The organism is Mammaliicoccus sciuri (assembly GCF_002901825.1).
Lineage (GTDB): Bacteria > Bacillota > Bacilli > Staphylococcales > Staphylococcaceae > Mammaliicoccus > Mammaliicoccus sciuri.
Window position 1 is genome coordinate 1 of sequence record NZ_PPQD01000005.1, and the last position, 115,343, is coordinate 115,343.

The window sequence follows — 115,343 nt, forward strand, 5'->3', positions numbered from 1 at the left end:
GCCGATGGTAGTTGGGCTTACGTTCCGCGAGAGTAGGACGTTGCCGGGCAAGTATTTATAAATGGATGCGATGAGCCGCACTCGAGACCTGTTAGGTCTCTTTTTTATGTTTAAACTTAGTTAAAATAAAGTAGAAGATAAAGGTCATATACTGTACTTATTAAATAAATTTATATTATAGGATCTATAACTAAAAAACATCTCATTTCTCTGCTTATAACAGGAAGAAATGAGATGTTTTAATGTGATTTTGACTTATATTAGTAGTGAATAAAGCATTTTATTCTTATTAATATAGATGTATTTAGGATCAAATTCGCTAACGTTCTTATAAAGTTGGTCTAAATCATTATGATCTTTAAGTTGAATACCTATAATAACAGAACCTGTATTTTGGCTCGATTTTTTTAAGTATTCAAATTTTGTAATATCATCATTTGGTCCAAGCACTTCGTTAACAAATTCTCTTAATGCACCTGGTCTTTGTGGGAAGTTAACAATAAAGTAATGTTTCATATCTTCAAATAAAAGTGAGCGTTCCTCAATTTCTTTCATTCGGTTAATATCATTGTTACCACCACTGACAATACAAATAACATTTTTACCTTTAATTTCATTTTTATAATGATTAAGTGCAGTGACGCTTAGTGCGCCAGCTGGTTCTGCAATAATAGCTTGTTTAGAGTACATATCTAGAATTGTACTACATACTTCACCTTCATCTACAGCAACAAAGTCATCAACAACATTTTTTGAAATTTCGAATGTTAATTGTCCAACTTTTCCTACTGAAGCGCCATCTACAAATTTATCGATATCTGTTAATGTAACAATTTTATTAGCTTTAACAGATTGAGCCATACTGCTTGCTCCAAGTGGTTCTACACCAATGACTTGTGTAGTAGGCGTTGTATCTTTAAGATATGTGCCTACTCCTGAAATTAAGCCACCGCCACCGATTGCAGCAAAGCAATAATCAAATTTGATGTTTTCTTCTTCTGCATAATCTACTATTTCTTTAGCAATCGTACCTTGACCAGCAATTGTATTGATATTATCGAATGGATCAATAAAGCTTAATCCAAATTGTTCAGTATAATCTAATGCATGTTTTAAGCAATCATCAAAAGTATCGCCAATTAATTCTATTTGTACAAATTCACCACCGAAAAATTTAACTTGATTAATTTTTTGAGCTGGTGTTGTTACTGGCATAAATATAACAGCTTTGATTTCAAGTTGTTTAGCTGTGAATGCGATTCCTTGTGCATGATTACCTGCGCTCGCACAACTAACGCCATTTGCTCGTTCTTCGAATGTTAACTGATTAATTGCATAGTACGCACCTCTTAATTTAAAGGAACGTACCCATTGCAAATCTTCTCTTTTTAAATATACATTACAGTCAAACTTCTGTGATAAATACATATCTTTTTCTAAAGGTGTTTGTTTTACTGTATCTTTTAATTTTAAAAATGCTTCTTCTATATCTTCAGCACTTAAACGTGTTTTTAAGGTCATTCTACCACTCCCAATTAGTTGTGCATTTTTTCATATTGGTTGATCTGTTCTTCATAAGTTAATGTAATAGCAATATCATCTAAACCGTTAATCAATTTATTCTTCCATGTAGCGTCTATATCAAAATGATATTTTGCTTCAGGTGTAATGATTAGTTGATCAGGTAAATCAATCGTTATTTCACTATGTTGAGCTATTGCTTCTCTGTCTTCTTTATTTTCAATAGCAATAGGTAACATACCATTTTTAGTACAGTTCATATAAAATATATCACTGAAACTACCTGCTATAATAATTAAGAATCCAAAGTCTTTTAATGCCCATGCAGCGTGTTCTCTTGATGAACCACAACCAAAATTATCACCTGAAATGAGAATACTTGCACCTTTATATTCTGGTTTATTTAAGTTGAAATCTGGATTATCAGAGCCATCTTCTAAATAACGCCATTCGTCGAATAAGAAGGGGCCAAAACCAGTTTTAGAAATTCTTTTCAAAAAAGCTTTTGGAATGATTTGATCCGTATCAATATTATCATTGAGTAGGGGAACTGTTTTACCATTAAAAATATTAATTGGTTCCATTTAAATGACCACCTTTCTAGTATCTACAAATCTACCGTTAATAGCTGCTGCTGCTGCCATTGCTGGAGATACGAGATGCGTTCTTGCACCTTTACCTTGACGACCTTCAAAGTTACGGTTACTAGTTGAGGCACAGTGAACACCGTTAGGGACTTGGTCAGGGTTCATTCCTAGACACATTGAACATCCAGGTTCACGCCAATCAAATCCTGCTTCTTTGAAAATTTTATCTAGACCAAGCGCCTCTGCTTGAAGTTTAACACTTCTAGATCCAGGAACGACAATTGCTGTAATGTCTTGATGGACTTTATGACCATCTACAATTTTACTTGCTTCAATAAGATCTGAAAGTCTTGCATTTGTACATGAACCAAGGAAAACATAGCCTAGAGGAATATCTCTAGCAGTTTGACCTGGTTGAAGGCCCATGTAATTATAGGCTCTTTCATCATTTAAATCCTTAATTTCTGGGAATGGTGTATTAAAACTAACACCCATTTCAGGACTTGTACCCCAAGTGACTTGTGGTTCAAGGTCACTTACGTCTACAGTAATCACTTTATCGTAAGTAGCATCTTCGTCTGAATATAAAGTCTTCCAATCTTCAATAGCTGCTTCAAAGTTCTCTGGTTGATATTTACGTCCTCTTACATATTCAAAAGTTGTTTCATCTGGCTTCATCATGCCATATTTAGCACCAGCTTCGATAGCCATATTACAAATTGTCATTCGCTCATCCATTGTCATATTAGAAATAGCTTCACCAGCGAATTCTAAAGCGTAACCAGTACCAAAATCAACGCCGTGTTGATTGATTAAGTATAGGATAATATCTTTAGCATAAACACCAGTTGGCAATGTACCATCAACTTGAATTTTCAAGTTCTTTGGTTTAGTTTGCCATAGTGTTTGAGTTGCAAAAACATGTTCTACTTCACTTGTACCTATACCAAAAGCAATAGCTCCAAATGCACCATGCGTTGCAGTATGTGAATCTCCACATACGATAGTTTTACCTGGTTGTGTTAAACCTGTTTCTGGGCCAACCATATGCACGATACCTTGTTCATCTGAACCCATATCAAATAACTTTACACCAAATGCTTCACAGTTTTTTTGCAAAGCACTAATTTGTTTATTAGCAATTTCATCTCTAATATTGAATATATCAATTGTAGGTACATTATGATCCAATGTTCCAAACGTTCGATCGGGACGTCTTACTTTCCTATTTTGTAATCTTAAGCCTTCGAATGCTTGAGGAGATGTAACTTCATGAATAAGGTGTAAGTCGATGTATAATAATTGGGGTTCACCTTCTTTACCAGCTATTATATGTCGATTCCATACTTTATCAAATAATGTTTGAGACATGTCGTTTTCCTCCTTCTAAATATTATTTTTGATTGCTTCGAAGACTTCAGATGTACTGTTATTTCCACCTAAATCTTTAGTTGCAATACCTTTCTTGATTGTGCTAAATACGATATCTTCTAAATACTGAGCGCATTCAGGTTGATGTAAACTTTCTCTAATACACATTGCTAATGATAGTAACATACCACTAGGGTTTGCTTTATTTTGACCAGCTATATCAGGTGCAGAACCATGTATTGGTTCATATAAACTTGGTCCATTCTCACCAAAACTTGCAGAAGGTGAAAGACCAAGTGATCCTGGAATAACTGAAGCTTCATCACTTAGAATATCTCCAAATAAATTTTCAGTTACAATAACATCAAACTGTTTAGGATTTGTAATTAAATGCATGCTACATGCGTCTACTAAGAGATGATTAAGTGTGACATCTGGATAATCTTTAGAAACTTGTTCTAATGTTTGTCTCCAAAGTTTTGAAGAGCTAAGTACATTTTCTTTATCTACTGATGTAACGATTTTATTTCGTTTAGTAGCTAACTGAAATGCAACATGTGCGATTCTTGTAATTTCTTCTTTAGTATATGCAAGAGTGTCAATCGCTTTTTCATCATCAAAATATTTCGGTTCTCCAAAATACAAACCACCCGTTAATTCACGTACAATAATAAAATCAGTACCTTTTACGAGTTCTTCTTTTAATGGTGATAAATGTGCAGTGGATTCAGTAACAATTGTTGGTCTAATGTTAGCAAATAAATTTAATGCTTTTCTAATACCTAATAGGCCGTGTTCTGGTCTGTTTTTTGGATCAGTCCATTTAGGACCACCAACGGCTCCTAATAATATTGCATCACTGTTTTGACAAGCAGTTAAAGTTTCTGGAGGTAAAGGCTCGCCATGTTTATCAATGGCGATACCTCCAAAATCTTTAGTGTCTATTTCATAATCAAAATTAAATTTCTTTGATAATAATTCTAGTATTTCAATACTACCTTCTAAAATTTCTGGACCGATTCCATCACCGGGTAGGGCAGTGATTTTGTATGTCATGACTTTACGCCTTCTTTCAATTTGTTCTCACTGTGTTTAGCATGTGCTTCAACATATGCCTTACAAGAAGCATATAGAATATCGTAGTCAATACCGATACCTGTGTATACTTCATCTTCAAATTCTACTTGAACGTGTACTTCAGCTTGAGCATCCGTACCTTCTGTAATAGATTCAATTCGATATTGTTGTAATTCAGGCGTATAATCAAAAATTCTATCAATTGCATTATAAATTGATGTAATTGAACCTGAACCAATAGATGAGTCTTTATAAGTATTTCCTTCTTTATCTTCAATAACGACAACAGCGCTTTGTAAGCCATTTGATACAAATTGAAGTTGAAGTGCATTTACTTTATAGTATGCATTTTCTTCATGTTCACTACCTTGAAGGATAGCGTGTATATCTCGATCAGTTACTTGTTTTTTCTTATCTGCGACTGATTTGAATTGTTTAAATACTTCCACTTGTTCATCTGGTGAGAGATTATATCCAAGTTCTACTAACTTTTCACTAAATGCGTGTTTACCAGATAGTTTACCAAGTGGTAATGAATTTTTAACAACACCGACAAGTTGAGGTGTCATAATTTCATAAGTTTCAGGGTTTTTCAAAATACCATCTTGATGAATACCAGATTCATGACTGAATGCATTTTGACCAACGATTGCTTTATTTCTAGGGACTCGAAGACCTGAATATCTACTTACCATGTCACTTGTGCTCTTAGTTTCAGCTAAATTGATATTAGTAGATAGGTTGTAATGATCTTGTCTAACGTGTAGTGCAAGTGCAATTTCTTCAAGAGCAGTATTGCCAGCACGTTCGCCGATTCCATTAATTGCACCTTCAACTCTTCTTGCACCATTTTCAAAAGCAGATAGGGCATTTGCTACAGCAAGACCTAAATCATCATGACAATGAGAACTATATATCACTTCATGATCACTTTGAATTGTTTCAATAAGTGTCTTAAAGATTTGACCATATTCTGTAGGATAAGAATAACCAACCGTATCTGGAATATTGATAATGTCTGCACCAGCATCAACTGCTGTTTGTACTGCTTTAATTAAAAATGGTAAAGGTGTTCTTGTAGCATCTTCAGGTGAAAATTGAACTTTTTCAAATAATGTTTTTGCATAAGTTACATTTTCTGTTATAGATGCTAATACTTGTTCTTCAGTCATTTTCAATTTATATTCCAAGTGGATAGGGCTAGTTGCTAAGAAAACATGAATTTGTCTATGCTGTGCTTCTTTTGTTGATTCATGTACAGCATCGATATCTGACTTTTTACATCTAGCTAACCCACAAACTGCAGTTGTTGTTAATGCTTTAGCAATACTTTCTACTGATTTAAAACTACCTTCACTAGAAGCGGGGAAGCCAGCTTCTATTACATCGACTCCCCATTTTTCTAGTTGTTTAGCAATTTTGAGACGTTCATCAAATGAAAAGCTGACGCCTGGTGTTTGTTCTCCATCTCTTAGTGTTGTATCAAATATTTGAATATGGTCTGACATAATAATCCTCTCCTTAAATTCTAGTACTTTTATTTAGTTTTGAATACTTTTAGCTTTAACGAATGGCATCATGTCACGTAATTCTCTACCTACTGATTCGATTTGATGTCCTTGTTGTTCTTTACGCATTCTTAGGAATTCTTCAAAGCCATTTTCGTTATCTTTAATGAAGCGATCACTGAAAGCTCCTGTTTGAATATCTTTAAGTACTTCTTTCATATTATCTTTAACATCAGGTGTGATAACACGTTCACCAGATACATAATCACCAAATTCTGCAGTGTTTGAAATAGAATAACGCATGTTTTCCATTCCGCCTTCATACATTAAATCAACGATTAATTTCATTTCATGTAATACTTCGAAGTAAGCAATTTCTGGTTGATAGCCAGCTTCAACTAATGTTTCGAAACCTGATTGGATAAGTTTCGTTACACCACCACAAAGAACTGCTTGTTCACCAAATAAATCAGTTTCAGTTTCTTCTTCAAAGCTTGTGCCGATAACACCAGCTCTAGTAGCACCGATACCTTTTGCATAACTTAATGCTAATTGAGTTGCGTTACCTGTAGCATCTTGGTATACAGCGTATAGTGCAGGCACAGCACTTCCTTCAGTAAATGTACGTCTAACTAGGTGACCTGGTCCTTTTGGTGCAACTAAGAATACATCTACGTTTGCTGGTGGTTGAATAACTTTAAAGTGAATATTAAATCCATGAGCAAATACTAAAGCATTTCCTTCATCTAAGTTAGGTTCAATTTCTTCTTTATAAACTTGTCCTTGAATTTCATCTGGTAATAGAATCATTACAACGTCAGATTGTTTTACCGCTTCATCTACTGGATATACTTCAAAACCATCTTCTTTAGCTTGATCAAATGATTTACCTGGACGAATACCAATTACAACATCATATCCGTTATCTTTTAAGTTCTGAGCATGTGCATGCCCTTGTGAACCATATCCAACTACTGCGATTTTCTTACCTTGTAATGCGTCCTCTGTTACCGTGTTGTCATAAAATACTTTAGTCATAATAAATGCCTCCATTAATTTGTTTTATTTTGTATTATAGTAATCCTGCAGAACCTGTTCGTGACACTTGTGTCACAGGATATATTTTTAAATCATCCAATAGATTTTCTATTGTTTGATGGGTTCCAATTGCTTGAATATAAATATAATCTTCTAAATCTTTTAAAATGGTTAATTGATCTTCATAAGGCTTAATGATTTTTTCGAATGTTTGATAATCGTCAGGATGACCTAACTTGATTAAAATAAGTTCTCTATTAAAAAGGTTGTTATCTGTAATATCTAGGGCAGATATTACATTTACTTGCTTTTCTAACTGCTTAATAATTGTTTCTGTACTACTTTCATCTGAAACATCCACAATAAATGTAATATTTGTGATGCCCTCTGTTTCAGTAGGCGTTGCAGAAAGAGAAACAATGTTGTATTGTCTCCTTACAAAAATGCTTGTAAGTCGGTTGAGTGTACCCGCTCTATCGAGTACTTGAGTCTTAATTGTTCTTTTCATTATTCAACGCCCTCCATTTTGTAGTTTGGTTGTCCACTTGGAACCATTGGAAGTACTGGTTCAGAAGGGGAAATTCTAATTTCGATTAAGGCTGGGCCTTTATGAGCGAATGCTTCATCAAGTGTAGATTCTAATTTATCGTTAGAATCGATCATGAAACCTTTAACACCATAGCTTTCAGAAAGCTTCATAAAGTCAGGCTGCCCAGCAAATACTGAATGAGAAAAACGTTGGCTATAAAATTTATCTTGCCATTGTTTAACCATACCTAAAGCACCATTGTTGATTAGTACGATTTTGATGTCATTATCAAATTCATTTAAAATGGCCATTTCTTGGTTAGTCATTTGGAACCCACCGTCACCAACAAATGCAACTACTGTCTTGTCAGGGTGTGCAAACTTGGCACCCATTGCTGCTGGGATACCGAAGCCCATTGTACCGAGACCACCGCTTGTAATAATTTGCCCATGTGTTTTAAATGGATAATATTGTGCAACCCACATTTGATGTTGACCTACATCTGTAGCAACAAGTGCATCTCCGTTTGTAATCTTTCCGATATACTCAATTGCTTGTTGTGGCTTAATAAAGTCATCAGTTGGTTTGTCATATCTAAATGGATATGTTGCTTTATTAGATAGACAATGTTCATACCATTCATGATGGATAAGCTCATGTGCTTCGTATTCTAAAAGTGCTTCTAATGTTTGTTTTGCATCGGCAATAATACCTAAATCTGTAGGAATGATTTTGTTAATTTCACATGGATCGATATCTACATGAATAACTTTAGCGTCTTTCGCAAATTCATCTGGGTTGCTTGCTAGACGATCATCAAATCGACTTCCAAAGTTAATTAACAAATCACATTCCGTTAATGCCATGTTACTTGCATATGATCCATGCATACCGCCCATTCCTAAGAATAATGGGTCAGAGTAGGGGATAGAACCTAATCCTAGCAAAGTGTTTACAACAGGAATTTTGTATTTATTAGCAAATGCTGTAAGTTCCTTTGAAGCTTCAGCATGGTTTACACCAGCTCCAGCAAGTATAATAGGCTTCTTTGCTAAACGAATCATTTGAATAATTTGTTCAATCTCTTTATCTTCTGGTGTTAAGTTTATGTGATATCCCGGTAAATTAAGTTCTCTTGGAGAAACTTCAACTGTTTCTAGAACACCGATATCTTTAGGAAAATCAATGACAACCGGACCTTTACGACCAGTTGAAGCAATATGAAATGCTTCATCAATAATCTTTGGAATATCTTTTACATCAGTTATCTGATAATTATGCTTTGTAATAGGTGTTGTCATAGAGAGTAAATCAGCTTCTTGGAAAGCGTCTTTACCAATACCTGGTCTGTGTACTTGTCCTGTAAGTACAACTAGTGGAATTGAGTCACTCATAGCATCAGCTATTCCAGTAATAGTGTTAGTTGCGCCAGGCCCGCTTGTAACGACTACAACACCAGGTTTACCTGTAACTCTTGCATATCCTTCAGCTGCGTGAACTGCACCTTGCTCGTGTCTCGTGAGAATATGAGGCACTTTACCTTCATAAAAGGCATCATATAAAGGTAAGACAGCGCCACCAGGATATCCAAAGATGTAATCGACTTCTTGATCGATAAAGGATTGGACAAGTAATTCTGCCCCCGTGTAAGTTATTGTCTTTTCTTTAGTTGCTTCATCTGGTTCTTTGTATGATTTAGTAGTTAGTGCCATGCAAATCACTCCTTAAATTAGTTCGTCCGGTACTTTCAAGATGCCTCCTGTATTTGCACTTGTTACAAGGGCAGTGTATCTTGCAAGATAACCAGTCTTAACTTTAGCTTTAAATGGTTCAATGTTTTGTTTTCTAGCATGTAATTCTGCTTCAGAAACATTTACATCTAATGTACGATTCGTTAAATCAATGATGATTTCATCACCGTCTTGGATGAGTCCTATAGGTCCACCCGCGGCAGCTTCTGGTGAAATATGTCCGACAGCGATACCTCTTGTTGCACCTGAGAATCGACCATCTGTAATTAATGCAACATCTTTACCTAAACCTCTACCGACGATAGATGAAGTAGGTGCTAACATTTCCGGCATTCCAGGTCCACCTTTAGGGCCTTCATAACGAATGACAACAACGTGACCTTCTCTAACAGTATGGTTATCAATTGCTTCAACCGCTTCATCATGTGAACTAAAGCAAATCGCTTTACCAACAAATTTCTTGATTGATGGATCAACACCACCAACTTTAATAGCTGCACCATCTGGCGCGATATTTCCAAATAACATTGATAAGCCACCAGTTTCAGAGAATGGATTATCTCTTGTATGGATAACTTCTGTATTTTTAATTTCACGATGTTCGTTATTTTCTCTTAATGTTTTACCAGTGACTGTAATACGGTCAGGATGTAAAACATTATCGAGTTTGAGTAATTCACCGATGATGGCTGGTACACCGCCTGCTTCATGTACGTCATGCATTGAGTATGAAGAACTTGGTGCAATTTTAGATAGGTAAGGTGTACGTTTAGCTATTTCATTTACTCTATTTAAGTCATAATCGATACCAGCTTCATTTGCTAAAGCTAAAGTATGAAGGACAGTATTTGTAGAACCACCCATTGCCATATCTAAAGCAAATGCATCATCAATTGCATCTTTAGTAATGATGTCTTTAGGTTTAATGTCTTTTTTAACTAAGTCCATTAGTTTAAAGGCTGCTTCTCTAATTAATTCTCTTCTTTCTTCTCCTACAGCAATAGCTGTTCCGTTATAAGGTAATGCTAATCCTAAGACTTCCATTAAGCAGTTCATTGAATTTGCTGTAAACATGCCTGCACATGAACCGCAAGTAGGGCATGCGTTCTTTTCCATATCTAAGAATTCTTCTTTCGTCATTGAACCACCTTTGAATGATCCAACTGCTTCAAACATTGAAGATAAAGTTAATGCTTTACCAGTTGCAGATAAACCAGCTTTCATTGGTCCACCTGAACAGAAGATTGCAGGTACGTTTGTTCTAACAGATGCTAGTAACATTCCTGGTGTAATCTTGTCACAGTTTGGCATGTAGAATACGCCGTCAAACCAGTGTGCGTTAATAACAGTTTCAGCTGCGTCAGCAATAACTTCTCTACTTGGTAATGAGTAGCGCATCCCGATGTGACCCATTGCTATACCATCGTCAACACCGATTGTATTGAATTCAAATGGAATACCACCTGCTTCTCTAATCGCTTCTTTTGCGATATCTGCCAATTCCCTTAAATGAACATGTCCTGGGACAATATCAATGTAAGAATTGCAAATCGCAATAAATGGTTTATTCATATCCGTTGGGCTCTTGATTTGTCCTGTTGCATGTAATAGGCTTCTTGCAGGTGCTTGGTGATCACCTTTTTTGATCATGTCACTTCTCATAATTACACTCCTCTAGAAAAATAAAAAAGCAACGTCCCAATAAATATGGGACGTTGCTTCGAGTCCCATTCAAGTAGAAATAGGACTTAAACCATACAGTAAATTGAAGCTTACTGTTGTTCGAGTCCTTCTGAGCGTAATAAAATCACTAATATGCTGTATTCGATTGTCGGTTTATTTGCCGTCATTGTGAAATTCATTACAACTCGTCCTTTCTTCTCAAATGTGAACCATATTTTTAGTTAAGATTTTTGAATAGTTAAAAAATTTATGTACTAAATTTAACGCATATCAGAATACATGTCAACAGAAGATTTAGATTTTTCTAAAAATTTAGATAATGTAAGCGCTTTACTGATAAATAAACCATTCATTACCCAATTAAATAAATATTTGTTATAATAGTTCAGTTAGTTTAAGTAAAGAAAAGGTAGGTGCCAAATTAGTGATTATTCAAGTTGACTCATTAGAAAAAACGCAGCAAATTGCTGAAAAATTAGCTCAAGTTGTAACTGAAAATGATATTATTTTGTTGAATGGAGATTTAGGAGCGGGTAAAACCACTTTTAGTCAATATTTCGGAAAGGCTTTAGGCGTTAAAAGAACCATTAATTCACCTACCTTTAATATAATAAAGTCCTACAAAGGAAGATTGCCTTTTCATCATATGGATTGTTATAGATTAGAAGATAGTGATGAAGACTTAGGATTTGATGAATACTTTAATGATAATGGTGTTACGATTATTGAATGGAGTGAATTCATTCAAGAATATTTACCAAAAGAGCGTTTAGAAATCAACATTAAGTATATAGACGCAGATAAAAGGGTGTTTGAAATAATTTCTAAAGGTGAACATTATAAACAGATAAAGGAAGTGCTAAATGATGACAACATTACTAATTGATACATCTAATCAACCATTAGCAGTAGCACTTGTTAAAGACGGAAATGTATTAATCAATTATCAGTCCAACATAAAAAAGAACCATTCCTTACAATTAATGCCTGTTATTGAATCATTAATGGATGAAGCGCAATTAACACCTCAATCATTATCTGAAATAGTGGTTGCTAATGGTCCTGGTTCTTATACAGGTTTAAGAATTGGTATTACAACAGCAAAGACGATGGCATATACTTTGGATATTCCATTATATGAAGTTTCATCTTTAAAGGCATTAGCAGCAACATATGACAACGGAAATAATCTTATTGTACCTTTATTTGATGCTAGAAGAGACCATGTATTTGCTGGTGTTTACCAATATAAAGATGATAAATTAGAAACAATCAAAGACGATAGTTATATATCTATTGAAGCATTGAATCAATTTTTAAAATCACGAAATTATCCATATATATTTATTGGTCACGATGTATTAAAGTTACAAGATAAGTTAGAAGGTAGAAGTCTTTCGAAATTACCTGATGCTTCAATAATGTATAACATTAAAGAACAACCTGTGTTAAAAGTTCATGAACTAAAACCAAGATATCTAAAATTATCAGAGGCGGAACAAAATTGGAAAAACAATCAAACGAAGCATTAGAAATCAGAAAAATGTCAATTGAAGATGTCCCTCAAGTATATGAAATAGAACATCATAGTTTTACACAAAGTTCATGGTCTATAGACGCATTCTATCATGAGTTAGAGAAAAATGAATTTGCGCATTATTTTGTAGTATCTATTGGTGAAGAAATTATCGCGTATTGCGGATTGTGGCTAGTCATTGATCAAGCACAAATAACGACTATTTCTGTTGCTGAGCAATATAGAGGTAATGGCATAGGTCAAATGCTATTAGAATATGCGATGACTTTTGCAAGTGCAACTTGTACAACGATGAGCTTAGAAGTAAGAGTGGATAATGAAGCGGCTAGACATGTTTATGAGAAAGCTGGCTTTACGTATGGTGGCGTTAGGAAAAATTATTATGGCGATGGAGAGGATGCTAAAGTGATGTGGGTGAGTCTAAAGAATGTCTGAATCAATTATATTAAGTATAGAAACAAGCTGTGATGAAACTGCAGCAAGTGTCATAAAAAACGGCAATGAAATTATTAGTAATGAAGTTGTTACACAAATGATGACACATAAAAAATTTGGCGGTGTAGTACCAGAAGTAGCGAGTCGTCAACACGTTGAAGTGATGACAACAGTGATTGATGAAGCTTTGAAAAATGCGAATATGCAAATGGATGACATTGACGCAATAGCCGTAACAGAAGGTCCAGGATTAATTGGTGCCTTACTTGTCGGTGTTGCAAGTGCCAAAGCCTTAGCATTTAGTCATCAAAAACCACTTATACCAGTTCATCATATTGCAGGGCATATTTATGCTAATCATCTCGTTAAACCATTAGAATTTCCATTAATTGCGCTTATCGTTTCAGGTGGACATACAGAACTGATTTACATGAAAAATCATTTAGATTTTGAAGTTATAGGTGAAACACGTGATGATGCAGTTGGTGAGGCATATGACAAAGTTGCTAGAACAATAGGTTTACCATATCCAGGAGGTCCAGAAGTTGATAGACTTGCACAAATCGGTCAAGATACTTTGAATTTCCCTAGAGTTTGGTTAGAAAAAGACAGTTATGATTTCAGTTTCAGTGGTTTGAAAAGTGCAGTTATTAATACATTGCATAATAAAAAGCAAAAAAATGATGAAATCATAAAAGAAGATGTTGCGACTAGTTTCCAAAATAGTGTAGTTGAAGTACTTGTCGGTAAAACAATGGCCGCAGTTAAAGATTATGATGTTCAACACTTAATTGTGGCAGGTGGTGTAGCTGCGAATAAAGGTTTACGTCATGCACTTGAAGAAGAAACTGGTAAATTAGGAATAGATCTTAGTATTCCACCATTAAATTTATGTACAGATAATGCTGCTATGATAGGGTCAGTAGCTCATTTCTTATATGAAAATAATCGCTTTTCAAATATGAAATTAAACGGTAAAAGTTCTCTAGATATTGAAGCATTTTAATATACAATAATTTGTAATATTGCACTATAGACGTTATACTCAATGTGATATAAAAAGATTGAGGAGGCGTTGTAAAGTGGAAGTGAATACTTATTTTAATTTTAAAAATAGTATTGAAGCATTAAAGTTCTACGAAGAAAAATTAGGTGCAACGGATATTATGAGAGTTCCGGGTAACCATGAAATGTTTAAAGATGCACCTGATGAATTTAAATTGCCCGAATCTTTTACAATGAACGCGAGTTTTAACTTATTAGGGAAGACATTTTTATGTAGTGACACTTGGCAAAATAAAGATATCAATAACGAAGGCGCTCAAGCATGTTTTCAGTTTAATTATAACGATGAAGAAGATAGAGCAGCTGTCATCGAATTGTTTAAGAAAGCAGAAGAAGCGGGTTGTAAAATTGATATGCCTTTAAACGAGGTAGAGTGGTCACCACTCTTTGGTTCATTCCAAGATCCATTTGGTGTAACTTGGATGGTAAATGCATATACAGAATAGAATAGGGAGCGGGACAGAAATCTAATTTGTATAAAAAGATTTCGTAGTCCCGCCCCGGCAAGGATGACTAGAATTGAAATGCGCTTGTACCAAGCTTTTTCAACTCTAGTCATCTACTGCCAAGATACTACAAAAGACTGAGACATTACATTATGTCCCAGTCTTTTCTATTTACGTGCATATTTGCCTTCACTATTCGTGTAGTCAGTATAATCTTTTATACGCTGATCATATTCTTCTTTAGTTATAATTTTATGTTTCAATAGTTCCTTAGCTTTCGTTGTATAATTTTCAATGTTAGATTGTTTCATAAATCATCATCCCTTCTGTAGCATACACAAGACCAATTAATCAATGAAATTTAACTCTAAGCACATTATTAACTTCAAAATAAAAGTAGTATTTATAACTAAAGTTTTTAAAACAAGAAAATTGGTTATGTAAATTATAAGACGAATTGAATATTAAATCTAGCCTAATTGATAAATATATTAATATTTTAGTCATTTCAACATTTTGAATTTAAAATATTTACAAAAAATACATGAAGGTCACGTATTTATCATAAAGTCAATACAGAACATTTGTACTTGTGCACAAGTTAACCACATTTTGTGGATAACATTAGTATAAGTTTTCAAATAATTGTGGATAAGTTACTTGGTTTAGATTGATTTTTTACATTTTACCTGTGGATAACTAGGATAACTTTGTGGATTACTTGAAAAATAAGACTTTTTGATGTGTATAAAGATGTGTTTAATTATTACAGAAAAAACGACTGAGGTGTAAAATTTACCTCAGTCGTTTTTGTTAATTTAACTTACTTTCAAGTTTTTCCCATTTTTCCATGTTTTCTTCGAGCAAACGTTCTGCTTCAACTCGTAAGTTATTGATTTCATTGCTTTTTTCAATATCATTAAATATCTCTGGTAACGTAAGTTGATGCTCATAGCCAGAGATTTGTTCTTCATATGTGGAAATATTATTTTCAATTTCTTCTAACTGTCTTTCAAGTCTACGTTTTTCTTTTTTTAGTTGCTTTTGATTTGCGTAATATTGATCGTCTCTAGGCGTTTCAGTAGATTTGATGTCTTCTTGTTCATAACGACTAATAGCTTCACGTTGTTCAAGTTTTTCTAAATAATATTGGTAATCGCCTCTAAATAATTCATTTCCATTTTGTGTGATGTGGAAAATATTATTTGCTAGTTCGTTAATAAAATAACGGTCATGTGATACAAAGAGTAGTGTACCTTCAAAATTTTGCAAAGCTTGTTCCAACATTTCTTTAGAATCGATATCTAAGTGGTTGGTAGGTTCATCTAATATGAGTACATTGTTTTTTTCTAACATGAGTAAAGCGAGTTGAAGTCTGGCTTTTTCTCCACCAGATAAATCATTAATGACTTTTTTTACTTCTTCTTGAGTAAATAAAAATCTACCTAAAATTGTTCTTATATCTTTCTCAGGCATATGTGCATATTGATTCCAAACATAGTCTAAGATTGTCATATTAGAAGTGAATTCTGCTTGTTTTTGGTCGTAATAACCAATTTGAATATTAGAACCATAAACAATATTACCGCCTAAAGCAGGTATTTTTTGAGCTATTGTTTTAATCATCGTAGATTTACCAATACCATTTGGACCAATTATCGCAATTCGATCATGTCGTTTAACTTTTAAGTTGATAGTTGGTGTAATGCTTTTAGAATAACCAATATCCAAATTTTGAACTTTAAGTACATCTTCACCAGTAGCTCTAGTTATTTCAAAATTTATTTGTGCACTTTTAGCATCAAGTCTCGGCTTTTCGATTCTTTCCATTCTTTCTAATACTTTACGACGACTTTTTGCCATGCCGCTTGTTGAAGCACGTGTAATATTTTTTTCGACAAATGTTTCTAACTTTTTAATTTCACTTTGTTGTCTTTCGTATTCAGCCATGACTTTTTCGTAATGTGCATCTCGTTCTTTTAAGAATTTACTATAATTACCAACATACTTTTTAACAGAACCTAAAGCGACATCATATACTTGATTGACTATTTTATCTAAGAAGTATCTGTCGTGACTGATGATAACAATTGCACCTTTAAAGTGAGTTAAATAATTTTCTAGCCATTCAGTTGTTTCCATATCTAAATGGTTCGTAGGTTCATCGAGTAACAGTAAATCAGGTTCACTTAATAACATTTGAGCCATAGATAATCTTGTTTTTTGGCCGCCGCTAAATGATTGAATTTGTCTATCAAAGTCAGATTCTTTAAAGTCTAAACCTGTTAATACGGTCTTAATTTTGCTTTCGTAATTATAGCCATCCATTAATTCATATTGATTAGATAACGCTTCGTATTGTGACAATTTTTCTTTATATATATCTTGGTCATACTCATCAGCATGAATACTTAACCAATCTGTTAAAGTTTTCATTTTATCTTCAATATTGATAACGTCTTTAAATGGTTTTTTCATTTCATTCATAACAGTGTCATTAGAATCTAATGTCATTTGTTGAGTAAGGTATCCCATCGTAACCTGTTTACCTTTAGAAATATTTCCTTCATCATATGATTCAACACCAGCAATGATTTTCATTAATGTTGTTTTTCCCGCGCCATTTCTACCGACAATAGCGATTCTTTCACCGGTTTTTACTTCGAAATCTACATCAGAGAATATAACTTCTCCATCATAAGATTTCTCTAATTTATTTATTTGTAAAAGTATCATGTTTACACCTCTCTATTAGTTATTATTTTACATGAAAACGAGTGATAATTGTATGTAAATCACATACAATATTTATATAGTTATTTTACGTGAAGTTTGTTATAATTAAGCCATTAGATGTGAACGCAATCACATTATTTTATATTGGAAAAGGTGAGGATTTTGGCAAAGAATGATGTGAAGATCCCTAAAGCAACTTTGAAACGTTTGCCTCTTTATTATAGATTTGTTAGCACATTGCATAATTCTGGCGTAGATCGTGTTTCATCGAAAGAATTAAGTGAAGGACTTAAAATTGATTCAGCTACCATTCGTCGAGATTTTTCGTATTTTGGTGAATTAGGTAAAAAAGGTTATGGTTACAATATTAGTTATTTACTTAAATTTTTTAGAACAACGCTTGAACAAGATGATATGACTAAAGTCGCAATCGTTGGTGTTGGTAATTTAGGTACTGCACTTGTGAATTATAACTTTACTGTAAATGATAGAATGCAAATAGTAGCTGCTTTTGATCAATCAGAAGATATCATTGGAAGTATGGTTGGTAAATTAACTGTGGATAGTATGGATGATTTTGAAAAGGTAGTTGAAGAAGTAGGTATACAAGTTGTAATATTAACAGTACCACAACAAGCAGCTCAAAAAGTTGCGGATCGTATAACATCTTCGGGTATTACTGGTATTTTGAATTTTACACCTCAAAGAATTAATGTACCTGAGAAAGTGCAGGTTCATCATATAGATTTAGGAATTGAATTACAATCTTTAATCTTCTTTATGAAGAATCAATAGGAGGGTATCAAATGGAAGCTTTAATGTTTATTAACACACTTGGTATTTCAGGACCAGTCAGTTTATTATTTATAGGGGTAGTTGCATTAATTATATTTGGACCAAAGAAATTACCACAATTCGGTAGAGCAATGGGTTCAACTTTAAAAGAATTTAAAGATGCGACTGATGGCATGACAAACTTTGATGAGAAGAAAAGCACTCCAGAAGATAGCAAAGATAAAGAAGTTAAATAGAATTTTATTTAACAGATGTTCCCATGAATGTGGCGGGTTTCCTGCCACATCTTTTTTAGATTGGAGGTAAGACGGTGGATAAAGACAATTTAACATTTGTCGAACACTTAGAAGAACTTCGTGGACGTATTATGATCATTGCATATTTCCTTGTTGGTGGTCTCATCGTTGGCTTTTTCGTAGCTAAACCAGTTATTTTTTATATAACAAATGATGATTTTACACAAACATTAGAACTCAATGCATTTAGAATAACGGATCCATTAACGATATACATAACAATGATAATTGTGATTGCATTTATCATAGTATCGCCTGTAATTTTATACGAATTATGGGCATTTATATCTCCAGGTTTACATCCGAAAGAACAAAAAGTGACATTAAGTTATATACCATTTAGTTTGATTTTATTTGTAGGTGGTTTATTATTCTCATACTTTGTGATTTTTCCGTATTTAATTTCGTTCACAATGGGATTAGCTGATGATATGGGGATCAAGCAAACAATCGGGATTAAAGAATACTTTAGTGAAATGTTTAAATTTACAATACCATTCGGTTTTGTCTTTCAATTACCAATTTTATTACTATTTTTAACGCGATTAGGTATCGTTACACCGATGTTTTTAAAGAAAAATAGAAAATATGCGTATTTTATTTTACTTGTTGTGGCTGCGTTAATCGCACCACCTGACTTTATGACACATATGTTGTTTACATTACCAATGATTTTACTTTATGAAATCAGCATTATTATTTCAAATATAGGCTATAAAAAATATTTAAAAGCAGAGCAAAAATTAATGGAAGAAGAACTGGGGATGGATCAAGAGGATAAAGAGCAGCTGTAGCTTAATGCTATAGCTGTTTTTTTATTGAATTGTCTGATATTTGTAATCAAATGTTAACTTGAATATGTGTTGTATATGATATATTATTATTCCTATCATTGTAATAGGAATAAGGAGTTGTTTATATGGTTTGGATGATTATAAGTGGCCTTATAGTCGGAATATTACTTGGCTTTGTTATGCAAAGAACACGTTTTTGTTTAACAGGCGGGTTTAGAGATATGTATGTACAGAAAAATAATAAAATGTTTTATGCTTTATTAATCGCGATCTCTATTCAAAGCATTGGATTATTTACACTAGTAGGATTAGGCGTATTTAAGTTAGAAGCAGCAACATTTCCATTAGTAGGTACGATATTTGGATCATTTGTATTTGGTATCGGAATTATCCTAGCTGGTGGATGTGCGACTGGTACATGGTACAGAGCAGGCGAAGGCTTAATTGGAAGCTGGATAGCCTTAGTATTATACGGTGTAACTGCAGCAATTATGAAATCTGGACCATTAAATCCTGTTCAAGAAAAAATTAATTCATATAGTGTCGTTAACTCTAATATGGCAGAAACACTTAATGTACCTGTATGGGTATTGATTGCTATTTTAGTTATTGTTACAGTTTATTTTGTGACAAAAACACTAAAAAAACCAAAAGTAGCAATTCCTCAATTAAAACAAAAATATACAGGCATTCGTCATATCTTATTTGAAAAAAGATATCACCCATTTACAGCTGCAATAGCAGTAGGGATTATAGCATTAATTGCTTGGCCAATGAGTGCTTCAACAGGTAGAATTGCTGGCCTTGGTATTACAACACCTTCAGCAAATATCGTGCAATACTTAGTTACAGGTGATGCTTCATTAATAAACTGGGGCGTATTTTTAGTACTTGGTATATTTATCGGTTCATATATTGCTGCAAAAGGTTCAAGAGAATTCAAATGGAGAATGCCAGATACTAAAACAATAAGAAACAGTGTTATCGGTGGTGCTTGTATGGGTGTTGGTGCATCATTAGCAGGCGGATGTTCAATCGGTAATGGTTTAGTTTCAACTGCAGCAATGAGTTGGCAAGGTTGGGTTGCATTACCATCAATGATCGTTGGTGCATGGTTTATGAGTTATTTCATCTTTGTTAAACCTAGAAAAGCAAGACAAACTAAGACACAAGTAAGCACACAAAGTATTTAATAAAAGGAGTCAATATATATGGTACATGAATTAGGTACAGTAGGAATGGTATGTCCATTCCCATTAATAGAAGCACAAAATAAAATGGATGAATTACAAGTTGGCGAACAATTGAAAATTGATTTTGATTGTACGCAAGCGACAGAAGCACTCCCAAATTGGGCAGCAGAGAATGGTTATCCAGTTACGAATTATGAACAACTTGGAGATGCTTCATGGACGATAACGGTTGAAAAACAATAAATTACATTTAACCTAGAAACAAAGGCAAGTATCTTTGTTTCTAGGTTTTTTTGTTTAAAACTGTATTTTATTTATAAAGAATTGGAAACGGTTTTATGATAGAATAAATGACTGAGAGGTGTATACATGAAGACGATTAAAGATATTGCTAATATGGCGGGTGTTTCTAAAAGTACAGTTTCTAGATATTTAAATGGTGGCTCCATTAGTAAAAGTACAAAAGAAAAAATACATAGAGTAGTAGAAGAAACAGGATATAAACCGAATCAATTTGCTCAAAGTTTAAAGGCTAAGAGAACGGGGCTGATCGGTGCTATTGTACCAAGGTTAGATTCCTATGCAACGACTGAAACGTTAAAAGGAATTGAAACAACTTTACTTAAACAAAATGTTCAAACAATGATTGTGAATACAGATTTATCAAAAGATAGAGAAATCGATTCTATTTATATGTTAGCTAAGAGAAAAGTGGATGGCATTATTTTGATGGCAACTAACATTTCTGAAGAACATATGAAAGCAATTGAGTCAGTTGAATGCCCGATTGTTATTGTTGGTCAATCACATGGATCACTTTTATCGATAGTTCATGATGATTTCCAAGCAGGTAATCAAGTAGCAGAATGGTTATTGAAACATCAAAAGCACAATATTACATATATCGGTGTTTCTGAACATGATATTGCAGTTGGTAAGACGAGAAAAGAAGGTTTGTTTATTCCACTAAAGGATCAAGGCATCAACCCAACATTTATTGAAAGTAGTTTCAGTATAAAAGATGCTCAGATATTAGGTAATGATATTAAGTTGAGAGAAGACGAAGTTATTGTCGCAGCTACTGATAATATAGCTTTAGGTATATACCATACACTTTTAAAAAGAGAAGTTGATATGCCAACGATTGTTGGATTTGGCGGAAATAAGATGACAGAAATTGTGGCACCTCATATTGGTACTGTAAAGTTTAACTATTATTTAGCTGGTGAGACAGCTGTTCATGTATTAAATAAAAGTATTAATCAAGAAACGGTAGAAAAATTAAATATTATCGGAACACAATTTGAATGGTTAAAAAAATAAGCCTTTCAAGTATGCTAAAATATATATTATGGAACCGGTCTAAATCGGATGTAAGGAGAATGATAATGGTAAATTGGACACGAGAAGAAAGATATAAAAAATTATCAGACATATCTGATGAAGCATACAATGAATTAATAGATAAAGTAAATGCGTCAAAATGGCGTCAAACTTTTCATATTCAACCAAAAACAGGGTTGTTAAATGATCCAAATGGTTTGGTTTATCATAATGGCGTTTATCATATATTTCATCAATGGTTTCCGCTTGGTGCCGTTCATGGTTTGAAGTATTGGTATCATTATACAAGTAAAGATTTACTAGAATTTAAAGATGAGGGAATCGCGTTGGCGCCTGATACAGAGTATGATAGTCATGGTGTATATTCGGGTAGTGCATTTGATTATGATGGAAAGTTATATTTAATGTATACGGGAAATGTGCGTAATGAAAATTGGGATCGTAAATCTGTCCAAATGATTGCTGAACAATTAGAAGATGGCACTTTTAAAAAGTTTGATCAACCAGCTATTCCAAACAAGCCAGAAGGATATACTGAACATTTTAGAGACCCTAAAGTATGGTTTGAGAATGGAAAATACTATGCAATATTTGGCATTCAAAGAGAGAATGAAACAGGTACAGCTGTTATATATGAATCTGAAAATATTCAAGATTGGAACTTTAAAGGCGAAATTGAAACGCAATTACAAGATTTTGGTTATATGTGGGAATGCCCAGATTTATTTAAGTTAAATGATAAAGATGTATTTATCTTTTCGCCTCAAGGTATTGAAGCGAAAAATAACCAATTCGAGAACATCTATCAATCTGGTTATTTAATTGGTGATTTTGATTTAGATACGTTGAAGTTTGACCACCAAGAATTTGTTGAATTAGACCAAGGATTTGACTTTTACGCACCTCAAACGTTCTTAGATGAACATGGTGACAGAATATTAATTGGTTGGATGGGACTTCCTGAAATAGATTATGCTACAGATGAAGAAGGTTGGGCACATTGTTTAACTATTCCAAGAGTATTAACAATTGAAGATGATAAACTGAAACAAAGACCTATAAAAGCACTTGAAAAATTAAGAACAAATAAAGAAACTGCTGAAGGTTATGCTAGTAAGCATTCAGTTAAACTTCACCCATATGAGGGTAAACACTTTGAATTAATGATTGAGATTCTGGAGAATGAAGCTAGCGAAATATACTTTGATTTAAGAGTATCTAAGAAATGTTCAACGCAAATTATTTATAATACACGTTCTAAACAACTAACTTTAGATCGATTTGAAAGTGGTATTGTAAGTGAAGCGGTTGAGAAGACAACTCGGACAACAACTTTAGATAATGATTTAAAAGACCTGAGAATTTATAGTGATACATCTAGTCTAGAAATTTTTGTTAACGATGGTGAAAAAGTATTCACAACGAGAATATTCCCTGATGAAGATGCTGTTAATTTCAGAACTTCTACAGAGTCTGGCCAAGTTTACTTGAAGTTTACGAAATATGACTTACAACTAAATAATTAAACGAATCAAAAACGCTTGTTGTTCTGATACAACAAGCGTTTATTTTAATATCAGTAAATTGTAAGAAATATGAATAAGTTATTACAAAATATTAATTCTGTGTAACATATGGCGTTCAAGCATAGAAAACAAAGAAACATTCCTTTATACTTTAACTATTAATTAATGTAGAGGAGGGGAAGAATTTTTATGAAGATATTTAAAAATGCTATGATTTCAACATTACTATTATCTTCTATGGCATTTGGAGTAGCACACGGGAATAATACAGATGCGATAGAAAGCAATGAATCTAGTACAAAAGATACTTCTCCGAACACAACTCAAGAACAATCGAATCAAAATATAGAAGCACAGCAATCCAAAGAAACTGATTCTAATAGTGAACAAAATAGTAAAACAGAGGAAAGAAGTACTGAACCGAAGTCAGAAGAAAATTCAAGTACAGAGGAACAGTCATCAGAAGAACCAATTAGAGATAAAAAGTCTGAACAAAAATCAGATGAAAAGCCTAGTACAGAAGAACCAACAACGGAAGAGCCCAGTACTGAGCCGAAATCAGATCAGAAACCAAGTACAGAAGAACCTAAGACTGATGAAAAGCCAAGTACAGAGGAGCCTACAACAGAAGAACCAACAACAGAAGAGCCGAGCACTGAAGAACCAACAACAGAGGAACCAACAACAGAAGAGCCGAGCACTGAAGAACCTTCAAGCAATGATAGCAATCATCAAGATCAAGTACCACCACCAAATAAATCCAACAGTGGGAAACCATCTTCTGAAGAACCTAAAACTAATGAACCAAATACAAATAGAAATAATGATCAAAATGTAAATCAATATAAACCAACAATGCCAGCATATCCTAATACAAATGAAGTAGGGGATGGCTATTACAACAATCCGCAATACACTGATGAAAAAGCGCCTAAATTTATACCTGGCCATTCAGAAGCGTATTATAGTAAATTGGATGAAGATGTGTTAGAGCTTGTAACAAGTAAAGTTGGTAGTAGACCTGATTTAGCACAACCAAAATTTAAAAAGACTAATAAAACGACAGAAACAACATCTGTAGATGATGATGATACAAAAACAGAAACAACAAAAACAACGACAGAAAGTTTTGAAACAGCTTCTGAGCATAAAGATGTTTCTAAACCGCTTATCATTGGTATTTCAATCGCAATCGTACTTGTATTAGGATTCATCATATTATTCATAATGCGAAGATTTTCAAAGTCATAAATATAAATCAAGTAAAAGTGAGTCTGGGACAGAAATGTTCTAGACTCCTTTTCATATTTTTAGAAATAGGAGGCTGAATATTGCAAGTGAGGCGCGACAAGCAATGTTGAGTACCTTGTATTTATCAAGACAGGTGAAACAAGATAAATAGAGGCTCTGTATTTATCAAGACTGCCCAAACAAGATAAATAGGCGCTTTGTATTTATCAAGACTCACCAAACAAGATAAATACAAGCTTCGTATATTGCAAGACGCTCCAATCTAGCAACATAGAACCTCACTCTTACCTTGATTCTTCCATATAAAAAAGACTGGGACATAATGTAATGTCTCAGTCTCTTGTAGTATCTAGTCATCCTTATCGGGACGGGATTTCTGCCCCGCTCTAACTTTTTATTAAAATTCACTTTGATCAATATTCTGAGTTGCTTTGTATAATGTTTCTATAATGGATTTTACAGTACCTTCTTCAAAAGGAGATTGTAACTGAACAGATGCCATAATATCAATAAATGATTGTGAACCGCCAATTTGACATATTTTTAAATAATCAGACCATGCCTGTTCTGGATCAGCTTCTTGTTTAATGAAAAATTGCATTGCACAAATTGTCGCTAATGTATAATCAATATAATAAAATGGTGATGCAAATATATGACCTTGTCTATGCCAAAATGCACCATTTTCAAGATGTTGAATATTGTCATAGTCTACGCTTGGGAAGTATTTATTTTCTAAATCTGACCAAGCTTTTCTGCGTTCTTCTGAAGAAATGTCTGGATTCTCATAAACAAAGTGTTGGAATTCATCCACTGCTACACCATATGGTAAGAATTTAATATTGTCTTCTAAGTGAGCGAGTTTAAATTTATCCGTATCTTGTTTGAAAAATAATGACATCCATGGATAAGTTAAATATTCCATGCTCATTGAATGAATTTCACATGCTTCTGAAGTAGGGAAGTAATATTCTGGCACAGAATACTTCAAGCTTTCAAATACTTGAAAAGCATGTCCGGCTTCATGTGTCATAACTTCAATATCGCCTTGTGTGCCATTAAAGTTGGCAAAGATGAATGGTGATTTAAAATCATTAATGATTGTACAATAACCACCACTTTCTTTTCCTTTTTTAGCTTCTAAATCAAATAATTGTTTATCAATCATAAAATCAATAAAATGACCAGTTTCTTCAGAACGTTCATGGTACATTTTTTTAGCATTTTTCACGATTTCTTCAGTTGATATTTGTGGTTTTGGCGAACCAGTTTTAAAAGTAAAATTATTATCGTAAGCTTTTAAATTGTCCACGCCAATACGTTTTGCATGCTGTGATTTGATGTCTTCAGTAATAGATACGACATGTTCTTTAACTTGCTCTCTAAAAATTTTAACATCATTTGCATCGTACCCAATTCTTTGCATTCTATCATAGCCGAGTTGAACAAAGTTCTCATATCCTAATTTTAAAGCTATTTCATGTCTAGTTTTTACGAGATCATCATAGATACGATCTAAATCCTCTAGATGCTCTGCAAAAAACTGTTCTCTAGCTGTAAAAGCATCTTTTCTAATTGCTCTATCTTCGTTGATTAAGTACTTACTGAATTGTGATAAGTTCAAATGTTCACCGTTATATTCAATATCTGCTGAAGCAATTAATTTATCATATTCGCTTACTAATTTATTTTCTTTAACAAGTAAGTCATTAATAGAAGGATTATATGTATTGAGAGCAACTTCTGCTAAAGAAAAAAGTTGTTGTCCAAAATGTGCAATTAAATCATTTTTAAATTTAGATTTTAATAAAGATTGATAGAATAAATGGTCTAAATGTTGTATTTTAGGCATTGTTTCATCAAAGAAATCTCTTTCTTTATTATAATATTCATCATTTGTATCGATAGATGCTCTTATGTAAGCTAGGTTATAATGCGTATCAGTATGGTTTCTAATCTTATTAATTTCATTAATCGCCTCAATTGCTTGATCGACCGTTTCTGCATTATCGAATTCATTTAATAATGATTTGGTTTGTTTTTCTTTTTCTCCAATATTGATTTGTTCATATTGATAATCTTTAAAAGTTAACGTCATGTTAAAACCTCCCTTAATAAATATATTATAACATTTCTTTGTTGTAATTTTATTGAAAATTGCGAAAATAAAGGTAAAAGCATATAATATGAGATGAAAAGAGGTGTATATAAATGGCTAAAAATAATGAACAATTATCTTTAGAAGTAGCAGCATTAACGAGGAAGACAAAAGAACTTGGAATTCCTATCATGATTGTATTTGAAGGTGTTCCCGCATCAGGTAAGACGAGACTATCAAATGAACTTCTTTTAACACTTGATGCTAAATACACACACTTTGTACCGATGAAATCACCTTCAGAAGACGATCTAAGATATCAATTTTTACAGAAGTATTGGAACAGTTTACCTTCAAAAGGTGATATCAATATTTATTTTAGAAGTTGGTATGCATATTATATAGAATATCAAGCAAACAAAATAAAACATTCTATATACAACAAATATCATGCATTACGAAGACAAATCCAAGACTTTGAATCGATGGTCCATGATGATGGCTATGAAATTATTAAGTTTTATATTGAGATTAGTGATAAGAAGAGAAAAGAACATTTAAAAGAAATGAAAGAAAATCCATTAACAAGTTGGAAAGCACAAGAATATGAAAGTGCCATTAATGATGACGTATATCATAAAGAAATGCATAAAATACTTAAAGCATCGCCTGATGAATGGGAAATCATTGATTATACGGAGAGAGAAGAAGCTATCAATTTAATGTATCAGCACATTATCAATCGTTTGAACAAAGCGATTAAACTACATAAAAAGAAAGACAAAGTAATTGATGGCGATTTTACAGAAGAGTTTAAAACAGACCTATTCGATCAATCAATAGATAAAGTAAGTAAAAAGACATATAAAGCTCTTATAGGCGACTTACAAGATAGACTAAAAGAATTGCAATTTGCATTATACGAAAGAAAAATTCCGTTAATATTAGTATACGAAGGCATGGATGCAGCCGGTAAAGGTGGCAATATTAAAAGAGTTAGAGAAAAATTAGATCCAACCGGTTATGAAGTAAATGCAATAAGTGCCCCAACAGATGTTGAGTTGAATCATCATTACTTATGGAGATTTGCTAAAGATATGCCTAGAAGCGGCCATATTGAAATATTCGATAGAAGTTGGTACGGAAGAGTATTAGTCGAAAGAGTAGAAGGATTTGCTACTAAGAAAGAATGGAAACGTGCCTATGAAGAAATCAATCAATTTGAGAAAATGTGGACAGACGAAGGTGCAATTATCTTGAAATTCTTCTTAACTTTAGATAAAGATGAACAATTAAGAAGATTTAAAGAAAGAGAAGAAACACCAGAAAAACAATGGAAAATTACAGACGAAGATTGGCGAAATAGAGAAAAATGGGATCAATATATCGAAGCAAGTCACGATATGATTAAATTCACAAACACAGATCATGCACCATGGCTTGTCGTACCAGCTGACAACAAAAAATCAGCTAGAATCGAAGTTATTAAATACATTATTAAAAAATGTGAAGAAGTATTATGGGGCGTTAAACAATATTAGAATATGTTAGGGACATAATTGTGAGAAATGTCTCTAAGAAGTGTCCCTCTAATTACCAGAATTCAGAATAATGGAAGTTAGCCGCCCTCTAAATACAAAAAATAAGCATATCACTTAAGACTGAGTTCTTCAGTTCGGTGATATGCTTATTTTATTTTCGTTTAGCTATACATGCTCAAGATTGTATGATAAATCAGTTGTGAAATTTGAGATTGTTTCTCTAATTGTTCGTTTACTTGATCTTTAAATACAATTTGTCCCAAAACAACTATACCGTTCATTCCCATATGCGCAATCATTGGTACGATGATACGTTTCGTTAGTACATAAAGTCCACTAAATACAGTTCCCATTACAACATATATTAATGTATGTTCTGGATCTGAATGTGCTAATGAAAAGATAAAAGAACTGACTAATACTGCTACGATAAAGCTTAACCACTTAGGTGCTTTGATCATATTGTATATCTCTCCGAAAATTAATTTACGGAATATTAATTCTTCTAATATTGGACCTGCTAATACGATATAAATGATTAATATATGTGATTGTTGTGCAATCTTCATGAGATTTTGAGTATTGCCACTTTCTACTGGTTGATTAAATATATATGTATTAATCAAAGCGGCGATGATTTGTCCAAGCATGGCCATTATAATACCTGCAACACACCAGAAAATCACGTATACCCATGGTTCTTTCTTTTGTTGTTCTAATCGAGTTGGATTTTTAATATTTGAGTTCATATACCATAATAATAAAACAGTAATGATAGCTGTTGTTGCCATCCAAGTTAAGCTGATTTCTAATCTTGTGACTTTAGATAATCCTGAATCAGCGTATAAACTATTTGGAATAATTGCGATTGTTTGTACAACACCAAATAGTAATAGGGTAGCAATATTAACAGTTAATCGATTAAATTGCATTTTCAATTCCTCCAAAAATAAACATGTAAACATTGTACCTTATTTAGCAGAAAAAGAGAAAAATTTAAGTTATATTGCTTGTAATTTTGACCAAATTTGATTATTATAAAAATGTAGTTAGCACTTAAGTATAAAGAGTGCTAACATTATTAGCGCCAAGGAGGATTTTATAAATGTTAAAACCATTGGGAGATAGAATTATTATTGAGAAAACAGAAACAGAACAAACTACAGCTAGCGGAATTGTATTGACAGATTCAGCTAAAGAATCGTCCAACGAAGGAAAAGTTGTTGCTGTTGGACCAGGTAAGCGTCTAGAAGATGGTACAAGACTTACTGTAGATGTTGCTGTAGGTGATCAAGTTGTATATCAACAATACGCAGGAACAGAAGTTAAACGAGATAAAGAAACATATATTATCCTTTCAGAAGATGACATTTTAGCAGTTATTGAATAATTTAGATAATATTTTTGAAGATATTTTATGGAGGTTTTTATAAATGGCTAAAGAACTAAAATTTTCAGAAGACGCTAGACGTTCTATGCTTGCTGGTGTTGATAAATTAGCAAATGCAGTTAAAGTAACTTTAGGACCTAAAGGACGTAACGTCGTTTTAGATAAAAAATTCACTTCACCATTAATCACAAATGATGGTGTTACAATCGCTAAAGAAATTGAATTACAAGATCCATATGAGAATATGGGTGCTAAATTAGTTGCAGAAGTTGCAAACCAAACAAATGATGTTGCAGGTGACGGTACAACTACAGCAACTGTCTTAGCTCAAGCGATGATTCAAGAAGGTTTAAAAAACGTAACAAGTGGTGCAAATCCAGTTGGTATTCGTGAAGGTATTGATAAAGCAGTTAAAGTAGCTTTAGAAGAATTACACAATATCTCTCAACCAGTTGAGAAAAAAGAAGAAATTGCACAAGTTGGTTCTATTTCTGCTGCTGATGAAGAAATTGGTAAATTTATTTCAGAAGCAATGGAAAAAGTAGGTAATGACGGTGTTATTACAATTGAAGAATCTAAAGGATTCAGCACTGAATTAGAAGTTGTTGAAGGTATGCAATTTGATAGAGGATATACTTCACCATATATGGTGACAGATTCAGACAAGATGATTGCTGAATTAGAAAATCCTTACATCTTAATTACAGATAAAAAGATTTCTTCATTCCAAGATATTTTACCTATCTTAGAAAAAATCTTACAAACAAATAGACCAATTTTAATTGTTGCTGACGATGTTGATGGAGATGCATTAACAAACTTAGTATTAAACAGATTACGTGGTACATTTACAGCAGTAGCAGTTAAAGCGCCTGGATTTGGTGACCGTCGTAAAGCAATGTTAGATGACTTAGCAATTTTAACTGGTGGCCAAGTGATTACTGATGACTTAGGTTTAGACTTAAAAGAAACAACTCTAGATATGCTTGGTGAAGCAGGTAAAGTTCAAGTTACTAAAGACGACACTACAATTGTTGAAGGTCAAGGTGACTCAGTAAACATCGACGCTCGTGTTGGTCAAATTAAAGCTCAAATTGAAGAAACAACTTCAGACTTTGATCGTACGAAATTACAAGAACGCTTAGCTAAATTAGCAGGTGGCGTTGCAGTTATTAAAGTAGGTGCTGCAACTGAAACAGAATTAAAAGAACGTAAATTAAGAATTGAAGATGCTTTAAACTCTACACGTGCTGCAGTTGAAGAAGGTATAGTAGCAGGTGGTGGTACAGCATTAGTATCTATTTATAATAAAGTAGCTGAAGTTGAAGCAAAAGGCGATGTACAAACTGGTGTGAACATTGTGTTGAAAGCTCTTGAAGCACCATTACGTCAAATCGTTGAAAATGCTGGCTTAGAAGGATCAATTATAGTTGAAAAACTTAAAAATGCTGATGAAGGTATTGGTTACAATGCAGCAACAGATGAATGGGTAAATATGTTAGACGCAGGTATTGTCGATCCAACAAAAGTTACACGTTCAGCATTACAAAATGCAGCATCTGTAGCAGCAATGTTCTTAACTACTGAAGCAGTAGTAGCAGACATTCCAGAAGAAGAACCAGCAGCACCAGATATGGGCGGCATGGGCGGAATGCCAGGTATGATGTAATTCGGTAAATATAACCGACATTACAAATTAAGAGATATGTCTAATCCCCTTTCTAAATGGTATTAAACCATATGGAAAGGGGATTTTTATGTTAAAATAAATCTAATTTGTATTAAAGGAGTAGAAAATATGATTAGATCTGCTGTTAAAGAAGATGCGAAAAAATTAAGTGAGTTAATGTTTATGATTTGGCATGATATGGAACTACCTTTAGTTGTTCAAAATGATAAGGAAACTGTTTTAAGATTACTTGAACAAGCGAGTGTTGAGAGTGAATATAGAAACCATTATAAACATAGTCAGGTATATGAAGTCGATGGTGAAGTAGCAGGTTTTCTTAATTGCTATAGTGGTACTGACGAAAAACAACTTGAAGAAAATTGGTACAATATTGCATTTAAAGATTCTTTTAAATTAGAAGGAACGCCGTTACCTGAACAAGAAGCGGATAATGGTGATTTATATATTGATTCAGTTGCGGTCTTTTCAGAATATAGAGGTAGAGGTATTGCTTCTAAACTTATAGTAGATGCTTTTGAACGAGCTAAAGAAAGAGGATTTAAGCAAGTATCATTAAATTGTGAATTTGATAATGAAGGTGCAATGAAATTATATGAGAAACTTGGTTTCAAGCCATCATATGATCGAAAACTAAGTGGACATGACTACAAATATATGATTAAACATTTATAGTAAACTAAAAAAGTAACATCGGTTGAAAATATTAGCCGATGTTACTTTTATTTTTCTCAATATCAAGCAAGATTTCTTTTCGTTCTATGCCACTGGAATATCCACCAATTGAACCATCAGCAGCTATCACACGATGACAAGGTACAAGAATCGTAATAAAATTCTTACCATTTGCATTAGCGACAGCACGAAAAGCAGTAGGTTTACCAATATTTTCAGCTAACTGCTTATAAGATATCGTCTCGCCAAACGGAATATCACATAAAGCACGCCACACTTTTTGTTGAAAAGGTGTACCAAAATTAAAATGTATAGGTGTTGTAAAATTAGAAAGATTACCTTCAAAATAAAGATTCAATTCCTCTTCAAGCTTATCTAAAATATGATTACTTTCATCATTAATTTCTGAATTAAGTTGTTTACGCACAATTTGTAATTCTTCTTCTAACGAAGGTTTATTCGTAAAATGTAACATTAATAAGTACTCATTATTAGCAATTGCTAACATTTCACCAGCACTCGTTTGAATTAACTTTTGGTATAAAGCCATAATCATCACTCCTAATGAGAGTTTAACATATAAAAATTTGATTGACTTTAGATTACTAAATGATAATATAATAATTAAACAGATGAGTTTAGTCGGAATTAAGGGAGGCGTTTTTATGAAAAGATACATATTTTTAGCTTTGACACTTATTTTATCAGTTGTGGTAGCAGCTTGTGGAAATAATGATGACAAAGAAAAGAAGGAAATTACTATTGCTACATCACCGGGACCTTATAGTGAGTTATTTTTGAAAGGTATTAAACCTGAATTAGAGAAGAAAGGTTATACTGTTAAAGATAAAGACTTCACTGAATTACTACAAGCTGATGTTGCTTTGCAAGAAGGTAGTGTGGATGTTAACGTTGATCAACATAAAGCGTATATGGATACGTTTAATAAAGAAAGAGATGCTGATTTAACGAATATTACTAAAATACCAACAGTGCCTGCACAAATTTTCTCTAATAAAAATAAAGATCTTAAAGGTATTAAAAAGGGAGATACAATAGCTATACCACAAGATCCATCAAATGCAGCTAGAGCTTATCGTTTATTAGAAAAAGCAGGTTGGATTAAATTAAATGCAGATAAAAATGATATTAAAATCACGAAGAAAAATATTTCTGATAATCCAATGAATCTTAACATCAAAACGATGGATTCTGCAAATATTCCTAGAATTTTAGACGAAGTTGATTATGCAGTTATACCAGGTTCAATTGTTTACGCTTCGAAAGTTGATCCAGCTAAAGGACTTCTAAAAGAAGATTTAGTAGAAGATTTATATTTACAAGTTGTTGTAGATAGTAAAAATAAAGATGCTAAATGGGTTAAAGATATAAAAGAGGCATATCAATCAAAAGGATTTAAGAAAGTATTAGATAAAGAAAATAAAGATGATTATTGGAAAATACCAAAGCAATCATAATATAAATATAGAGACTGGGACATTACCTTATGTTCCAGTCTCTATATTTTTTTACTTCTTTTTATTAGCCTTTTTTCGGTCGCCATTTCTACTTATAAATGCAGCTACTAAAAATAATATTGATGCGAATGTAAATTGAATGCCTGAGTTGCCGCTTATTTGAATGCCTATTCCAATAATTAAGCAGATTATAGCTAAACCAACGAGAACTTTTGTAATTGTAGACATATATTTTGCTCCTTTACTTTATTTATTATATCAATTATTTCTTTGTTATCCAAAAAGGGATGATTTTCTAAAATTAAATGATGAAATTTAGTGAACACACTTTTAATTTTCATAATTCTCGTCTAGTATAGAAGTATCATAACAATGAAAGAGGATGACTTTCTATGAACCCACTAGCATTAGAATTAAATGAACAACTGAAAAAAGAATATCCTGTTGTATTAGATATGCTTTCCGATTTAGGTAAATCTATTTATTATCCAAAGGGTATTTTATCACAATCTGGAGAAGCAAAAGGTACAAAGTATAATGCAACAATCGGTATGGCAACTACTGATGAAGGTATTATGTACACAGATGCTTTATATAACCAATTTGGTACCCAAGATCCAAGTGATATATTCCCATATGCACCGCCACAAGGTGATGAACGTTTACGTACATTATGGCAACATAAAATTTTAAAAGACAATCCTGATTTAAGTGCTGATGATATTTCTAAACCAGTCGTAACAAATGCATTAACACACGGATTATCTTTAGCTGGAGACTTATTTGTAGATGCACAAGATACAATTTTATTACCTGAACATAACTGGGGGAACTATAAATTAGCTTTTGGTGTAAGACATAGTGCGAACATTGAAACTTATAAAGCATTTGAAGAAGATGGCAGTTACACTTTAGAATATTTCAAACATGCTTTAGAACAATATAATAAAGAAAAAGTTATTCTCGTTTTAAACTTCCCAAATAATCCAACTGGCTATACACCAGTAGTTGAAGAAGTAAAAGAAATGGTTGAAGCTATTAAACAATTAGCTGATAAAGGTACGCAAGTAATTACTTTAGTTGATGATGCTTATTATGGATTATTCTTTGAAGATGTTTATAAACAATCTGTCTTTACAGCAATAACTGCGCTAAATCATGAAAATATTATGCCGGTTAAAATTGATGGGGCTACTAAAGAATACTTCTCATGGGGCTTCCGTGTTGGTTTCTTAACATTTGGTAGTCAAAATGATGTTGTTAAAGATGTATTAGTTGCTAAATTAAAAGGATTAATTAGAAGTAACTTATCAAGTTGTTCTTTACCAAGCCAAACTGCAATTATTCATGCAATGGAAGATCCTTCTTTCCAAGATCAAGTTGATCATAACGTGAATATTTTAAAAGAAAGATATGAAGTAACGAAAGAAGTCGCTTATCGTGATGAATTTAAATCATTATGGAGGCCGTATGCATTTAATTCAGGTTACTTTATGGCACTTAAAGTGTTAGATGTAGACCCTGAGCAATTGAGATTACATTTAATTGAGAAGTATAGTATCGGTATTATTGCTTTAAATAAAACAGATATCCGTATTGCGTTTAGCTGTATTGAAAAATCTGATATAGAACATGTATTTGAATCTATTGCTAAAGCAATCAATGACTTAAAATAATAAAATTAAACAGAGTGTGTATATATGTCGTATATACACACTCTGTTTTTTTATGTCTAAAAACGCTAATTTATAAGCTTTTTGTTGAATATGTTTGACAAACATGTATATAATGTATATACTGTTTATACACAGTTAGAGAGAGGGAGGTTAAACATGAAGATTCTACTTCAAAATAATAGTAATCAACCAATTTATGAACAGATTAAAGAACAAATCAAAGCACAAATATTACAAGGTAAAGTAGAACAGGGTGCTTCATTACCTTCTATGAGAGAGTTAGCAAGTGATTTAGGTGTCAGTTTAATAACAACTAAACGTGCTTATGTTGATTTAGAACAAGAGCAATTTGTCACGACCATAAGAGGGAAGGGCACTTTTGTAAAATCACAAGACCCCTCAATCATGAAAGAAAAACAGTTTATTGTCATAGAGGATTTAGCAAGAGATTTAACTAAACAAGCAAAGTTAATCGGAATGGATGTTAAAGAACTCAATGAAATCGTTAATTTGATTTATGAGGAAGGTGAATAAAATGGACAATGCGATAGACGTTAAAAATCTAAATTTTAGTCATAAAAATCTTAAATTATCAGATGTTAATTTTGAAGTACGTAAAGGTTATGTAACAGGATTTATTGGTGCGAATGGTGCTGGTAAAACTACTATTATTCGTATAATTATGGGCCTTCTTAAAGAACAAAGTGGAGATTTAAAGATACTTGGAGAATATTTAAGTGAGAATCCAGTTGAAATTAAAAATAAAATCGGCTTTGTCTATTCTGAATTATATATGTATGAAAACTGGAATATTAAAACAATCGAGAAAGTTGTCAGTAAATATTATAAACAATGGGACCACGATGTATTTGAAGGTTATATTAAAGAATTTAAATTACCTTATAAACAAAAAATTAAGCAATTTTCAACAGGTATGAAAATGAAATTGTCATTAGCAATCGCATTAAGTCACCATGCTGAACTTTACATTCTAGATGAACCAACTGCAGGACTTGATCCAGTCGTACGTAATGAAGTGCTTGAAATTCTACAAAGAGAGTTAATTGATGAAGAAAAAACTATCTTCTTCTCTACACATATTATTTCAGATTTAGAGAAAATTGCTGATTATATCGTTTATTTGAAAAATGGATCCATTGTTATTAATGAAAGTGTAGATGATTTAACAGATGGTTATCGAATCATTAAAGGAGACCAATCCATACTTGATGATGAATTAAGATCGTTATTAATCAGTGTGAAAGAAACGAATACAGGTTTCTCAGGATTAACAAGACAAAGCTCAGTATTTGTTGAGTTATTTGGAAATGAAGTAGTTGTTGAAACACCATCAATAGAGGATATTATGGTAAGAATTGAGAAAGATCAATTCGATAAGGAAGTGGTATAAATGAAAGCTGTTTTCTACCGGAACTTTCAATATGAGAAGGGGTATTACTTACTTTATTTAATCTGCTTCGGATTAGTATTTATAACGAAGTTTACTGTGTCTTTTCAAAATATAGAACTCATGAATGTATTAGCGGTATATTTTGTCGCAGTCGTTTCAGTTCACAGTATTAATCATGCGATATTTTTAAATAAACAAAGTAGTCAAATCTTTTATATGAGTTTACCAATTTCTAAAATTGATATTGTAAAAGGGCATTATTTATATAATTTATTAGTAACAGGTATTTCATTTATCATGATTATGGTCATAGCATTCGTAAAACAAGACACAATATTTATTCAAGCTGGGTTATTTATTGTAGCAACGAACTTATTTACGTTAAGCATTGTTTATCCAACATTTGCCCATTTAAATATTAATCAATTAGGGGCTTGGATATTAGTTGCTATGTATGGCATATTCACAATGTTTTACTTTGGTATATATTCGAATCGACAATATCCATTTGCTGATTTATTAGGTTGGAAAATATTTTTATACTATACACCAGCAATCATATTATTAATCGTTGCAATCATATGGTTGATTCAGTTTAGTAGAGCTATCAAACAAGCGAATCAAGATCAAATTACGGTTTATGGAGGTATAAAATGAAGGCAATATTATATAGAAACTTAGTTTTATCAAAATCATACCTATATTTAATGTTGGCTACAGCATTGTTATTACCATTAATAGTCGTATTACCAATTGATGGTTTTATTAAAATAGCTATTTTAGGCATACTCGTCGTTATGATCCATATTGTGTTCTTAGTGCCAATGTATTTTCTATTTAATAGAATCAATAAAAATCATTCTGAATATACATTTTTAAGTTTACCTGTTAAGCAATCAACAGTCGTTAATGCTCATTATTTAACAGGATTATTATTTATTTTATTCACACAATTACTACTTGGTTTATGTACAATTGTAGCATTTTTAATACAAGAAAAAGGCATGGAGGTTTCATACGACATTTCAGGAATGTGTTTAAGTATTGCAGGGAATTTGTTAACAATCAGCTTAATCTTGCCATTTGCTGAGTATAAAAGATTGATCAATATTCCTATTATATTTTGGATGATTATAGTCGGTGCAATTGTACCAAACTCAATACAGTTTATAGATTATGTGCTTAAATTCTTTTCCATACAATCGCACATATTTAAGACACATGATATGTCTATCTTTTTAGGATGCTCTATCATTCTATTTATCGTGAGTTATACCATTTCAATCATTAAAGCGCGAAAGCATGCAATTACAATTTAAAGGAGAGGTGAATAATCGTGAAATTAAAAAATATACAAAAGTATTACGGTAAGCAACATATCCTCAAAAATATTGACTTTGATTTTGGGGAAAGCCAAATTGTCGGACTAATAGGTAAAAATGGTGTAGGTAAAACAACATTAATGAAAATTATGAACCAGAATATTATGAAGTATGAAGGAACTTTCAACAAAGAAAATAGTGACAAAGTGGGTTATTTAATAGAAAATCCAAAATTATATTTAAATAAAACGGGTTATTATAATTTAAACTTCTTTAGAAATGTATTAGGGACAAATGTAGATGATGATTATATCAATACGTTAATCGAGTCATTTGGCATTAAGCCTTATATCGACAAAAAAGTAAAAAAATATTCAATGGGTATGAAGCAGAAGTTATCTATTGCAGTGGCACTTATGAATAAACCACAATATTTGATTTTAGATGAACCGACAAACGGGATGGATCCAGACGGTTCGATTGACGTCTTAAAAACTTTAGAAAAAGTAAGTAAAGATTTGAATATTAAAGTACTTATTTCAAGTCATAAGTTAGAAGATATTGAATTAATATGCGATAGAACAGTATTTATGAAAGATGGGGCGATCGTTGAAGATTACGATATGAAAGCTCAATCAAAAGACGTTACCAAATTTATTTTTGACCATTCAAACTATAATGAGGCGCTTAATCTTCTTACGATGAATTACAAAGTGGTAACAAGTAATAAACAAGAATCGATTATTTCAGTTGAAGCACTACAAGATTATCAAGAAGTGTTAAAAGTATTAAGCGCTCAAAATATTTATCCTAAGTTTATTCAAAATAATAAAACGACTTTAAGAGATCAATATTTTAATATTAACAAAGGAGTTGAAGTATCATGAATATCGCCCAACATGTAAAATATGATTTAACGAGAATATTTAAAAGCCCATTAGGCTATTTAGGATTTCTCATTTCATTGTTTCCAGGAATAGCCATCATGATTTCTGTTAAAACATTAGATGGACCATTTGATGCACAAGTTGTATTGGCTATGTTCTTCGTATTTGGAGGACTTGTATTATTAATGTTCTCTATTAGAACGATAGTACGTGATATGCAGTATGGCACGATTCAGTTGTTCTTAAATTCTAAAACAAATAGAGTGAAGTATTTATATGGCAAGTTACTATCTATCATTGGCATTGTTATTATATTTACGATTTTAGGTACGCTATTTACATTATTAGCATCAACTATTATCGATGCAGGCGAATTAAGTGTCTCTGACTATTTCAAAATGCTTGGTGAATTTCTACTTATCATGCTATTTTACGGAACATTATTAAATATCCTTAATTTACTTACAGGTAAATCAGCAGTTGTTTATACTACTGCTATCATATTAATATTATTTTTACCTAATATCTTTGATGCATTTATATTTATTCCTGAAATAGGAGAAGATTTATCAAAAATGATGAAATACAATCCTTTAGACTTTTTACCTAAAATATTGAATCAAGGTTCACTAACAATGAAAGTATCACAAATATGGATATCTGTAGCATGTATTGCTGTATTTACGGGTATCAATCATTACATGATAAGAAATAAGAATATTTAATGGTTTATCCCTCATTTCTATGTTAAATTTAACTTATTAGACATAAGAATGAGGGATATTTTTGGGTAAAAAATTTATTAAACATTATATCATTATTGGTATAATATGTATTGTCGCAAGTTTCTTTTTCCACGGTACACCTAGCTCATTAATGATTGGAGCTGGACTAGGATTTTTCTTAACAGCTGTATTAGCGACATTTGAAAAAGAAGATAAAGTTGATGAACATCCAGATAAATTAAAAGATAAAAATGAAAAAAAGTAGCTACTACATTTCGTAGTAGTTACTTTTTATGAAATTGAGGGGGTGAATCTATGTTACGTAGTTTACTATTCAAAAAGCTTGAACAAAAAGAACAAGATATGATTAAGCATTATCAATATTTACATCAATATCCTGAACCGTCATTTATTGAAGTGAAGACTTCACAATATATAGAAGCATTTTATGAAAATAAAGATGTCGTTATACATAAACGCATTGGTGGTAATTACGGACTGATTGTAGAGATTGAAGGCAGTTTACCGGGAAAAACAATTGCATTACGAGCAGACTTTGATGCTTTAAATATTACTGAAGATACAGGATTACCATTTAGTTCTAAAAATAAAGGATGGATGCATGCTTGTGGGCATGATGCACATACTGCATATTTGTTAATACTTGCGGAATGTTTGATCGAACTTAAAGCGCATTTACCAGGTAAGATTATGATTATCCATCAACATGCCGAAGAGTTAGCACCAGGTGGCGCAATTGACATGATGCAGTCAGGATATTTAAATGGTGTGGATGAAATCTATGGTATTCATTTATTCCCTGATTATACACCCGACGTTATTTCATATAGAAAAGGTCCAACAATGGGTGGTAGATCATTATTTCATCTTAAAGTTAAAGGGAAAGGTGGTCATGGATCAAGTCCGCACCTTGCGAACGATGCAATAATGGCAGCAAGTACTTTCGTAACGAATGTTCAAACAGTTGTATCGAGAAGGCTGAATCCATTTGATATGGGCGTTGTTACGATTAGTTCATTTAATGGTTTAGGATCATTAAATGTTATACAAGATAGTGTGGAATTAGCTGGTGATGTAAGATATATGGAAAGCCGTATAGGTCATCAAATCCATGATGAAATCGAACAGTTAATTAAAGGATTAGAAGATACATTTAATATTCAATGTGAGTTTAAATATGAATTAGATTGTATTCCACTAGTCAATCACTATAAACAAACAGATTATTTGATAGATATTTTGGCAACGAGTCAAGGTGATTATTTTGAATCTTTAAAAGAACATGAACAATTAACGAGTTCTGAAGACTTTGCGATATATCTTGAAAAAATACCAGGTACATTTTTCTTTGTCGGATGTAAACCATATGGAATTGATAAAGCGCACTTTAACCATAGTCCGAAATTTGTCGTAAATGAAGATGCTTTATTAACGGCGAGTAAAGCATTAGGGGAAGTTGTACTAAACCGATTATCAATTGAATAGCGTTATATTTATAAGAGTTTGGGATTAAAAAAATCCTGAACTCTTTTTTTGTATTTTAAAAAATAAGCAGTAACCGTTTACAAATAATTCGAAAACGTTTACAATAACTTGTATACAAGTATACGAAGTTTGGAGGTATTTTATGAAACATCATTATCATTATCCAAGCGAATGGTTAAAGCATCGTTCAACGGGAGAGCAAGTAGCGAGTGAACTTAGGCTAGCAATTATAAGTAAGATTATAGAAGAAGGCGATAAGTTAAGTGAAAATAAAATTGCTCAACAATTTGAAGTGAGTCGATCGCCAGTAAGAGATGCACTTAAACTCCTGCAACAAGATGGACTTATATCTTTAGAGCGTATGGGAGCAGTTGTTATGGGTTTATCTAAAGCAAACCAAAAAGAAATATATGACATTAGGTTGATGTTAGAGTCATTTGTATTTGAAAGATTACTAGTTGAAAATAATGATGAAGTGATTAAACAGCTGAATAAAATATTAAAAATGATGACTGTAGCTGTTGAATTTGAAGATGCAGATGAATTCACGAGATTGGATTTACTATTTCATGAATCAATGATCACTGCTATTCACCATCAATACATTGAAATGATATGGCACAATTTAACGCCAGTTATGGAATGTTTAGTTTTGATTTCAATGAGAAAAAGAATGCATAATGAACCAGAAGATTTCAAAAGAGTCATTCATAACCATAAAGTATATATTGAAGCGATTGAAAATAAAGATAGAAATAAAATGAAAGAAGCATTTCATTTAAATTTCGATGACGTTGATGAACAAATTGATGTCTTGTGGAATTCTCAAACTAATATAGATAGAAAGTAGGATTTTGTAATGAAATATATGATTGGTGTAGATATTGGTACAACGAGTACTAAAGCTGTTATTTATGATAGCGAAGGGAACTTTTTGAAAAAACATAATATAGAATATCCAATGACGACCCATGAGATTGGCGTTGCAGAAGAAAGTCCTGCAGAAATATTCGACGCTGTACTATTTACAGTAAAAAAAGTGATTAGAGAAGTTGGTGCTAAGCCAGAAGAAATCAAATTATTAAGTTTCAGTAGTGCCATGCACAGCTTGATAGCAATGGATAAAAATAATCAGCCATTAACGGAATGTATCACTTGGGCAGATAATAGAGCAAGTGAATACGCAGATAAGATAAATAATGAACATAACGGATTAGAAATATATAAAAGAACTGGTACACCGATTCATCCAATGTCTCCATTATCAAAAATTTATTGGTTAAAACATGAACATGCTGATATATTCAAGAATACTGAGAAATGGATAGATATTAAGACTTATGTATTCTATCAATTATTTGAAACTTACGTTATGGACCACTCAATTGGTTCAGCGACAGGTATGATGAATTTGAATACATTAAATTGGGATAAAGATGTCTTATCCTTGCTTGAAATTAGTGAAACACAATTACCTGAATTAGTGTCAACAACACATATTATGAAACAAGTTAAAAAGAATTATGCTGATATTATGGGCATCAATGAAGATACACCGATAGTAATCGGCGCTTCAGATGGCGTATTGTCCAATTTAGGTGTTAATAGCTATCGTGAAGGAGAAGTAGCTGTAACGATTGGAACGAGCGGTGCTATTAGAACAATTATTGATAAACCAAAGACAGATGATAAAGGTAGAATATTCTGTTACGTATTAACAGAAGATCATTATTGCATCGGAGGACCGGTGAATAACGGTGGTGTCGTTCTAAGATGGTTAAGAGATGAATTGTTAGCAAGTGAAGTTGAAACAGCTAAAAGACTTGGCGTTGATTCATATGATGTCTTAACTAAGATTGCAAGTAGAGTAAAACCTGGGGCAAATGGTTTGTTATTCCATCCATATTTAGCTGGTGAAAGGGCGCCACTTTGGAATGCGAATGCAAGAGGTAGTTACTTTGGTTTGACACTGTCTCATAAAAAAGAACATATGATACGTGCTGCGTTAGAAGGTGTTCTACTTAATTTATATACAGTATATCTCGCTTTAATAGAAGTGATGGATAAAGCACCTGAACAAATTAAAGCAACAGGTGGATTTGCTAAAAGTGAAGTATGGCGCCAAATGATGGCAGATATATTTGATACTTCCGTTGAAGTACCAGAAAGTTACGAAAGTTCTTGTTTAGGTGCTTGTATATTAGGATTAAAAGCTATTGGGGAGATAGAGGATTTTGAAGTTTTAAGCGAAATGGTCGGTAAAACATATCAACATGAACCTAACCAAGAGAATGTCGATATTTACCAATCGTTAATCCCAATTTACATCAATTTAAGTCGTAAATTAAATGAAGAATACGATTTAATTTCAGAATTTCAATCAACACATTCATAAGGAGATGTTTATATGTTTTCAGAAATTGCACCATTATTAATTGTAGCACTTGCAATTGTTATATTATTAGGTTTAATTATGTGGCTAAAACTTAACACATTTGTATCTCTGATTATCACGGCTATGTTAACAGGTATTATGCTTGGTATGCCACTAAGCAAAGTCATTGGTACAATTGAAACAGGAATGGGATCTACACTCGGTCACATTGCTTTAATATTTGGTCTCGGAGCTATGTTAGGTAAGTTACTAGCAGACGGAGGCGGTGCAACTAGAATTGCACATACATTGATTAATAAATTTGGTCAAAAACGCATTCAATGGGCAGTTGTAACAGCATCATTTATTATTGGTATAGCATTATTCTTCGAAGTAGGGTTAGTATTATTAATTCCGATTGTCTTTACAATTGCTAAAGAGTCTAAAGTTTCAACATTATACTTAGGTATTCCAATGACAGCTGCATTATCTGTTACGCATGGATTTTTACCACCTCACCCAGGTCCAGTCATGATTGCTAAAGAATTTGGTGCAGATATTGGTCAAGTATTACTATTCGGCTTTATTGTTGCAATACCAGTAACGATTATTGCAGGTCCTATTTTTACAAAATTTGCGAAAAAAGCAATTCCAGAAGCATTTACTAAGTCAGGTGACTTAGCTTCATTAGGTAAACAAAAAACATTCAATATAGACGAAACACCTAGCTTCGGAATTTCTGCTTTAACAGCTTTATTACCTGTATTCATTATGCTTATTTCTACTATTGTAGATTTATTAACAGGTTCACCAGAAAACCCACAAGGTATTTTAGGTTTTATTAGTTTTATTGGTGAAGCGGGTACTGCAATGTTAATTTCAGTATTATTTGCTATTTACTCAATGGGACTTAAACGAGGATATAAAGTTACAGAAGTTATGGATACATTAACAAATGCCATTTATCCAATCGGTATGATGCTCTTAATCATCGGTGGCGGTGGAGCATTTAAGCAAATATTAATTGATGGTGGCGTAGGTAAAACAGTTGAGTCACTATTTACAGATACTGCAATGTCTCCAATATTATTAGCTTGGATTGTTGCAGCAGTACTAAGATTAGCATTAGGTTCTGCTACAGTTGCTGCGATATCAACAGTTGGTATTGTTATGCCATTATTAGAATCATCAGATGCTAATTTAGCATTAGTCGTATTAGCAACTGGTGCTGGTAGTGTAATCGCGTCACACGTGAATGATGCAGGTTTCTGGATGTTTAAAGAATATTTCGGTTTAACAATGAAAGAAACATTCTTATCATGGACGCTTCTTGAAACAGTTATCTCAGTTTCAGGTATTATCTTTATACTATTTATAAGTCTATTTGTTTAAAATATTTAAATATGAATATTAAAACCTCCAAATCTGTTTATTTAAAGATTTGGAGGTTTTGTTATGTGATTTTATTTGATGTTACTGTGCTTGCATTTCTTTAATTCTTTTTATATCTACTCTAATTAGGAATGAAATCGCTAAAGCTAAGACAAAGAATGCTGCGAAAATATATAACGTTGCCATGTAACTTTGTGTAACTTCTCTGACAGTTGCTGATATAAAAGGTCCAACCAATCCAGCTGCTGCCCATGCCGTTAATATATAGCCATGTATGGCACCGAGTTGTTTCGTACCAAATATATCACCGATATAAGCGGGGATAGAAGCGAAACCACCGCCATAACAAGAGATGATGATGAATAGAATAATTTGAAACAGCATTGGACTATCAACGATTGGTAACCATAAGAATAATGCGATTTGAATGACAAAGAAAATTGTATAGACATTTGTTCTGCCAATAAAATCAGAAATACTTGCCCAAATGAGTCGTCCAAGTCCATTAAACACACCGATAATACCAACCATTGTCGCGGCTTTGGCAGGTGTTAAGTTTACAATTTCTTGTGCCATTGGACTTGCTACCGATAAAATCGCTATACCACAAGTAACATTGATAAAGAGCATTAACCATAAATAATAAAACCTTTTAGTTCTAACGGCCTCATTGGCAGACATTTGAACTAAGTCTGGCTTTTTCTTTTTATCCTTTTGAGGATTAAAACTATTAGGTCTATAATATTCTGGTGGTCTTTCTAAATATAAACTAGAGATCAGCATAATAATACAATACACGACTGCTAAAATAATAAAAGTCGATACAAGATTAAAATGTGTAATGAGAAATTCTATAACTGGACTGGCAATCATTGATGCGAATCCGAATCCCATAATTGCTAATCCTGTAGCCATACCACGCTTATCGGGGAACCATTTTACTAATGTAGATACAGGTGCAATATATCCAATACCAAGCCCAATACCTGATAACACACCATATCCTAAGTAAAGTAAGGGCAAGCTCTCGACGGAAATCGCATAACTAGAAAGTAACAATCCTGAGATGAAAAATATCGTAGAAACGAGTCCGGATAAACGTGGACCAAATTTCTCAACGAAATGTCCCATAAAAGCTGCAGAAAGCCCTAAAAACAATATTGCAATACTAAATATTCTTGATACTTCACTTAATGTAAAACCTAAATCATTTTGAATATGTTTCGTAAATACACTCCATGAATAAACAGATCCTATTGAAATATGTATTCCAACAGCTGCAACAGCAATGAGCCACCTGTTTTTAATTTTCTTGTTCATCATATTCCCCCTATAGTAATTGTGTCCAATTGATGTCATTATAGCTAAATTCAGAATATTCAGCAATCAAAATTTTGAAAAGTGTCATTATTCAACAGTTAGGCAGCTTTATTGCATGTTGATTTAATCGTCTTTTTAACAGTTAGGCATGCCTAACTGTTAAAAAAATAGTTGTAATATACACTTAAGAAATGAAATATTTGAGTTAAGAATGAATCAACAAAAATTCCTATCTCACTGATATACTTTAGTCATAGATAACACAACACGAAGCACAATCCATTCAATTCCTCAAAACTATTTCGTATATGTTTTTTCATGATTGTAAATGACTTTGTGTAGAACGTGTTTTGATAGTTATCTGTAATTGTAACGTTGAAATGGATCATAAAATGATTCAAGATATTTTTATAAAGTTTCCCGGCTTTATAAAAATACATGTTTCCTTAATTAATAACCCTTCCCCGAAAAGCGCTCGTTAATTCCCGGACGAGCGCTTTTCACATGCCCAAATTTAGATGTTAACTTTGATAACATGAATTTTCTGTTTTTAATGATTTGAAGTATAGTTATATTAGTAGCCATGGGGATGGCGAGAAATTCTCCTAAGTTGAATAGGGGCACACATACATAAATAAGGCTCGGACTGAATGTCCGAGCCTTTGTACGTCTGATTATGAGATTGAACTAACGATTGATTCATATACGTCATCCCAAAATTCTGTTTTATTTTGATAAGTTTCATGGATGCTATGATGTACTTCTTTTTCTTTTTCAGCATATGTTAGATCGTCTTTACTTGGTAAATCTTTACGAATATTTTCTACAAATTTTTGGACGCTGATTGCTCTTGGTCCCCAAACATGTTCTTGTTCATGCTTTTCATTTAAAAATACAAAAATAGGTATAGAGCGAGCAGTACCATTTGTTAAGTATTGATCGATTAAATTAGTATCTTCATCACGATGGAAAGCTTTCACTTCAATATTAGCGTAATCAGCAATGTTTAATAGAACAGGTATGTTCATCATTGCATCTCCACACCAATCTTCAGTAATAACAAGTACTTTATAATTTTTATCTTTAATTTTATCTAATCGTTCGTCATTTTTAGGTAATTGGAAAGATTGATAAATATCTAGTAATTGCTCTTTATTTGTGGTCATCTCATTAACATATTCTTTAATGGGTTGTGCCTGTTCATAGTATGTAGCTAACTTTGTCATTATAAAAATCCCCCTTTTATATACTTAATATTATAACAATTCTGAAATATTTCGCAAAGTACAATACTTTAAAATGAATAATTAATCTACAGCATTATCGATTATTGTAAATGTCTTATTATCAACATTTAATTCAGCTTGTACACCGTATGGAATAATGCATTTTGGTTCATTATGTCCAAAACTAGCATTATAAAAAACAGGCATATCTTCTTGATGCCACTCTTTTAACATTTTAACCCAAACTTCTTTATATTCTTCATAATATACATCGTCTTGAGGTCTTCCGATAATAACGCCATTAATTCTATCAAAAATACCCATAGAACCAAATGCGCGAACATAATCTTCCATCAACCATGGTGGAGCATGAACTTCAGCAGTCTCAATGAAAAGAATAGCACCATCAAAGACATCTTTATTAGGGAACACATCAGTCGCTTTTAATGAATGGAATAATTCCATACAACCGCCAATAAGATGTCCTGTAGCTTTGCCAGAACCATTTAGAATTTCATATCCGTTATTATCAAAAGATTCTCGATTGATACTTTTGTTCTTTTTATCCCACTGTAAACCGTATTTTCTAATTTGTGGTGAAGTAGGTACATTACCAACAACACCATTTTGGAACCATGTTTGATTGATCGATTGAACAGTGTAGTCATCCATTTGAACATTTTCTGCAAAATCAGTTAATAGCGCTGGCCCGTAGAAGCTAGAAACACCTGCTTGATAAAACATGAAATGAAGTGCAGTCGTGTCTGAATAGCCACTGAAAATTTTAGGATTATCCTTAATAATATTTAAGTCTATGTATGGCCATAATCGTACAGAATCATCTCCACCTAGTGTACAGATAATGGCTTTAACTTCTGGATCTTGTAGTGCTTGATGTAAATCTTCTACTCGTTTTTCTGGATGATTATATGTGAAATCAGCGCCTTTTAATGCGTGTGGCATGACTTTGACATTTAATCCGAACTCATCTTTTAATCTTTGTATACCAACTTCAGTTCTCCATAATATGTCTTTTTCACCAGCTAAACCTGATGAAGGAGAGACAATTGCTACAGTGTCACCTTTAGAAAGCTTACTCGGTTTAATTAATTCTTTCACATCATTACCCCCTTATTTCTATGTTGAAATTAGTATAGCATATGGGTATAACTTGAAATCAAATAATTCAAATGATAATATAAGTTTGTTTGTAAAAAGAATGGTAAAATAATGAATAATGTAAGGTTAACTTCAGAATATAAGGGGTATTTCTATGGATAAAATAACCTTCCTTAATTACCTTGAGGATGAATTATCTCGACTGCCTAAAGTAGAGCGAGATAAAATAATGTACGAATATGAAACGAAATTTTTTGAATCAGAAGATGAACAAAGTTTGATACAAGAACTTGGTGAACCTAAAGCAATTGCCAAGAAAATATACGCAACAAGTGCCATTCATGATGCTGAGCTATCACCCAATTTTAAGAATGTATTTCAAGCAATTTTAGCGACATTAGGGTTGAGCTTTTTTAATATATTTTTTATTATTATTCCATTTCTTATCATTGCCTTTTTACTTCTCATCGTAGTCGTAATCGGCGCTTTAATGATGTTAGGTCCTATCGTTAGTGTGATCAATGTATTTGTTCACGGTTTTTATTGGGTAGATATTACAAATATCATTTTTTCAATCTCTTTCTTAGGATTAGGACTTATGTTGTTAGTAGCAGGGCTTAAATTAATAGAAGTGAGTTACAAAGGTATCTTAAAATATTTAAGATGGTGTGTGAAACTCGTTAAGGGGCGTGCTGAATCATGAAGAAGTTATTTTTATCTGGTCTAGGCATCTTCTTAATTTTTGGCATTTTAGGAACGATACTATGGTTCACGGTTAATAATAAATATGAAAAGCAAGAAACATATGAAAAAATATATAAAAACAACCAAGTTGAACAAGTTATCGTGAATGGGCAAAATACAAATGTTGAAGTTAAGAAAGGGAAATATTTAGGTATTAAATATAACGGTAATCAAGACGTTAATGCGAGCATAGAAAATAATTTATTGCATTTTACGGAGAGAGAAAATAAATACAAATTTAATGCCAACTTTATTCCATTTAGAAAAACCATTAATCACTTAGTAATCACTTTGCCACCTAAAAATTACGAATCATTTAACATTACAACGAATACAGGAAACATTTCAGTTCGTGATGCTAAAAGTAACAATAGTAATATGATAACGGACACAGGTGACATTGTTTATCAAAATGTAAACTTGAAACATGCTAAAGCGATGACAGACTTAGGAAGCGTTAAAGTTAAACATTCGGATTTAACGGAGTTTACAGGTGAAATCAAAACAGGTAATATATCTGTCGATAAAAGTAGTCTCGTCAATAGTGAAATGATTACATCTCTTGGTAATATTAATATTAGCCAACTTAAAAATGAATGCGATATTAAATCATCAACAGAAGACGGAGATATTTCAATTTCTTATATGAATCCACCTAAGAATACTTTGTTACAACTACAATCTGAATCAGGCAATACAAAAATTGAAAATAAAGCATTTAATGGCGAAAAAGTAGGGAAAGGGAAACACGTTATTGAAAGTTATACAGATAACGGAGATATTTATATAAAATAATATAGAAATAGGCTGAGACTTCTAAGTCTCAGCCTATTTTCATTCACTCACTAGCAAATAGAATGTCTGAATCAATCTGACCTGTTATTGTTGGGAGGGTAATGGATTTACCATCTAACCATTCTTTGAAATCAAATGTATGTATGGTGCCATTTTCACCAAGTGCAATTTTCATTTTTAATTGGCTAGGTATGTATGCTGATGTATGTATCGTACCCGACCAACTTTTGAATAGCTTGCTGTATATTTCATACTGAGGATCATTAAAATATCGAAAAGCATCTTCTAAAGACATTTCGTCATTTGTGATTTGGTCGATTCGATTATATCTTTCGACAGACTCTTTAATATAATTTCGATTCTCATGACTTAATATTTCAAAATGATTAGTACATAAATTGTTTTGTTTAGTAACAACTTCTCTAGGTGTCGCTTCTACAGTAATTCTTTTGTTTGTTTTATCCATTAAAATATAGCTAAAAGAGGTACGGTGAGGAATTTCATTTAATAGTCTAACAGCATCATCGATATCTTTACATGTTTCTAAAATCAATCTTCCAATCATATAGCAAACAAATCCATCACCAGGTTTTTTACGATGCATAAAATTATAGCCCATCGCTAAACCATGTTCATTCATGCCATCCATTCTGCCTGTTACTCTGGAAGTAGGGCCGATTTGTGCATATCCACCATCTGTAGGTTGGAATAGACTAAATCTTCCATCATATGTAGCAGGACTATAATCATAGTTTCTAACCATATAATCTTCTCCTAAGAAGATGGAACAACCACTATCTTTAGCATATACTCTATAATGACCATAGTTTAACAAGATTGTTTCTAACGGAAATTTTAATGTATCTTGAATACCCATTAGTTCGTCCCAAATTTTTGGTGCGAATTTTTGATATATATTTTTTGTTTCATCTATATTAATATCGAAGCGGGGTCTTCTAATTCGCCATTCTTTTTCTCTATTTTGCAACATTTTAGTAGACTTTAACCATTCTGCTTGGGCAACACCATAATCATAATGGTTACCTCTAAATTCTAATGTTTGCATCTTAACATTTTGCACAGTATCACTCCTCTTATATTTATTTTGATTGAACTTATGTACTTTGTCACGTAAATCCTCTCATATAATTGGAAATATGATGTTAAAGAGATTGTAATAATCGCTTAACCTATGTAATTTATTACCATGTTATATTTGAATTACCAATTATCTCACTGATTATGTGAGAAGGGGGTATGTAAAATGTGGAATCAAGGATATATTTACGTAAAGAAAATATGGCAAGAATGGTATAGAAGATAATCTATTAAATGACGCTTATAGAACAGCTAGAATATATATTTTTGAAATAAAGGAGCAAGAGACAATTTAATGTCTCTTGCTCCTTAATATTTATATTTGATCTGTTGATGTTGTATAAGACTGCGCTTTGTTAGTCTTTTTAGTTTGGTTAGACCATATAATAGCAATTGTAGGTCCAGTGATTAAGTGGATAAAGCTGAATATTGCACCTGGAACAGCGGATAGGGGGTTGAAATGTGCTGTTGCGAGTGACACAGCTAGTCCGGAATTTTGCATACCAACCTCTATAGAAATGGCGCGTTTATCTGGTCGGTTAAGTTTGAATAATTTAGCTAATAAGTAACCGATTGTTAAACCACTTACATTGTGAAGTAAGACAACACCAAACATAATAAGACCAGTTTCAATGATTTGCGCTTTATTACCTGCAACAACGCTTGCAAGAATAAGTGAAATAGATACTACCGAAATAATAGGTAAAATATCAATAGATTTTTCAGCTACTGGTTTAAAGAATCTTTGGACGATAAAACCTAATATAATTGGGATCAATACAACTTGAACTACTGATATAAACATAGATGCAAATGATACTTGTAACCATTCTCTTGCGAATAAATATATTAAACTAGGTGTAACAATAGGTGCTAATAATGTAGACACAGTTGTGATAGAAACGGATAACGCAGTATTTGCTTTAGCTAGATAGCTAATAACATTTGATGCAGTTCCACCAGGACAACAACCTACTAAGATAACACCTAATGCTACGTCAGGACTTAAATTAAGACCTTTAGCGATTAAATATGCAGTAACAGGCATTACAGTATATTGAAGAATAACACCAATTAACACACTTTTAGGAGATTTAAATACTTCTTTAAAATCATTTGTAGAAATAGTCATGCCCATTCCAAACATTACAATTCCTAATAAATAAGGAATGTAAGGTGCTATTTGAGCAATGATATTTGGGAAGCTAAAGCCTAACACTGCTGCCAAAAGCATCCAAAATACAAATGTTTTATTGATAAACTGACTGAATTTCTTAATATTAGTCATATATACACCTTCCAATTAAATAATAATCAGAATATTAACAATAATACAAAAATTTTTCAATACTTTATTTGCTTTAATTATTTATTTTGCATATTAATGATGAAATGATACATATATGAAGTGAAATTATACTAAAATATCTATATATCGATAATATCTCACTTAGAAAAGGATAATATCTTTTATGTATTTTAAATATTATGTTATGATGAAAGAGGTAGAAAATGATGAATGAGGTGACTTCAATGGATTGTATTAAAGGGATATTCAAATTCTTTTTCATCTTAATTGCTATAACAACAGTTGCTGTTGGGGCAGGTATTGCTGTCTTAGCATTTGTATTTAAAAAAGACTTTGAAGAATTAGAACAAAAAACAAAAGAAATTGTATCTGAAATCGAATCTAATAATTAAAATAAAGGAGCAATCACAATATTTCTGTGATTGCTCCCTTTTTTATATTTAAAAATTAGGAGGGTTTATATTTGCGATATGAGCGTAATGTTTTAATATCCCCAAGACTAGAAAATGACAAGTGTCATCAATTAAAAGCTTTATCTCATAATCTCAAAGTACCGAGCAAAGATGAATTATATGCCATACTTGAAAGCATTGAATATGACCAACCATTTTTAAAATCGATTACAATTGGAACGAGTAATGAAAAAGAGATGATTAATACAGCATTTCATTTAAAAGCTATCATAGAGTATATGTGGTACGAACGAAAAAAATCTGAAGTATATGTTAATATCGTCATTTGGAAGAATCATGTTGGTTCTTCTAAAAAGTATGTGGATAAATTTATGAAGTATGAACCAGATGCGTGGATAATATTAGGATCTCATATAGGCTTCTGCAATTTGTTAAAAAGATTATATAGATTTGAAAGTTGGGATGCTAATCGAACATATTGTTCAAATGCGTTGTTGTCCCAATTGATGTTTCAAATCGTAGGTGAAAAGTACTTCGAACATATTAATAGTATTAACCATCTCGGTAAACCAATTATAATTGAAGACGGTAAAATCATTTCAAAATACAATGCTATTGTTTAGACCGCTTCTTTTTGAATATAAAAAATAGAATTGATGCAATACATATGAGTAATGCACTTATTAAATAATTTAAGTAATGTTTTGAACTTTGACCAGTTTCAGGAAGCTTTGATGTTTCTGATTTGGTCTTTTTTTCTTTATTAGTGTAATCGTTAGTAAGTTTATTAGGGTTTGGAATTAAAGAGTCTTTAATGACTGAGATTTGGTATGTCTGATTTTGACTTGGAATTTGATTAGAATTCGGATTATCTGTAATTTGACTTTGACTTTGTTGTACTTGATCTATTTGAGTATGTTGATTTGTATTTTGCTCAAAAGTTGAAGTAGTCTTATCGTCAGAATTAAATGTATAATATTTATCCTCTCCTAGTGTAATCGTTGAATGGCTATCTATGCCGTTAATCTTCACATTAAATTTAGTAGACTTAAGAAATGTAGTGGGTATATTGATTGTAGTATTACCGTTTTGATCTGTTATGCCAGAAAGTTCTTGGTTATCTGCAATGAGTTTAACTTCCACATTATTTAAAGGGTGATAGGTTTTTGAAAGTACATTAATTGAAATGGATTGATTATTTGTATTCGTTATATTGCGTTGGTTATTGCTAGAAGAAGTCAATCTATATAACTTGTTAGGTTCAACAGTAAAAATTTGATTATTTGAAGTGGTTAAAGTGTAGTGAGGCTTAATATTCTTATTAGGAATTTCTATAAATGCTAAACCATCAGATTTAGTTGTTAAAGATTTAACTTCTTGGTCTAAATGTAATTGGAAAGTTTCATTTGATATCGGGGTATTATCAGAAGCATAAAATTGAAAGCCAATAGGTGTCATATCATTATTAGCGTGTGCAGTTCGTGACGTATTGAATGATGTAGCGACCATACATACAATACTAAATAAAAAGATTGGGAAAGGTTTCATATTGACCTCCTTTCATCTCTTAAATAATTAGATGATCATCTGATATCATTATGCCATAAACACTATAGATATTCCACTATTATTTTATGTATTTTATATAAAATTTTTAACACAACTAAAATCTTCCTATATATATATATCATTCAAAATTTTTGAGAATGGGTGCTTGAATCTTTTTGCAAGTGATAAAATAAAAGAGTAAAATATAATCAGAATGAGCATAATCTAAAAGGGGATGTCTTATATGAAATGTGCAAGTTGTAATCAAGAAATGGTAGATGATCTTCGTACGAATGTTCCAGGCACTCTAGTTGATGTTAGATTAATAAAAGAAGAAGAAAATGAAGATATTTTAAACAAAGCGATTGCAATACCAAAAGCAGCAGTATGTTTACAATGCGGCGAAGTGAAATATTACATAGAAGATATTGAATCATTTAGAAATGCTATAAACCACGAATAAAATGTGAATAATTAATAAAAACAGCGTACATTTGAAATAAATCATGTACGCTGTTTTGTTTATATTTTTTTAATATTTCGTACAGATGCATAACAATGCTCACCATTACTAAAATATACTGCACGATCTTTCGTGTTAATAGTATCAACATTATTACGATTAATGACATAACTGTTATGGCATCTAAAGAAGCGGTCATCTAAATTAGATAAATCTTTTAAACTTCCATAGAACTCAATTTGTCTATTGTCTAGATGTGCTATTAGTCGATGTGATTTTGATGATGACTCAAAGAACATAACATCATCATACTGAACATAGACAGAATTGCTACCTCTCGTTAATTCTATCTTTTCAACGTTTGTATTTTTTGAAAGCATACCTAATCTTATGTATGCAGTGTCTAAACAATCTAACACTCTTGTCTTCAGTTGATCTGGATCATCCTTAAAAATAAAATCCATTGCAGCAACTTTATAAACAAATGTTAAATAAGTCAGTTCACTGTGACTTGTGACAAAAACAATATTACCAATAGGGTCATACTTACGTATCTCACTTGCCAATGTAATACCATTAATATCAGCGTCTAATTGAATATCTAAAAAGTAACAACCTATATCATTTGAAGATTTAACGTGATCCAACAACTCATATGGGTCACGTGTTGCAAGTTCAATAGACATTTCTTTTTCTTCAATCATAATATAATTATTGATAATCGTCTGCATGCGCTCTAATTGTTTGGGGTCATCTTCACAAATGATGATTTTCATTGAATCACTTCCTCATTGCTATCATTTAAAATTTCAAGCTTTTGAATAAAGTATTGATTATTAATAAAAGTATCTAAGAAAACATGGTCTGTCTTCTCAGTGATTTCTTTCAACGTAGTTAACCCAATACCACGCTTACGACCTTTAGTAGAATAATGATTTTCAAATAGTTTATGTACCTTAGGCGTATCTTTTGAACATTTATTCATGAATACAAGTAAAATCGATTTCTCATTTTTAATAAATGCAATTTGAATCGTTGGATTATCAACAAACTCAGAAGCCTCAATTGCATTATCCATAATGATGCCGATACATCTACTTAATTCTACAATGTTCATATTTATATGATCAATCTGTTCAGTAATCTCAACACTAATATTGATATTCTGTTCCTGAGATTGAATAATTTTCGTTGTTAATAATCCCTTAATTTCTCTAACATGTAAATTTTGAAGACCATTAATTTTTATCGCATTTAATTTCATATCATCATGAAGATGTGCAATATTTTGGTCAAAGTATGTTCTCAAACCATCCATATCATCTTCTCTAATATATTCAGATAAAGTCGCTAAAATATTTACATAATCATGACGAAACTTACGCATCTCATTATTAATCTGCTCAATCTGCAAAGTATACTTATAATACTGATTGATTTCTTTCTTCGTACGTTGCAATGCCATCTCTCTAATAACTGTGAAAGAAATTAAAATAATAAAAATAGCAGCAACACATACATAGATCACATAAAATAAAGTTTGGAATTCAAACTCTTTTTCAGTATTGTAAGACTTTGGCATGTATACGTAGAACACCGTAAAAGAAAGACCTAAAAACGCTGCTAACAATAGTAGGTAGATACGGTTGTTATATAAATAACTTAATTTAAGTCTATTCATTAATTGTCTTATTAATAATGCTAATGTAATAGATATTGTTGAATGAATGACTGTATATATTAATAGAAAAAGTAAAAATGTATCTATACTATCAATAATATATTTTGTAAATAAAATGGATAAATAATCTGAAACTACAGATATAATAATGACAAGTAATGTATTAATTACACCAAACAACTTAAATTTTCTATAGAAAAACACAAAATAAAATAAGCAAACATATGTAATAGCACCTACTCCAAATATATAATAAAAAGTAAGTGAAGGGATTATGAAGCCTATTAATAAGACTCCATAATCCCTTTTGTTGTATCGGTAATTTTGTGTTATAGAAAGTAAAATTGTGAACAATACTACTTGGAGTAATCCAAAAGGTAAAGATTCTATACTAGAAAGCGAGTCCATATATTACACTTCCTTAATAATAACTTATTGTTTTTCTTTTAATAATTCTGCTGGTACTTCTGTTTCATCTAAAAATGCTGTACAACCTCTAATTACCGCTTTTTCACCGATTGCTGAAAGGATATTTGATACTGATTTTGAAAATAGGCTAGATAATAAATTCATGATAATGTTTCCTCCTCTTTGTAAAATATAGGTAATAGTGATACTGCTTCAAAGATTAATCCTAAACATATTAATTGTTGATAGGGTTCTTTAAGGAATAAAGTTAATACTATCAAAATTGTTGCTGCTAGGATTGATCTTAGTTTAAGTCCTTTTTTCCATTTGCCTAATATTGGGTGTTTCTTTGTTTGCATTGGTGCGTACTTTATAATGATAAGATAACCGACTAACGCTATGGCTAAGAATGGCCAGTAGGGTATGTTGGTATTTATGATTATGAGTGGTGCAACGACAAACATGATTAGGCTTTGTATCGTACATAGAAAAGTGGACTTAGCGTGCGCGCCAAACGCGAAATATCGAATGGCAAAATAACTAAGATGTACAATAAGTGTGTATAAAAATATATGGCATAGAAGGGCAGCGCCGTATATAACTATGGTCTTCATCATATTCCCTACAAATACTTCTAGTCCATACTTTACCTTTAAATAACTAACATGATCTAGATTATTTGAATTTTGAAGACTTGCAGCAATTTTATCTATTTGTGTTTGGACAGGTTGATACATAGCGCCCCTCCTTCATTATGATTATAGAACATATTGATTTACATTTTACTTCTTTTGCCTAACTGTATTATTTCAATGCCTAACTGTTTGAATTTATAATATATTTGTATTTTAACATAATTTTAATGCAGTTAAGAACTTAAATTAACGACTTAGGGAAAATATAAAATTCTATTATTGAAATACTATAATATATTTAGTGAATATTTAATTTTTTATGATAAATTAAAAAGTTTAAATATAAAGGAGGATCCTTTATGGCAGGCGATATCGTCAATGCTATTTGTAGTATTTTTAATTGGTTAGTGGAACTTTTTAATGGTTTGTTTACTTAAATATCTGCTGTGTTTGATACGTGGTTATTCATATAATAAATATTTTAACGTGTACCATTGGGTATGCGTTTTTATTATAGTTATTGAGCGTTTTCATGTAGAATGATATTAAAGAACAAATTAGGGAGGAATTTAATTTTATGAAAACGAAAGGTTATATTGGTAGTTATACGAAGAAAGATGGAAAAGGGATTTATCGTTTTGATGTTGATGAGAATGATCAAACAATCGAGAAGGTTGAAGTTGGTTATGAAGTTGAAGCATCTACATATTTAACACAACATGGTCAATTTTTATATGCGATTAAAAGAGATGGCGATGATTGTGGTGTTGCAAGTTTTAATATCAATGCAGATGGTAGCTTAACATATATAAATGATTGCTTAGCTTCACAAGAAGGAACGGGTTGTTATATTTCAGTTTCTGAAGATGGTCAATATTTATTTGAAGCTGTTTATGGAAGTGGTTATGTAAGACTTTATAAATTAAACGCTGAAAATGGCGAAATTATTGAGTTAATAGATGTGTATAAAGGTGAAGGTCATGGACCAAATGAAGCAAGACAAGAAGGTAGTCATATTCACTTTGCAGAACAAACGCCAGACTTAGATTATATCGTTACAGTTGATTTAGGTGCAGATGTAATTAGAACATTTAAATTCTCTGATGAAGGATTGGAATTATATGAAACATTAGAAGTTCAAGCTGGAAGCGGTCCAAGACATATTGCGTTTCATCCAAGTGGCATATACGCATACTTAGTGAATGAACTTAGTAATACGATTCAAGTGTTATCATATAAAAATGGTGTATTTGCAACAATCAGTCCAGCACTATTAACGATTCCAGAAGACTTTGATTTAAACTCACAAGTTGCTGCTGTTAGATTAAGTCATGATGGACAGTTTATTTATGTTTCTAATAGAGGACATAATAGTATAGCTGTTTATAAAATATTAGGTGATGGTGCAAATGTTGAATTGGTTGAAATTGTAACGAGTGGTGGAACATGGCCAAGAGATTTAAATATTACACCAAGTGATTCGTTTATAGTTGTTGCACATGAACATTCATATAATTTAGTATTATTTAGTCGAAATAAAGAAACTGGTAAGCTGACAGAAATAGAGAACGAACAAAAAGCTGCAGAAGGCGTTTGTGTTCAATTTATATAATGGTAGGTGATGAACGTTGAAAATAGCACTATATCAGATGCATGTAATACCTGGAGAGCCAGAAAAAAATATCGAAAAAATTAATCAATGGTTAGATGAATTAGATGATGAAATTGACATAGCAGTGTTACCTGAAATGTGGAACACTTCTTATCGATTAAATGAGTTAACCGAACTTGCTGATGAAGACGGTCAAAGAATTTTACCTTTCATAGAGCGAAAAGCAAAAGAAATCCATAAACATATTGTGGCTGGTTCAATTGCATACAAAAAGGGAAATGAAATTTATAATCGAACAATTGTCGTCAATAACGAAGGAAAGTGTATTAATACTTACGACAAAGCACATCTTGTGCCAATGTTTAATGAACATCATTTCTTAACTTCAGGTAGTAAGAAATCAACTGTATATGAGTTAGATGAAATAGAGATGGGAACGATTATTTGTTATGATTTAAGATTCCCAGAATTAACACGTTCATTAGCTTTAGAAGATGCAAAAGTAATTTTTGTTCCGGCACAATGGCCGAAATCAAGAATTGATCATTGGAAAGTATTATTACGTGCTAGAGCAATTGAGAACCAAGTGTATATTATTGCTTGTAATAGTGTGGGTACTTGTGATGAAAATGAGTTTGGTGGGCACAGTTTAGCATATGCACCAGATGGCACATTAATTGATAGTTTATACTATGAAGAAGATACATTAATCGTTGATATAGACTTTGATTCGCAAGAAAAAATTCGTGAAGCCATTCCTATTTTCAATAGTTTAAGAACAGATTTATATTAGGTAGATGTAGTTAGAGACTGGGATATTATATGATATTCCAGTCTCTTATTATCTTACAAATGTCTTATTGAACATTTGTAGAAAAAGTATAAAATCAATTATAAGACAGAAAATAGTTAAGGCATGGAGATGATTTATTTGGAAAGTAGTGTAGCAGTCCAATTTAAAAATGTAGAATATGAAATAGAACGGTCACTAATTTTAAAAGGTGTTACAGGTGCCATTTATAAAGGTAAACTTACTTCTATAATCGGGCCATCAGGTGCAGGAAAATCAACACTGCTCTCTTTAATTAATTTATTAAAGTCTAGTACAAGTGGCGAAATATTCATTGATCAACAATCTATTGAAACATATAATCCAATGGAACTTAGAAGAAAAGTTCAGTTAGTTTCTCAAGAAGCAACGATGATTAAAGGAACTGTAAGAGATAATTTAGAACTGCCATTAATACTACAAAATAAAAAAATGACAGATGAAGAAGCTAAATATTATTTGAAAATAGTCGATTTACCAGAAACTTTTTTGAATAAAAATAGTAAAGAATTATCAGGTGGAGAAAAACAAAAGTTATCTCTAGCCCGATCACTTGTTAATAAACCTAAAGTGATATTGCTAGATGAAGTGACATCGGCATTAGATAGAAACTCTAAACGTGCAATTGAACAACTATTGCAAAAAATTATTAAAGAACACGAAGTTACGATGATATGGATTACACATGATATTAACCAAGCCTTTAGAATGAGCGATTACATATGGGTTATGATCAATGGAGAAGTTGAACTAGCTGATACAGTTGAAAATGTTAAAAATTCAGAACAACCAAACGTCAGAAGCTTTATAGGAGAAAAATTAATATGAGTATAACATCAATCGTGTTAATGTTTGTTTTTATTATTATTCCAATAGTAATTTCGAAAAGTTTTAATCTAGGATTAGAGAAAGATACTTTAATTGCAGCTATTCGATCATTTGTTCAACTGTTAATAGTAGGGTATATTTTACAATTTATATTTGATCAAGAAAGCCATATTTTTATCATTTTAATGGTCATGCTTATAATAGGTGCGGCAACACAAAATGCGCGAAAAAAAGGTTTGGAAATACCAGGCATCACATGGAAATTATTACTGGCTTTTGTAGCAATAGAAGTCATTACACAAGGTATCTTATTAGGGTTTAAAATTACGCCACCAACAGCACAATACATCATACCAATAAGTGGCATGATTGTTGGTAATGCGATGGTATTAAGTATCTTGTTCTTAAATAGATTTATGTCAGAAGTTAAACAAAATGAAAATGTGATAGAGCTTGTTCTATGTTTGGGAGGTACACCTAAACAAGCAATACATAAGCAACTGATCACTTCTATACAGTCTAGTGTTATACCAACTATAGAACAACAAAAGACAATTGGCCTTGTGCAATTACCAGGTATGATGAGTGGTCAAATCATTGGTGGCGCAGATCCAATTGAAGCGGTACTCTTTCAAATATTAATCGTATTTATGTTATTAACAAGTGCTACAATGACGAGTGTAATATTAGGCTTCTTGTCATATCCAACTTTATTTAATAAAAAGCAGCAACTCATTGAAAGTCAGTATAAATAAAATAAGCATGTGGTTAAGACGTAAATGAATGTCTATACCATATGCTTATTTTATATGCTTAAATTTAATTGTGTGGCTCTCAGTAACACTTCTGTATTACTTTTTAAACATGGCTCTTACGTATTTAGCTTTTCCTTTATAAGGTGGGAAAAGGACGCCAGTTTCTAGTTTGGTTGTTTTAAACATGATGCTCTTTTCATTGCTAAAGAGTTCAAATGAAGCTTTGCCATGATATTTACCAATTCCTGAATGACCGACACCACCAAATGGTAAGTTATGGTTACCTAAATGTAAAAGTGTATCATTGATACAACCGCCACCGAATGATATTCTTCTTACGACTTCATCAGTATGATTTTCGTCTTCACTAAATAAATATAGTGATAGTGGCTTTGGTTTATTTTTTATAAATTGAATGGCATCACCGAATGCTTCATACGTCATAATAGGTAATATTGGACCAAAGATTTCGTCTTCCATTAGAATATCATCAAATTTAACATTATCGACAATAGTCGGTTCTATATATCGGTTATCTCTGTCCGAGCTACCTCCGTAGACAATGTCTCCATTAGTTTGATTAAGTAAATTCACTAATCGATCTGTATGACGTTCATTTACGATACGGCCATAATCTTCACTATTTTGTGCTGTTGACGTATAAAACTCTCGAATAGTTGTTTGAATCGCTTTAATGAATTGTTGTTTAATCGATGCGTCGATGATGACATAATCTGGCGCGACACATGTTTGACCGGCATTAATAAATTTACCAAATGCTATTCTTTCTGCTGCTACTTTAATATTTGCAGTCTTATCAACAATTGCTGGACTCTTTCCACCTAATTCAAGTGCTACCGGGATAAGTTGTTTACTAGCTTGTTCGTACACAATTTGTCCAACTTTAGTAGAGCCAGTAAAGAATATAAAGTCGAATGGGTAAGTTAACAGTTCTTCAGTTACAGTTTGGTCGCCAGTTATACAAGATACATATGAAGGATTAAATGCTTCTTGTATAATTTTTTCTATTACAACACTAACATTTGGTGTAAGTTCTGAAGGTTTGATAACAGCACAATTTCCAGCAGCAATAGCACCAATTAAAGGTTCTATAACAAGTTGAAACGGATAATTGAACGGACCGATGATTAAGACTGTGCCATATGGTTCGTTAATTGTATAACTTTTACCTGGAAATAAAAATACAGGTGTATTCACGTTTCTTTTACTTGCTAAACTCTTGACTTCTTTTAGCATGAAAGAGATACTTTTGTAAATGTAACCAATTTCAGTAGCATAAGATTCAACAGAATTTTTGCCTAAATCTTGTTGCAATGCTGAAATTAAGGCACTTTCATTTGTTTTAATAGATTTTCTTAGTGCTCTTAACTGTTTTTTTCTGAATTTAATATCTTTTGTTACATCACTATCAAAAAGTGATTGTAAGTTTTCGAATTGAGTCGCGATAGTCAATATGGATGTCTCCTTTATACTTCTATTGTTTATATTTTAACAATAGTTATAATTAAAAGCGAAGTGTTTATTTATGAAATTTTTATTTTTAAAAAAATAACGAAAAGGTGAAATAATATGAGATTTGGATTTATAGGTACCAATTGGATAAGTGATAAATTTATAGAGAATGGTTTAGAAGTTGAAGCGTTTGAACCTTACGCTGTCTATTCGCGAACTGAAGAAAGAGCAGACTATTATAAGGAGAAACATCAACTTACTGAAACGTTCACAGATTTAGAGTTATTTTGTCAATCACCTAATTTTGAAGCGGTATATATCGCATCACCTAATGCGTTTCATTTTGAACAAGCAGAATTAGCGATTAAAAATAAAAAACACGTCTTGATCGAAAAACCAGCGACAATTGTTCAAGAACAATATGAAGCATTATCTAAACTTGCTTATGAATATAATGTCACTGTTATGGAAGCGATGAAATCAACATTATTACCGCCATTTGTAGAATTTACAAATGATCTTATTGATATTGGTGAAATTAGATATGCTGATTTTCATTATCACCAATATTCTTCAAGATATGATAACTATAAAAAAGGTATCATAGAAAATGCTTTTAAACCTGAGTTAGGGAATGGCGCTTTAATGGACTTAGGTGTTTATGCAGTAGCTCCGATGATACATTTGTTTGGTATGCCACAAAATATTAAAGCAAATGGTTTTAAATTAGATACTGGAGCCGATGGACAAGGTAATGCAATATTGGATTATCATACTTTCCAAGCAACGATTAGTTATTCAAAAATATGTGACCGCCCCAGCCCTTCAGAAATAGTAGGGGAAAATGGTTATGTATTAATTGATAAAATAAGTGCTCCTTCAAATATTAAAGTATTTAATAGAGAAGGGGTATTACAGAAAGAATATAATAATGATTCACCGTTAACGATGAAAGATGAAATAATTGAATTTATTAATTGTGTACAGAATCATAAGGTCGAGTCATCTATTAATACACATCAAAGATCATTAGAAACGATTAAAGTATTAGATGAAATTAGACATCAAATTGGAGTTCAATTTAATGTCTAAAAAGTACTTCATCATTACAGCTGTGATTATTATCGTTTTACTACTCGTCGTGGCATTTATACCATTTAAACAAAATCCATCTTCCACATCAAGAGTGGTCGTTGATCACTTTAATCATAAGTATGCATTTCCGAGTTGTTATGATTACGAAAAAGCATCAAATTATATTGATGAAGTAACATATAAAGATGCTCAAGATTTAAAATATCCACCTATGAATACGTGCACAGAAGAAAAGGCAAAGCCTCAATATAAATCATTGCTTAAACGGTTATTAGAAAGTACAGAAATATAAAAAGTCCTGACGAAATGATATCATTTCGTCAGGACTTTTTGATTATTTTTTTAATACATCGTGTGTGCTTTCATCTTTAGTCATAACATCTTTAACGTACGGACAAACTGGATCAATTACTTTCTCTTCAGATCTTGCTTTTTCAATAACAACATCAACCAATTTTCTAGCAATACCTTGTCCTCGTAGTGAAGGATCTACAAAAGTATGATCGACTACAAGTGTCTTGCCATCTAAGTCTTGATACGTGATTTCTGCTTCAAAATCATTCTCAGAATTGCCTACATAAAATTTGTTTGTACCTTGTTTGATTTCCATTTAAAGCACACTCCTTATAAATTATTTACCTAATAATTCATCAATAGGTGGAACGACTTGTTTCTTACGAGAAACAACGCCAGGTAATACAGCGACATTTCCATTTAATTCAGTGTTGAACGCTTTTGTTACGACTTGTTGTTCTTTACCTAAAGCAATAGCAGTTGAGTCACTGTTTAAGATATCTGTAATAACAAATACAAATAAGTCATATTGTTCTTTAGCAATAATTGCGTTGATTTCATTTTCAACGTCTTCTTGAATTTCAAGAACTTCGTTTACATCAACAGTATTAACTTGTGCAATACGTACAACTTTATCACCCATGTTGAATGATTTAGCATCCATATTTAAAAGGAATTCAGGTGATTTACCTTTTACTGAAGCACCAGCTTTTAACATTTCTAAACCATATTCATTTAAATCAACATTGGCAATTTTAGCTAATGCTTCACAAGCTTGTTTATCTTGTTCTGTGCATGTTGGTGATTTAAATAGTAATGTATCAGAAATAATAGCTGAAATCATAAGACCAGCAATTTCAGGTTTAATTTCAATACCATTTTCTTCATATATTTTTTTAAGGATTGTTGTCGTACAACCAACTGGTTCAGCTCTGTAATATAATGGAGCTGCTGTTTCAAAATTGCTGATACGGTGGTGATCAACAACCATTGTAATTGTAGCATCTGTAATATCATCTGCACTTTGTTGGAATTCATTGTGATCGACTAAAATAACGTTTTTGTCTTTTAAAGGTGTTTCTAATAATGCAGGTGCTTGAACTTTGAAATAATCCAACGCAAATTGTGTTTCATCAGAAACGTCTCCAAGTCTTGCAGCTTGAACGTCATTTCCAAGTTCTTTTTGTAAATCTTCCATTACTAATGCTGAAGCAATTGTATCTGTGTCAGGATTCTTATGTCCAAATATAAATGTGTTTACCAATGTAATTTCTCCTTTTGCTTTGAATATTCTGTCACTTTATTTTAACATGAACACATTGTCTATTCTACAACTGCGCCTATACTATTTTCAAAATGTGTAAGCGCCCAATCGTGTCCAGCTTGATTAAAAGAAGCGACACAATTCTTAGGTATAATAATTTGATAATTTAAATTGTAAGCATCGACAGCAGTATGTAACACACAGATATCTGTACAAACGCCGACAATTTCAACAGTATCAATATGTCGTTCTCTTAATAAACTATCAAGATTTGTACCGAAAAATGCACTATATCTTGTCTTATCTATCCAAAATACGTGATTAGAATGTTTGATTGAATCGTATTGAGGCTTTAATGAGTTATATAAATTTCTACCTTCTGTACCTACGATATTATGAGGTGGAAATAATTTTGTTTCAGGATGATATGGATCATTCTCATGGTGATAGTCCATTAAATAAAAAATTAAATCTTCATTCAAGTTGTATATTTCGATTTTATGGTGAATATTTTGTTCAATTTCTTGACCAGGTTCTCCGCATGTTAACTTACCATCTGACGCAACGAAATCATTTGAATAATCAACGATAATGAGTGCTTTCTTCAATTATATTCCCCCTAATTGTTTATAAAATGTTTTCAGTGTAATATAAATATACATGCAAGTATACGCTATATTAAGGTGGTTATGAAGTATGAAGCATATTGTTAATGTAAATCGTTATGGTGCTAAAGGTGGTTGTGGATTAACAGATACAATTGGTATTCAATTGGCTTTATTACAAGCTAAGAAGGGACCAGTAACAGTTTATATACCTAAAGGTGTTTATCATATTATTTATGAATTAGTGATATATGAACATACAACGCTTATTTTACATGATGAAGCTGTATTAATCAGAAAATCGCCTACAGCTATGCTGAAAAACGGACATAGATTGAAAAAATACTATGGATACGACGGTCATGGTAATATCAATATTATCGGTGGGACATTTGATGCGTATGGACATACAAATAATACAAATAACACGATCATGTCTATTGGTCATGCACGCAATATTCAAATACATAATGTGACATTTAAGAATGTTGTAGGTGGGCATGCGATTGATGCATGTGGCTTAGACGGATTTTATGTAAATGAATGTAAGTTTCTTGGTTTCCGTGACGATAGTGGAACGAGATTATTTAGTGAAGCAGTTCAAATAGATATTCAAACTGAAGGAGCATTTCCTAAATTTGGGGCAACAGATGGTACGATAACTAAAAATGCACTGATTGAAAACTGTTATTTCGGAAATTCAGGTGATCCAAACATGTTACCTTGGAATAGAGCAGTTGGATCTCATGCAAGTATGTATGATGTGTTTTATGAGAATATAAATATTCAACATAATACTTTTGAAGGATTAGGGGATTTCGCAGTTACTTTATTAAAAGCGAAAGATTCATCCGTTACACACAATCAATTTATAAATTGTGAGGGCGGTATTCGATATTTAGCTGTACCAACAGGTAAATATTCATTAGATATCCATAAATTAAATAGAGGCGGACAAGCAGGGTCAACTATATTGATAGGTGATAATACATTTAAAGATATTAAAAGTAAACCAAGTATTTTAATTAAAAGTTATGAAGACGTTATGAATAAAGATATTTATATTTATAATAATCATTTTGAAGGAGAATCTTCAAATAATATTAAATTCATTAAGACGACAGATATTTATTTATACAACAACCGTAATTTAAGCAATATCAAACAAGATCAAGTTGAGAACCTTATTCATATATAATTAAAATGGAGGATATGATGAATAGCATAGACAGTTATATTGAACAAATTGATGAAAAGAAAAAAGAAACATATATTCATTTGCTAAATACAATCAAAACGCATTTACCACCTGGCTATGAACTAGTCATGCAATACGGTATGCCGACATTTGTAGTACCTTTAGATAAATATCCAAAAGGTTATTTAAATAGAGCAGATGAACCACTTCCATTCATTAGTCTTGGTGCTCAAAAAAATCATATTGCCTTATATCATATGGGGTTATATGGGATGAATGAATTGAAAGAATGGTTTGAGAATAGATACAGAGAACAAGTACCAACTAAATTAAATATGGGGAAAAGTTGTATTAGATTTACAAACAATAAAAACATACCCTTTACTTTAATAGGTGAGTTGAGTGAAAAAGTCACTGTAGATGAATGGATACAAAAATATGAATCAGGACATAGAAATCAAAAATAAAACGCTTCTGGGATTATAATTCCCAGAGGCGTTAATTTATGTAATTCGTTTATCAAAATTGCCTAGCACTTTTACATTAAAGTCTAATGTTTTTAGGATTGTGATTACTTTCTTCATTTCTACATCTTCAGCGCTACAATCTGCTTGAACAAAGAAATGATACATGCCGAGTTGTGTCTTGAGTGGTCGAGATTCAATCCATGATAAGTTGATATTAAATAAAGCAAATGTATTTAATATACTTGCTAATAAGCCTGGTTTATCTTGGTCAGGTGTAATTAACAAAATACTATCTGTTGCTTTTTCAACATGTTTTTCTTGTGCTGATAAAATTAAAAATCTTGTTGTATTATGTGGATAGTCTTCAATGTGTTCATATAATGCTTCAACATCGTCATTAGATTTTTCTAAACCAATTGGTGCAATTGCGCCAGTATGTACATCTATTTCATCTAAACTTTGAACGGTACTGTCAGAATATCTGTATGCAAAGTTATGATTTTTAATAAATTTAGATGTTTGATTGATTGCTGGGGCAATAGAAACAACTTCTTTAATATCTTCTAATTTTGCGCCTTTTTGAACATAAAGAGAAAATGATATATCTAGATGTAATTCGTCTATAACGTGGATTTTCTGTTCAGTTAATGAATCGGCAATGATGTTGATTGTACCTTCGATAGAATTTTCAATTGGGGCTATTGCGATGTTTTCTGGGTCAGCTTCAATTGCTTTAACCACTTCGTATAAATTTGACTTAGGAATATATTCAGTGATTTCATCTGGCTTATATTTAAGTGCTGCCATATGTGAAAATGTACCTAATGGTCCTAAATAATATAACTTCATAAATGACTTCCTTTCTAATGCATTGGACAACCTTGTTGATTTTGTCTATATAAAAAGTTTGGACTTCTCATCTCATTATCATAGCCTTTATGATAATTATGTACAAGTGAAGGTGAAAGAGGAGGTGCAAGCCAACTCCATTTTCCGGTCACTTTTCTATTAGCTTTACATTCATTCTCTTCAAATTTCTTAAATTGTTTAGAGGCATTATAATGATCAACAATTGCAACACCAGCTTCTTTATACGAATGATAAATAGCATAATTAAACTCTACTAAAGCTCTATCTCTCCAGTAACTTGATGTTGTCGTTGTATCAAAATCAAATGCTTCTGCAATGTCTTTTAATTTATTATAGCGATATTCGTCAGTAAAATTTCTAACGCCTATTTCAGTTTCCATGTACCACCCGTTGAATGGGGCAGTATGATAATATATACCACCGATTTCTAAATCCATATTTGAAATGATAGGTACTGCATACCATTTTAGTTGTAGTGATGCTAACTTAGGATACTGTTTATGGTTAATGTTAATTTCTTTAATGAGTTCTTGTGGGTATTGATGAATTTTTAGGCTTTGTTGATTAATTCGATACATTAATGGAAGTACATCAAAATCAGTATGTTGACTTTGCCAATTTAAATGGTGTGCTAATTTCGTGATTTCAATAGATTTAGGGTCGCCTTTATCTTCGTATCCTGCATATCTAATCAACTGTTCATTCATAATTTCTATTTGGTTGTTATATATGCTGATCATGGGTTTGATTTTTCCATCATTTGTAGCGCCTTTAATGTGACTTTCAATTGAAGTAATAAATGCTTGTTCATCTTGAATATGTCTTAAATCTCTTACCGTCAATTTATCCCAAAAAAGTCTACCAATACATCTATTTGAATTTCTCCAAGCTACTTTCGCACCATATTCTAATTCTTCAGTTGTGTGGGTATAAGTACCAGTTTGAGAAATTTCATGTTCTATTTCTTGTATTCTTTTATTCATTTGTAATTCTGATATTTCTAATTCTTTATACATATCATTAATAAAAGCAGTCGCTTTATCTCGTAACATAAATACACCTCTATGTACTAGTATAAGCGACTGCTATTTTTTGACAATATATGAATTATGACAATTTACCAATTATTTATATCTTGTCGTTCACCTTTAAAATTACCTGACTTTTTATGACGTTCTTTCAATACTGATATGACATCTTCAAATTTAACACCTCTATCATGAAGTAATACAAACAAATGATAAAGTACATCAGCCACTTCATTTGTGAGTTCTAATTTATCATCTTTCATAGCTGCAATAACAACTTCAAATGATTCTTCTCCATATTTTTTAGAAATTTTATCTATGCCTTTATTAAGTAAATAATTTGTATATGATTTTGGATTATTAGAATCAACACTTTCTTGAATAGTCGTTTCTAATGATTCGAGCGTGTAAGGTTCTTCAGTATTAAAGCAACTAACAGATCCAGTATGGCAAGTAGGGCCATCAGGTTTGACTTGTAGTAAAATTGTATCTTGGTCACAATCTAATTGTATATCGATAACATGCTGGATATGATTGGATGATTCGCCTTTTTTCCATAGACGATCTTTACTTCTTGAATAAAACCAACAGACTTTCTCTTGAATGGTTAAGTTATAAGCTTCTTCATTCATATAACCTAACATTAATACTTGTCCAGTTTGGTAATGTTGTAAAATTGCTGGTACAAGACCTTTAGAAAAATCAGGTGCAAATTCACTCATCGTACATTCACTCCTTCATTAGATAAATGTGTTTTGACTGCTTGTATTGTTGTTTCTTTATCGTGAAAAATACTTGCAGCGAGACCTGCAGATACATCCGTTTGTTTAAATAAATCAACAAAATGCTGGCTATTACCGCCACCACCTGATGCTATTACAGGTAAAGTCACCAGTTGATTAATTTCAGTTAATAAACGATGATCAAATCCTTGTTTAACGCCATCATAATCCATACTTGTAATTAATAATTCACCAGCGCCGAGATTTTCAACTTCTTGAACCCAATCTAACACACGTTTATCTGTACGCTGTTTACCACCATGTGTATAACAGTACCAATCTTGATGTTCTTCTTCCCATTTAGCATCAACTGCGATACAGATACATTGTTTTCCGAACTTATCACTCGCTTCACGAATAAATGCTGGGTTACGCAAAGCACTTGAGTTTAAAGAAATTTTATCAGCACCATGATTAAGTAATACCGAAATATCTTCAAGTGTACTAATACCACCACCAATTGTAAGTGGAATGAATAATTTTGAAGCTGTTTCTGATATGATATCTAACATCATTTGATGTCCATTTTCTGTCTTAGAAATATCTAAGAACACAAGCTCATCTGCCGCTTCTTGATTATAATATTCAGCTAATTCAACTGGATGTCCAATATCTCTCAAACCTTTAAACTTTATGCCTTTAACGACACGTCCATCTTTAACATCTAAGCATGGGATGATTCTTTTTTTGATCATTCAATACCCTCCCAAAATGCATCCGTATTTGCTGCTTTTCCAACAATAGCAGCGTGCACATTTAATGCATCCAGTTGCTCAATGTCATCTTTATTTCTTATACCACCTGAAGCAATAACAGGAATAGATGTTGATTGGACTAATTTGCCTGTTAATTCAAAGTTTGGCCCAGATAATTTACCGTCTTTTGAAATATCTGTATAGATAATTCCGCCGAGAGGGAATGTGTTAATTTTTTCAATGAAATCAAATAGGTTTATTCCGGCATCATCAAGCCAACCGTTTAATTTGATTTTTTCAACATACGCATCGACAGATAAATATATTTTATTTGGAAATGTATGCGTTACTTCTTTTAACCAGTCTAAGTCTTGTATACCTTTAGTGCCGACGATAATGTACTCAACACCTTTATTTAAATATGATTCAATCGTTTCAACACTTCGAATACCACCACCAACTTCAATTGGTAAATGGGTTAAGCTGACGAGTTGTTCTATGTAATCTGCTTCTGTTGGTTGTTGATTTTTAGCGCCGATTAAATCGATAACATGAATTCTAGAAACTTGTTTAAATTTTGAATAGAAAGCTATTGCTTCTTCTGCAGTTCTAGGCATAGATTCTTTAGAATCATATTTACCTTCAGTTAATCTCACGCTTGTGGAGTCTATTAAATCTATTGCTGGCCAAATTTCAATCATTTAAAAAACCTTCTTTCAATGCTTGGTCTAGTATTTTGAGTCCGTAATCACCGCTTTTTTCTGGGTGGAATTGTATACCGATAATATTTTTTTGTTGCACGATTGCAGTGATTGGTTGTCCATAATCTGCTGTAGCAACTATAGGTAAATCAGTAGAGACATGATAAGAATGTATAAAGTAAACATCACCATCAAGTAGAGGATGTTCACTTTGTAAATTGTTCCATCCTAAATGTGGAACAGGGTAGGGACTCTCTATAGGTATAACGTTCCCTTGCAATAAATTTAATCCTTTTGTTGAACCTTCTGCGCTGTATTCAAATAGCACTTGCATACCTAAACAAATGCCAATGATTTTATGCGTATCTTTAATATCTTTAATCACTTTGTCTAGACCACTTGATGTTAATTGTGTCATAGCATCTTTGAAGTGCCCGACACCTGGAAGAATAACATGTGTACTATTTTTTATAGTTTCTTCATCTGAAGTTAATTTGGCATCATATCCTAAATGTAAGAGGGCACGTTCAATATTTTTAATATTGCCAAGTCCGTAATCAATGATTGCAATCATTATTCAATCACACCCTTAGAAGAAGGGATACCAGCATAATCATCTTGTGTTAATGCGATTTTTAGACTTCTAGCAAATGCTTTGAAAATCGCTTCGATTTCATGGTGCGTATTGCCACCTCTAATTAAATCAATATGTGTTGTTAATCTTGCATTAATCACAAGTGCTCTAAAGAATTCCTCTACAAGTTCTGTATCAAATGTTCCAACTTTTTCACGAGAAAATGTCGCATTAAATGATAAATATGGTCTGCCACTAATATCCGTTACAACACGTGCTAAAGTTTCATCCATTGGTATATAGAATGAACCATATCTTGTAAATGATTTTTTATCTTTAACGACTTCAAGAAGTAATTGACCTATTACAATACCTATATCTTCAACTGTATGATGATCATCTACATGTGTATCTCCAACAACTTCTATATTTAATGCAATACCACTATGAAAACTAAATAACGTCAACATATGGTCTAAGAAACCAACACCAGTATTAATGTGTGAATCCTCTCCATCTAATCCTAGTTGAATTTTGATATCTGTTTCTTTAGTTGATCTTTCTTTTTGATAAGTCATATTCTTGTCTCCATTCTTTAACGATTTTTTCAAGTTCATTTAATTCTGATTTTGTAGCTATTGAGTATCTAACTGTTTGTTGCATGTTTGGTTCATCATAAAATCTTGGTAAATAGCCATGGTCATAAATATACTGACCTAATGAATCTGCTAAATCTCCATAAGTTAATACGAAATTTGTTTTTGAAGGTATCACATGGATAATATCGCTCACATGTTGTTCGAAAATATTTCTTAACTGACTACTCAATTGTCTTTGTTGCGTTAATAATGAATGTACAATTTCTTTGTTACTAAAAATTTCAGTCGCAATATTTAAAGTTAATGTGTTTAATGGATATGGATGTGCGATACGATTTAAAGTTTGAATGGTCTTCTCGGTAGAAATGACGATGCCGACTCTTAAACCAGCTATTGCAAATGCCTTACTTAACGTACGCATTTGAATGATATGGTCTTGTAATTCAATATCGTATGCATCTCCGAAATCTAAATAAGCCTCATCAATAATAAAATAACCACCAATTGCTTGCATTTCATTCGCGATTTCCTCTAAAAATGCTTTAGGATATTGAATGCCTGATGGATTATGAGGCACACTCATAATGAAAAATGCTGGCTTTAATTTTTGGATTGATTGCTTAATTTTATCTAACGAGAATGTATAGTCATATTCTGCATCTACATAATGGATAGGGCGATTAATTTGATGCGCATATGCTGTATACATGAAGAAATCTGGATTCAGCGTTAGGACTGGTCCATCTGGTAATGCAATCATGCATTTTTGAATCCACTCATCTGAACCATTCGCTGCAGAAACTTGGTTAGGTAATAATTGATAGTAGTCTGCATAAGACTTAATAAAGGCATCATATTCCTCATCAGGATAAAAATTAAAATTTGATTTGGCGATAATATTTTTTAAAGTTGCATCATCTAATGCAGGAATAGGGCTTTCATTCTTGTTTATTCTAATCATGTTTCACGACTCCTCGTTGTTTGTTAATCTCACTTCTAAAGATTGCTTATGTTGATATAAACCTTCTTGTTCAGCTAAAGCTATAGCACTCGGTGCAATACTTTGATAAGTGTGTTCATCTAAATGAATGATAGAATGACTCGTTAAGAAATCATTGACTGTTAAACCATTCGAGAATCTTGCTGTTTTATCAGTCGGTAATACATGACTTGGTCCAGCAGCATAGTCACCAATTGCTTCAGGTGAGTATTGACCTAAGAACATTGCTCCGACGTATTTAATTTTACCAATATATTTACTTGGATCAGTCGTTTGAATAGATAAATGTTCTGGCGCAATATAATTAATGACTTCTATTGTTTCATGAATATCACGCGTTAAAATTGGATAATGATAATTTTTGATACTTTGTTCGATAATTTGTTTTCTTGGAGCTTGATCTATAGCTTGTTGTAGTTTCTGTTGAACTTTTGTTAAGAAAGAAGAATCTGTTGATACTAGAAATGTTCTAGCTTGTTCATCATGCTCTGCTTGGGCTAATATATCTTGAATGATGTAATCTACATTTGAATTTTCATCAGCAATAAGTGCAATTTCACTTGGACCAGCTATTTGATCGATACCAACGACACCGTATAATAACTGTTTACTTAATGAAACAAATTGATTACCAGGTCCAACAATTTTATCTACTTTCGGAATCGTTTCAGTACCGAAAGCTAAAGCAGCAATACTTTGAGCACCACCAACTTGGAATACACGATCTACACCCGTAATATGGCATGCAGCAAGTATAGCTGGGTCGATACCATCTTTTTGTGGTGGGGTAACAACAATAATTTCTTGAACATTTGCTACTTTAGCAAGGGTAGCTGTCATCAGAACTGTTGATGGATAACTTGCTTTTCCACCTGGTACATAAATGCCGACTTTTTCAATAGGGTGATAAAGTTGGTAAGTTTGACCTGTTGTTACATTTTCATGTTTAATTTTTTGTTGAAAATTTTTAATTTGTTCAAAGCTTGTTTCAAGTGCTGATCTTAAAGTGTCTGATATAAGGTTAATGCTGTTTTTTATATCATATTGTGGGACTTCAAGTTGCTCCAATTCAACATTGTCAAATTTCTTATTATAGCGAAATAAAGCTTGGTCTTGATGTTCTTTTATATCTTGGATAATTTTTTTAACATCTTCAGTATTACTTTCGTCTGTTAATCTATCTTGTTCAAATTTATTTATGAATTCCGTTTTAGATAGCATTCATCGACACCCCAATTTCTTCTATAAATGATTCAATCATATTTGATTTACTAAAAAATGCATGTTTATTTGTAATCAGTTTAGCATTAATGTCACCGATGGATTCTTTTTCAACGAGTCCATTAGATTTTAATGTTGTACCTGTTTGTACGATATCTACGATTGCATCAACCATATTCACTACTGCTGCTAATTCTACAGATCCTGATAATGGAATAATTGAGACATCTTGTCCTTTATTTTTAAAGTACGCTTTCGTCGTTTTAACATAAGTCGTCGCAATTTTTTTGTATTCTGTTACTTCAGGTTTACTCGCAACAGCAAAGTGACAATAACCAAAAGGCAAATCAACTAAGTTGTTTACATTGAGTTTATCTTTTTCATCAAGAATATCACTGCCTGTAATACCAATATCAGCGATGCCTTCTTCAACATAAGTTGATACATCATTTCCTTTAACAAGAATAAATCTAACGTTCGCAACTTCTATTTGAAGTTTACGTTCTCTATTATTTAATGCGTCTGCCCATTTTGGGTTGCCATTTTCATCAATGAATTTTATGAAATCTTTTAATAAACGTCCTTTACTTAATGCAACTGTTAACATAATGACCTCCTATGATAGTTGAATACCAAATCCAAAACCTTCTAACGTACCGTTATAATGTCCGCCTGAAGCGATTGGATTTCGATTGTTATTTTCATAAAGCTGAATGAAGCTCCCAACATAATATGATTTTGGGGGCATTGTTGTTATATCTAAATGTATATGGTTAATACCTGATGCTTCTAATGTCGCTTTCCAATATTGTAAAGATTTATAAGTTGGATGGTCAGTATCAGCAAAAGTTGTTAAAAAGTCTAATTGTTGATGAGTAGGTGTTTTAAGTAATTGTACGAGTGAATGATTTTGTGATAGTAGTTTAGAAATTTTTGAAATATTTCTTTCACTAATAGCCGTAAACAATTCTTCGTTCTGTTCTTCTTTAGAAAGTAAAAGATCAAATAATTGATAATGTCCAATAACAGCAAAATCAACATTTAAATCAAGTTCATTTTGGATAAAGTCATGTATATATTCATAACATTGCAACATGTCATTCCTTTTAGGATTAAAAATTTCAACACCTAAATTTGTATATATGTGTTCATTAATTGCTATAGGGCCAGCATATGTTACAGAACGTGCATCAAGATGATATTCACGACTATAATGTTGGATTTGATCCGTCCAATCATTTCTTAAACTATAAAATGCATCGCCATTTTTCCAAATACTTCTTGTATCTAAACTATTCAAGTCATCTTGCGTCAATTGTTTCCAATGAAGTTTCTCTATGAAACTCATATCAATCACTTCGTAATCTCGAGTACTAAAATATTTTAGAAATTTAAGTTCTTTTTCTTTCTTTTGAATAACGTCATCTCTGTAATTTACATAATCCATATTATAAACCTCGCTTTTACTCTCTACCAAGTTAAAGTATTTATTTAATTATAAATGATACTATAACATGCATAACGAAACATATCAATTGAAAGTTCTGAATATTTAAAATATCAAAAAAAATAAACCCAAAGACATTTGAATTAATCAATGTCTTTGGGTTCTCATTATATTTAAACGATGTGATTTTAAATTTTAATAATATCTTAAATTATGCTTCAACTTTTGTAGGTGTTCTATGAATGAGTAATAGAATAAACACGATAAATACAAACGCAGCAATCATCGTAAAGAATATTGTTCCGTTTGATAATTGTATAATCGTTCCTCCAAGCATTGGGCCAATTATGCTACCGACACTAAATGACATAGCTATCATTAAATTACCGGCTGGTAGATTATGCTTTGGTGTTAAATCTGTCATAAAGCTTACACCTAATCCATAAAAAGATCCTGTGAATAATCCTGCGATTAAGAATAATCCCATCATAATAAATGTACTTGTTGGTAAAAAGTCTCCTAACATAAACACGATACTGCCGATTAATGTTAATCCAGTTAATACTTTCTTTCTACCATGAATGTCACTAAACATGCCTAATGGTACTTGGAAAAGAATAGCACCAAGACTAAATGCAGGTAAGATTAACGTAATACTAGTGACATCAAGGCCATTTCTTAAACCATAAACAGGGAAGTTACTATGTAATCCAGCTTCAAACAATCCATATAATAATGGAAACATAAATGCAATCCATGATGTTCGTATTACATCTCCAAAGTTTTTTAAAGTGTTTAGTATACTGACTGGTCTAACATTAGATGAAGGGAATTCATTGTGTATTAAAAGGACTAATGAAATAGTTATTAATGAAAGTATTGCTGAAAGGATGAAAGGTAAAGCTTCCGAAACGTCAACAAGTTTAGCTAAAAGAGGTCCTAACATGAAACCTGCTGAGAAACTGAAACCATATACAGAAATCGTTCTTCCTAATTTTTCTTTAGGTGTAATATGTGTTAACCAAGTTTGCGTGCTAAAGTGTAACATATTATCACCAATACCAATTAATAGTCTTAAAATAAACCAAATAGATAATGTCTTTAAAGTTGGAAATAACAATAAAGATAAGGCTACTATGGCTCCACCAATTAATATCATATATTTAAACCCAGACTTTCTAACAAGCCCTTCAATAAAAAAAGAAGATAAGAATACACCTATATATAATGAAGTTGCATGTAAACCATTCATTGAACTTGAAATACCATTTCGTTCAAAAATGACCGATATAAGTGGTAAGAGCATTCCTTGTGAAAAACCAGAGACAGCTACAATAATTGAAAGTATAATAAATAATTTTTTGAATGAAGAGTTTTTCATTTGTATGCCTCCTTCTAAATTTTACATCTTTAGTATTTTATCACAGAGATAAATGACTTGATATATTTAAGTTACTTTTTAATTTTTAATTTAAAAAGTATGATAAAATAATATAAAATTAGATAACCTGAGGAGTATTGAAAAATGTATAAATATGAAGACGATAGTTTGATGTTACACACGGATTTATATCAAATCAATATGGGTGAAACTTATTGGAATGATGGTATTCATGAGCGTACTGCTATTTTTGATTTATATTTTAGAAGTATGCCATTTAATAGCGGCTATGCTATTTTTAGTGGATTAGAAAGAATTGTGCAATTTATAGAGCATTTCAAATTTACAGAGACAGATATTGAGTATTTAAGAGAAGTTGGATATCAAGATGATTATTTAGATTATTTAAAGTCATTACGATTTACAGGGAACATAAGAGCAATGAAAGAAGGGGAACTTTGTTTCAATAATGAACCACTCATTAGAGTAGAAGCGCCACTTATTCAAGCGCAACTCATTGAAACAGCACTTTTAAATATCGTGAATTTCCAAACGTTAATTGCAACTAAAGCAAGTAGAATTAAACAAGTTGTTCGTGATGAAATTGTAATGGAATTTGGTACTAGAAGAGCGCAAGAAATGGATGCTGCGATTTGGGGAGCTAGAGCAGCGATGATCGGTGGATTTGATTCTACAAGTAATGTTAGAGCAGGTAAATTATTTGGTATTCCGATTTCAGGAACACATGCACATTCAATGGTTCAAACATACGATGATGAATATACAGCGTTTAAAAAATATGCTGAAAGACATAAAAATTGCGTGTTTCTTGTAGATACTTTCCATACTTTAAAATCTGGTGTGCCGAATGCAATTAAAGTAGCGAAAGAATTAGGAGATAAAATTAATTTTATCGGTATACGACTAGACTCAGGTGACATCGCTTATTTATCTAAAGAAGCAAGAAGAATGTTAGATGAAGCAGGCTTTACAGATGCAAAAATCTTTGCTTCAAATGATTTAGATGAACAAACAATTACAAGTCTAAAAGCACAAGGTGCAAAAGTAACGGCATGGGGTGTCGGTACGAAACTTATTACAGCATATGATCAACCAGCATTAGGTGCTGTCTATAAACTTGTAGCAATTGAAGAAGAAAATGGCGAATTATCAGATCGCATCAAAATTTCTAACAATGCTGAAAAAGTAACAACACCTGGTAAGAAAAATGTTTATAGAATTATCAATACTAAAACGAATAAATCTGAAGGCGATTATATTACATTAGAAGATGAAGAGCCTAATAAAGAAGAACGTCTAAAAATGTTCCATCCTGTTCATACTTATAAAATGAAATATATCAAACATTTTAAAGCAGTCGATTTACATCATGACATTTTTAAAGATGGTAAACGCGTATACACACTTCCAGAAATTAAAGAAATTAGAGAATTTGCTTTTAACAATTTAGATATATTATGGGAAGAAAATAAACGTTATTTAAATCCTGAAGAATATCCAGTAGATTTGAGTAAAGCATGTTGGGATAATAAGAATAAAAAGATATTCGATGTAGCTGAAAGAGTAGCAGAAGCGATAAAGGATGTGGAAGAGTCATGAGAGATTTACAATCAATCATTGTCAAAGAAATGAATGTTAAAAAATCAATCGATCCAAAAAAAGAATTTGAAGAAATCAAACAGTTCTTAAAATCTTACGTTAAAGCACATAGTTTTGTTAAATCTTTAGTTTTAGGTATTTCTGGTGGGCAAGATTCGACATTATTGGGTAAAATCGCACAATTAACAGTAGATGAACTAAATGCTGAAGAAAATCATCAATATGCATTTATCGCAGTAAGGTTACCTTATGGCGAACAATTTGATGAACAAGATACACAAGATGCATTAGATTTTATTAATCCAAGTAATCGTGTAACAGTAAATATTAAGCCTGCGGTTGAAGCGAGTATTCAATCTTTAAAAGAAGCAGGTGTAGAATTAACTGATTTTCAAAAAGGGAATGAAAAGGCGAGAGAACGTATGAAAGTTCAATATTCAATTGCTTCAGCTAATAATGGACTCGTACTTGGTACGGATCATTCTGCTGAAAATATCACAGGTTTCTATACGAAATTTGGAGATGGCGCTTGTGATATTGCACCGTTATTCGGACTTAATAAACGCCAAGGCAAAGCGATTTTAAAATATTTAGGTGGTCCAGATCATTTAATCAATAAAGTACCAACTGCTGATTTAGAAGAAGATAAACCTGCTTTACCAGATGAAGAAGCGTTAGGTGTAACATATGATGCCATTGATGACTTTTTAGAAGGTAAAAAAATCAGTGAAAAAGATCAAGAAATTATTCAAAATCACTATGTAAGAAATGCACATAAAAGAGAAATGCCTTATAACCGTTATACATGGCCAAAATAATACGTGACTTTCATAAGTTTGCTTGATAAAATGATTCCAGTATTTTGATTTATGGAGGGTTTAAATGTCAGCTATATTAGATAATCCATGGTTAATGGTGCTATCTATATTTGTCATTAATATAGTATATGTATCTTGTTTAACAATGAGAACAATTTTAACATTGAAAGGATATCGATATGTTGCCGCTGCTGTTAGTGTACTTGAAGTAGTTGTTTATGTTATCGGGTTAGGTTTAGTTATCAATAGTCTTGACCAAATTCAGAATATATTAGCTTATGCGCTTGGGTTTGCTGCAGGCATAATTGTCGGTATGAAAATTGAAGAGAAAATTGCATTAGGATATATCGTTGTAAATGTTACAACAGCTGAATATGAAACAGATTTACCAAGAACGTTAAGAGATTTAGGTTATGGTGTAACACATTACGTTGCTAAAGGACGAGATGGTGATCGCTTAGTGATGCAAATTTTAACACCACGTAGATTTGAATTAAAATTAATGGAAACAATTAAACAATTGGATTCTAAAGCCTTTGTAATCGCTTATGAACCTAAGAATATACATGGTGGATTCTGGGTTAAAGGTGTAAGAAGCAAAAAATTAAAGGCGTATGATACTGATGAAGTTTAGAGTAGAAGACAATGAAACGATTGAAATGTGTCTAAAAAGAATGAAAGTTCAAGGTTATACACCTGTAAAAAGATTTGAAAAACCTGTATTTATTGAGAAAGAAAATGGTGACATTGAGGTTCTCAAACAAGAAATACAATTCGTAGGTAAGAAAATCAAAGAATGACAATAAATCTGGGACATGAGAATGTGGCCCAGATTTTTTCTGCTTTTAGTTTATTCTCCTACTGTTACAATATATAATGAAAGATATTAGGAATAAAATTATAAATCACGAACAATTTTGTATTTTTTATAAATAATGTACGGGTTCGTAGAAGTCTGTTATACTATAAATGACTAAAATATGTTAGGAGAATTTATCAATGATTGAACGTTATTCAAGAGAAGAAATGGCTAATATTTGGACAGAACAAAATCGTTTTGAAGCTTGGTTAGAAGTTGAAATACTAGCTTGTGAAGCATGGAGTAAATTAGGACACATTCCTGAAGAAGATGTAAAGCTTATAAGACAAAATGCTAAGGTCGACGTTGATAGAGCTAAAGAAATTGAACAAGAAACACGTCACGATGTTGTGGCATTCACAAGACAAGTTTCTGAAACTCTAGGTGAAGAACGTAAATGGGTACATTACGGTTTAACTTCAACAGATGTTGTTGACACAGCTTTAAGTTATGTCATTAAACAAGCAAATGAAATCATTGAAAAAGACTTAGAAAGATTTTTAGAAGTATTAAAAAATAAAGCAATTGAACATAAAACGACTTTAATGATGGGTAGAACTCATGGTGTCCATGCAGAACCAACAACATTTGGTATTAAAATGGCACTTTGGTATACAGAAATGAAACGTAATTTAGAAAGATTCAAACGTGTTCGTGAAGAAATCGAAGTTGGAAAAATGAGCGGTGCAGTTGGTACATTTGCAAATATTCCACCAGAAATAGAAGAGCATGTATGTACAGAATTAGGATTAGGTTGTGCACCAGTTTCAACTCAAACACTTCAACGTGATCGTCACGCGTATTACATTGCGACATTAGGTTTAATCGCAACATCTATTGAAAAATTTGCAGTAGAAGTTCGTGGTTTACAAAAAACTGAAACGCGTGAAGTTGAAGAAGCTTTTGCTAAAGGTCAAAAAGGCTCTTCAGCTATGCCACATAAACGTAATCCAATTGGTTCAGAAAATGTTACAGGTTTAGCACGTGTTATTAGAGGATATATTACGACTGCATATGAAAATGTACCTTTATGGCATGAAAGAGATATTTCACATTCATCTGCTGAAAGAATTATGCTACCAGACGTAACAATCGCATTGGATTATGCATTAAACAGATTTACTAATATCATTGATCGTTTAACAGTACATCCAGAAAATATGAAACGTAATATCGATAAAACATTTGGTTTAATTTATTCACAACGTGTTATGTTAACGTTAATTAATAAAGGTATGGTCAGAGAAGAAGCATATGATATCGTTCAACCAAAAGCAATGGAATCATGGGAAACTCAAACACCATTTAGAACATTAGTAGAACAAGATGAAAAAATTACAAACTTGTTAAGTGCTGATGAATTAGATGAATGCTTCGATGAGAAACACCATTTAAATCAAGTCGATACCATATTCAGAAGAGCTGGTATAGAATAAGACACGTTTTACTGTACTTTAATAGGTTAGTGCGTTAAAATGCAATTAATGAACTTATATTAAACAGGGGTTGATTTTTTGCAAATTGAAAAATTAAGAGGAAAAGCATTAGATGAACTATTTGATGCAGTTCTGACATTAGAGACAAGAGAAGAATGTTATCAATTTTTTGATGATTTATGTACAGTTAATGAATTACAGTCATTGTCACAAAGGCTACAAGTGGCAAAAATGATTAAACAAGGATACACTTATGCTCATATAGAAAAAGAATCAGGTGCTTCAACTGCAACAATTTCAAGAGTTAAACGCTCATTGCAATGGGGTAATGATGCATATACAATGATTCTTGAAAGAATGAATATTGACTTCGAAAAATAATCATAAATATGTATGTAAGGCTGAGACATTAATGGATGTCTCAGCCTTAATTAGTTAAAATAGTATATAAATAGTAAATTTTAAGAAATAAGGAGCTTTACGCATGAAGAAATTATTTTTAATAATTGGCATATCTACTTTAGTATTAAGCGCATGTAGTGATGATCAGAATACAGATAAGAAATCTACTAAAGAAGAACATACTCAAAAAGATAAAAAAGAGACAGCACAAAAATCTAAAAGGCAAGAACAAAAGAAACATGAAGTTACAAAGAAAGATGGCATCACTTATGTTGATGGCCATGTTTTTGTAAACAAAAAAGTAGGCTTACCACATGATTATGCCCCTGGTGAAAATAGTACTGCTAGAAATCAATTAAATAAATTGATACAAGATGGAACGAATGAAGGATTAGACTTAGTATTTAGAAGCGGGTATCGTTCTTATGAAAATCAAAAACAACTATATAATGATTATGTAGCAAGAGATGGTGAAGAAGCGGCCAACCAATATAGTGCTAAACCAGGACAATCAGAACATCAGACAGGATTAGCATTTGATGTGGGTTCAAATTCAGCAACTGATGATTTTAGAAAGTCATTCGGAAATACAAATGAAGGAAAATGGATTAAGACACATGCACATCAATATGGATTTATCATTAGATATCCATTAGGCAAAGAAAAAATAACAGGATACCAATATGAACCATGGCATTTAAGATATGTCGGTAAAGAATTAGCAGAAAAAATTTATAAACAAGACACAACATTAGAAGAATACTTTGATTACGGTAAATAGAAGTTGTGGTTGAGATTATATAGTCATGAAAGTGTGGAAGTTGTGGCTTAATGGGTGAATAAAGCCATGAGATAGCAGAAGTCATGGCTTAATGTATGAATAAAGCCAAGAGATCATCCAAATCGTGGCTTAAGTCCTGAGTAAAGCCAAGAGATAGCCCAACTCACACCTCACAACTTCACCTTAACCTTAACCGTATCTTAAACAATGTAAGAAGCGAAATTTTTCGCTTCTTTTTTTATGATAATTGTCCTATTTCATTTCGGAATTTAAACTTAAAAATGCTATAATTAATCTTATGATAATTAAAGGAGTTTAAGTATGTACGATATAAATTTGTGGAGTCACGTATTTAAATTAGATCCAGCGAAATCTATATCAGATGAGGACTTAATGAAAATATGTGAATCTGGTACGGATGCTATTATAATTGGTGGTACTGATAATGTTACGGAAGATAATGTATTAAATTTAATGAGCAGAATTAGACGTTATCCACTACCATGTGCACTTGAAATTTCTAATATTGAAAGTGTTGTGCCTGGTTTTGATTTTTATTTTGTACCGAGTGTTTTAAATAGTAATAATGTTGACTACCATAATGGTCTGCTTCAAAAAGCTATTAAGGAATATGGCTATATGATGGATTTTGATGAAATTTTCTTAGAAGGCTATGTTGTTATGAATGAAGACAGTAAAGTAGCGCAATTGACAGGTGCGAATACAGATTTAGATGAAGAAGATTTAATCAGTTATGCAAGAATGGTAGATAAACTATATCATTTACCTATATTTTATTTAGAATACAGTGGTAAATATGGAAAAGTGGAAGAGGTTAAAGCTGTTAAAGAACATTTAGAAAACGCCCAACTTATTTATGGTGGCGGTATAGATAATTTAGAAAAAGCAAAAGAAATGGCAGAATATGCTGACATAATTGTAGTCGGTAATGCCATTTATGAAGATTTGAAAAAAGCTTTACAAACTGTAAAAGTAAAACAATAAAGGAAGGTTTTTATGAACGCATTGTTAGATAGAATGAATGACGAACAGAAACAAGCAGTCAAAACAACTCAAGGGCCATTACTTATTATGGCAGGTGCAGGTAGTGGTAAAACGAGAGTATTAACGCACAGAATTGCGTATTTATTAGATGAGAAAGATGTTTCTCCTTATAATGTTTTGGCGATTACATTTACTAATAAAGCAGCTAAAGAGATGAAAGAAAGAATTAGCCATTTAGTTGGTCCTGAAGCTGAAAGTATTTGGATATCTACATTCCATTCAATGTGTGTAAGAATCTTAAGAAGAGACATTGACCGTATTGGAATTGAAAGAAACTTTACAATTATAGATCCGACTGACCAAAAATCAGTTATTAAAGAAATATTAAAGAAACAAAATATAGATAGTAAAAAATATGACCCAAGAACATTTATTGGTGCAATTTCTAATTTAAAAAATGAATTAAAAACAGCTGAAGATGCTGAAAAAGAAGCAAGTGATTTTTATGCCAATATGGTCGCTAGTGTATACAAAGGATACCAAGATAAATTACTTAGAAATCATGCATTAGACTTTGATGATTTAATCATGATGACGATTCAATTATTTAATAGAGTGCCTGAAGTATTGGAATACTATCAAAATAAATTCCAATATATTCATGTCGACGAATATCAAGATACTAACAAAGCACAATATACGCTCGTTAATTTATTAGCAAGTAAATTTGAAAATATATGTGTCGTAGGTGACTCTGACCAATCTATTTATGGTTGGAGAGGTGCAGATATTAAAAATATTTTATCATTTGAAGAAGACTATCCAAATGCACAAACAATCTTCTTGGAGCGCAACTATAGATCAACAAAGACTATTTTAACTGCAGCAAATGAAGTAATTCGTAATAATGCTGAACGTAAACCTAAAGCATTATGGACGGATAATAACTCAGGTGAAAAGATAAAATATTATGAAGCAACAACTGAAAGAGATGAAGCAGAATATGTCATTCGTCAAATATTAAAGAAAAAACAAGATGGCTATAAAAACCAAGACATAGCTGTGTTATATCGAACAAATGCTCAATCACGTGTACTTGAAGAAACGTTTTTGAAATCTAATATTCCTTATACAATGGTTGGTGGAACAAAGTTCTATGATAGAAAAGAAATTAAAGATATTTTGAGTTATTTAAGATTAATTTCAAATAGCAATGATGATATCAGTTTTGAAAGAATCATTAACGTACCTAAAAGAGGTATTGGGCCGACATCTGTTCAAAAAATTGCTCAATATGCAGCGATGAATCAATTGAGTTACTTTGATGCTTTAGGAGAAGTTGATTTTATCGGTTTATCTAAAAAAGTTACTGAAGAAGGCGCAGCATTTTATGAGATGATGAACAACTTTATGCAGCAACAAGAATTCTTATCTGTAACTGAAATTGTAGAACAAATATTAGAAAAATCTGGTTATAGACGTATGTTAGAGAACGAACAAACGATTGAATCGCAAAGTAGACTTGAAAATATTGATGAGTTCTTATCTGTACCAAGAGACTATGAAAAAAACACACCAGTTGAAGAACAATCATTGATGAACTTCTTAACAGATTTATCACTCGTTGCAGATGTTGATGATGCAGATTTAGAAGCGGGTGTAACATTGATGACAATGCACTCAGCGAAAGGTCTAGAGTTCAAAGTTGTATTTATCATTGGTATGGAGGAAAGTATTTTCCCACACTTTAGAAGTCTTCAATCAGGTGAAGAACATGAAATGGAAGAAGAACGCCGAATTGCGTATGTGGCTATTACGAGAGCCGAAGAAGAGTTACATTTATCTCACGCGACAACTCGTACATTGTTTGGTAGATCTCAAGCGAACTTAAAATCAAGATTTTTAAAAGAAATTCCAGAAGATTTACTAGATGGCGTGAAACCAAAAACATCATTTAAGCAAAAACAAACTTCCACACCTAAACGTAGTTTTGCAGGTCGTATGAATACGAAGCAGAAACCAGAAACATCATGGAATGTTGGGGATAAAGTAACCCATAAATCATGGGGTGAAGGTATGGTAAGTGCTGTAAATGATAAAAATGGTTCTGTTGAATTAGATATCATTTTCAAAAAAGAAGGACCAAAACGTCTATTAGCACAATTTGCACCAATTGAGAAGAAAGGGGAGTAAACTATGGAAGATTTAAAATCAAGAGTTAAAGAACTTCATCAATTGTTACATCGTTATAACCATGAATATCATGTGTTAGATAATCCAACTGTTCCTGACAGTGAATATGATCAATTATTGCATGAGTTAATCTCTATAGAAGAAAAGCACCCTGAACTAAAAACGGACGATTCACCAACTGTTAGAGTTGGTGGACCACCGTTATCTCAATTTGAAAAAATTAATCATGACACACCTATGTTGTCATTAGGTAATGCTTTTAACGAAGAAGATTTAAGAAAATTTGATCAAAGAGTTAGAGAAAAAGTAGACAGTGTTCGATACACATGTGAATTAAAAATTGATGGTTTAGCTGTATCGTTAAAGTATGTAAACGGACGATTTGTTCAAGGATTAACGCGTGGAGACGGTACAACAGGTGAGAATATCACTGAAAATTTAAAAACGATACATGCCATTCCTTTAACAATTAAAGAACCTCTTTCTATTGAAGTTCGTGGTGAAGCATACATGCCTAGAAAATCTTTTGTTTCTTTAAATGAACAAAAAGAACAAAACGGGGAACAACTATTTGCAAATCCTAGAAATGCCGCTGCAGGTTCATTGAGACAGCTTGATTCAAAATTAACTGCTAAAAGGAAGCTCGATATTTTCTTATATAGTGTTAATGACTTAACTGAAATAGAAGCGGATAGTCAATCAGAGGCATTAAACAATTTAGATGAACTAGGATTTAAGACAAACAAAGAAAGAGAAACTTTTGATGATATAGAAGGCGTATTATCTTTTATAAGTAAGTGGACTGAACAACGCAATAATTTATCATATGATATAGATGGCATTGTTATTAAAGTTGATGATTTAAGTCAGCAAGAAGAACTTGGTTTTACTCAGAAATCACCAAGATGGGCAATTGCGTACAAGTTCCCAGCTGAAGAAGTCTTAACAACATTAACAGATATAGAATTAAGTATAGGTAGAACTGGTGTTGTGACACCAACTGCGATATTAGAGCCTGTTAAAGTGGCAGGAACTACTGTTTCTAGAGCATCATTACATAACGAAGACTTAATCCATGAGAAAGATATCCGTATAGGAGATAAAGTTGTCATCAAAAAAGCAGGTGACATTATACCTGAAGTCGTTAAAAGTATTGCTGAAGAAAGAAGCGATGATAGTGAAATTTATCATATGCCAACACACTGTCCAAGTTGTGAGCATGAATTGGTTAGAATAGAAGGTGAAGTTGCATTAAGATGTATTAACCCTAAATGTTCTGCACAATTAGTAGAAGGTATGATTCATTTTGTATCACGACAAGCAATGAATATTGACGGTTTAGGAGATAAAATAATCGAACAACTTTATCAAAACGATAAAATTAAAGATGTTGCGGATTTATATTATTTAACGAAAGATGATTTATTACCATTGGAAAGAATGGGTGAGAAGAAAGTTAATAATTTATTAACAGCAATCGAAGCTTCTAAAGCAAAATCACTAGAGCATTTATTATTTGGTTTAGGTGTAAGACATTTAGGTACAAAAGCAAGTCGTGTAATAGCTGAAAAATATGAAACAATTGATCGCTTATTCGAAGTAACGATAGAAGGTTTAACTGAAATACCAGATGTTGGTCATAAGATGGCTCAATCACTTGTTACTTATATGGAAAATGATGATATAAAAGTATTAATCGATAAACTTAAACAGAAAAATGTTAACATGACTTATACAGGTATTAAGCAATCTGAAATTGAAGGTCATCCAGATTTTACTGGAAAAACATTCGTATTAACTGGTAAAATGACAGAGATGACAAGACCTGAAGCAACAAAAGTAATCCAATCATTAGGTGCAAAGGTAACAGGAAGTGTCACTAAAAATACAGATGTTGTTATTGCTGGTGAAGATGCTGGATCCAAACTTGAAAAAGCTGAAAAATTAAATATAGAAGTTTGGTCAGAAGAAGATTGGTTAAACAAATATCGTAATATCAATGAATAGAGGTTAAAGATATGAAAAAAGGATTTCTTATTTTAGCGTCTGTAATATTGCTTACAGCATGTTCATCAGATACTACCCAAAAAGATAATCAAGATAAATCAGATAAAGAAAAAGAGCAAACAAAGCAAATTTCTACAGGTATGCAAATTTCCAGTGATTATTATCGAACATTACTACCATTTAAAGTAAGTGCTGCAAGAGGATTAACGCAAGATAATATGATTTCTAGTTATAACAGTGAAGCATTTGAAAGTGGATTGTTAGATATAAGTAAACAAACATTTTCACCTGATGATTACTTATACAGAGATGGCCAGTTCTTAGATAAAGATACTGTGAGAGCATATTTAGCACCTAAATATACAAAAGCAGAAATTAAAGATATGAGTGATGATGAAAAAGAACAAAATAATGCAAGAGAAAACTTAGGTTTGAATCCAACTCATAAAGGAGAAACAGATCCTGAAAAAATAGCTGAGAATTCACCTACATATTTATCACATATCATCGAACAAGATTACTTCACAGAAAGTGATGCTAAAAAACAAAAGATTTCTGGTATGACGATTGGCTTAGCCATGAATAGTGAATATGTTTACCAAAAAGAAGAATACGGCGAAACATATACTAAGAAACTTGATAACAAAGAAGTAGAGAAAAAAGGTAAAGAGATGGCTGAAGAAATCCTTTCACGTCTTCGTGTAAGAGATGACCTTAAAAATATTCCGATTAACTTTGGCATATTCATACAGTCGGGAGAAGGTGACATCAAACCAGGTAAATTTGTTTATTATGCCTCTAGTGAAGGCGGTAAGCGTAACGTTAAAAGTTGGGAAAAAATGAATCAAAAATATGTCACAATTCCATCAAGTGATGCATCAGATTTAGATGAAAATTTAAATTCTAATTTTGAACAGTTTAATCAAGACTTACAAAAATACTTCCCTAACTTCACACAATCAGTAGGAACAGGTAAATTTGATGACGATAAACTGACAGAACTAGAAATAAAAGTACCACTTGATTATTATGGAAAAGCAGAAGTAATTGGTGTGACTCAATACGTAGCAGACCTATCTCAAAAATACTTTAAAGGTATAGATGATTTAGAAATCTCTATCGTAGACGGAGAAGAACCACAAGCATTAATTACGAAGACTAAAGACGATGACGAACCACAAATTCATATTTATAAATAGTTAAAAAGTGAGTCTGGAACAGAAATGTTCTAGACTCTTTTTCGTATTTTTAGAAATATAGGTCTGAACATTGCAAGTGAAGTATGACAAGCAATGTTCAGCACCTTGTATTTATCAAGACTAATGAAACAAGATAAATAGGAGCTGTGTATTTATCAAGACTGGTGAAACAAGATAAATAGGAGCTGTGTATTTATCAAGACTGGTGAAACAAGATAAATAGGAGCTGTGTATTTATCAAGACTAGTGAAACAAGATAAATAGGAGCTGTGTATTTATCAAGACTAATGAAACAAGATAAATAGGAGCCCTCTATGTTGCAAGACACTCCAAACAAGCAACATAGAACTCACATATGTTGCAAGACTCCCCAAACAAGCCATATACCCCAAAAAAATTACAGCTATTTTTCCATATAAAAAAGACTGGCACATTTTATGTACCAGTCTCTTCCATATTAATCTTCATTTAAGATACGTTTCATACGATCTAAGTTATCAATAACTTCTTTGTCTGGCTTCTTAGTAAATGAACTTACAATAACTGTAACGACGATGTTTGTGAAGAATCCTGGGATAATTTCGTATAATTCGAAAATACCGCCATGACTTTTCATCATAATCCAGAATAGTACGACGATTGAAGACGTCACCATACCTGCGATTGCACCGTTTTTCGTTAAACCTTTCCAGTATAATGACATTAATACAAGTGGTCCAAATGCTGCACCGAATCCTGCCCAAGCATTACCTACAAGATTAAGTATAGTGTCATTTGGAGTCCAAGCAAGTAATATTGCCACAATTGCTACAGCTAATACTGCAAATCTACCTACCATAACAAATTCTTTATCTCTATCTGGTTCATAACCACGTTTTTTAGTTATGATTTTATAAAAGTCTTGTGTTAAAGCACTTGATGTAACAAGTAATTGAGATGAAATTGTACTCATAATAGCCGCTAAAATTGCTGCTAAGAAGAACCCGCCAACTAATGGATGGAATAACACTTGACTCATTAAGATGAAGATTGTTTCTGGGTTATCAATTGTTTGGCTTGTATCATGAATGTATGCAATACCAGTTAAACCAACTAAACATGCACCTAATAATGAAATAGCCATCCAACCAATACCGAATCTTCTTGCTGTTGGTAATTGTTTATGTGATTTAATAGACATAAATCTTACAATAATATGTGGTTGTCCAAAATAACCAAGTCCCCATGCAATTAATCCTATGATACTTACAACTGAAGTTCCTTTAAACCAATCTAAGTTAGTTGGTTTAACTTCTGCTACAGTGTGGAAAGTATCTAACCCGTTTAAAGTTAATAATGCCGCGATAGGTACCATAACCATCGCTATTAACATGATCACACCTTGGAAGAAGTCTGTTAGTGAAACAGCTAAATATCCTCCGAAGAATGTATATAATACAACGATACCACCAGTTAAAATAATACCAAGACGATAATCCATACCGAATGCACTTTCGAATAAAGTACCACCTGAAACCATACCAACTGAAGTATATAGCGTAAAGAATACGACAATGATAATACCTGAAATAATTTTTAAAGCATGTGTATTATCTGCAACACGTTTCTCGAAGAAATCTGGAATCGTAATCGCGTTTCCAGTATGTTCAGTATATACACGTAATTTCGGTGCTACTAAAATGTAATTTAACCATGCACCTACTGTTAAACCGATAGCAAGCCAAGTTGCCGATAATCCAATACTGTAAACTTCACCAGGAAGTCCCATAATCATCCAACCACTCATATCGGATGCACCAGCGGATAATGCTGTTACATAAGGACCTATACTACGGCCACCTAACATGTACTCATCTAAATTGCTTGTTGATTGTTTATAAGCATAGTAACCAATTGCTAATAGAACAAGAAAATAGACTATAATCATGAAATAAGTTTGCCAGCCTGAAGCAACTCCAGCACTCGCATCAATTTGTCCTAAAATAAACATAATCCCGCTCCTTTATTTTATGTATTTTAAAGTTGCACGTTGACCATTATACACAAATGAAATAATAATCAAAGGGTAAAAAGTAAATTATCCGTATATTCAGTTTATCATTTATATAGAATGGTGTCACAATTTGTTCATATTTTGTGTTTGATAATATTGCTCTATGCCTTGCGGTGTAAATGTTTACAAAGGATATGATTATGACTTATTTTGCTCATAAAATGACGATGTAAACTTTTTTAAAAATTTTTAGCTTTTTAAAATTTGTTCCATGTCATCAAACTTTTTTAGGTCATTTTCAACAGGTGGTTTCGTCATTAAGCTCACAATAACTGTTACAATAATACTTGAAATAAATCCAGGTATGATTTCATAAAATTCAAAAATACCACCATGATTTTTCATGAGTATCCAGAAAATAACGACTAATGAACCAGTCAAAATTCCTGCAATCGCGCCGTATTTAGTTAGACGTTTCCAATATAGTGATAATAATACTAAAGGTCCAAATGCTGCGCCAAATCCAGCCCAAGCATTACCAACTAAATTTAAAATTGTATCATTTGGATTCCACGCGATGTACATTGCAACGATTGATACAAGTAAAACAGATAAGCGTCCTACAAGAACGAATTCCTTTTCATGACTTTTATCTTGTAATGTTTTTCTGCGCAATAACATGTAGAAGTCTTGCGTTAATGCACTAGATGTTACAAGAAGCTGTGAAGAAATTGTACTCATAATCGCAGCTAAAATTGCTGCTAAGAAGAACCCTGCAATGAGTGGATGGAATAAAATTTGACTCATTACGATAAAGATTGTTTCTGGGTTTTTAACTTCTATATTAGTATGTTCAACAAAAGCTATACCAATTAACCCAGTCACACAAGCACCTAATAAAGAAATCGCCATCCATGAAATACCAATTCTACGTGCTCTAGGCATTAGTTTATGTGTTTTAATAGACATAAAACGTACTATAATATGTGGTTGACCGAAGTATCCTAATCCCCAAGCTAGTAAACTGATGATACCAACTGTAGTTGTTCCTTTGAACCAATCTAAATTCGTAGGTTTTAAATCACCAACTTCACTAAACGTGTCGAGACCATTTAACTTTAACAACGCAACGATAGGCACTAATACCAATGCTAAGATCATAATGACACCTTGGAAGAAGTCTGTTAATGATACAGCTAAATAACCGCCGAAAAGTGTATACAAAATAACAATACTAGCGGCTATAAATAAACCAACATGATAATCTAGTCCAAATGCACTATTAAATAGTACGCCACCAGCTACCATTCCAGAATGTGTGTATAACGTAAAGAATACAACGATAACTAACCCTGAAATGACTTTAACGATTCTTGTATTATCTGATAATCTTTTTTCAAAAAAGTCAGGTAAAGTAATAGCGTTATCAGTCAGTTCAGTATAAATTCTTAAACGCGATGCTACGAGTATGTAATTAAGCCAAGCACCAATTGTAAGGCCAATGGCAATCCAAGTTGCTGATAGACCGATACTATATACAGATCCTGGTAACCCCATAATCATCCAACCACTCATGTCTGAAGCACCTGCTGATAGGGCAGTAACAAGTGCACCTAAATCTCTGCCGCCTAACATATATTCATCAAGCGTACTTGTCGAACGTTTGTAAGCATAAAATCCAATTGCTAATAAAATGGCAAAATAAATAGCAATCATGACGTATGTTTCCCAAGAAGTTTCGACTTTAACATTCTTAAAAGTATTTCCAAGAATAAACATGAAAAACCACCTCTCACTCATTGACATAAAATTCAGAAAAAATTCTGATAATTTATTATACACAATGTATGCGCTTTCATGTAGTTAATTTTTAATAACTTTAGATTTTTATATGAAAATTTGTTAAAATTATATGATGTTAGATTAACTAAGGAGGCGTCGCACATGACGAAGGTAACATCTGAACAAGTTGAACATGTTGCTAATTTAGCTAGACTTGAAGTTTCACAAGACGAAGTCAATGAATTCACACAATCTTTAGAGAAGATCTTAAACTTTGCAGGACAATTAGATGAAGTTGATACTGAAAATGTTGAACCAACATTCCACGTATTAGACTTACAAAATGTTCTAAGAGAAGATAAGAGTGAATCAGGAATTCCTCAAGAACAAGCATTACTTAATGCGAAAGAAAAAGAAGCGGGGCAATTTAAAGTTCCAGCAATTATGAACGAGGAGGACTAAAGCATGACAATTCGTTATGAAACAATTGAACGTTTATCAGAAATGATTAAAAATAATGAAATTAAGCCATCTGAAATTGTTAGAGATATTTTTGATGCGATAGAAGCAGACGACGCAAATATTAAAGCATTCTTAGCTTTAGATAAAGAACAAGCAATTAAAAAAGCTGAAGAACAAGATAAATTACAAGCTGAAGGTAAAATGGAAGGTAAGCTATTTGGTATTCCAATGGGTATCAAAGACAATATTATTACTGAAGGTGTAGAAACTACATGTGCAAGTAAAATGTTAGAAGGCTTTATTCCTATATATGAATCAACAGTTATGAATAAATTAAATGCTGAAAATGGTATTTTAGTTGGTAAACTTAACATGGATGAATTTGCTATGGGTGGTTCAAATGAGAACTCTTATTTCAAGACAACTGTTAATCCATTTGACCATAAAGCCGTACCAGGTGGTTCATCAGGTGGTTCAGCAGCAGCTGTTGCAGCAAGCTTAGTACCATTTGCATTAGGTTCAGATACTGGTGGTTCAATCCGTCAACCAGCATCATACTGTGGTGTTGTTGGTATGAAACCTACATATGGCCGTGTATCACGTTTTGGTCTAGTAGCATTTGCTTCTTCATTAGATCAAATTGGACCTATTACACGTAGTGTTAAAGATAACGCATTAATTTTAGAAACGATTTCTGGACATGATTCACAAGATTCAACAAGTGCACCGATCGAAGATGTAGACTTTACGTCTGAAATTGGTAAAGATATTAAAGGCTTAAAAGTAGCTGTACCAGAAGAATTCATTGGCTCTGGTGTATCTGAAGAAGTTAAGAACTCAGTTAATGAAGCTGTTAAAACTTTAGAATCTTTAGGTGCTACAGTTGATCGCGTATCATTACCAAATACTAAGTATGGTGTAGCAAGTTACTATATTATTGCATCTTCTGAAGCATCAGCTAACTTAGCTAGATTTGATGGTATCCGTTATGGTTATCATTCAAAATCAGCAAATACACTAGAAGAACTATACAAAAAATCTCGTGGTGAAGGTTTTGGAGACGAAGTTAAACGTCGTATTATGCTTGGAACATTCGCATTAAGTTCAGGTTATTACGATGCTTACTACAAAAAAGCTCAAAAAGTTCGTACATTAATAAAACAAGACTTCGAAAAAGTATTTGAAGACTATGATGTTATCGTAGGACCAACTGCACCAACGACAGCATTCAATATTGGTGAACAAATTGATGATCCATTAACAATGTACGCTAATGATATTTTAACTATTCCAGTTAACTTAGCAGGTGTACCATCAATCTCTATTCCTTGTGGTAAATCAAATGGTCGTCCAATTGGTTTACAAATTGTTGGTAAACCATTCGATGAAAAAACGATATACAAAGTTGCTTATCAATATGAAACACAATATAACTTACATGATGACTATAAAACTTTACAAGGAGTGTGAAACTGAATGCATTTTGAAACAATTATCGGCTTAGAAGTTCACGTCGAATTAAAAACAGAATCAAAAATGTTTTCACCATCACCCGCTCATTTTGGTGCGGAACCTAATACAAATACAAACGTTATTGACTTAGCATACCCAGGCGTATTACCAGTTGTAAACAAGACAGCTGTTGATTGGGCTATGCGTGCAGCAATGGCATTAAATATGGATATTGCGAAAGAATCTAAATTTGATAGAAAAAACTATTTCTACCCAGATAATCCAAAAGCTTATCAAATTTCTCAATTCGATCAACCAATTGGTGAAAATGGTTGGATTGATATTGAAGTAGATGGAGAAACTAAACGTATTGGTATCACTCGTTTACACATGGAAGAAGATGCAGGGAAATTAACACATAAAGATGGGTATTCTTTAGTTGATTTAAACCGTCAAGGAACACCATTAATTGAAATCGTTTCTGAACCTGATATTCGATCTCCTAAAGAAGCGTATGCATACTTAGAAAAATTACGTGCAATTATTCAATATACAGGCGTATCAGATTGTAAAATGGAAGAAGGTTCATTACGTTGTGATGCCAACATTTCATTACGTCCATATGGTCAAGAAGAATTCGGTACAAAAGCAGAGCTTAAAAACTTAAACTCATTTAACTATGTCCGTAAAGGTCTTGAACATGAAGAAAAACGCCAAGCAGAAGTATTATTAGCTGGTGGAGAAATTTTACAAGAAACACGTCGTTTCAACGAATCAACAGGCGAAACAATTTTAATGCGTGTTAAAGAAGGTTCAGATGACTATCGTTACTTCCCAGAACCAGACTTAGTACCATTATATGTTGATGATGAGTGGAAAGAACGTGTACGTCAAACAATCCCAGATTTACCAGACGTACGTAAAGAACGTTATGTTAATGAATTAGGATTACCAGCTTATGATGCACATGTATTAACATTAACTAAAGAAATGTCAGATTTCTTTGAAGCAGCAATTGAACATGGTGCAGACGTTAAATTAACATCTAACTGGTTAATGGGTGGCGTTAATGAATACTTAAATAAAAATCAAATCGAATTACAAGATACTGCATTAACACCAGAAAACTTAGCAGGTATGATTAAACTTATTGAAGATGGCACAATGAGTAGTAAAATTGCTAAGAAAGTATTCCCTGAATTAGCTGAAAATGGTGGAGACGCACATCAAATTATGAAAGACAAAGGTCTTGTACAAATATCTGATGAAGCAACACTATTAGGATTTGTTACAGAAGCATTAGATAACAATCCACAATCAGTAGAAGACTTTAAAAATGGTAAAGGCAAAGCGATGGGCTTCTTAGTAGGTCAAATTATGAAAATTTCAAAAGGCCAAGCAAACCCACAAATCGTGAACCAATTACTAAAATCAGAATTAGAGAAAAGATAATAAATATAATGAAAATCTCGTCACAGAGTGAAGTACTCGTGACGAGATTTTTTTGTATAAGAAAGTGGCGTATCGTTAGGGACAGAATTCCGAGAAATGTCCGTAAGGGGTGCTGTTAGGGACAGAATTCCAAGAAATGTCCCCCAAATGAGCGCCTTCCTAATTACCAGAATTCGGAATAATGGAAGTTACACCACAGTTAATTCTTGATCTTATTAAATTGCAAATTCTATATCTAATTACTTGCATGGTTGGTGTGTTGAAGTACAATAGTATTAAATCTTAATGACGATGGAGGCGTAACTACATATGACGCAAATTAAAATAGCTAAAAATGAAAATGAAATTAATTTAGAGTTAGGTCAAGCTAATAGGCATGGTTTGATTGCTGGTGCTACTGGTACTGGTAAAACAATCACTTTAAAAGTATTGGCTGAACAATTTTCTAAAGCTGGTGTTCCGGTCTTTATGTCAGATGTTAAAGGGGATATCTCAAGTATTGCTGAGGCTGGCTCTATCAATGATAAGATTCAAGAACGTATTGATATGATGAAAATTGATGATTATGAAAATAATGCTTTCCCTGTAACATTATTTGATGTATTTCAAAAAACGGGTGTACCTGTTCGTACAACAATTACAGAAATGGGTCCGCTATTAATTGGTAAGTTATTAGATTTAAATAATACTCAATTAGGTGTGTTAGATATTGTATTTAAAGTTGCTGATGAAAGTGGTCTGCTTCTGATTGATATGAAAGATTTTAAAGCACTTTTAAAAGAAATTAATGAAAATAGAGCGGAGTATGCTGAGAAGTATGGAAATATTTCCTCTGCATCAATTGGTGCTATTCAACGTGCATTATTAAGATTAGAAACTGAAGGTGCTGAAACGTTCTTCGGAGAACCTGCATTACAATTAGAAGATTTTATTAAGTTTGACGATTCAGGCAGAGGTATGATCAATGTACTTGATGCATCTGTTTTATATCAAAAGCCTAAATTATATGCAACGTTCTTATTATGGTTATTATCTGAACTATTTGAGAGTCTTCCAGAAGTAGGAGATCCCGAAAAACCAAAAATTGTATTCTTCTTTGATGAAGCCCACCTTTTATTTAATGACAGCTCTAAAGAGTTAATTGAAAAAGTTGAACAAGTTGTACGTTTAATTCGTTCTAAAGGTGTAGGTATTTATTTCGTAACTCAAAATCCAATTGATATTCCAGAGTCAGTTCTCGGACAACTAGGAAATAGAGTACAACATGCACTTAGAAGTTATACACCTAAAGATCAAAAAGCGATTAAAAGCGCTGCACAAACTTTCCGTCAAAATGAAAGCTTTGACACTGCTCAAGTAATCGGAGAATTGAAAACTGGGGAAGCGTTGATTTCATTCTTAAATGATGAAGGGCAACCGAATGTTGTTGAACGTGCATTTATTCGTCCACCTGAAAGTAAAATTGGTGTAATCGATGAATCTGTTAAAAAAGATTTAATTGAAAATGCGTCATTAAATGAAACGTATAAAGAAACATTTGATCGTGAAAGTGCATATGAAATGTTACAAAATAAAATTGAAAAGCAACTTGAAGAAGAACAAAAAACTAAGGAATCACAGTCAACTAAGAAAGAAACAACATCTAAGAAGAAAGAAAAACCTTCACAATTCCAAAAAGAAACGTCTAAATTCTTATCAACAGTTGGAAGACAAATTGGTAGAGAAATCGTACGTAATATATTTGGAACGAAAAGACGCTAATTATTTTTTGCTTTCTTATATTTAGTATATGCTTTAATATAAAGATATAAGAATATACAAGAGGGATCATAATGAAGAAAAAAGCTAGAATCATTTACAACCCTACATCAGGAAGAGAGTTATTTAAAAGAGCATTACCTGATGTATTAATTAAGTTAGAACAGGCTGGTTATGAGACAAGTGCTCATGCTACAACAAGTGCTGGAGATGCGACACATGCTGCTAGGGAAGCTCTAAAATATGATTATGATGTTATCATTGCTGCTGGTGGAGACGGTACTTTAAATGAAGTTATCAATGGTATTGCAGAAGCAAAGAAACGACCTAAACTAGGGCTAATTCCTATGGGGACAGTTAACGATTTTGGTAGAGCACTTCTTATTCCAAACAATATAATGGAAGCTGTAGATACAATCATTAAAGGTGATCTTGTACCAGTAGATGTTGGTAAAATGAACAATCGCTATTTTATTAATATTGCTGGTGGTGGTAAAATAACAGAAGTTTCTTATGAAGCGCCAAGTAAATTGAAAACAATGGTTGGACCACTCGCTTATTACATTAAAGGCTTAGAGATGTTACCACAAATTAAAGCGACTGATATACGTATCGAATATGATGGTAATGTATTCCAAGGCGAAGCGATGATGTTCTTAATTGGCTTAACGAATTCAATAGGTGGCTTTGAAAAGCTAGTACCAGATGCTGATATTAATGATGGTAATTTTACTTTGCTTATATTAGAGAAAGTGAATATAGCTGAGCTTGGTCACATTATGACATTGGCTTCTAGAGGTGATCATATCAATCATCCGAAAGTTCATTACACTAAAGCTAAAACAATTAATGTCTCATCATTTGAGCAAATTCAATTAAATGTTGATGGTGAATTTGGTGGTGTATTACCTGCTAATTTCTTAAACTTAAAACAACATATACAAGTCTTTTCTAAACTTGAGAGGGTTAAGAGAGAGCACGGAATTGAAACAGTAGAAAGAGAACGAGAAAGACTACACGAAGAACAAACAGAAGAATAAATACATAGGGACATTATTTTGTCCCTTTTTTCTATGTTTATCGTGAAAGAGGGAGTTAATATGGCAGGAGTCGTAAATAAGAATGAAATATATACTGGAGAGGTTATCGATTTTACACATGAAGGGCATGGTGTAGTTAAATTCGATCGTTATCCAATTTTCGTACCAAATGCAATTAAAGATGAAACCATTTCATTTAAAGTTATCAAAGTGAAAAAACAATTTGCTATTGGTAAGTTAATCTCCATTGAAGAAGCATCAAAGGACAGAATTGAACCACCTTGTGAATATTATAAAGTTTGTGGTGGATGTCAACTTCAACATTTAAGCTACACAGCGCAATTAGAAATGAAAAAAGAACAAGTGATTAATCTATTCAAGAGAAAATCACATTTTGAAGATACAATTATTCACGATACAGTTGGAATGGAGAATCCTTGGCATTATCGTAATAAATCACAAATACCAGTCGGGAAAAATAAATCTGGTGAAATTGAACTAGGATTCTATAGACAAAGAAGTCACGATATCGTAAATATAGATCATTGTATGATTCAAGATGAAAAACATGATTTAATTATGAAGAAACTTAAACGACTTTTAGATGAAACAAACATCAGTATTTATAATGAACAAAAGCACAAAGGTGAATTAAGACATATCATCTTGAAAACTGGTTATTATACTGGAGAAACAATGGTTATATTCGTAACGAATAGTAAACAACTTAGCCATAAAAATAAAATAATTGATTTTATTCAAACTGAATTTGAAAATGTGGTCAGCATTAAACATAATATTAATCTAGAAAAATCAAATGTTATTATGGGACATACGTCATATACTTTATACGGGAAAGATACCATTACAGATAAACTTTCTGAATATGAATTTAAAATATCCGACACTTCTTTCTATCAAATCAACCCAACACAAACAGAAAAACTTTATCATAAAGCGCTAGAATATGCACAATTAGATGGAGAAGAAACTGTCATTGATGCATATTGTGGTATTGGGACAATCGGTTCATACATGTCACAAAAAGCGAAACACGTTTATGGTGTGGAAGTCGTCGAACAAGCAATAGAAAACGCAAAAGAAAATGCGCAAATCAACCATATAGATAATGCGACATGGGAAGCAGGAAAAGCAGAAGAAATCATCTTAAAATGGCAACAAGAAGGTATTAAGCCAGAAGTTGTAATGGTCGATCCACCAAGAAAAGGATGCGATCAAACATTTATAGAAACTTTAATCGAATTATCACCAAAAAGAATCGTATATATTTCATGTAACCCAGCAACACAAGTTAGAGATTTAGAATTGTTGAAAAATAGCGGTTATCAACTAAAAGAAATCACACCAGTAGATATGTTTCCACATACAACACACGTCGAAACAGTTGCTTTAATCGAAAAAATAACTGAATAAAATTAACTAAAAACCTAAGCCAACGTATAAGTTGGCTTGGGTTTTTGAGCGTTATGGTTGTGTGAAAGTGTTTGCAACTGTATAAATAATGTAAGGAGGGTTGTTTATGAAGCGACTAATGATCAGTGCGATTTCGGCTAGTTTTATTTTATCTGCTTGTAGTAATGATTCGAAAGAAGAAACTGAAGATAAAGGTAAGCAAACTCAGAATGAAATGGAACATGAACAGAGTCAGTCAGATGACAACCAAGAACGTAAAGAAACTAAAGGGATTGAAACGGTAGCTCAAGGTTTAGATACACCTTGGAGTATTGCGAGATTAGATGATGTGTTTTATTTATCAGAACGCCCTGGTAAAATTATTAAAATTGATGGCAATAAAAAGACTGAGCAACAAGTGGATTTAGATAAAGAAGTTTCTACTGCTGCTGAAGCGGGTTTATTAGGATTTGTGCTTGCGCCTGATTTTAAAGATTCTAAAGAAGCATATGCTTATTACACATATGAAGATAATGGTCAGTTTAATCGTATCGTAAAATTAAAATTAGAAAATGATACGTGGAAAGAGGATGAGGTATTAATTGATAAAATACCAAGTGGCCAATATCATCATGGTGGTCGGTTGAAAATTGGACCGGATGATAAATTATATGCGACTACTGGAGATGCTTCAGACGAACAAAATGCACAAGATAAAGATACTTTAGGTGGTAAAATTTTAAGAATTAATCTTGATGGTAGTAAACCTAAAGATAATCCGATTTCTAATTCATATGTTTATAGTTACGGTCATAGAAATCCACAAGGAATTGTATGGACACCTGATGGACAGATGTATGCGAGTGAACATGGTAATCAAGCTAATGATGAAATAAATGAGATTAAAGAAGGTCAAAATTACGGTTGGCCAGTGATTGAAGGTAATGAAGAAAATGATAATATGGAAACACCGATATTTACTTCAGGATCAGATGATACTTGGGCACCTTCAGGCATAGCATTTAAAGATGGTATCATTTATTCAGCTGCGTTGCGTGGAGAAGGTATTATGAAATTTGATGTAGAAAAAGATGAAATGAAAAAAGTGGCGACTAAATATGGAAGAATTAGAGATGTTTACAACGTAAATGATGATTTATATTTTGTAAGCAACAATACAGATGGTAGAGGTAATCCTTCCCAAAATGATGATAAGATGTATAAAGTTTCGCTAAGTCAATTAAATTCATAACTCAAACCTGAGCATAAAATCATTAGTATAAATTGAATTTATATTTTATAATCATTATGTAAAGGTTATTAAGAAATGGTTTCTCGGGGGTATTGGATGCTTAAAATTGACTTAGTTAACAATATATCTGTATTAAAGAGGTTAGCACTTTTACAATTTGTTTTATTTCTTTCATTAATATTAATTAGCTTTAAGTTAATTGCGAATATCATATATATTTATGAAGAGGGCTTTGTAAGAAATATCATAGTTGGGTTAGTTGGTTTAATTATATTAGTGTTTATCCATGAGTTAATACACGGTATTTGCTTTAAAATATTTAATCCAAAGGGAAAAGTTAAATATGGATATATGAAAGGCATGTTTTATGCAACGATGCCACATGCTATTTTTACAAGAAAACAATTTTATATCATATTATTAGCACCATTTGTATTAATTAGTATGGGATTATTAATTGTATTATTATGGCTTCAAGTCACTTCTATTATTTATGTATTTGCTTTTCATGGTGCTGCATGTATCGGTGATTTTTACATGGCACAAGTGATTTATAGTAATAAACAGATGAATTATGTAGAAGATACAGAAGTCGGCATTAATTTATTTACGGATAATAAAGATGTTCAATCAACAAGTTAAAAAGATTTTTGATATAATATATAGGAATTTGGGCAACCAACTTCCTATTTTTTTGTAGAGGTGTTTAGAATGGAACGGCGAATCATTCACATTGACATGGATGCTTTCTTTGCTCAAGTTGAAATAAGAGATAATCCAAAATTAAAAGGAAAACCAGTTATTATAGGAGGACGTGCTTCAGGTAGAGGCGTTGTTTCAACGGCTAGCTATGAAGCTCGGAAATTTGGTGTTCATTCAGCTATGCCCATGGCTCAAGCACATCAACTTTGTCCGGATGGTTATTATGTACGCCCAAGAATTAATTATTATCGTGAAGTATCTAATGAAATAATGGCGATTTTTAAAAGTTATACAGATATTGTTGAACCATTATCGTTAGATGAAGCTTATTTAGACGTTACTGAACTTGTGAGAAGAGACTTATCTGCTTCAACGATTGCTCAATATATTCAACGGGATATTTATGATAAGACGCATCTTACATCTTCAGCAGGTGTTTCTTATAATAAATTTTTAGCAAAGCTCGCTAGTGGTATGAATAAACCGAGTGGTCGGACAGTGATAGATTATGAGAATGTACATGATTTATTGATGTCGTTGCCGATAGGAGATTTTGCAGGTATTGGAAAAGTAACCGAAGAAAAGATGAAATCATTGGGAATCAATAGTGGTAATGATTTATACGCATATGACCAAATGGAATTGATTCAATTATTCGGTAAACGTGGTGTAAGCTTTTATAATAAAGTACGTGGTATCGATCATTCTCCAGTGAAACCAACACGTGTTAGAAAATCAATCGGTCGAGAAACAACTTTTGAAACAGATCAAAATGATGATGACTTTATTCTCAATACGATTAGAAAATTGAGTACTGAAGTTGCCAATAGAGCTGATAAACACGAACTAGCAGGGCGAACAATAACAGTTAAACTAAAAACACATAACTTTGAAACATTATCTAAACAAACAAGTAGTCATACACCAGTCTATGACGAAGTTGAAATATATAATATTGCATATGATTTATATAATTCATTAAAAGATCCGGATACTTCTATACGTTTAGTAGGTGTATCTATCGGGAATTTAGTTTCGAGAACATATCGCAATTTAACAATATATGATTTTATTTAAACCGGTTTACTTGATATCGTCATGTATCCTTAGTATTCTGGATATTGTTGAATGCGCGTTTCGGCTATACGAGAAGTGGGTATTTATTAATACTTATAATAAGAAAGTAGAGATTGATATGAAATTTAAATTTTCAATTATTGCAATTACAGTATTATTAATCATTTTATTTATTAAAAGTTCCATTGAAACAGGTTCATTCGATATTATCAAATTACTAGGTATTATTGCGATAGCAATATTGTTATTCTGGGTTGATAGAAAATTAGAAAGACCTGTTAATAAAGCAAGTTTAAAAAGAGACATAAAAAAAGAATTCCAACACAAAGAGTAAATAAAAGAATAAAAGCTTCTAGGATGCGTCATAATATCCTAGAAGCTTTTAATTATACATATTTTTTATCGGTTAATGTTTTGCCATAAATACTTAATACAGAATCTAAGTCTGGATAATGTTTTAATAATCGATACGTAATAATTGCGCATGCTTTAGCATCATTTAACGCATGGTGGTGACCTTTAAAATCAATATTATAATAATCCATCATTGGCGCAAGTCCATATCTATGATTGTTGACTGTTTTTCTAGCTAATATACATGAACAAAAATACGTTAATTCAGGAATTTCGATTTGGTGTTTAATGAGTGATTTAAACAATACAGTCATATCAAATTTAGCATTATGTGCTACAACTGGTAGTGTACCGATGAAATCCATCATATATGGAAACACGACATCGAAAGTAGGTGAATTTGTCACATCAGAAGGTTTTATTTTATGGATTTTAATATTTATATTTGAAAAATAATCTTCAGGATTCACTAATGTATAAAAAGTTTCTGTAATTTGATGATCAATTACTTTGACCATTCCGACAGAACAAATGCTTTCCGGACTTCCATTTGCTGTTTCAAAATCAAGTGCTACAAATGAAGACATGCCATCACTTCCTTTAGAAAGTTATTATAAACATTTGTCGGAATAATGTAAATGATGATGGTATGTAGAAAGAATGAATAAAGACCATCTGCCATGAATAGTTCATGGAGATGGTCTTGTTTAAGTATTGTAAGGCTATAAATTATTCAGCATCTTCATCGAAGTGACGAGAAGCTAAATCTTTTTCATAGATAAATAATGCGTTATTGTCTTCTTGAATTCTTTCTAAGTAGTCAATATGTGTTTCAAACATAGACTCTTCTTCAACTTGCTCATCTAAGAACCAGTTTAAGAATGAAATTGTTGCAAAGTCTTTTTCTTCTTTAGCAATTTCAGATAAATTATAGAATCGACGTGTAACATCTTGTTCTTGAGCTAATCCATCTTTAAATGTCTCCAATAAAGAACTGAATTCAGTCTTAGGAGCATCTAAAGCTGTGAAAATAGCTTTTTCACCACGATCGTTAATATAGTCATATATTTTCATACCATGGAAACGTTCTTCTTTAGCTTGTTGAATATAGAAGTTTGCAAATCCATCGTAACTCTTATCTGCACAATAAGCTGCCATTGCCATATATGCATGTGCTGCGTAAAATTCATGATTCAATTGATTGTTTAAAGCATCTAAAATATTTTTAGATAACATAGAAATCTTCCCTTCTATAATAATTTTAACTTACATTTTTATTATACAATAACAATAAAATGAAACCAACGATTTGATACAGTTAAACACTTTTTTTAAAGCTTTTGAACGTGGTATAATGATGTGACAGAACAAGGAGGTAACGTATGAAGAAGTATGTTGCGAAAAATATAGCAAAGCTAGCACGATATGCTAGTAGAAAAGTAGGTAAACAAGGTACGGATCTTCCGGGACAAATAGCTCGAAAAATAGACCCGCTTATTTTAAGAAAGTTAGCGAATGAAGTAGATGAAATCGTGATGATTAGTGGTACGAACGGTAAAACGACGACATCGAACTTAATAGGTTATACATTAAAGAAGAACAATATTGAAATTATACATAATACTGAAGGTGCCAATATGGCAGCAGGGATTACTTCAAGCTTTATTGTTCAATCTAATAAAAATACTAAAATTGCTGTTATAGAAATAGACGAGGGTTCTATTCCAAGAGTGTTAAAAGAAATGACACCTTCTATGATGGTAGTGACAAACTTCTTTAGAGATCAAATGGATAGATTTGGTGAAATCGATACGATGGTAGATAATATCGCCAACTCAATCAAGGATAAAGGAATTAAACTATTACTGAATGCAGACGATCCTTTCGTTAGTCGTTTGAAAATAGCAAGTGATGACATTGTTTATTATGGTATGCAAAAAGGGATACATGACTTTGAACAAAGTACAATGGTTGAAAGTAAATATTGTCCTAATTGTGGCAGATTATTAAATTATAGTCATATTCATTACAATCAAATTGGTCATTATACATGTGAATGTGGATTTAATAGAGCGACTCCACAATATGAAGTGACAGCATTTAAACAAGAACCGTTTATACATGTTGGCTTAAATGATGCACATTTTGATATGAAGATTGCTGGTGATTTTAATGTGTTTAATGTCATTGCAGCTTATTCAGTATTAAGAGAATTAGGTTTAAATGATCAATCTATAAAAGCTGGTTTTGAAACGTATACTTCTGATAATGGACGTATGCAATACTATAGAAATAGTAAAAAAGAAGCGCTTATTAACTTAGCTAAAAACCCTGCAGGCCTTAATGCAAGTTTATCTGTTGGTGAACAAATTGATGGGGAAAAAGTTTATTTAATCAGTTTGAATGATAACGGCGCAGATGGAAGAGATATTTCATGGATTTATGATGCAGACTTTGAAAAATTATCTAGACAAAATATCAAAACTATCATCTGTACAGGACAAAGAGCTGAAGAATTAGCATTAAGACTGAAATATGCTGAAGTTGAAGCGGAAGTTATTATAGAACATTCAATAGAAAAGGCAACGGAACTATCAATGACTTACAATCAGTTTACAGTTGCAATTCCTAACTATACATCTTTGTCACCAATGCATCGAACATTGAATAAAGCCTTTAAGGAGGAAGCATAATGTCATCAATAAAAATATTTCATTTTATGCCAGATAAATTAAATTTGTACGGCGATATTGGCAATATCATTGCACTAAAACAACGTGCGAAATGGCGTAATATAGAAGTAGAAGTAATAGATATAACAGATACAGATCAATTAAGTTTAGATGAATGTGACATTTTCTTTATAGGCGGTGGAAGTGATAGAGAACAAAGTTTAGCTACAGAACAATTAAAGAAAATTAAAACACAACTTAAAGATGCAATTGAAGACGGCATGCCAACTTTAACAATATGTGGCGGCTATCAATTTTTAGGATCTGAATATGTAACACCTGATGGAACAAGATTAGAAGGTTTAAACATTCTTGATATTTATACAGAATCTAAGAAAGACCGTCTAATAGGAGATATTGTTATTGAATCAGAAACATTTGGACAAATCGTCGGTTTCGAGAATCATGGTGGAAGAACATATCATGAATATCCTACATTAGGTAAAGTCGTTGATGGTTATGGTAACAATGATACAGATAAGAAAGAGGGTATCCATTATAAAAATTTATTGGGTACATATTTACATGGACCAATTTTACCTAAAAACCACGAAATCACAGATTACTTATTAAAACAAGCATGTATCCGAAAAGGTATAACATTCGAACCAGAACAACTAGACAATACAGTTGAAGAAGCAGCAAAACAAGCTATTATAAAAAGGTTGTTAAAAGCAAAATAATAAAAAAATGTGAGTTAAAGAGGTAGTAACCTTCACATCATTAATAAATAATAATAAAAAGCGGCTGGGACATATTTTAGTGCCCTAGCCGCTTTAGTAAGTTTTAGTTTAGTTATTTTGTTAATCTTGAATATCTGTCGTTTAAAATTTTATTAATCATGAGTATTTCATAAATAATGTGACTTTTTATTTGGTTTTCATCAAATTCATTCAATCCTTTAACACTATTTTTTAATGTGGATGCAGCATTTTTTTGTTTTTTATATTCATTTGCTTTTATTAAATGTTCATATGATTTGATGAAATTTGAGATTGCTGTGCGTTCTTTTTCAGTAAAGACGATGTGCGTATTCTCTGGTAAATATACTAGGTTTAATAAATGTGCATTTAGTAGTCGGTTAATGTGATATTTCATTTCGACTTTTCTAATGTGAGATTTAGATTCTTTTTTTGCTCTATGGTAATCGTATTCTTCTTTTTGATATTTTATAAGTTGTTCAATTTTAGTGGCTTGCTGTTGTAATGTTGATACTTTTTTCATGGATAGGGCAGATTCATATTCACCTAGTAATAGTTCTTTAAGTCTAGATATGTATATTTCTAAAATACTTTGATCCATTTTATGATTGATGTCTTCTATTTGATTTATATATTTAGGTGGCAAAATAATAAAATTGACGATGCCTGCGGTTGCAAGACCAATTGTAGTAGTTGCTAATCGTGATACGAAATTATATACAAATGCTTCATGGATAACAGGGACCATTGCGACAGCTGTAATGGCAGCAACTAACATTCCATCAAATAATTTAAGTTTATAACATACTAAAATCGTGACGGTTGCTGCTAATGAATAACTTAAAGGTGATTCTCCAAAGAAGTATGTACTAATAACGGCTATAAATGCACCGAGTATTGAAGCGGGGAACCTTACAAAAGCTTTCTTTAAGGATGCTTTAGCTGTAGGTTCTATTGTCACAATTGATGTGATAACCGCAAATATAGGGTTTAAATTTAAAGACATACATATTAAACCTGTTAAAAAAGTTGCTAATCCAGTTTTAATAATTCTTGCACCGATAATTCGAGATAACCAATTTTCTTTCATATTCAAAACTCCGAAATCATTTTTTTATAGTATAACATGCATTTTCTGATATAATGATAAACGACAAAAAAATTTTAAAAGAAAGAACGGGATTTAAATGATAATTCAAAACAATGAAGAACTTGATGGCCTAAAAGAAATAGGTAAAATTTGTGCAATAATTCGTGATGAGTTGAAAGAAGCAACTAAACCCGGAGTGACAACTAAAGAATTAGATAACATCGCAAAGGAAAGATTTGCTGAATTAGAAGCAGAATCAGCACCTATTGCAGAGTATGATTTTCCTGGTTACACATGTATAAGTGTTAATGAAGAGGTTGCGCACGGTATACCTGGTAAACGTGTGATTAAAGAAGGCGATCTTGTAAACATAGACGTATCAGCACGTAAAAATGGCTATTATGCAGATACAGGTATTTCATTTGTTGTTGGTAATGCAGATGACCCGAAAAAACAATTAGTAGTAGATGTAGCGGCTATGGCTTTTGAAGAAGCAATGAAGAAAGTTAAGCCAGGTGCTAAATTATCTCAAATTGGCAGAGCAGTTAATGCTACAGCACGTAAAAATGGCTTAAAAGTTATTAAAAACTTAACAGGTCATGGTGTTGGACGTTCATTACACGATTCACCACAACATGTTATGAACTATTATGATCCATTAGAAAAACAATTGCTTAAAGAAGGTATGGTACTTGCAGTAGAACCATTTATCTCATCAAATGCAACAATCGTTAGCGACGGTAAAAATGATTGGGCATTTGAAACGAAAGATAAAAGTTTCGTCGCTCAAATTGAGCACACAATTGTTGTCACTAAAGAAGGACCATTATTATTAACTAAATTAGAAGACTAAAAATATAAGAGGAGTGGATAGAATTGATTAAACATACAAGATTCTATACTACTCCTTTTTATTTTTCTAAGACTAAGGTCCTATTGAAAATTCAATCCTAGGTCCATTTTTAGATTTGAAATAACATTTTATAATAGAGTTTAATATGACAGAAGTAGGTGATTCTATGTTTAATGTTGTTTCAGATCAATTAAAGCAATTGATTCTTGTTTCGTATTATGAAAGTTTAGATACATGTGCAAAGCGCTTAGATGTTAAAATTAAAGCTATGAAACAGTACATCACGTATCTTGAACAAAAACGTTGTCAATTAAGTAAATTAATTGATAAATATACTTTAGAATTAGACAATAAGTATATGGACAAGATTGAAGATTTTAAAATTAAATGTGCTAAAAAATTAGAAGATCATGATTTACAATGGTTACAAAAGCAAATTAATATGTTAGAAAGTGAATTAGCGAAAATTGACGAAGCTATGAAAAGCACTTTAGATAAAATTGCTGATACGATAGCTGAGCGTACGATGCTTACTCAGATGAATTCACTTCTCTAAAAAAGGAGTGGTATGTTGAAGAATAAATTTATATCAACTGAATTGTTGATCGTATTATCTGTATTGATTTTGTTATCAAACATTTACTATATTTTCTTTGAGAAAATAGGCTTATTACTCGTTGTTGTAATGGGTACGATATTTATATATGTAGGGTATTTATATTTTCATAAATTACGGGGATTAATTATATTTTGGATAGGCGCTATTTTAATGATTTATGCATTACTTTCTAATCCATACATGCTTGCCATTTTATTTTTATTCTTAGTATTTTTAGTTATTAGATATTTTCTATATCGTAAGAAACCATTAAGAGTAGAACATATCGACCAAACGTCAAATGAAAATATTAACGAGTCATTTATAAAACAGCGATGGTTCTCTCCTCAAAAGACACCACACTATATTTATAAATGGGAAGATATACAAATTCAACAAGCAATTGGAGATATTGAATTAGATTTATCTTTAGCTGCTAATTTATCTGAGCATAATGTTATTGTCGTGAGACAATATATTGGAAAGACACAAATTATTGTTCCTTATAATTACCATGTACATGTACATATAACTGCTTTATATGGCAGATTATATATGAATGATCAAGTGTATAGAGTGAAAAATGAAACGGTACATTATGAGGAAAATAGTCACAAAAACTCATTTAAAGTTAATATATTCTTCTCAACATTTATGGGAGATGTTGAGGTGATTTATCGATGAATAACTACACAAGAATTATAGGTTCAATGCTTATACTTGTTTATACAATTGTTGGTATATTATTTTTCTTAGATCGAATTTTTATTAATATTATATATTTTCAAGGTATATTTTATACTCAAATATTAGGTGTACCAGCATTCCTATTTATCAACATTGTAGTTATTTTGCTATGTATTATAATAGGGACTGCAGTCGCCTACAAAATTAATCAACAGCATCATTGGATTAAAGAACAAATCGAAAGATCTTTTCAAGGAGAAATGTTAGGTGTAAATCACCATGAAATTGATTTGCACAAAGAAACTTTAGAAATTTATCAAACATTAATTCCGTTGCACGAAGAACTATACACATTGAGATTAAAGTCTCAACAAATTATTAATGAATCGTATCAAATGCAAGATTCCGTCGTTAAAAAAATCATAGAAGATGAGCGACAAAGGTTAGCAAGAGAATTACATGACTCAGTAAGTCAGCAATTATTTGCGGCAAGTATGATGTTATCTGCAATTAAATCATCAGAATTAAAAGAGCCATTAGCAAAACAAGTAGACTTATTAGAAAAAATGATACAAGATTCGCAATTAGAAATGCGTGCTTTATTATTACATTTAAGACCTCTAGGATTAAAAAATAAATCGCTTGGTGAAGGGATTAAAGATTTAGTAGTCGACCTGAAACAAAAAATACCAATGAAAGTTGTTTATGATATAGAAGATATAGAAATAGCCAAAGGTACAGAAGACCATCTATTCCGCATAACTCAAGAGGCAATATCTAATACGTTACGTCATTCTAAAGGTACAAAAGTTTCAATAGAGTTAATAGATACGAATGATTATGTTATATTACGTATACAAGATGACGGTGTAGGTTTTGACACATCTAAAAGAGATCCACAGAGTTATGGGCTAAATACTATGAACGAACGCGCATTAGAAATTGGAGCCACTCTCAATATTATTTCAATGCCTGAATCGGGAACGCGTATTGAAGTTAAGGTACCAAATAATAAGGAGGAACAATATGACAATTAGAGTATTATTTGTAGATGATCATGAAATGGTTCGAATCGGAATCTCTAGTTATTTATCTACACAAGAAGATATTTCCGTCATAGGGGAAGCAGCATCAGGTAGAGAAGGTATTGAAAAAGCTGAAGAATTAGAACCCGATGTCATTTTAATGGATTTAGTGATGGATGATATGAATGGTATAGAAGCAACACAACATATAAAAAAGCATCAACCAAGTGTTAAAATCGTCATGTTAACAAGTTTCATTGAAGATAATGAAGTCTACCAAGCCTTAGATGCGGGTGTTGATAGTTATATATTAAAGACGACTTCTGCGGATGATATCGCAAATGCGATACGTAAGACGTACAATAAAGAGTCTATTTTCGAACCAGAAGTACTTGTAAAAATGAGAAATAGAATGAACCAGAAAGCTGAATTATTCGAAATGTTGACTGAACGAGAAATGGAAATATTATTATTAATCGCTAAAGGTTATTCTAACCAAGAAATAGCAAGTGCTTCCCATATTACAATTAAGACAGTTAAAACGCACGTTAGTAATATATTAAGTAAATTAGAAGTACAAGATAGAACACAGGCTGTTATATATGCCTTTCAACATAATTTAATATCATAAAAAAGAAGTTGAGCTTCCAGAAAGGAGCTCAACTTCTTTTATTTAGTAAATTCATATCCATTTTGAATCACTTCTAAATCACCATTGTGTGGATCAATAACAAGTCCATGTATAGGAACGGATTGATCAAATAAAGGATGGTTATATACTTTTTGTATATTTGTTTGAACATTTTCGGTAACATCATCAAATCCTCTTAAGAATTGGTGAATATTAATACCTGAATGCTCGATTGTATTAAGCGTATCATCTGTGATACCACGACTTTTCATTGTATCTATTACTGAGTCCACATCCAAATTCCCCATTCCACAGTCTTTATGACCCATGATAATGATTTCTTCAGCACCAAGTGCATAAATCGCTACTAATAAGCTTCGCATAGTAGACCCATATGGATGAGAAATTGTTGCGCCAGCATTTTTAACAACTTTAATATCACCATTTTTAAAGCCTAATGCACGCGTAGAAAGTTCTGTTAATCGCGTATCCATACAAGTAAGCAATACTGCTTTAGCATTAGGTGTCTTCGTTGTTATAAGATTTTCATATTCCTTATTTTCTATGAAAGCTGCATTATATTCTAAAATATCATTCAATAGAGGCATTAGTCATATCACCGTTTTCTGTTAAGTTATTAAATGCTTGCTCTTCTGGTGATCCATTTTTAAGCATTTTCTTCTGATGTAATACTGCGTTTATTTCTGCACCTATGATAATAATTAATCCTGTTAAGAATAACCAAATCATCAATACGATAATACCTCCGATACTACCATATGTCTTAGAGTAGTTAGCGAAATTATTAACATATAAACCAAATAGTGCACTTGAGCCTAACCATGCAATTGTTGTAAAAGCTGCACCAGGAACAACTGATAATAATTTAATTTTGATGTTTGGTGCGAGTGTATAAAGTGTGATGAACACGATAAACGTCACAATTAATGGTAATACGACTTTAATTAAACTAAATATCCAACGTAATTCAGATTCTAATCCTAAAGGACCGAATAATAAATTGCCGATTTGTTGTCCAAATATAGGTAGTGCTATTGCAATACCGAATACAACAACCATAATAACTGTGAAGAAGACACTCATGATTTTAAGTATGATGGCATTTCTTCCATCTTCAACATCATAAGCGACATTAAATGCGTTCATTAAAGCAGTCATACCATTTGAAGCAGACCATAATGCTGCAATTAAACCGAATGAGAATAAGCCACCACTGGCATTATTCATAACGTCATCAATTATGCCAGTAATTAATTTTGCCGTATCGCCAGGTGCATTTTCTGATATCATATTTGTAATTGTATCAGGATTGACTTGGAATAATGGTATCAACGTTAACACAAATATTAGAGTAGGGAATAATGCAAGTAAGAAATAATATGAAAGCTGTGCTGCAAGTCCTGTAGCATTATCCTTACCAATTCTGTATATTAAAGTTGATAAAATATTACCGTCTTTCGTAAATTTGGCTGGTTTATTGATCTTTGAAACGTAAAATATTTGATTATCCTTCTTTGCTGTTTTAGATTCAAATTTTTGTGGTGGAATATAATGTTCTTTCTTAATAGACTTTTTTTGTTCGTCTTTAAAATGTTTAGCTTGTTCTAAAAATTTTGAGCTCGATTTATCATTTCCCATATAAATTCTCCTAATTTAATATGATGTTAAAAAAGACTAGGTTAGTTGAATAAGCCTAGTCTTTAATATAAATTATGAATGGTTTGAACCTGAGATTTGTCTTTGATTCTTTTTCTCAATGAATGTATCTTTAGCATCCATAATTGATTGTTCTAATTCTGGATTTTTACGACGAATTTCTTCGATTA

The 115,343-nt window shown here is 32.2% G+C and carries 120 protein-coding genes (1 of these 120 running past the window's edge); 71 read left to right on the top strand and 49 right to left on the bottom strand.

The window, feature by feature from the left end; genetic code table 11:
- Nucleotides 1-255: 255 nt before the first annotated feature.
- From ilvA to ilvD, 9 genes are read right to left on the bottom strand one after another with little or no spacing between them, the layout of a single operon-like run.
- Nucleotides 256-1,521: a threonine ammonia-lyase IlvA gene (gene ilvA, locus CD035_RS00965; protein ID WP_048540581.1), complete on the bottom strand. Its 1,266-nt coding sequence runs from the start codon at nucleotides 1,519-1,521 to the stop codon at nucleotides 256-258.
- A gap of 14 nt (nucleotides 1,522-1,535) precedes the next feature.
- Complete coding sequence (gene leuD / locus CD035_RS00970; RefSeq protein WP_048540582.1) at nucleotides 1,536-2,105, bottom strand: 3-isopropylmalate dehydratase small subunit; 570 nt, start codon at nucleotides 2,103-2,105, stop codon at nucleotides 1,536-1,538.
- Entirely contained in the window at nucleotides 2,106-3,479 is a 1,374-nt protein-coding gene (gene leuC, locus CD035_RS00975) for a 3-isopropylmalate dehydratase large subunit (protein WP_048540583.1), read from the bottom strand.
- Nucleotides 3,480-3,494: 15 nt separating this feature from the next.
- Nucleotides 3,495-4,535, bottom strand: coding sequence for a 3-isopropylmalate dehydrogenase (leuB, locus tag CD035_RS00980; RefSeq protein WP_048540584.1), 1,041 nt, complete (start codon nucleotides 4,533-4,535; stop codon nucleotides 3,495-3,497).
- Complete coding sequence (locus CD035_RS00985) at nucleotides 4,532-6,064, bottom strand: 2-isopropylmalate synthase (RefSeq protein WP_048540585.1); 1,533 nt, start codon at nucleotides 6,062-6,064, stop codon at nucleotides 4,532-4,534. Before CD035_RS00985 ends, leuB begins: the two co-directional genes overlap by 4 nt.
- Nucleotides 6,065-6,097: 33 nt before the next feature.
- A complete protein-coding gene (gene ilvC / locus CD035_RS00990; protein WP_048540586.1) occupies nucleotides 6,098-7,102 on the bottom strand; it encodes a ketol-acid reductoisomerase in 1,005 nt (334 codons plus the stop codon).
- 34 nt (nucleotides 7,103-7,136) lie between these two features.
- A complete protein-coding gene (gene ilvN, locus CD035_RS00995) occupies nucleotides 7,137-7,610 on the bottom strand; it encodes an acetolactate synthase small subunit (protein ID WP_048540587.1) in 474 nt (157 codons plus the stop codon).
- Nucleotides 7,610-9,343 (bottom strand): biosynthetic-type acetolactate synthase large subunit, encoded by a 1,734-nt coding sequence (gene ilvB / locus CD035_RS01000; RefSeq protein WP_048540588.1) that lies wholly within the window; start codon nucleotides 9,341-9,343, stop codon nucleotides 7,610-7,612. The genes ilvN and ilvB overlap by 1 nt, the downstream gene beginning before the upstream one ends.
- A gap of 12 nt (nucleotides 9,344-9,355) precedes the next feature.
- Entirely contained in the window at nucleotides 9,356-11,044 is a 1,689-nt protein-coding gene (gene ilvD, locus CD035_RS01005; protein WP_025905050.1) for a dihydroxy-acid dehydratase, read from the bottom strand.
- 448 nt (nucleotides 11,045-11,492) lie between these two features.
- On the opposite strand from ilvD, the gene tsaE reads away from it, so the two are divergent.
- From tsaE to CD035_RS01030, 5 genes are all read left to right on the top strand, one after another.
- Nucleotides 11,493-11,951, top strand: coding sequence for a tRNA (adenosine(37)-N6)-threonylcarbamoyltransferase complex ATPase subunit type 1 TsaE (gene tsaE / locus CD035_RS01010; protein ID WP_048540698.1), 459 nt, complete (start codon nucleotides 11,493-11,495; stop codon nucleotides 11,949-11,951).
- Nucleotides 11,932-12,597, top strand: a complete 666-nt coding sequence (gene tsaB / locus CD035_RS01015; RefSeq protein WP_048540699.1) for a tRNA (adenosine(37)-N6)-threonylcarbamoyltransferase complex dimerization subunit type 1 TsaB — start codon at nucleotides 11,932-11,934, stop codon at nucleotides 12,595-12,597. The genes tsaE and tsaB overlap by 20 nt, the downstream gene beginning before the upstream one ends.
- Nucleotides 12,570-13,037: a ribosomal protein S18-alanine N-acetyltransferase gene (gene rimI / locus CD035_RS01020; protein WP_048540589.1), complete on the top strand. Its 468-nt coding sequence runs from the start codon at nucleotides 12,570-12,572 to the stop codon at nucleotides 13,035-13,037. Before tsaB ends, rimI begins: the two co-directional genes overlap by 28 nt.
- On the top strand, nucleotides 13,030-14,043 hold the full coding sequence (tsaD, locus tag CD035_RS01025; protein ID WP_048540590.1) for a tRNA (adenosine(37)-N6)-threonylcarbamoyltransferase complex transferase subunit TsaD: 1,014 nt from the start codon (nucleotides 13,030-13,032) through the stop codon (nucleotides 14,041-14,043). The genes rimI and tsaD overlap by 8 nt, the downstream gene beginning before the upstream one ends.
- A 76-nt stretch (nucleotides 14,044-14,119) precedes the next feature.
- Complete coding sequence (locus CD035_RS01030; RefSeq protein WP_048540591.1) at nucleotides 14,120-14,548, top strand: VOC family protein; 429 nt, start codon at nucleotides 14,120-14,122, stop codon at nucleotides 14,546-14,548.
- A gap of 167 nt (nucleotides 14,549-14,715) precedes the next feature.
- On the opposite strand, the gene CD035_RS13840 is transcribed toward CD035_RS01030, so the two are convergent.
- A complete protein-coding gene (locus tag CD035_RS13840) occupies nucleotides 14,716-14,859 on the bottom strand; it encodes a hypothetical protein (protein ID WP_164961626.1) in 144 nt (47 codons plus the stop codon).
- A 502-nt stretch (nucleotides 14,860-15,361) separates the two neighbouring features.
- A complete protein-coding gene (locus CD035_RS01035) occupies nucleotides 15,362-17,284 on the bottom strand; it encodes an ABC-F family ATP-binding cassette domain-containing protein (protein WP_048540592.1) in 1,923 nt (640 codons plus the stop codon).
- A gap of 162 nt (nucleotides 17,285-17,446) precedes the next feature.
- On the opposite strand from CD035_RS01035, the gene CD035_RS01040 reads away from it, so the two are divergent.
- From CD035_RS01040 to CD035_RS01075, 8 genes are all read left to right on the top strand, one after another.
- On the top strand, nucleotides 17,447-18,079 hold the full coding sequence (locus CD035_RS01040; protein ID WP_025905057.1) for a redox-sensing transcriptional repressor Rex: 633 nt from the start codon (nucleotides 17,447-17,449) through the stop codon (nucleotides 18,077-18,079).
- 11 nt (nucleotides 18,080-18,090) lie between these two features.
- On the top strand, nucleotides 18,091-18,315 hold the full coding sequence (locus CD035_RS01045) for a twin-arginine translocase TatA/TatE family subunit (protein ID WP_048540593.1): 225 nt from the start codon (nucleotides 18,091-18,093) through the stop codon (nucleotides 18,313-18,315).
- 74 nt (nucleotides 18,316-18,389) lie between these two features.
- Complete coding sequence (gene tatC, locus CD035_RS01050) at nucleotides 18,390-19,169, top strand: twin-arginine translocase subunit TatC (RefSeq protein ID WP_048540594.1); 780 nt, start codon at nucleotides 18,390-18,392, stop codon at nucleotides 19,167-19,169.
- A gap of 125 nt (nucleotides 19,170-19,294) precedes the next feature.
- The gene (locus CD035_RS01055) at nucleotides 19,295-20,362 is read left to right on the top strand and encodes a YeeE/YedE family protein (protein WP_048540595.1); all 1,068 of its coding nucleotides are present in this window, start codon (nucleotides 19,295-19,297) and stop codon (nucleotides 20,360-20,362) included.
- 18 nt (nucleotides 20,363-20,380) lie between these two features.
- Nucleotides 20,381-20,605 (top strand): sulfurtransferase TusA family protein, encoded by a 225-nt coding sequence (locus CD035_RS01060; protein WP_025905061.1) that lies wholly within the window; start codon nucleotides 20,381-20,383, stop codon nucleotides 20,603-20,605.
- 126 nt (nucleotides 20,606-20,731) lie between these two features.
- A complete protein-coding gene (locus tag CD035_RS01065; RefSeq protein ID WP_048540596.1) occupies nucleotides 20,732-21,685 on the top strand; it encodes a LacI family DNA-binding transcriptional regulator in 954 nt (317 codons plus the stop codon).
- A gap of 65 nt (nucleotides 21,686-21,750) precedes the next feature.
- Nucleotides 21,751-23,232, top strand: coding sequence for a glycoside hydrolase family 32 protein (locus CD035_RS01070; RefSeq protein WP_048540597.1), 1,482 nt, complete (start codon nucleotides 21,751-21,753; stop codon nucleotides 23,230-23,232).
- A 189-nt stretch (nucleotides 23,233-23,421) separates the two neighbouring features.
- Nucleotides 23,422-24,483 (top strand): SdrH family protein, encoded by a 1,062-nt coding sequence (locus CD035_RS01075; RefSeq protein ID WP_103354157.1) that lies wholly within the window; start codon nucleotides 23,422-23,424, stop codon nucleotides 24,481-24,483.
- Nucleotides 24,484-24,880: 397 nt separating this feature from the next.
- On the opposite strand, the gene CD035_RS01080 is transcribed toward CD035_RS01075, so the two are convergent.
- The gene (locus tag CD035_RS01080; protein WP_048540598.1) at nucleotides 24,881-26,581 is read right to left on the bottom strand and encodes a M3 family oligoendopeptidase; all 1,701 of its coding nucleotides are present in this window, start codon (nucleotides 26,579-26,581) and stop codon (nucleotides 24,881-24,883) included.
- A 113-nt stretch (nucleotides 26,582-26,694) separates the two neighbouring features.
- Here CD035_RS01080 and CD035_RS01085 point away from each other — a divergent pair, with 113 nt between their 5' ends.
- Nucleotides 26,695-28,122 carry a phosphate--AMP phosphotransferase gene (locus CD035_RS01085; RefSeq protein WP_048540599.1) on the top strand — a complete coding sequence of 476 codons (1,428 nt, stop codon included), beginning with the start codon at nucleotides 26,695-26,697 and terminating at the stop codon, nucleotides 28,120-28,122.
- A 161-nt stretch (nucleotides 28,123-28,283) separates the two neighbouring features.
- Here the strand turns inward: CD035_RS01085 and mroQ are convergent, their stop codons facing one another.
- Nucleotides 28,284-29,054, bottom strand: coding sequence for an intramembrane glutamic endopeptidase MroQ (mroQ, locus tag CD035_RS01090; protein ID WP_048540600.1), 771 nt, complete (start codon nucleotides 29,052-29,054; stop codon nucleotides 28,284-28,286).
- A gap of 173 nt (nucleotides 29,055-29,227) precedes the next feature.
- Between mroQ and groES the strand changes: the two genes are divergently transcribed.
- The 3 genes from groES to CD035_RS01105 all read left to right on the top strand — a co-directional run bounded on the left by groES (nucleotide 29,228) and on the right by CD035_RS01105 (nucleotide 31,874).
- Nucleotides 29,228-29,512 (top strand): co-chaperone GroES, encoded by a 285-nt coding sequence (gene groES, locus CD035_RS01095; RefSeq protein WP_025905068.1) that lies wholly within the window; start codon nucleotides 29,228-29,230, stop codon nucleotides 29,510-29,512.
- A 43-nt stretch (nucleotides 29,513-29,555) separates the two neighbouring features.
- Complete coding sequence (gene groL / locus CD035_RS01100; protein WP_048540601.1) at nucleotides 29,556-31,181, top strand: chaperonin GroEL; 1,626 nt, start codon at nucleotides 29,556-29,558, stop codon at nucleotides 31,179-31,181.
- Nucleotides 31,182-31,310: 129 nt separating this feature from the next.
- Nucleotides 31,311-31,874, top strand: coding sequence for a GNAT family N-acetyltransferase (locus tag CD035_RS01105; RefSeq protein WP_048540602.1), 564 nt, complete (start codon nucleotides 31,311-31,313; stop codon nucleotides 31,872-31,874).
- A gap of 31 nt (nucleotides 31,875-31,905) precedes the next feature.
- On the opposite strand, the gene CD035_RS01110 is transcribed toward CD035_RS01105, so the two are convergent.
- Nucleotides 31,906-32,424 (bottom strand): methylated-DNA--[protein]-cysteine S-methyltransferase, encoded by a 519-nt coding sequence (locus CD035_RS01110; protein WP_048540603.1) that lies wholly within the window; start codon nucleotides 32,422-32,424, stop codon nucleotides 31,906-31,908.
- A 115-nt stretch (nucleotides 32,425-32,539) separates the two neighbouring features.
- On the opposite strand from CD035_RS01110, the gene CD035_RS01115 reads away from it, so the two are divergent.
- Nucleotides 32,540-33,352, top strand: coding sequence for a MetQ/NlpA family ABC transporter substrate-binding protein (locus CD035_RS01115; protein WP_048540604.1), 813 nt, complete (start codon nucleotides 32,540-32,542; stop codon nucleotides 33,350-33,352).
- Nucleotides 33,353-33,403: 51 nt separating this feature from the next.
- On the opposite strand, the gene CD035_RS13845 is transcribed toward CD035_RS01115, so the two are convergent.
- Entirely contained in the window at nucleotides 33,404-33,580 is a 177-nt protein-coding gene (locus tag CD035_RS13845) for a hypothetical protein (protein ID WP_048540605.1), read from the bottom strand.
- 164 nt (nucleotides 33,581-33,744) lie between these two features.
- On the opposite strand from CD035_RS13845, the gene CD035_RS01120 reads away from it, so the two are divergent.
- The 12 genes from CD035_RS01120 to CD035_RS01175 all read left to right on the top strand — a co-directional run bounded on the left by CD035_RS01120 (nucleotide 33,745) and on the right by CD035_RS01175 (nucleotide 44,645).
- Entirely contained in the window at nucleotides 33,745-35,028 is a 1,284-nt protein-coding gene (locus CD035_RS01120; protein ID WP_048540606.1) for an aminotransferase class I/II-fold pyridoxal phosphate-dependent enzyme, read from the top strand.
- 156 nt (nucleotides 35,029-35,184) lie between these two features.
- On the top strand, nucleotides 35,185-35,562 hold the full coding sequence (gene pmtR / locus CD035_RS01125) for a PSM export ABC transporter transcriptional regulator PmtR (protein WP_048540607.1): 378 nt from the start codon (nucleotides 35,185-35,187) through the stop codon (nucleotides 35,560-35,562).
- A gap of 1 nt (nucleotide 35,563) precedes the next feature.
- A complete protein-coding gene (gene pmtA, locus CD035_RS01130) occupies nucleotides 35,564-36,439 on the top strand; it encodes a phenol-soluble modulin export ABC transporter ATP-binding protein PmtA (RefSeq protein ID WP_048540608.1) in 876 nt (291 codons plus the stop codon).
- Nucleotides 36,440-37,096, top strand: a complete 657-nt coding sequence (locus CD035_RS01135; protein ID WP_048540609.1) for an ABC-2 transporter permease — start codon at nucleotides 36,440-36,442, stop codon at nucleotides 37,094-37,096.
- Nucleotides 37,093-37,758 (top strand): phenol-soluble modulin export ABC transporter permease subunit PmtB, encoded by a 666-nt coding sequence (pmtB, locus tag CD035_RS01140; protein WP_048540610.1) that lies wholly within the window; start codon nucleotides 37,093-37,095, stop codon nucleotides 37,756-37,758. Before CD035_RS01135 ends, pmtB begins: the two co-directional genes overlap by 4 nt.
- 17 nt (nucleotides 37,759-37,775) lie before the next feature.
- Nucleotides 37,776-38,648, top strand: coding sequence for a phenol-soluble modulin export ABC transporter ATP-binding protein PmtC (pmtC, locus tag CD035_RS01145; protein ID WP_048540611.1), 873 nt, complete (start codon nucleotides 37,776-37,778; stop codon nucleotides 38,646-38,648).
- Nucleotides 38,645-39,373, top strand: a complete 729-nt coding sequence (locus tag CD035_RS01150; protein ID WP_048540612.1) for an ABC transporter permease subunit — start codon at nucleotides 38,645-38,647, stop codon at nucleotides 39,371-39,373. The genes pmtC and CD035_RS01150 overlap by 4 nt, the downstream gene beginning before the upstream one ends.
- Before the next feature lie 61 nt (nucleotides 39,374-39,434).
- Nucleotides 39,435-39,638 (top strand): hypothetical protein, encoded by a 204-nt coding sequence (locus tag CD035_RS01155; protein WP_048540613.1) that lies wholly within the window; start codon nucleotides 39,435-39,437, stop codon nucleotides 39,636-39,638.
- Between the two features lie 50 nt (nucleotides 39,639-39,688).
- Nucleotides 39,689-40,879, top strand: a complete 1,191-nt coding sequence (locus tag CD035_RS01160) for an amidohydrolase (protein WP_048540614.1) — start codon at nucleotides 39,689-39,691, stop codon at nucleotides 40,877-40,879.
- Nucleotides 40,880-41,021: 142 nt separating this feature from the next.
- The gene (locus tag CD035_RS01165) at nucleotides 41,022-41,729 is read left to right on the top strand and encodes a GntR family transcriptional regulator (RefSeq protein ID WP_048540615.1); all 708 of its coding nucleotides are present in this window, start codon (nucleotides 41,022-41,024) and stop codon (nucleotides 41,727-41,729) included.
- Nucleotides 41,730-41,738: 9 nt separating this feature from the next.
- Entirely contained in the window at nucleotides 41,739-43,274 is a 1,536-nt protein-coding gene (gene gntK / locus CD035_RS01170; RefSeq protein ID WP_048540616.1) for a gluconokinase, read from the top strand.
- A 12-nt stretch (nucleotides 43,275-43,286) separates the two neighbouring features.
- Nucleotides 43,287-44,645: a gluconate:H+ symporter gene (locus tag CD035_RS01175; RefSeq protein WP_048540617.1), complete on the top strand. Its 1,359-nt coding sequence runs from the start codon at nucleotides 43,287-43,289 to the stop codon at nucleotides 44,643-44,645.
- A gap of 81 nt (nucleotides 44,646-44,726) precedes the next feature.
- On the opposite strand, the gene CD035_RS01180 is transcribed toward CD035_RS01175, so the two are convergent.
- The 3 genes from CD035_RS01180 to CD035_RS01190 all read right to left on the bottom strand — a co-directional run bounded on the left by CD035_RS01180 (nucleotide 44,727) and on the right by CD035_RS01190 (nucleotide 48,310).
- Nucleotides 44,727-45,965 (bottom strand): L-lactate MFS transporter, encoded by a 1,239-nt coding sequence (locus tag CD035_RS01180; protein ID WP_048540618.1) that lies wholly within the window; start codon nucleotides 45,963-45,965, stop codon nucleotides 44,727-44,729.
- Nucleotides 45,966-46,639: 674 nt separating this feature from the next.
- Complete coding sequence (locus CD035_RS01185) at nucleotides 46,640-47,191, bottom strand: thioredoxin family protein (RefSeq protein ID WP_048540619.1); 552 nt, start codon at nucleotides 47,189-47,191, stop codon at nucleotides 46,640-46,642.
- 81 nt (nucleotides 47,192-47,272) lie between these two features.
- Entirely contained in the window at nucleotides 47,273-48,310 is a 1,038-nt protein-coding gene (locus CD035_RS01190; protein ID WP_048540620.1) for a S66 family peptidase, read from the bottom strand.
- Nucleotides 48,311-48,464: 154 nt separating this feature from the next.
- Between CD035_RS01190 and CD035_RS01195 the strand changes: the two genes are divergently transcribed.
- Nucleotides 48,465-49,013 (top strand): HAAS signaling domain-containing protein, encoded by a 549-nt coding sequence (locus CD035_RS01195; RefSeq protein WP_048540621.1) that lies wholly within the window; start codon nucleotides 48,465-48,467, stop codon nucleotides 49,011-49,013.
- The gene (locus CD035_RS01200; RefSeq protein WP_048540622.1) at nucleotides 49,010-49,849 is read left to right on the top strand and encodes a DUF4097 family beta strand repeat-containing protein; all 840 of its coding nucleotides are present in this window, start codon (nucleotides 49,010-49,012) and stop codon (nucleotides 49,847-49,849) included. The genes CD035_RS01195 and CD035_RS01200 overlap by 4 nt, the downstream gene beginning before the upstream one ends.
- A 43-nt stretch (nucleotides 49,850-49,892) precedes the next feature.
- Here CD035_RS01200 and CD035_RS01205 read toward each other — a convergent pair whose 3' ends face one another.
- Both CD035_RS01205 and CD035_RS01210 read right to left on the bottom strand, forming a co-directional pair.
- On the bottom strand, nucleotides 49,893-50,930 hold the full coding sequence (locus CD035_RS01205; protein WP_048540623.1) for a C45 family autoproteolytic acyltransferase/hydolase: 1,038 nt from the start codon (nucleotides 50,928-50,930) through the stop codon (nucleotides 49,893-49,895).
- Nucleotides 50,931-51,263: 333 nt separating this feature from the next.
- Nucleotides 51,264-52,235, bottom strand: coding sequence for a bile acid:sodium symporter family protein (locus tag CD035_RS01210; protein WP_048540624.1), 972 nt, complete (start codon nucleotides 52,233-52,235; stop codon nucleotides 51,264-51,266).
- 245 nt (nucleotides 52,236-52,480) lie between these two features.
- On the opposite strand from CD035_RS01210, the gene CD035_RS01215 reads away from it, so the two are divergent.
- On the top strand, nucleotides 52,481-52,648 hold the full coding sequence (locus CD035_RS01215) for a hypothetical protein (RefSeq protein WP_049320466.1): 168 nt from the start codon (nucleotides 52,481-52,483) through the stop codon (nucleotides 52,646-52,648).
- A gap of 71 nt (nucleotides 52,649-52,719) precedes the next feature.
- Entirely contained in the window at nucleotides 52,720-53,292 is a 573-nt protein-coding gene (locus CD035_RS01220; protein ID WP_048540625.1) for a hypothetical protein, read from the top strand.
- Here CD035_RS01220 and CD035_RS01225 read toward each other — a convergent pair.
- Nucleotides 53,282-54,217: an LPXTG cell wall anchor domain-containing protein gene (locus CD035_RS01225; RefSeq protein ID WP_048540626.1), complete on the bottom strand. Its 936-nt coding sequence runs from the start codon at nucleotides 54,215-54,217 to the stop codon at nucleotides 53,282-53,284. The genes CD035_RS01220 and CD035_RS01225 overlap by 11 nt on opposite strands.
- A 244-nt stretch (nucleotides 54,218-54,461) precedes the next feature.
- Between CD035_RS01225 and CD035_RS01230 the strand changes: the two genes are divergently transcribed.
- Nucleotides 54,462-54,680: a hypothetical protein gene (locus tag CD035_RS01230; RefSeq protein ID WP_025905095.1), complete on the top strand. Its 219-nt coding sequence runs from the start codon at nucleotides 54,462-54,464 to the stop codon at nucleotides 54,678-54,680.
- Between the two features lie 59 nt (nucleotides 54,681-54,739).
- Here the strand turns inward: CD035_RS01230 and agrA are convergent, their stop codons facing one another.
- The 4 genes from agrA to CD035_RS01250 are packed head-to-tail and all read right to left on the bottom strand — an operon-like array spanning nucleotide 54,740 to nucleotide 57,506.
- Nucleotides 54,740-55,456: a quorum-sensing response regulator AgrA gene (agrA, locus tag CD035_RS01235; protein WP_048540627.1), complete on the bottom strand. Its 717-nt coding sequence runs from the start codon at nucleotides 55,454-55,456 to the stop codon at nucleotides 54,740-54,742.
- Entirely contained in the window at nucleotides 55,453-56,769 is a 1,317-nt protein-coding gene (gene agrC / locus CD035_RS01240; protein WP_048540628.1) for a quorum-sensing sensor histidine kinase AgrC, read from the bottom strand. The genes agrA and agrC overlap by 4 nt, the downstream gene beginning before the upstream one ends.
- 24 nt (nucleotides 56,770-56,793) lie before the next feature.
- Nucleotides 56,794-56,934, bottom strand: coding sequence for a cyclic lactone autoinducer peptide AgrD (agrD, locus tag CD035_RS01245; protein ID WP_075578463.1), 141 nt, complete (start codon nucleotides 56,932-56,934; stop codon nucleotides 56,794-56,796).
- Nucleotides 56,931-57,506 carry an accessory gene regulator AgrB gene (locus CD035_RS01250; RefSeq protein ID WP_048540629.1) on the bottom strand — a complete coding sequence of 192 codons (576 nt, stop codon included), beginning with the start codon at nucleotides 57,504-57,506 and terminating at the stop codon, nucleotides 56,931-56,933. Before CD035_RS01250 ends, agrD begins: the two co-directional genes overlap by 4 nt.
- Nucleotides 57,507-57,981: 475 nt before the next feature.
- Here CD035_RS01250 and pglS point away from each other — a divergent pair, with 475 nt between their 5' ends.
- The 4 genes from pglS (at nucleotide 57,982) to CD035_RS01270 (ending at nucleotide 61,428) form a co-directional block, all read left to right on the top strand.
- On the top strand, nucleotides 57,982-59,016 hold the full coding sequence (gene pglS, locus CD035_RS01255; protein WP_048540630.1) for a 6-phosphogluconolactonase: 1,035 nt from the start codon (nucleotides 57,982-57,984) through the stop codon (nucleotides 59,014-59,016).
- A 16-nt stretch (nucleotides 59,017-59,032) separates the two neighbouring features.
- Nucleotides 59,033-59,809 carry a carbon-nitrogen family hydrolase gene (locus CD035_RS01260; protein ID WP_048540631.1) on the top strand — a complete coding sequence of 259 codons (777 nt, stop codon included), beginning with the start codon at nucleotides 59,033-59,035 and terminating at the stop codon, nucleotides 59,807-59,809.
- Nucleotides 59,810-59,938: 129 nt separating this feature from the next.
- Nucleotides 59,939-60,673 (top strand): ABC transporter ATP-binding protein, encoded by a 735-nt coding sequence (locus CD035_RS01265; protein ID WP_048540632.1) that lies wholly within the window; start codon nucleotides 59,939-59,941, stop codon nucleotides 60,671-60,673.
- The gene (locus tag CD035_RS01270; protein WP_048540633.1) at nucleotides 60,670-61,428 is read left to right on the top strand and encodes an ABC transporter permease; all 759 of its coding nucleotides are present in this window, start codon (nucleotides 60,670-60,672) and stop codon (nucleotides 61,426-61,428) included. The genes CD035_RS01265 and CD035_RS01270 overlap by 4 nt, the downstream gene beginning before the upstream one ends.
- A 96-nt stretch (nucleotides 61,429-61,524) precedes the next feature.
- Here CD035_RS01270 and CD035_RS01275 read toward each other — a convergent pair whose 3' ends face one another.
- Nucleotides 61,525-62,904: an aldehyde dehydrogenase gene (locus CD035_RS01275; RefSeq protein ID WP_048540634.1), complete on the bottom strand. Its 1,380-nt coding sequence runs from the start codon at nucleotides 62,902-62,904 to the stop codon at nucleotides 61,525-61,527.
- Nucleotides 62,905-63,018: 114 nt separating this feature from the next.
- Between CD035_RS01275 and CD035_RS01280 the strand changes: the two genes are divergently transcribed.
- Nucleotides 63,019-63,993: a Gfo/Idh/MocA family protein gene (locus CD035_RS01280; protein ID WP_048540635.1), complete on the top strand. Its 975-nt coding sequence runs from the start codon at nucleotides 63,019-63,021 to the stop codon at nucleotides 63,991-63,993.
- Nucleotides 63,986-64,288: a hypothetical protein gene (locus CD035_RS01285; protein ID WP_048540636.1), complete on the top strand. Its 303-nt coding sequence runs from the start codon at nucleotides 63,986-63,988 to the stop codon at nucleotides 64,286-64,288. The genes CD035_RS01280 and CD035_RS01285 overlap by 8 nt, the downstream gene beginning before the upstream one ends.
- Before the next feature lie 42 nt (nucleotides 64,289-64,330).
- Here the strand turns inward: CD035_RS01285 and CD035_RS01290 are convergent, their stop codons facing one another.
- The 3 genes from CD035_RS01290 to CD035_RS01300 are packed head-to-tail and all read right to left on the bottom strand — an operon-like array spanning nucleotide 64,331 to nucleotide 66,162.
- Nucleotides 64,331-64,606 (bottom strand): GNAT family N-acetyltransferase, encoded by a 276-nt coding sequence (locus CD035_RS01290; RefSeq protein ID WP_025905106.1) that lies wholly within the window; start codon nucleotides 64,604-64,606, stop codon nucleotides 64,331-64,333.
- A 21-nt stretch (nucleotides 64,607-64,627) separates the two neighbouring features.
- Entirely contained in the window at nucleotides 64,628-65,554 is a 927-nt protein-coding gene (locus CD035_RS01295; RefSeq protein ID WP_048540637.1) for a manganese-dependent inorganic pyrophosphatase, read from the bottom strand.
- A 59-nt stretch (nucleotides 65,555-65,613) separates the two neighbouring features.
- Complete coding sequence (locus CD035_RS01300; RefSeq protein ID WP_048540638.1) at nucleotides 65,614-66,162, bottom strand: cysteine hydrolase family protein; 549 nt, start codon at nucleotides 66,160-66,162, stop codon at nucleotides 65,614-65,616.
- An 88-nt stretch (nucleotides 66,163-66,250) separates the two neighbouring features.
- Between CD035_RS01300 and CD035_RS01305 the strand changes: the two genes are divergently transcribed.
- Nucleotides 66,251-67,357, top strand: coding sequence for a glycoside hydrolase family protein (locus tag CD035_RS01305; RefSeq protein ID WP_048540639.1), 1,107 nt, complete (start codon nucleotides 66,251-66,253; stop codon nucleotides 67,355-67,357).
- Nucleotides 67,358-67,374: 17 nt separating this feature from the next.
- Nucleotides 67,375-67,824 (top strand): iron chaperone, encoded by a 450-nt coding sequence (locus tag CD035_RS01310; protein ID WP_103354162.1) that lies wholly within the window; start codon nucleotides 67,375-67,377, stop codon nucleotides 67,822-67,824.
- A 36-nt stretch (nucleotides 67,825-67,860) separates the two neighbouring features.
- On the opposite strand, the gene CD035_RS01315 is transcribed toward CD035_RS01310, so the two are convergent.
- The 12 genes from CD035_RS01315 to CD035_RS01370 all read right to left on the bottom strand — a co-directional run bounded on the left by CD035_RS01315 (nucleotide 67,861) and on the right by CD035_RS01370 (nucleotide 78,122).
- Nucleotides 67,861-68,673, bottom strand: coding sequence for a prephenate dehydratase (locus CD035_RS01315; RefSeq protein WP_048540641.1), 813 nt, complete (start codon nucleotides 68,671-68,673; stop codon nucleotides 67,861-67,863).
- A 14-nt stretch (nucleotides 68,674-68,687) separates the two neighbouring features.
- Nucleotides 68,688-69,746, bottom strand: coding sequence for a nitric oxide synthase oxygenase (locus tag CD035_RS01320; protein WP_048540642.1), 1,059 nt, complete (start codon nucleotides 69,744-69,746; stop codon nucleotides 68,688-68,690).
- Nucleotides 69,747-69,811: 65 nt separating this feature from the next.
- On the bottom strand, nucleotides 69,812-70,444 hold the full coding sequence (gene hisIE, locus CD035_RS01325; RefSeq protein WP_048540643.1) for a bifunctional phosphoribosyl-AMP cyclohydrolase/phosphoribosyl-ATP diphosphatase HisIE: 633 nt from the start codon (nucleotides 70,442-70,444) through the stop codon (nucleotides 69,812-69,814).
- Nucleotides 70,441-71,199, bottom strand: coding sequence for an imidazole glycerol phosphate synthase subunit HisF (hisF, locus tag CD035_RS01330; protein WP_048540644.1), 759 nt, complete (start codon nucleotides 71,197-71,199; stop codon nucleotides 70,441-70,443). Before hisF ends, hisIE begins: the two co-directional genes overlap by 4 nt.
- On the bottom strand, nucleotides 71,196-71,900 hold the full coding sequence (gene hisA / locus CD035_RS01335; RefSeq protein WP_048540645.1) for a 1-(5-phosphoribosyl)-5-((5-phosphoribosylamino)methylideneamino)imidazole-4-carboxamide isomerase: 705 nt from the start codon (nucleotides 71,898-71,900) through the stop codon (nucleotides 71,196-71,198). The genes hisF and hisA overlap by 4 nt, the downstream gene beginning before the upstream one ends.
- Nucleotides 71,893-72,474 carry an imidazole glycerol phosphate synthase subunit HisH gene (gene hisH, locus CD035_RS01340; RefSeq protein WP_048540646.1) on the bottom strand — a complete coding sequence of 194 codons (582 nt, stop codon included), beginning with the start codon at nucleotides 72,472-72,474 and terminating at the stop codon, nucleotides 71,893-71,895. Before hisH ends, hisA begins: the two co-directional genes overlap by 8 nt.
- Nucleotides 72,474-73,052, bottom strand: coding sequence for an imidazoleglycerol-phosphate dehydratase HisB (hisB, locus tag CD035_RS01345; RefSeq protein ID WP_048540647.1), 579 nt, complete (start codon nucleotides 73,050-73,052; stop codon nucleotides 72,474-72,476). Before hisB ends, hisH begins: the two co-directional genes overlap by 1 nt.
- Nucleotides 73,024-74,034: a pyridoxal phosphate-dependent aminotransferase gene (locus tag CD035_RS01350; protein WP_048540648.1), complete on the bottom strand. Its 1,011-nt coding sequence runs from the start codon at nucleotides 74,032-74,034 to the stop codon at nucleotides 73,024-73,026. The genes hisB and CD035_RS01350 overlap by 29 nt, the downstream gene beginning before the upstream one ends.
- A 3-nt stretch (nucleotides 74,035-74,037) precedes the next feature.
- Nucleotides 74,038-75,294, bottom strand: a complete 1,257-nt coding sequence (gene hisD / locus CD035_RS01355; protein ID WP_048540649.1) for a histidinol dehydrogenase — start codon at nucleotides 75,292-75,294, stop codon at nucleotides 74,038-74,040.
- Nucleotides 75,284-75,901: an ATP phosphoribosyltransferase gene (gene hisG / locus CD035_RS01360; protein WP_025905120.1), complete on the bottom strand. Its 618-nt coding sequence runs from the start codon at nucleotides 75,899-75,901 to the stop codon at nucleotides 75,284-75,286. The genes hisD and hisG overlap by 11 nt, the downstream gene beginning before the upstream one ends.
- 9 nt (nucleotides 75,902-75,910) lie before the next feature.
- Nucleotides 75,911-76,741, bottom strand: a complete 831-nt coding sequence (locus CD035_RS01365) for an ATP phosphoribosyltransferase regulatory subunit (RefSeq protein ID WP_048540650.1) — start codon at nucleotides 76,739-76,741, stop codon at nucleotides 75,911-75,913.
- Nucleotides 76,742-76,952: 211 nt separating this feature from the next.
- Complete coding sequence (locus CD035_RS01370) at nucleotides 76,953-78,122, bottom strand: MFS transporter (protein ID WP_048540651.1); 1,170 nt, start codon at nucleotides 78,120-78,122, stop codon at nucleotides 76,953-76,955.
- Between the two features lie 144 nt (nucleotides 78,123-78,266).
- Between CD035_RS01370 and CD035_RS01375 the strand changes: the two genes are divergently transcribed.
- The 11 genes from CD035_RS01375 to CD035_RS01425 all read left to right on the top strand — a co-directional run bounded on the left by CD035_RS01375 (nucleotide 78,267) and on the right by CD035_RS01425 (nucleotide 90,442).
- A complete protein-coding gene (locus tag CD035_RS01375) occupies nucleotides 78,267-79,742 on the top strand; it encodes a nicotinate phosphoribosyltransferase (RefSeq protein ID WP_048540652.1) in 1,476 nt (491 codons plus the stop codon).
- Nucleotides 79,739-80,560, top strand: coding sequence for an ammonia-dependent NAD(+) synthetase (gene nadE, locus CD035_RS01380; protein ID WP_048540653.1), 822 nt, complete (start codon nucleotides 79,739-79,741; stop codon nucleotides 80,558-80,560). The genes CD035_RS01375 and nadE overlap by 4 nt, the downstream gene beginning before the upstream one ends.
- Before the next feature lie 64 nt (nucleotides 80,561-80,624).
- Nucleotides 80,625-81,194 carry a DUF2179 domain-containing protein gene (locus tag CD035_RS01385; RefSeq protein WP_048540654.1) on the top strand — a complete coding sequence of 190 codons (570 nt, stop codon included), beginning with the start codon at nucleotides 80,625-80,627 and terminating at the stop codon, nucleotides 81,192-81,194.
- On the top strand, nucleotides 81,184-81,360 hold the full coding sequence (locus CD035_RS01390) for an NETI motif-containing protein (RefSeq protein WP_065381774.1): 177 nt from the start codon (nucleotides 81,184-81,186) through the stop codon (nucleotides 81,358-81,360). Before CD035_RS01385 ends, CD035_RS01390 begins: the two co-directional genes overlap by 11 nt.
- A 199-nt stretch (nucleotides 81,361-81,559) precedes the next feature.
- On the top strand, nucleotides 81,560-82,855 hold the full coding sequence (gene purB / locus CD035_RS01395; protein WP_048540655.1) for an adenylosuccinate lyase: 1,296 nt from the start codon (nucleotides 81,560-81,562) through the stop codon (nucleotides 82,853-82,855).
- Between the two features lie 78 nt (nucleotides 82,856-82,933).
- A complete protein-coding gene (locus CD035_RS01400) occupies nucleotides 82,934-83,236 on the top strand; it encodes a YerC/YecD family TrpR-related protein (protein ID WP_025905127.1) in 303 nt (100 codons plus the stop codon).
- A 103-nt stretch (nucleotides 83,237-83,339) separates the two neighbouring features.
- The gene (locus tag CD035_RS01405; RefSeq protein ID WP_048540656.1) at nucleotides 83,340-84,038 is read left to right on the top strand and encodes a M15 family metallopeptidase; all 699 of its coding nucleotides are present in this window, start codon (nucleotides 83,340-83,342) and stop codon (nucleotides 84,036-84,038) included.
- Nucleotides 84,039-84,359: 321 nt separating this feature from the next.
- Nucleotides 84,360-85,043, top strand: coding sequence for a heptaprenylglyceryl phosphate synthase (gene pcrB / locus CD035_RS01410; protein ID WP_048540657.1), 684 nt, complete (start codon nucleotides 84,360-84,362; stop codon nucleotides 85,041-85,043).
- Between the two features lie 12 nt (nucleotides 85,044-85,055).
- Nucleotides 85,056-87,236 carry a DNA helicase PcrA gene (gene pcrA, locus CD035_RS01415; RefSeq protein ID WP_048540658.1) on the top strand — a complete coding sequence of 727 codons (2,181 nt, stop codon included), beginning with the start codon at nucleotides 85,056-85,058 and terminating at the stop codon, nucleotides 87,234-87,236.
- A 3-nt stretch (nucleotides 87,237-87,239) separates the two neighbouring features.
- Nucleotides 87,240-89,243, top strand: a complete 2,004-nt coding sequence (ligA, locus tag CD035_RS01420; RefSeq protein ID WP_048540659.1) for an NAD-dependent DNA ligase LigA — start codon at nucleotides 87,240-87,242, stop codon at nucleotides 89,241-89,243.
- Nucleotides 89,244-89,254: 11 nt separating this feature from the next.
- A complete protein-coding gene (locus CD035_RS01425; protein WP_048540660.1) occupies nucleotides 89,255-90,442 on the top strand; it encodes a CamS family sex pheromone protein in 1,188 nt (395 codons plus the stop codon).
- Between the two features lie 457 nt (nucleotides 90,443-90,899).
- Here the strand turns inward: CD035_RS01425 and putP (CD035_RS01430) are convergent, their stop codons facing one another.
- Nucleotides 90,900-92,432 carry a sodium/proline symporter PutP gene (putP, locus tag CD035_RS01430; RefSeq protein ID WP_048540661.1) on the bottom strand — a complete coding sequence of 511 codons (1,533 nt, stop codon included), beginning with the start codon at nucleotides 92,430-92,432 and terminating at the stop codon, nucleotides 90,900-90,902.
- A 252-nt stretch (nucleotides 92,433-92,684) separates the two neighbouring features.
- A complete protein-coding gene (gene putP / locus CD035_RS01435) occupies nucleotides 92,685-94,214 on the bottom strand; it encodes a sodium/proline symporter PutP (protein WP_048540662.1) in 1,530 nt (509 codons plus the stop codon).
- Nucleotides 94,215-94,379: 165 nt separating this feature from the next.
- On the opposite strand from putP (CD035_RS01435), the gene gatC reads away from it, so the two are divergent.
- The 10 genes from gatC (at nucleotide 94,380) to CD035_RS01485 (ending at nucleotide 105,159) form a co-directional block, all read left to right on the top strand.
- The gene (gatC, locus tag CD035_RS01440; protein ID WP_025905135.1) at nucleotides 94,380-94,679 is read left to right on the top strand and encodes an Asp-tRNA(Asn)/Glu-tRNA(Gln) amidotransferase subunit GatC; all 300 of its coding nucleotides are present in this window, start codon (nucleotides 94,380-94,382) and stop codon (nucleotides 94,677-94,679) included.
- A 3-nt stretch (nucleotides 94,680-94,682) separates the two neighbouring features.
- Nucleotides 94,683-96,149 (top strand): Asp-tRNA(Asn)/Glu-tRNA(Gln) amidotransferase subunit GatA, encoded by a 1,467-nt coding sequence (gatA, locus tag CD035_RS01445; RefSeq protein WP_048540663.1) that lies wholly within the window; start codon nucleotides 94,683-94,685, stop codon nucleotides 96,147-96,149.
- Between the two features lie 6 nt (nucleotides 96,150-96,155).
- Entirely contained in the window at nucleotides 96,156-97,583 is a 1,428-nt protein-coding gene (gatB, locus tag CD035_RS01450; protein WP_037590579.1) for an Asp-tRNA(Asn)/Glu-tRNA(Gln) amidotransferase subunit GatB, read from the top strand.
- 309 nt (nucleotides 97,584-97,892) lie between these two features.
- Nucleotides 97,893-99,344 (top strand): helicase HerA-like domain-containing protein, encoded by a 1,452-nt coding sequence (locus CD035_RS01455; protein ID WP_048540664.1) that lies wholly within the window; start codon nucleotides 97,893-97,895, stop codon nucleotides 99,342-99,344.
- Between the two features lie 71 nt (nucleotides 99,345-99,415).
- Nucleotides 99,416-100,381, top strand: a complete 966-nt coding sequence (locus tag CD035_RS01460; protein WP_025905139.1) for a diacylglycerol kinase — start codon at nucleotides 99,416-99,418, stop codon at nucleotides 100,379-100,381.
- Nucleotides 100,382-100,441: 60 nt separating this feature from the next.
- Nucleotides 100,442-101,815 (top strand): 23S rRNA (uracil(1939)-C(5))-methyltransferase RlmD, encoded by a 1,374-nt coding sequence (rlmD, locus tag CD035_RS01465; protein WP_048540665.1) that lies wholly within the window; start codon nucleotides 100,442-100,444, stop codon nucleotides 101,813-101,815.
- Between the two features lie 106 nt (nucleotides 101,816-101,921).
- Nucleotides 101,922-103,046 (top strand): PQQ-dependent sugar dehydrogenase, encoded by a 1,125-nt coding sequence (locus tag CD035_RS01470; protein ID WP_048540666.1) that lies wholly within the window; start codon nucleotides 101,922-101,924, stop codon nucleotides 103,044-103,046.
- Between the two features lie 96 nt (nucleotides 103,047-103,142).
- Nucleotides 103,143-103,688: a DUF3267 domain-containing protein gene (locus CD035_RS01475; RefSeq protein ID WP_048540667.1), complete on the top strand. Its 546-nt coding sequence runs from the start codon at nucleotides 103,143-103,145 to the stop codon at nucleotides 103,686-103,688.
- A gap of 69 nt (nucleotides 103,689-103,757) precedes the next feature.
- On the top strand, nucleotides 103,758-104,825 hold the full coding sequence (gene dinB, locus CD035_RS01480; protein WP_048540668.1) for a DNA polymerase IV: 1,068 nt from the start codon (nucleotides 103,758-103,760) through the stop codon (nucleotides 104,823-104,825).
- A gap of 118 nt (nucleotides 104,826-104,943) precedes the next feature.
- Nucleotides 104,944-105,159, top strand: coding sequence for a hypothetical protein (locus tag CD035_RS01485; RefSeq protein WP_048540669.1), 216 nt, complete (start codon nucleotides 104,944-104,946; stop codon nucleotides 105,157-105,159).
- Nucleotides 105,160-105,211: 52 nt separating this feature from the next.
- Here CD035_RS01485 and CD035_RS01490 read toward each other — a convergent pair whose 3' ends face one another.
- Both CD035_RS01490 and CD035_RS01495 read right to left on the bottom strand, forming a co-directional pair.
- Nucleotides 105,212-105,766 carry a 3'-5' exonuclease gene (locus CD035_RS01490; RefSeq protein ID WP_048540670.1) on the bottom strand — a complete coding sequence of 185 codons (555 nt, stop codon included), beginning with the start codon at nucleotides 105,764-105,766 and terminating at the stop codon, nucleotides 105,212-105,214.
- Between the two features lie 142 nt (nucleotides 105,767-105,908).
- Nucleotides 105,909-106,415: a ferritin gene (locus tag CD035_RS01495; protein ID WP_025905146.1), complete on the bottom strand. Its 507-nt coding sequence runs from the start codon at nucleotides 106,413-106,415 to the stop codon at nucleotides 105,909-105,911.
- Between the two features lie 146 nt (nucleotides 106,416-106,561).
- Between CD035_RS01495 and murT the strand changes: the two genes are divergently transcribed.
- Together murT and gatD are read left to right on the top strand one after the other, a co-directional pair.
- Nucleotides 106,562-107,872, top strand: coding sequence for a lipid II isoglutaminyl synthase subunit MurT (murT, locus tag CD035_RS01500; protein WP_037590447.1), 1,311 nt, complete (start codon nucleotides 106,562-106,564; stop codon nucleotides 107,870-107,872).
- A complete protein-coding gene (gatD, locus tag CD035_RS01505) occupies nucleotides 107,872-108,594 on the top strand; it encodes a lipid II isoglutaminyl synthase subunit GatD (protein WP_048540671.1) in 723 nt (240 codons plus the stop codon). Before murT ends, gatD begins: the two co-directional genes overlap by 1 nt.
- 112 nt (nucleotides 108,595-108,706) lie before the next feature.
- Here gatD and CD035_RS01510 read toward each other — a convergent pair whose 3' ends face one another.
- Nucleotides 108,707-109,702 (bottom strand): FUSC family protein, encoded by a 996-nt coding sequence (locus CD035_RS01510; protein WP_048540672.1) that lies wholly within the window; start codon nucleotides 109,700-109,702, stop codon nucleotides 108,707-108,709.
- A 97-nt stretch (nucleotides 109,703-109,799) separates the two neighbouring features.
- On the opposite strand from CD035_RS01510, the gene map reads away from it, so the two are divergent.
- From map to CD035_RS01535, 5 genes are all read left to right on the top strand, one after another.
- Nucleotides 109,800-110,555, top strand: a complete 756-nt coding sequence (map, locus tag CD035_RS01515; RefSeq protein ID WP_048540673.1) for a type I methionyl aminopeptidase — start codon at nucleotides 109,800-109,802, stop codon at nucleotides 110,553-110,555.
- A gap of 145 nt (nucleotides 110,556-110,700) precedes the next feature.
- On the top strand, nucleotides 110,701-111,111 hold the full coding sequence (locus tag CD035_RS01520; RefSeq protein ID WP_227532160.1) for a hypothetical protein: 411 nt from the start codon (nucleotides 110,701-110,703) through the stop codon (nucleotides 111,109-111,111).
- A 15-nt stretch (nucleotides 111,112-111,126) separates the two neighbouring features.
- Nucleotides 111,127-111,837 (top strand): cell wall-active antibiotics response protein LiaF, encoded by a 711-nt coding sequence (gene liaF / locus CD035_RS01525; RefSeq protein ID WP_048540674.1) that lies wholly within the window; start codon nucleotides 111,127-111,129, stop codon nucleotides 111,835-111,837.
- Nucleotides 111,834-112,877 carry a sensor histidine kinase gene (locus CD035_RS01530; RefSeq protein WP_048540675.1) on the top strand — a complete coding sequence of 348 codons (1,044 nt, stop codon included), beginning with the start codon at nucleotides 111,834-111,836 and terminating at the stop codon, nucleotides 112,875-112,877. Before liaF ends, CD035_RS01530 begins: the two co-directional genes overlap by 4 nt.
- A complete protein-coding gene (locus CD035_RS01535) occupies nucleotides 112,867-113,496 on the top strand; it encodes a response regulator transcription factor (RefSeq protein WP_025905154.1) in 630 nt (209 codons plus the stop codon). Before CD035_RS01530 ends, CD035_RS01535 begins: the two co-directional genes overlap by 11 nt.
- 38 nt (nucleotides 113,497-113,534) lie before the next feature.
- On the opposite strand, the gene CD035_RS01540 is transcribed toward CD035_RS01535, so the two are convergent.
- The 3 genes from CD035_RS01540 to CD035_RS01550 all read right to left on the bottom strand — a co-directional run.
- Nucleotides 113,535-114,104 (bottom strand): beta-class carbonic anhydrase, encoded by a 570-nt coding sequence (locus CD035_RS01540; protein WP_025905155.1) that lies wholly within the window; start codon nucleotides 114,102-114,104, stop codon nucleotides 113,535-113,537.
- Nucleotides 114,088-115,155 (bottom strand): YihY/virulence factor BrkB family protein, encoded by a 1,068-nt coding sequence (locus tag CD035_RS01545; RefSeq protein ID WP_048540676.1) that lies wholly within the window; start codon nucleotides 115,153-115,155, stop codon nucleotides 114,088-114,090. Before CD035_RS01545 ends, CD035_RS01540 begins: the two co-directional genes overlap by 17 nt.
- A gap of 72 nt (nucleotides 115,156-115,227) precedes the next feature.
- Nucleotides 115,228-115,343 carry the 3' end of a YtxH domain-containing protein gene (locus CD035_RS01550; RefSeq protein WP_025905157.1) on the bottom strand. 184 nt of this gene lie beyond the right edge of the window, so the window shows 116 of its 300 coding nt (coding positions 185-300); the start codon falls outside the window, past its right edge; the stop codon is at nucleotides 115,228-115,230.

What these genes read in the sequence shown, in the direction of transcription:
- groL (WP_048540601.1), top strand. Translation starts at nt 29,556, where the DNA reads ATGGCTAAAGAACTAAAATTTTCAGAAGACGCTAGACGTTCTATGCTT.
- CD035_RS01085 (WP_048540599.1), top strand. Translation starts at nt 26,695, where the DNA reads ATGGCTAAAAATAATGAACAATTATCTTTAGAAGTAGCAGCATTAACG.
- gatA (WP_048540663.1), top strand. Translation starts at nt 94,683, where the DNA reads ATGACAATTCGTTATGAAACAATTGAACGTTTATCAGAAATGATTAAA.
- CD035_RS01520 (WP_227532160.1), top strand. Translation starts at nt 110,701, where the DNA reads ATGACAGAAGTAGGTGATTCTATGTTTAATGTTGTTTCAGATCAATTA.
- CD035_RS01390 (WP_065381774.1), top strand. Translation starts at nt 81,184, where the DNA reads ATGAAGTTTAGAGTAGAAGACAATGAAACGATTGAAATGTGTCTAAAA.
- CD035_RS01135 (WP_048540609.1), top strand. Translation starts at nt 36,440, where the DNA reads ATGAAAGCTGTTTTCTACCGGAACTTTCAATATGAGAAGGGGTATTAC.
- CD035_RS01385 (WP_048540654.1), top strand. Translation starts at nt 80,625, where the DNA reads ATGTCAGCTATATTAGATAATCCATGGTTAATGGTGCTATCTATATTT.
- ilvC (WP_048540586.1), bottom strand. Translation starts at nt 7,102, where the DNA reads ATGACTAAAGTATTTTATGACAACACGGTAACAGAGGACGCATTACAA.
- CD035_RS01365 (WP_048540650.1), bottom strand. Translation starts at nt 76,741, where the DNA reads ATGGATTATGTAAATTACAGAGATGACGTTATTCAAAAGAAAGAAAAA.
- CD035_RS01175 (WP_048540617.1), top strand. Translation starts at nt 43,287, where the DNA reads ATGTTTTCAGAAATTGCACCATTATTAATTGTAGCACTTGCAATTGTT.
- CD035_RS01405 (WP_048540656.1), top strand. Translation starts at nt 83,340, where the DNA reads ATGAAGAAATTATTTTTAATAATTGGCATATCTACTTTAGTATTAAGC.
- CD035_RS01110 (WP_048540603.1), bottom strand. Translation starts at nt 32,424, where the DNA reads ATGGCTTTATACCAAAAGTTAATTCAAACGAGTGCTGGTGAAATGTTA.
- hisH (WP_048540646.1), bottom strand. Translation starts at nt 72,474, where the DNA reads ATGATTGCAATCATTGATTACGGACTTGGCAATATTAAAAATATTGAA.
- hisA (WP_048540645.1), bottom strand. Translation starts at nt 71,900, where the DNA reads ATGATTGAAATTTGGCCAGCAATAGATTTAATAGACTCCACAAGCGTG.
- ilvD (WP_025905050.1), bottom strand. Translation starts at nt 11,044, where the DNA reads ATGAGAAGTGACATGATCAAAAAAGGTGATCACCAAGCACCTGCAAGA.
- tsaD (WP_048540590.1), top strand. Translation starts at nt 13,030, where the DNA reads ATGTCTGAATCAATTATATTAAGTATAGAAACAAGCTGTGATGAAACT.
- ilvB (WP_048540588.1), bottom strand. Translation starts at nt 9,343, where the DNA reads ATGGCACTAACTACTAAATCATACAAAGAACCAGATGAAGCAACTAAA.
- agrC (WP_048540628.1), bottom strand. Translation starts at nt 56,769, where the DNA reads ATGGACTCGCTTTCTAGTATAGAATCTTTACCTTTTGGATTACTCCAA.
- ilvN (WP_048540587.1), bottom strand. Translation starts at nt 7,610, where the DNA reads ATGAAAAGAACAATTAAGACTCAAGTACTCGATAGAGCGGGTACACTC.
- CD035_RS01310 (WP_103354162.1), top strand. Translation starts at nt 67,375, where the DNA reads ATGAATAGCATAGACAGTTATATTGAACAAATTGATGAAAAGAAAAAA.
- tsaB (WP_048540699.1), top strand. Translation starts at nt 11,932, where the DNA reads ATGACAACATTACTAATTGATACATCTAATCAACCATTAGCAGTAGCA.
- CD035_RS01070 (WP_048540597.1), top strand. Translation starts at nt 21,751, where the DNA reads ATGGTAAATTGGACACGAGAAGAAAGATATAAAAAATTATCAGACATA.
- putP (WP_048540662.1), bottom strand. Translation starts at nt 94,214, where the DNA reads ATGTTTATTCTTGGAAATACTTTTAAGAATGTTAAAGTCGAAACTTCT.
- CD035_RS01540 (WP_025905155.1), bottom strand. Translation starts at nt 114,104, where the DNA reads ATGCCTCTATTGAATGATATTTTAGAATATAATGCAGCTTTCATAGAA.
- ilvA (WP_048540581.1), bottom strand. Translation starts at nt 1,521, where the DNA reads ATGACCTTAAAAACACGTTTAAGTGCTGAAGATATAGAAGAAGCATTT.
- gatC (WP_025905135.1), top strand. Translation starts at nt 94,380, where the DNA reads ATGACGAAGGTAACATCTGAACAAGTTGAACATGTTGCTAATTTAGCT.
- purB (WP_048540655.1), top strand. Translation starts at nt 81,560, where the DNA reads ATGATTGAACGTTATTCAAGAGAAGAAATGGCTAATATTTGGACAGAA.
- hisIE (WP_048540643.1), bottom strand. Translation starts at nt 70,444, where the DNA reads ATGAGTGAATTTGCACCTGATTTTTCTAAAGGTCTTGTACCAGCAATT.
- CD035_RS01115 (WP_048540604.1), top strand. Translation starts at nt 32,540, where the DNA reads ATGAAAAGATACATATTTTTAGCTTTGACACTTATTTTATCAGTTGTG.
- CD035_RS01230 (WP_025905095.1), top strand. Translation starts at nt 54,462, where the DNA reads ATGAAATGTGCAAGTTGTAATCAAGAAATGGTAGATGATCTTCGTACG.
- pcrA (WP_048540658.1), top strand. Translation starts at nt 85,056, where the DNA reads ATGAACGCATTGTTAGATAGAATGAATGACGAACAGAAACAAGCAGTC.
- CD035_RS01305 (WP_048540639.1), top strand. Translation starts at nt 66,251, where the DNA reads ATGAAGCATATTGTTAATGTAAATCGTTATGGTGCTAAAGGTGGTTGT.
- CD035_RS01425 (WP_048540660.1), top strand. Translation starts at nt 89,255, where the DNA reads ATGAAAAAAGGATTTCTTATTTTAGCGTCTGTAATATTGCTTACAGCA.
- CD035_RS13840 (WP_164961626.1), bottom strand. Translation starts at nt 14,859, where the DNA reads ATGAAACAATCTAACATTGAAAATTATACAACGAAAGCTAAGGAACTA.
- agrA (WP_048540627.1), bottom strand. Translation starts at nt 55,456, where the DNA reads ATGAAAATCATCATTTGTGAAGATGACCCCAAACAATTAGAGCGCATG.
- nadE (WP_048540653.1), top strand. Translation starts at nt 79,739, where the DNA reads ATGAGAGATTTACAATCAATCATTGTCAAAGAAATGAATGTTAAAAAA.
- CD035_RS01545 (WP_048540676.1), bottom strand. Translation starts at nt 115,155, where the DNA reads ATGGGAAATGATAAATCGAGCTCAAAATTTTTAGAACAAGCTAAACAT.
- CD035_RS01055 (WP_048540595.1), top strand. Translation starts at nt 19,295, where the DNA reads ATGGTTTGGATGATTATAAGTGGCCTTATAGTCGGAATATTACTTGGC.
- hisG (WP_025905120.1), bottom strand. Translation starts at nt 75,901, where the DNA reads ATGTTAACAGTTGCATTAAGTAAAGGACGTTTATTAAAAGATTTCATA.
- CD035_RS01475 (WP_048540667.1), top strand. Translation starts at nt 103,143, where the DNA reads ATGCTTAAAATTGACTTAGTTAACAATATATCTGTATTAAAGAGGTTA.
- pcrB (WP_048540657.1), top strand. Translation starts at nt 84,360, where the DNA reads ATGTACGATATAAATTTGTGGAGTCACGTATTTAAATTAGATCCAGCG.
- CD035_RS01530 (WP_048540675.1), top strand. Translation starts at nt 111,834, where the DNA reads ATGAATAACTACACAAGAATTATAGGTTCAATGCTTATACTTGTTTAT.
- CD035_RS01375 (WP_048540652.1), top strand. Translation starts at nt 78,267, where the DNA reads ATGTATAAATATGAAGACGATAGTTTGATGTTACACACGGATTTATAT.
- CD035_RS01265 (WP_048540632.1), top strand. Translation starts at nt 59,939, where the DNA reads ATGATTTATTTGGAAAGTAGTGTAGCAGTCCAATTTAAAAATGTAGAA.
- gntK (WP_048540616.1), top strand. Translation starts at nt 41,739, where the DNA reads ATGAAATATATGATTGGTGTAGATATTGGTACAACGAGTACTAAAGCT.
- pmtB (WP_048540610.1), top strand. Translation starts at nt 37,093, where the DNA reads ATGAAGGCAATATTATATAGAAACTTAGTTTTATCAAAATCATACCTA.
- gatD (WP_048540671.1), top strand. Translation starts at nt 107,872, where the DNA reads ATGTCATCAATAAAAATATTTCATTTTATGCCAGATAAATTAAATTTG.
- CD035_RS01195 (WP_048540621.1), top strand. Translation starts at nt 48,465, where the DNA reads ATGGATAAAATAACCTTCCTTAATTACCTTGAGGATGAATTATCTCGA.
- CD035_RS01160 (WP_048540614.1), top strand. Translation starts at nt 39,689, where the DNA reads ATGTTACGTAGTTTACTATTCAAAAAGCTTGAACAAAAAGAACAAGAT.
- CD035_RS01180 (WP_048540618.1), bottom strand. Translation starts at nt 45,965, where the DNA reads ATGAACAAGAAAATTAAAAACAGGTGGCTCATTGCTGTTGCAGCTGTT.
- agrD (WP_075578463.1), bottom strand. Translation starts at nt 56,934, where the DNA reads ATGAATTTATTATCTAGCCTATTTTCAAAATCAGTATCAAATATCCTT.
- CD035_RS01060 (WP_025905061.1), top strand. Translation starts at nt 20,381, where the DNA reads ATGGTACATGAATTAGGTACAGTAGGAATGGTATGTCCATTCCCATTA.
- CD035_RS01315 (WP_048540641.1), bottom strand. Translation starts at nt 68,673, where the DNA reads ATGAAGTTATATTATTTAGGACCATTAGGTACATTTTCACATATGGCA.
- CD035_RS01370 (WP_048540651.1), bottom strand. Translation starts at nt 78,122, where the DNA reads ATGAAAAACTCTTCATTCAAAAAATTATTTATTATACTTTCAATTATT.
- CD035_RS01045 (WP_048540593.1), top strand. Translation starts at nt 18,091, where the DNA reads ATGGAAGCTTTAATGTTTATTAACACACTTGGTATTTCAGGACCAGTC.
- CD035_RS01200 (WP_048540622.1), top strand. Translation starts at nt 49,010, where the DNA reads ATGAAGAAGTTATTTTTATCTGGTCTAGGCATCTTCTTAATTTTTGGC.
- leuC (WP_048540583.1), bottom strand. Translation starts at nt 3,479, where the DNA reads ATGTCTCAAACATTATTTGATAAAGTATGGAATCGACATATAATAGCT.
- CD035_RS01470 (WP_048540666.1), top strand. Translation starts at nt 101,922, where the DNA reads ATGAAGCGACTAATGATCAGTGCGATTTCGGCTAGTTTTATTTTATCT.
- rlmD (WP_048540665.1), top strand. Translation starts at nt 100,442, where the DNA reads ATGGCAGGAGTCGTAAATAAGAATGAAATATATACTGGAGAGGTTATC.
- CD035_RS13845 (WP_048540605.1), bottom strand. Translation starts at nt 33,580, where the DNA reads ATGTCTACAATTACAAAAGTTCTCGTTGGTTTAGCTATAATCTGCTTA.
- CD035_RS01075 (WP_103354157.1), top strand. Translation starts at nt 23,422, where the DNA reads ATGAAGATATTTAAAAATGCTATGATTTCAACATTACTATTATCTTCT.
- hisF (WP_048540644.1), bottom strand. Translation starts at nt 71,199, where the DNA reads ATGATCAAAAAAAGAATCATCCCATGCTTAGATGTTAAAGATGGACGT.
- gatB (WP_037590579.1), top strand. Translation starts at nt 96,156, where the DNA reads ATGCATTTTGAAACAATTATCGGCTTAGAAGTTCACGTCGAATTAAAA.
- CD035_RS01460 (WP_025905139.1), top strand. Translation starts at nt 99,416, where the DNA reads ATGAAGAAAAAAGCTAGAATCATTTACAACCCTACATCAGGAAGAGAG.
- CD035_RS01105 (WP_048540602.1), top strand. Translation starts at nt 31,311, where the DNA reads ATGATTAGATCTGCTGTTAAAGAAGATGCGAAAAAATTAAGTGAGTTA.
- leuB (WP_048540584.1), bottom strand. Translation starts at nt 4,535, where the DNA reads ATGACATACAAAATCACTGCCCTACCCGGTGATGGAATCGGTCCAGAA.
- leuD (WP_048540582.1), bottom strand. Translation starts at nt 2,105, where the DNA reads ATGGAACCAATTAATATTTTTAATGGTAAAACAGTTCCCCTACTCAAT.
- CD035_RS01120 (WP_048540606.1), top strand. Translation starts at nt 33,745, where the DNA reads ATGAACCCACTAGCATTAGAATTAAATGAACAACTGAAAAAAGAATAT.
- hisB (WP_048540647.1), bottom strand. Translation starts at nt 73,052, where the DNA reads ATGACTTATCAAAAAGAAAGATCAACTAAAGAAACAGATATCAAAATT.
- CD035_RS01535 (WP_025905154.1), top strand. Translation starts at nt 112,867, where the DNA reads ATGACAATTAGAGTATTATTTGTAGATGATCATGAAATGGTTCGAATC.
- dinB (WP_048540668.1), top strand. Translation starts at nt 103,758, where the DNA reads ATGGAACGGCGAATCATTCACATTGACATGGATGCTTTCTTTGCTCAA.
- CD035_RS01490 (WP_048540670.1), bottom strand. Translation starts at nt 105,766, where the DNA reads ATGTCTTCATTTGTAGCACTTGATTTTGAAACAGCAAATGGAAGTCCG.
- CD035_RS01035 (WP_048540592.1), bottom strand. Translation starts at nt 17,284, where the DNA reads ATGATACTTTTACAAATAAATAAATTAGAGAAATCTTATGATGGAGAA.
- CD035_RS01495 (WP_025905146.1), bottom strand. Translation starts at nt 106,415, where the DNA reads ATGTTATCTAAAAATATTTTAGATGCTTTAAACAATCAATTGAATCAT.
- CD035_RS01065 (WP_048540596.1), top strand. Translation starts at nt 20,732, where the DNA reads ATGAAGACGATTAAAGATATTGCTAATATGGCGGGTGTTTCTAAAAGT.
- murT (WP_037590447.1), top strand. Translation starts at nt 106,562, where the DNA reads ATGAAGAAGTATGTTGCGAAAAATATAGCAAAGCTAGCACGATATGCT.
- hisD (WP_048540649.1), bottom strand. Translation starts at nt 75,294, where the DNA reads ATGCTATCTAAAACGGAATTCATAAATAAATTTGAACAAGATAGATTA.
- CD035_RS00985 (WP_048540585.1), bottom strand. Translation starts at nt 6,064, where the DNA reads ATGTCAGACCATATTCAAATATTTGATACAACACTAAGAGATGGAGAA.
- groES (WP_025905068.1), top strand. Translation starts at nt 29,228, where the DNA reads ATGTTAAAACCATTGGGAGATAGAATTATTATTGAGAAAACAGAAACA.
- CD035_RS01080 (WP_048540598.1), bottom strand. Translation starts at nt 26,581, where the DNA reads ATGACGTTAACTTTTAAAGATTATCAATATGAACAAATCAATATTGGA.
- CD035_RS01250 (WP_048540629.1), bottom strand. Translation starts at nt 57,506, where the DNA reads ATGTATCAACCTGTCCAAACACAAATAGATAAAATTGCTGCAAGTCTT.
- putP (WP_048540661.1), bottom strand. Translation starts at nt 92,432, where the DNA reads ATGTTTATTTTAGGACAAATTGATGCGAGTGCTGGAGTTGCTTCAGGC.
- pglS (WP_048540630.1), top strand. Translation starts at nt 57,982, where the DNA reads ATGAAAACGAAAGGTTATATTGGTAGTTATACGAAGAAAGATGGAAAA.
- CD035_RS01285 (WP_048540636.1), top strand. Translation starts at nt 63,986, where the DNA reads ATGTCTAAAAAGTACTTCATCATTACAGCTGTGATTATTATCGTTTTA.
- pmtR (WP_048540607.1), top strand. Translation starts at nt 35,185, where the DNA reads ATGAAGATTCTACTTCAAAATAATAGTAATCAACCAATTTATGAACAG.
- CD035_RS01350 (WP_048540648.1), bottom strand. Translation starts at nt 74,034, where the DNA reads ATGATTAGAATAAACAAGAATGAAAGCCCTATTCCTGCATTAGATGAT.
- CD035_RS01165 (WP_048540615.1), top strand. Translation starts at nt 41,022, where the DNA reads ATGAAACATCATTATCATTATCCAAGCGAATGGTTAAAGCATCGTTCA.
- CD035_RS01320 (WP_048540642.1), bottom strand. Translation starts at nt 69,746, where the DNA reads ATGTTACGAGATAAAGCGACTGCTTTTATTAATGATATGTATAAAGAA.
- CD035_RS01485 (WP_048540669.1), top strand. Translation starts at nt 104,944, where the DNA reads ATGAAATTTAAATTTTCAATTATTGCAATTACAGTATTATTAATCATT.
- pmtA (WP_048540608.1), top strand. Translation starts at nt 35,564, where the DNA reads ATGGACAATGCGATAGACGTTAAAAATCTAAATTTTAGTCATAAAAAT.
- CD035_RS01225 (WP_048540626.1), bottom strand. Translation starts at nt 54,217, where the DNA reads ATGAAACCTTTCCCAATCTTTTTATTTAGTATTGTATGTATGGTCGCT.
- CD035_RS01150 (WP_048540612.1), top strand. Translation starts at nt 38,645, where the DNA reads ATGAATATCGCCCAACATGTAAAATATGATTTAACGAGAATATTTAAA.
- mroQ (WP_048540600.1), bottom strand. Translation starts at nt 29,054, where the DNA reads ATGCAATTTAATCGATTAACTGTTAATATTGCTACCCTATTACTATTT.
- CD035_RS01455 (WP_048540664.1), top strand. Translation starts at nt 97,893, where the DNA reads ATGACGCAAATTAAAATAGCTAAAAATGAAAATGAAATTAATTTAGAG.
- map (WP_048540673.1), top strand. Translation starts at nt 109,800, where the DNA reads ATGATAATTCAAAACAATGAAGAACTTGATGGCCTAAAAGAAATAGGT.
- CD035_RS01290 (WP_025905106.1), bottom strand. Translation starts at nt 64,606, where the DNA reads ATGGAAATCAAACAAGGTACAAACAAATTTTATGTAGGCAATTCTGAG.
- CD035_RS01210 (WP_048540624.1), bottom strand. Translation starts at nt 52,235, where the DNA reads ATGACTAATATTAAGAAATTCAGTCAGTTTATCAATAAAACATTTGTA.
- ligA (WP_048540659.1), top strand. Translation starts at nt 87,240, where the DNA reads ATGGAAGATTTAAAATCAAGAGTTAAAGAACTTCATCAATTGTTACAT.
- CD035_RS01270 (WP_048540633.1), top strand. Translation starts at nt 60,670, where the DNA reads ATGAGTATAACATCAATCGTGTTAATGTTTGTTTTTATTATTATTCCA.
- CD035_RS01215 (WP_049320466.1), top strand. Translation starts at nt 52,481, where the DNA reads ATGGATTGTATTAAAGGGATATTCAAATTCTTTTTCATCTTAATTGCT.
- CD035_RS01280 (WP_048540635.1), top strand. Translation starts at nt 63,019, where the DNA reads ATGAGATTTGGATTTATAGGTACCAATTGGATAAGTGATAAATTTATA.
- CD035_RS01510 (WP_048540672.1), bottom strand. Translation starts at nt 109,702, where the DNA reads ATGAAAGAAAATTGGTTATCTCGAATTATCGGTGCAAGAATTATTAAA.
- CD035_RS01185 (WP_048540619.1), bottom strand. Translation starts at nt 47,191, where the DNA reads ATGACAAAGTTAGCTACATACTATGAACAGGCACAACCCATTAAAGAA.